This is a genomic window from Rufibacter ruber, from assembly GCF_014138425.1.
Classification (GTDB): Bacteria; Bacteroidota; Bacteroidia; order Cytophagales; family Hymenobacteraceae; genus Nibribacter; species Nibribacter ruber_C.
Map to the genome: position 1 here is coordinate 56,173 of NZ_JACJIQ010000013.1, position 111,639 is coordinate 167,811.

The window sequence follows — 111,639 nt, forward strand, 5'->3', positions numbered from 1 at the left end:
GGTGGTCTGTCCGGCATTCTCTTCTTCCCAGGTAATGGGCACTTGTGCGGCTGCAAAGATCGCCTTAACGGCTTCTGTGATCTCAGGACCTATCCCGTCGCCGGGAATAAGGGTAACGGTTGTCATGGTCAGGGCTTAAATTTCCTTCTTACTGTTTATTTGATTGATGAGGGAGTCTACGTCTACCAGCAGGCGCTCGGCTTTGTCGCGGGCGTCTTTGATCACGCGCTGTCCCTCGGTTTTGGCGGCAGAGCCCAGTTCTTCTCTTCCAGACACCAGGTCATTGGTCAACTCCAGCAGCCGGGTGCGGTACTTCTCTAACTGAAAGCTCAGTTTGTCACGGGTTTCACGGCCTCTCTCCGGGGCGAACAGAATTCCCAATACCGCGCCTGTGGCGATACCGGTGGAAAAGGCAAGGATTGCATTGGTTTTTTTGCCCATAGTTTTGGTAGTGTTTAAGTATGTAAGCCGCCCTGGATACAGTACGCTGCCGGGCGGAGGTTAGCAATATGGTTTTCTGTTTTGGGGCTGTTTTCAGAAAAACAGCCCCAAAACAGAAACCGGTTAGTATCTCCTCTCCATACGAACGAAAACCAACCGAGATTATTTGTTGTCTAACAAACCTCTTCCTGATTTACGTATCTCACCGCTCTTGATCAGGTCTTGAGACAGTTTATCTAACACCCCGTTGACAAATTGCTTGCTCTTGGGCGTGCTGTACACTTTAGAGATGTCAATGTACTCATTGATGGTCACTTTTACCGGAATGCTGCGGAAAATATGCATTTCGCAGAGGGCCATCTTCAAAATGATTTTATCCAGCTGGGCTACGCGCTCCACATCCCAGTTCTGCACGCTCTCAGAGATCATGGCCTCGTACTTTTCATCCTCTTTCAGGGTCTCAAAGTACAGCTCCTCAAAGAAGGCTTTGTCATCATCCCAGCTGGGCGAAAGGTCCAGCAGGGCCAGGTGCTCATCTGTGTCTTCCTCCAGCATCTTGATGGATTTGTTCACCAGGTTTTTCACCACAGACTTGTTCTCTACCCAGTTCAGGTCTTTCTCCTCAAACAGCGCCTGCAGGTTCTCGTCCTTAAAGATAACATTTTTGAAGATATGTTTGAGCAGTTCGTGGTCTTGCTCATAGGTGGGGTCCTGTAGCTCCAGGTACTCCAGCACGGCCTCGTCTTTCTTGAGGTTGTGGCGGTAGATGTTCTGGATCACCTCCATGTCACCCGCCCAGCTCAGGTTACGCCTAATGACGCGCTGCTCCAGGAATTTATTGGTTAGCAGCTTCTGCAGCGCCTTGTTGTCCAGTAGCTTGCGCAGGTTTACGTCTTTTCGCTCAGTGAAGCGGGTGGCGGCTTTCTGCTCCTCGCCCTCAATCTGGTGCGCCAGTTCCTGGGCCACCAGCAGCGTGAGCAGATAGCGGTCATAGATTTCCTCAGCGGCAGCCACCATCTGGTTCCCGAAGAACTTGAGGTCTTTCTTAAGCGAGTTCTGGTAGAAGTTCACCGCGGCCTGGGCGGCGTCTAAGATCTCCCGGTCTTTCTCCTCGGTGTCAAATTTGCGGGTCTGGTACCATTCTTTGAACAGCAGGCTGGCAATCTGCTTCTGGCCTTCCAGTTTTTTTCGGTCCTGCGCCACAATGGCCATAAGGTCAGGGGCAAATCGGTCCGCAATCAAATCCAGGGCCAACTGATAGTCAGACCCTTCTGCCTGCACGTAGGCGTAGATGGCTTGCATGGCTTTGATGCGGAGTATTCTGCGGTTGAGCATGTTATATGAAGGAAAGAACGTGGTGAACGTGAAAATTACGGTAAAAGTTGGCCTTCCGGCCGATGGCTCCAAGGCATTTGCTGCCCCAGCCCAATTCTGCCGCAAAGGTCTGAACTTGCGGGGCAAGAACCAAACGCTCGTTCTTTTTTAATTGATCCCATGGCCTGCAAAGGCTGCGGCGCGGTTCTGTTTTGGCGCTGATTTTGGAAAAACAGCCCGGAAACGGAAAAGCGGAATTCCTTCTCCCTCTGGGAGAAGGTTAGGATGAGGGTGGTTCAAGTTGCCAGAAGCAGGATTTTCAGGATTGAATAAATTTTCAGGATTGAGGGAATTGTTGGCACAGACGCTCGCAGGTCCTCCGGACGCTACGAGGTCTTTTGAGAATTACTGATTGCCAATTGTTGATTGTTAGAAGTATTTCGCTGGCGCGAGCTTGCAGCTCGTGCCTACGTTTGCTGAGCCGGTAACCACAACAAGACCAGCCATGCGCATTAACCCACCCCAACCCCTCCCGAGGAGGGGAATATCGGGAATGCGTGCGGTATATGTAATATCCGCAATGCGTGCCCTCCTGTGTCAACATCCCCCTTCGCCCCCTTCAAAGGGGGAGTATCTACTAATGCGGGGGAGACAAGGCGGTGCCTGGTCTCTATGGCCATTTATGCTGAAATGTGCGCAGTTTGAGGCTTGCGCCTCACGGAAGCTGCAAGCTTCCCGCAATGGTAGGTCCAAGCTATAAGCTTGAACCAGTTGCGGTATTAACGGAATTATAAGCAGGAAACCTGATTGCGTTTCCGGGCTGTTTTCAGGGAAGTAGGCCAAAAACGCAACTCCCAAAATCACAAAGTACATTCCCAAAGCTGATGTGCGCAGCACGGGCTCGTCTCAGGCTAGCGGAACTACAGCACTAACCTGCAAACAGATTGCAAAAAGAAAAGCAGTTACTGGAAAGGAACTCAAAACCAGTCTTTCGTACCCGCGCCTAAGCCTCTTGCGTTGCCGCTTCAGCGGCAGGCCCACCGGGCCAGCTTGAGGGTACAGCGCGGGGGCGGAAGACGGGGCCCCGCGGCCGTGAGCGCTTACCGGAAACGATGAAAAGAGTGGTGACTTCGCACCGCAGCAAACGGTATTTCCAAGGGAGCTTCAGACTACCTATGCCAGCAAATAACGGCAAAGGCAAGGCAGCTACAAACATCCCGCATTCCATAAAACCCCATCGGCATAGCCACAAACCATTAAAAAAAGAAAAGCGTTTTGGAGCTGTTTTACAAAAAACAGCCCCAAAACGCACATCACATTCTCCCTCTATTTGGGATACTTTCAACAGAAACTAATACGTCTGCTTCACCTTGGCCATGTCATCAATGCGTTTCTGCGCAATGCGGGTGGCGGCGGCCTGGGTATGGATTCCCTCGGCTTCGGCCATGGCGAAGATATTCAAGGTGGTGTTGTAGATCTGCTCGGTCTGCTGCATGGCCCACTCGCGGTTCAGTTTCTTCACCTCTGAGTACACGTTGATAATGCCGCCGGCGTTAATTAAAAAATCAGGGGCGTAGATAATGCCCATGTCTACCAACGCCGGACCGTGCACGGTTTCGTCTTTGAGCTGGTTATTGGCGCAACCGGCAATGACTTGGCATTTCAGGCGCTGCAGGGTGTTGTCATTGATGGTGGCACCCATGGCGCACGGCGAATAAATGTCCACGTCCAGGTCGTAAATTTCGTCTAAGCCTACTACAGTGGCCTTAGTGTTGGCCGCAATGCGTTTCAGACGCTCCTGGTCCATGTCGGTGATGAATGGCTGGGCACCTTCTTTGACGAGGTAGTCAATGAGGTAACCGCCTACGTGACCAGTGCCCTGTACGGAGATACGCTTTCCGGCCAGACTGTCTGAACCCCACGCGCGTTTGGCGGCGGCTTTCATGCCCATGTAAGTCCCGTACGCCGTAACCGGCGATGGGTCGCCGCTACCGCCTTGTGATTCTGGCAGACCGGCTACATGCTTCGTTTCCATACCGATGTAGGCCATGTCTTGGGTGGTCATGCCCATGTCTTCGGCGGTGATGTACTTGCCGTTCAGGTTGTTCACAAACCGACCGAACTTGCGCATCATGGCCTCGGTCTTGTCTCGTTTAGAATCGCCGATGATGACTGCCTTGCCGCCGCCCAGGTTCAGACCCGATATAGCCGATTTGTACGTCATGCCGCGCGATAACCGGAGCACGTCGCGCAACGCTTCGGCCTCTGAGGCGTAGGTCCACATGCGGGTTCCGCCCAGGGCGGGGCCCAGAACGGTGTTGTGAATACCGATGATGGCTTTGAGGCCTGTTTCGTGGTCATGGCAGAAAACCACCTGCTCGTGCTGAAATTCGCTGATTTGGCTGAAAACCGAGGTTTCCTGCGCGGTCTCTATGTCTTTTAGTTCTATCATGATGGGTGTTAACTAGTATACCATTCGGCTATTCATTAGATAATGGGGAGGCGAATTGGTAATTTCGCCGCAAAAGTAGGTGTAACTTTTGGCTACAGCAAGAAAAATACTAACAAGTGTTAGTACGTAAAATTAGAAATTTCAGCTTGTGAAATCACTTAAATATTTAAACAAATACCTGCTCAAATATAAATTCCGGTTTTTCTGGGGAATTGTGTTTGTGATTGTGTCCAACATCTTTGCCATCATTCCGGCGCAGGTGGTGCGGCACGCCTTTGATTTGGTGCGCGAGGGCATTACCATGTACCAGTTGCATGACGGCTTTGCGCAACAGGAAACGGTGTACAAGAGCTTCGCGCGCAGCACGTTGTTCTACGGCGTGGTGATTGTGCTCATGGCGCTGCTGCGAGGTATTTTCCTGTTCTTCATGCGCCAGACCATCATTGTCATGAGCCGCCACATTGAGAACGACCTCAAGAACGAAATCTTCGCCCATTACCAGACGCTGCCCCTGAGTTTCTACCGCCGCAACAACACCGGCGATCTTATGGCGCGCATTTCTGAAGACGTGGGCCGCGTGCGCATGTACCTGGGGCCCGCCATTATGTACGGCGTAAACTTAGTGGTGCTGTTTTTGATGGTGATACCCTACATGCTCACCGTTGACGTAAAACTCACGCTGTACACCCTCCTGCCGCTGCCCATTTTGAGCGTGAGCATTTACTACGTGAACAACATCATTGAGCGCAAGAGTGATGAGATTCAGAAGAGTCTGAGCGGCATCACCACCTTTGTGCAGGAGGCGTTTTCAGGGATCAGGGTGCTGAAATCGTTTGTGCGGGAACAGGATTCGCACGCCAACTTCACCAAGGCCAGCGACACGTACCGCGACAAATCTCTGGAGCTGAACTTTGTAAACTCGCTGTTTTTCCCGCTTATTCTGTTCTTGATTGGCTTGAGCACCATCATTACCGTGTGGCTGGGCGGCAAGGAAGTGATCAACGGCAGCATCACGCCTGGCGTCATTGCCGAATTCCTGATTTACGTGAACATGCTCACCTGGCCGGTGACCGCGCTGGGCTGGACCACCAGTCTGGTGCAACGCGCCGCCGCCTCGCAGCAGCGCATCAACGAGTTCCTGAACACCAAGACTGATATTATCTCACAGAAGAACCTGGAGAAAGACATGAAAGGCGCCATTGTCTTTGACGAAGTAGATTTTGTGTACCCAGACACGGGCATTCACGCCTTGAAAAAACTGTCGTTCCAGATTAACCCCGGCGAGACGTTGGCCGTGATTGGGAACACGGGCTCGGGCAAGAGTACGGTGGCCGCTTTAATTTGCCGGTTGTATGACGCCACGGGCGGAAGAATCTTGATTGACGGCGAAGACATACGCGACTACAGCCTCTCTAACCTGCGCAGCCAGATTGGCTACGTGCCGCAAGACGTGTTTTTGTTTTCAGACAGCATCCGGAACAACATTGGCTTTGGCGTAGACGCCCTGCCCGAAGACAAGATGCTGCAAGCCGCCAAAGACGCCGATGTCTACGAGAACATCATGCGTTTTCCGCAGCAGTTTGACACCGTGCTGGGCGAACGCGGCATCACCCTTTCCGGCGGTCAAAAACAGCGTGTCTCCATTGCCCGTGCCCTGGCCCGCGAGCCCAAAATCCTGATTCTGGATGATTCCCTTTCGGCGGTAGACACCAAAACCGAGAACGCCATCTTGAACAGCCTGCACCGTGTCATGGCCAACCGCACGTCTATCATTATCTCGCACCGCGTAAGTTCTGTGAAACTGGCCAACAAGATTCTGGTGCTGGATGACGGGGTGGTGGTGCAGCACGGCAGCCATGAAGAGCTGATGGCGGTTCCTGACGGGTTGTACCGGGCGCTGTACGAGCGGCAGTTGCAGACTGAGGAATTGGAGTAGATTCTGTTTTGGGGCTGTTTTTAGAAAAAGAGGCCGAAAACGGGAAAACCGTGTTCCCTCTCCCTCTGGGGAAAGGCAGTGCAAGTAGCAATGCTAAGCGTATTTGGCACAGACGCTCGCAGGTCTTCCAGACGCTGCGAGGTCTTTTGAGCACGCGTTTTTCTGTGTGAAACCTTCCTGCTTGCAGATATGGGCGCGGCTTTTGAAGTAGTTGACGGAGAAAGGTGGCTTGGGTTTGTCTGTTTTTGCCCTGTTTTCAGAAAAACAGCCCAGAAACACGCAGCAAAATTTTAAACGCACTTTTGCTAAAGCCGAAATTTGCTTTACTTTGCAGCAGATACCAATGATCGGGATGTAGCGTAGCCTGGTATCGCGCCAGCATGGGGTGCTGGAGGTCGCAGGTTCGAATCCTGCCATTCCGACGAAATTGAAAAATCCCGCTGTTCTTTTCAGGGCAGCGGGATTTTTGTTTTCCAGTGTTTGCGTTTTCGGCCTGTTTTGGCCAAAAGAGGCTCAAAACAGAAGAATGCCCCTATACACAATTGCCCTGGCAGCCGCGCAAATGATTTGTAATAGGGACCGTAGTGACAGCAAGCGCGTCTGCGCCAAATCCTGTTCACAGAGCTGGTTGAAATTTTGATTTTACAGGCGAAGAAGGGGAGCAAAAGGTTTTTTCACTAGCGTTTGCAGAGCAGCACTCTGGGGCGAGGCAACCATAAGGCCAGGTACTTTTGCAGCGCGTTTACAGCCCAATAGACAAAGGTAATAGCATGCTCTCCGGCTCTTTTCAGAAAAACTGCCTGAACACAATCTTACTCACTCCATCTTCCCGAAGTCATGCCGAAGCACAAACATGGTGAAATGCTGGTGGTTCCCGTTGCCTACTAATTGTGACATCCACATGCCTTCCACTGTGAGGTGCTTGTTGAACGTGTAGCCTGCCCCGCCAAAGACCCGGTTGCTGTCAAAGGGTTGGTTGCGCACAATCACCCGCACTTCGTTCCGGAGAATACCGTACCAGGGCCCCGGTTCCTGACCTGTGCCGCCAAACGGGAGTTTGAGCGCGAGCAGGTACCGGAAGCGGGTGTGGTACTCTTGGGGCAGCCAGCGCTCTTCTAGCTGGTAGCGGTGCGTGATGCCCGTTTTCCAGAGGTTTCCCCGCAGGGTGAGGGTCTGGTAGAGGCGGTTTTCATGGGTGTACTCGGTCTCCTCAGCGGGCAGGTAGTTGCGGTTGAACAGGTGCGCATACCCGCCTGACACCGCCACCGGGGCATCTTTGAAATTATACTGGAGCTCTGCCCCCAAGAAAGTGGTGCGCGGGTCTTTTATTGGCCGGTAGGTTCTGTATTGCACGTTGGCCGTGGCGGCCCAGCGGGCGTTGAACCAGTAGGAGCCGGTATACTGCAGCCATTGGTTGATCTGGTCTGGTTGCTGGGCCAGGCTGTGGTCAGGGAATGGCAGGCTCAAGAGCGCCACCCATCCCCAGAACAGTTGTTTGAATTTCCTCTCTTTCGGCACGTGGTCAGAAGCACTAGGTATGTGATGGGCGCAAAGATAGAGGCTTCTACGGCGTTACCGGGAATTAGTGGCGATAGAAGCATAAATGGCAAGGAGAGCGGAGGCTCTGGTCTTTCTGCGCCCGCAGGAAAGGGGGGCGTTTTGGGGCTGTTTTCTGAAAAACAGCCCCAAAACGAAAACTCATGACTTTTTCCTCAGGACTACTTTCTCTGCGTGCTTGGCTACCATGCGGGCGTAGAATTCGCGCAAATTCTGATAATCACTGGCGGTGAAGACAGTTTTGTGAATGGTGAGCTTGCTCATGACCTGCAGTTTCCCGTTTACCTCCTGCACCACGTATGAAAATTTGGCGGCATTCCCTGGCAGGGAGAAAACCGTTGCCTTAGGCAGTTCTTCTATCACATACCCTGGCGGAAGCTCATAATTCATTACATAGGTTTCATCTACCGGCGAGCCAAAATCAACCGGGTACTGCCGGCTGGCCAGTTTGAACGGGTTTTCCTGCTGGCCGTGCAAGAGCATGGGCGAGAGGTACAGTAGCTCTTCGGGCTGCGGCGCGCCTGCCCGGCTTAGCTGATATTGGGTCTTGAAGGTCTCCTCTGGCTTCTCCAGGTTGATTAGCTTTACGTCCTGCCGCACCCAGTCAGCCCCCGCGTTGGCGTAGCTTTTTACGTAGGTGTCTTGCCCCTTTTCTTTGATTTTGGAGCGCATCTGCAGGGCAGGAACGCCAAGGTAGCTTTCTTCCATGCTCCCCAGCACTTCACCGGTAGGCTTAAGGGTCAGTTGTGCGCTGACCATCTGGCTGTTTCTGTCAACGCCCTGCAGGGGCAGCCATTTGCCTTTGGGGGGCTGTACCACCCAGCCTTTCCCGTTGAGGCAGCGCAGGGGCAACATGCCAAAGGCAAGACCGGGCTCAGTGGCATCCAGCAGATAGTCTTTCCCGGCAAGGTTCACACAGGCAATCACATAGTTGAACTTGCTGAGCATGGGGGAGCTTTCCAGGGGCTGCCCATGGCCGCGGGTACTGACCAGCATGGGCTGGGCAATGAGGCCTGCGTCCCGTAGCAGATTGACTAAGAGCAGGTTGATCTCAGCAGAGGAGCCGGTGTGCTTGTCATGGGCTTTCTTGAGGTTCTCAGCATAGATACGGTACTTGCCGTCCCACCGCATAGAGGTTTGCACGTACTCTACTATTGCTTTCGCCCTGGCCAAGTCCTCTGTTTTACCGGCCACCACCGTGGCGGCCACTTTCTGGAGCGCAGGAACGCTGGTGAGCTGCCCGCCAAACTCTTCCTCTTTCAGGAGTTCTTTGGTGAACCCCTCCCAATCTCCGGCCATGAATCTAGGTTCCTGGTCAGGGTACTGGATCTTAGACAACTCAAACTCTACTTTGGAGAGGTAGTCTCTGGCGTTTGGCAGGTAGGGCTCCTCTTTGAAGGCCGGCACATCTTTCATGACCCAGCGGTATTCTACCACGCTCATAGAGAGAGTGCCCCGCTCCTCCATTTTTGCATAGCCCACTTCCTTGTCCCAGGTAATGGGGGCCGTGACCCGGTTCTCTTTAGAGTCTTGCACATGAAACGGATAGAACCCGTGCAGCACCTGCTTGTACTCATAGAACGGCACCATGGCCACCCGGTACTCGCTCCAACGCACGGGAATGGAACTTTGGAACTCCCACTCGCGCAGGTTGTGTAGAAAGTCTGACTTGATGGTGTAGGTGTATTCTATCACCGAGCCCACCTTTACGCCGGGCATGGCCAGTTTCCTGACAAACCAGTTGGCATCTACCTTTTCATCAAAAACGGCGTTTTCCTCCAGTTTCACTTTCACCATTTTCCCGTTTTCAAGATTGTAGGAGAAGCCTTTCAGGTTCAGCACCTCTTCTTTGCTCTCGGGGCTCTTCTTAAAGTAAGGGATCTCAATGTTGGCGAAGTCTAACCCTGCCTTCTTCAAGATCTTTACCCGAACGGTGCGCTTGAACTGGAGCTGGGTGCCTTTGGAGAAAAGGAAGGAGGAATGCCCGTAGTCATACAAGACAACTGCCGCCGCTGCCGTGTCCTGGGGATATATTCCCATTTTTAGCTCGTCATCTGTCACCTGCCCCAGCCGCAGGGGGTCTTGCTCACACCAGCCGGAGATGGAAGTGCCTAACAGTAAAAGCAGTAGCACCAGGGTGCTTTTGGCCGCCTCATGTAATTTCATGTTGTATTCTGGGGAAGTTTAAAAATTGGGGTTTGGAATAAAGCTGCCGTTTTTGGCCTGTTTTCAGGAAAACAGGCCAAAAACGGCAGTTGGTCACTAGTGCCGCCAAGGCAGAACCTCAGGAGCGGGAGAGAGTCTGACTGCCTCAGCGGTTAGGTGGCCTCTGCCGCCAATACCACCTGCTGCTGGTCTGCCCGTACTACCTGCTTTAGAAAATCAACCAGCTCTTTGTATTTTTCAGGGGAATGCCGCCCTTTGTGCATGGTCAGCTGCCGCACGTACAGGAGCTTGCTGCCCTTTACCTGCACCTTTGCCTCAAATTGGCCAAACGCCGTGGTGATTTTCACGGGAGAGGGTACGCTTTCAGGTTTATAGCCCGCCGGGATTTCATACTCCACAGAGTCTACATCATGAAACGCCGAATTCCAGACCACCTCCTGTTTCCGGCTCTCCAGGGCAGAGGGCACGGTGGTCCAGCGGTTCATGAGGTTGGGGGTGATGAACATTCTTCTTCCGCTCACAGACGCCAACCTGGGCAGCTCCAGCTGCAGTTTCTCCTTTACCTGCGGTGCGGTAGCCTTCACTTTCTCCAGGGCAAAGTTCTTGATCTCAAAAGCGGGGATGTGGGTTTGCTTGTACAGCCATTTTAGCTGTTCCTCTGGCTTGAGTTGGTGCATGATGCTGTTGCGGTCTTCGTGCTGGGTGCCGGTGAACCAGGTGACCGCCTCGCCCACGCCAGATCCCTGGGCATTGAGTTTTACCTGCACGCTTCTGATCTGGGTGTTGTCTTTTGCTTTGAAAACAGGGGTAGAGACTAGTTTCCCCCCCTCAGGGGTCACCAGCAGGGAATACCTGTCGCCGGTGAAAGAGCCGGTGTACCCGGCATCTGCGGTCTGGCTGGTGCATTCCAGCCAGATGGTGTCTTTGGCCGTGGGCACGCAGAGCACCACGTGGTTGAACTGGCTGCTGGGGAAGTCAGGCACTACGGGGCGGTTGTCTTCGCCGCCCCAGATCAGGGCGTAATGGCTGTTAATGCCCGCCGCCTCTAGCAGCGACTTGGTGTAGTTGCTGAGGGCTTTGCAGTCACCGTAGCCTTTGCTGTCTACCACGGCGGCTTCAAACGGCTGCCAGCCGCCAATGCCCAGCTGGATAGACACGTAGCGGGTTTTGTTCTGCATGAACTGGTAGACGGCTTTCACTTTTTCTTCGGGCGTAGCCAGGTTTTTGGTGAGTTCCAGGACCTGCTGCCTGGTGGCGTCTGACAATACCCCGCGGCCCTGGTTCAGTTTGTTCTGCCATTCGCCCAAGGTCTTCCAGGAGTCCATGGTGCCGGCGTAGCCTTCTACCTCAAACGTGGTTGGGGCCGTACGCACAAACGGCACCAGCTCATAATAGGAGGGCCCCCACGGCTCCCGCTCTACAGGCGCAATGCCCTTTACCACCCACTTGTACACCTGCTGGTGGTTCACCTGGGTAACGGTTGCCTTCTCCGGCACCTGCCGCTCATGGTATCTCAAAGGCATGCCCACGGGCATGTTTACCTGGAAAGAAGCGTGCTCCAACGCCACCTTGGGGCTGGACAAAGGGTACCACACCGGGTAAAACAGCATGTTGGAGGAGCTCACCTGGTACTCATACTCCACGGTGAACGGGTAGGTGGTGGCATCTGCCTGGGCCACTTTTACCCGGTTGTCTTCATAGAGGGAGAAATCACTGGTGTTGCTGTAGTCTTTGATCTCAGATGCTTTCAAAGATCTGTTCTTCTTGCCAGAAGCGTCATACAGCGTTCCTTTGATGTAGTCTACTTTGTTCAGCTTGTCATACGGCACCACTAGTTGCGCATGCTCCTTGCCTTCAGGGGTAAGCACGGTAACCACCACCCGCACTTTCTCTGTAGAAGACTTGGCAGAATGCACGGTAAATACGGTTTCCTCTGTCCGGATCACGGCATCTGCCCCTTTGGTGAGCGCAGCATCAATGGCCAGGGCCGAGTAAGAGGGCGTTCCGCCCGCCCATGCGGTAGCCTGCCATAACAGACCTGCCGCCACTACTATCCAGTTTTTCATTGTTTTCAGAAATTTACGCCAGAAACGGCCTTAGCTTTTCTTTCTTAACACAATCTGTTCTGCCTGCTTGGCCAGTACCTGGGCATAAAAACTTTTCAGGAACTCGTATTCTTCTGCATAGAAGATAGGGCTGGCAATGGTGACTTTGCTCATCACCTGTATCTTGTTGCCCTGCGCCTGCAGCATATAAGTGAATTTGCCTTTGTTTTCAGGCAATGACATTATGATGGCTTTGGGCAGCTCCTCTACCGCATAGCCTTCAGGGATGGTGAAAGAGCAGACGTACAGGTCTTCTTTGGCAAACCCGAAGTCTACCGGATACTTGCGCTCCGCCAGTTTGAAGGGGTTCTCTGCGGTGCCCTTCAGCACCATTGGGTTGAGGTAGATAATATCTTTGGGCTGGGCGTCTCCGTCACTCAGCAGCTCATACTCCAGGTCAACCGGGCGGTTCAGTTCTTTCAGGTTTTGCAGGACCGGCTGTTTGCGCTCAAATTTGCTTTGGCTCTGCGCTAACTTCTCCAGATACTTAGACTCCCCTGTTTCATGCACCGCATGGCGTAGGCTTACCCCCGCGTGACCACCAGAAGACTCCTTTACTTTTCCCCTCAGGGCCCCTGTGGGTAATACCTGCAGGTCTGCACTGATGTATTCAACGGTTCTCTCTGCGGTCTGCAAAGGCACCCAGGCCCCCCCCTCTTTGGTTACCAGCCAGCCCTGCCCGTTCAGGCAACGCTTTGGGAGCAGGCCCAGGGGCTGCATAGGGTCAGTGGCGTCTACCAATACATCTTTCCCGCCAATTTTCACGCACCCAATGACGTAGTTGAACTTTGTCATCAACGGAGAGTGTAACGGAATGCGGCCATGGTCACGGGTGCTCATCACTACCGGATACGCCTCTATGCCGGCATCTCTCAGCAGCGCCACCAACAGCAGGTTGATATCTGCGGCACTGCCTGTTTTTTTCTCAAAGATCTTACGCAGGTTGCCAGAGGTCACCACGCCACCGCTCTCATTCCACTTCACGTTGTCTTTCACAAAATTGTAAATACTGGTTGCCCGCTCCAGGGTGTCTTTTATGGCGGCGAAGGCGGCTACTTCAGATTTGAAGAAACCTGTGCGGTTCAGCTGGCCCCCAAAGTTCTCTTCGGCCATCAGCTCTTTGGTGAAACTATCCCAGGAACCGGAAACCCGCTTGTGTATCTCTCCCGGTATGCGAATCCACTCTAACTCAAATTCAATCTTAGAGACGTAATCATCAATGGTGGTAATGAACGCCTCTGAGGTGATGGCGGGCAGGTCGTTCATCACCCAGCGGTGGTTATTGGTGGCGCCGCCGCCATTCATGTTCCCCCTGGTGGTTTCATTCACCCGCATGGGCTCATACCCCTGCGTATATTTCTTATAGTCAAAGTATTCAGGAATAGAGACCCTGTACTCACTGTGTGCCGTGGGAATGGAATGCTGAAAGGTCCAATCCTGCAGGTTGAAGAAGAAGTCTGAGGTAACGGTGTAAGTGATATCTAACACAGACCCTTCTTTCACCGCGGGCAGGGCAAACTTTTTCAGGTTCCAGTTGGCAGATTTCTTTTCTTCAAAGATGGCTTTGCTGTCCATCTTTACCGCCACCATTTTCCCGTTCTCCCAGTTGTAGGTGGTGGCCTTGATCCCAGACACATATTCTTTTGAAGAGGAGTTGGCATAGTAGTACGGCACCTCTACGTTGGCCCAGTCATACCCGGCCTTCTTCAGGATTTTGATGCGCATGGTTCTTTCAAAGACCAGTTTTAGCCCGTTGGTGACAGAAAAGTAAGATTCACCGTAGTCTACCAGGTAGACCGCCGCGGCGCTGGTGTCTTTGGCATAGACCTTCATCTTCACTTCGTCTTCAGTGACTTTGCCGTACTTCACGGGCAACTCCTGCGCCTGCGCCGTCACCCGGGAAAACAGCAGCCCGGCCAATAGCAAAAGAGAGGTAACAGAGGGGGTAGAAATTCGCATAGGGTACTAGAATATAGGGTATAAGTAAAAGAATTCAATGCCTCGGCTGCGCCGAAATATATATGTCTGAGCGGGCTGCCCAGGCCTTCTCCTGTAGGAGGCGGCTCTGTGTCAGCTTTTAGCCAGTAATTGGCTTTTGCCGTACCGGCCAGCCCTGTCTTATTGTTATCTTACTTGCGTTTTGGGGCTGTTTTTCAGAAAACAGCCCTAAAACGCATTTCTCTGGCGGGTGCCCTTCTTGTTTTTTTGTATTAAAACTAAAACAATTATTTGAAATCTAAGCTGTTGTTAACATAACTTTTACAGTAAAGAGTATTTATCTCTGTGGTTACGGCTGAGCAGGCGCAGTCTGTAGAAACTGTCTCCTGCACGCCTTATTAAGGTGTAAAGTTCTGTGCGGGTAGGGGTTCCCTCTGTTTTTGGCCTGTTTTTTGGAAAACAGGCCAAAAACAGAAGACGGGTGGCAAGCCTGATAGCTATGAGATAGCTTCTGGAAACGATAGGTTTTATTGAACGGCAGGTTGATAATCTAAAGGCAGCATCTCTGCCAGCTTCTCATACGCCCAATACCCCTCCACCACATGTGAATAAGGGTTTATGATCATTCCGTTTGGCTCCAGGAAAGTAGAGGGCTCTGTGAGGGTGATCAGCGAAGTCTGCGGACCGGGTGCCCTTTTTTTCCCAAACAGGTTCTGGTTCACGTACCCCAGCTCCTCCTTCTCTTTGGCATAGACCACATTCAGGAAATCTGTGAACTGCAGCACGGTTTGGCCGCTGGCTGCCTCAAGGCGCACCAGCTGGTCATACGGCACGGGGTCTTTGTACAGATACGCCACCTGTTTGTCCAGGCGGTTCATGCGCGCCCAGTAGCTCAGGCTGTCTTCTGCCCCCTGAGGGTTGGCGCTAATCACTACGGTGCCTTTTAACCTAGCCCTTGCCCGGCGCAAACCTGCCTGAATCTCCTCTTCCGGCGGACGGCTGGGGTTTGGCACGCGCTTCAGTTTTCGCACCTGAAAGCCTTCGGCTTCTAAATTCTTATTGTACAGGGCCCGCCCAAAGTGCATCATAGAGCCCTGGTAAGCTTTGAGCCGGGCCTTCTCCCAACGGGCCTGCTGCCCTTTGTTCTTGGGTTTCATGGCTTCAAACCGCGGAAAACCTGCATGAAAAACCCGGCTGGTCCTGTAGTCTAATTCAAACACCTCCAGTAGAAAATGCACCCGGTAGCCCAAGGCTTTGTTCTCAATGACAAGCGGGGCCGAGGCCTCTGCGGTAAACACCCTGGTGTCAGGGTCAAAGGTAAAGTGCAGCACATCTGCGTTCACCACTTCTGTCTGGGCGGCATTGGCGGTTTTGCCAATAAAATTTTGCACAAACGTGGCGAAGTTGCTTTTCCAGTGCGGGTCTGGCCCTACTACCACCTCCTGTAGTTGATTGGCCTTGGGCGCCAGTTCAAACCGGAACTGCTGCTGTTGCCCCGGCTGCAGCACAAAGGAGTGGGAGAGGGTCTCATAGCCCAGAAATGACACCACCAGCTCATGCGTCCCGGCCGGAATTGCCGTCAGTGTAAAGGTGCCGTTCTCCGCGGCAGTGGTGCCGTAGGTGGTTTGGGCAATGAAAATGGTGGCAAAGCCAAGCGGCTGTTTGGTCTGCCCGTCAAGGATGGTGCCAGAGACGCTTCCGTAATTCTGCGCACTTGCAACCTGGAGGGACAATCCCAAGGCCACCAGCAAAAAGAACCAGCGCTGCCGCAGCAATTGAGAGAATGGTAGGTGCATAAAAGAGCTTTACTCAGGAAAGATACACATCTGCCCAGGTAAATCCAGCACTGGTTCTGCTGTTTTTGACCTGTTTTGGCCAAAACAGGTCAAAAACGCAAGGTGAAGGTGGTACCTGTGCCCAGCTCTGAACTCACCGTCAAAGAACCTTTGTGCAGGCGCATGATCTGCTTTGAAAGGCTGAGGCCAATGCCAGAACCCGTCCGTTTGGTGGTATAAAACGGCAAAAAAATCTGCTCCTGCGCTTCCTCAGAAATACCGCTGCCGTTGTCAGTGACCTGAATCACCACGCGGCTGTCACTGTCCATGAACGCTTCTACCTCCAGTTTTTTCTGGGGCTGGTCTGCCAGGGCGTGAATGGCGTTTCTGATGAGGTTGATGAGCACCTGCTCCACCAGTTCACGGTCTGCGGCTACCTGTAGGCTGGCAGGTGTACAAACCAGCACATACGTGATCTGCTCATGCGCCATCTCCTCCTGAAAGAGCAGCTGCAGTTGCCTGAACATCTCCTGCAAAGAAAACAGCTGCTTTTTAGGCGTGGGCACCCGCGCCAGACTTCTGAAGTCGTTCACAAAGCGCACCAGCCCCTGGCTGCGTTTCTCAATGGTCTGCAGGGCCAGGCCCATGTCTTCGGTTTCTTCGCGCTGCAGCACAATGGTTTGGCTGGGCTGGGCTTCCAGCACGTCTTGAATATCCAGGGCCACGCTACCCGCTAAAGACGAGATGGGTGTGACGCTGTTCATGATTTCGTGCGTGAGCACCCTGATCAGGTTCTGCCACGCCTCCATCTCCTTCTCCTCCAGCTCCCGCTGAATGTTCTGGATGGAGGCCAGCCGGAAGTCTTCGCCGCGCAGTTTCAGGTCCACCACAAACACGGAGACGGGCACCTGTTCCCTGGCATGCTTCAGTTTGAGCACCGCGCTCTGCCCCGCGGGCAAATGCAGCAGTTGCTCCACCAGCTGGGGCGCCTGTGGCAGAAGATGTTCCACGTGTAAAAGCTGGGGGATTTGCATGAGGCGCTTGGCCGCGTTGTTGATCAGTTGCACCTCGCCGTTCTTGCGGTAGGTGAGAATGCCAATGCCAATGTGCTGCACCACCGTCTGGAAATACTGGGTGGTGGCCTCCTTCTCTGAGCGAATATCCCTGAACTTGCGCATGACCTCGTTGTAGCGCTCATAGAGCTCGTCAAACAACTGGCCTTCGCCGCGCGGGGAGAACGACTCAGAGAAATCATCATACTTGATGGTGTTCAGGAACTTGATCAGCCGCTGGGTGGTGCGCTCCACGAAGAAGATGAGCCAAATGGTTTGCGCGGCGATCAAGAGCCCCAGCGCCACCTGCGTGCCCACGTACGTGGCTTTGAAACCAATGCTGAAGAACAGGAAAATACTCGCCACCAGCAGTACCACCCGCAGCACCACCTGTAGCCTGAAATTCTTAAAGACCATATTTCTCCAGTCTTCTGTAGAGCGAGGCACGGGAAAGCCCCAATTCCTTGGCCGCTTTGGAGATGTTGCCGTCATGTTTGCCCATGGCCTTCATCACGGTGGCTTTTTCCACATCGTCCAGGTTATGAGACTGTAGCATCGGCTCTGCCGAAAGGGGTTGCGCCATCTGAAGAAAGAAAAAGTCCTGGGGCTGCAGCACCTGGTTCTCAGAGATAATAGTGGCCCGCTCCAGCACGTGCTCCAGTTCCCTGATGTTGCCGGGCCAGTCATACCGCCGCAGTCGTTCCAGCGCTGATGCACTTAAAGTTTTTGCCGCCTGCTTATACTTCTGGGCGTAGCGTTTCAGGAAATGGTCAGTGAGCAGCGGCAGGTCCTCCAGACGCTCCCTGAGCGGCGGAAGGTGCAGTTCTATGGTATTGATCCTATACAGCAAATCCTGCCTGAACTTGCCCTGCTGTACCATCTGCTGCAGCGGCATGTTGGTGGCACAGATCAACCGAACATTAATAGGAATGGGCTGCCCCGTCCCTACCCTGATCACCTCACGGCGTTGCAACACCGTCAGCAACTTTGCCTGCATGGCCATAGACAAATTGCCAATCTCATCTAAAAACAAGGTTCCGCCATTGGCCATCTCAAAACGGCCCACCCGGTCTTCCTTGGCATCTGTGAAGGCGCCTTTCTTGTGCCCGAAGAGTTCGCTTTCAAACAGCGTCTCTGTGAGCGAGCCCATGTCTACGCTCACAAACACCTTGTCTGCCCGCCCCGACTGCTGGTGCAGCGTTCGCGCAATGACTTCTTTCCCCGTTCCGTTCTCCCCCAGCAGCAGCACATCTGCGTCTGTGCGGGCTACACGGTTCATGAGGTGCAACAACTGCTGCATGGCTGGGCTCTGCCCCGTGACCAGATTCACGTTCTGGTTCAGCTGGGAAGCCAGCGCCGAATTGGTTTTCTTCAGTGTGGAAATCTCTTTGTAAGACATTTTCAGCTTGGCCGCTGCGGAGAGCGTGGCAATGAATTTCTCGTTCTGCCACGGCTTGAGCACAAAATCAGTGGCTCCTTCCTTGAGCGCCCGCACGGCCATCTCCACATCCCCGAAGGCCGTGATCATGATCACCACCGCACTGGGGTCCCGCGCCAGAATCTCCTTCAGCCAATAGAACCCCTCATTGCCGCTGGTGGTGTCCTGGCTGAAGTTCATGTCCAGCAGAATGAGGTCATAGGTATCATGGTTTAGCAGGAACGGAATCTTGCGCGGGTCTTTCTCAATGAGCACCTGCTGTGCGTATTTCTTCAGCAGCATTTTGGCTGAAAACAGCACGTCTTCATTGTCATCAATGATCAGAATCTTGCCTAGGGTCTGTTGCACAGGGGTGTGGGTTTATTGGGAATGCTCTGCTGAAATTGTGCCAGCGCTTGGGTGATGCGGTAAAAGCGGCGCTAGAGGCTAAATTACTAAATGGCCCGTTAGAAAGTGTCCGGGGCTGGACATAAAAGTGTCCGGTGGTGAACAGTTGATGAGGATGTGGCTGTTACTGTTAGTTGATTAATTTATATGGTACTTGTTGCTGGAATGCGTAGTCCGTTGTTCCCTTGGCTTTGCCGCTGTTGACGTTGCTTCATTTCTGTTCCTGTTTCATCTTTTCCGATAAGCGCTCACGGCCGCGGGGCCTCGTCTTGCCGGTTCGCACTGCTGTTAAAACTAAACCTTCGGTTTTGCCTTCGGCAGCGTATTAAAAGAGGCGCTCACCGCCAAGACTGGTCTGGGTTCCTTTCCTGTTACTGCTTGTTTGGTTACGTATGCCTCTGCAGGTAACCGTTGCTGTTCCGCTAGCCTGAGAAGAGCCCGTGCTGCGCACATCAGCCGGGGGCATGGGTGGTGGATTGGCTGTGGCAGACTGATAGTGGCTGCATCAGCTGCTGCTACTGCTGTAGTTGCTGGCGCGAGTCTGCAGACTCGTGCCTGGTGATGACGGGTAGTCTCTGACTACCCTCGCTGCCGGGCAGCGACAAGAATCATTGCTTATCCATTCATCTGCCACCGCATCACCGCCTGCTCAAAAGACCTCGCAGGTTTTCAAAACCTGTGAGGTCTGCGCCAGTTCCCGTTTTCGGCCTACTTTTCTCAAAACAGGTCAAAAACACAAAGGGGCGCACACCTGTTCGGGCATGGACAAGAAAGTGTGCGCCAACGGACACTTTTACACATTAACCTTTTATTAAATACTGAAATTCAATAGTTTACAAAACTGGCATGGCTATTGGCATAAGAAGAAGCAGTATTGCCAAACACCGTTGATTATGGACCGCATTATTGAGAAGAAACGCTGGACGCCTACCAAAATTGCCGCTTATGTTGGGGTGGTGGCCGTGCTGGGTCTGTTAACCTATGTCTTCGCCTTCGGCGATAACAGCTCAAAGCTGAACGTAGAGGCCCAGAAGATCACCATGTCTACTGTGAGCCAGGGTTCTTTTCAGGAGTTCATACCTGTAGACGGCACAGTGCACCCCATCAAAACCATTATGATTCCGGCGGTGGAAGGCGGTACCGTTGACCAGAAATACCTGGAGGGCGGCAAGCCCGTGCAGCAGGGTGAACTGATCCTGAAACTCACCAACAACCGCCTGGTGCTGGACTTCATGAACCAGGAAACGCTCATGAACGACCTGATCAACAACCTGCAGAACTCCAAGCTGAGCCTGCAGCAGAACAAATTCAACCTCCGCCGCCGGCTGGCCACCCTAGATGCTCAGCTAGACGCCGCCAAAGACACCTATGAGCGCAGCAAACCGCTGTATGAGTCAAAAGCCATCTCGCAGCAGGAGTTTTACACTGCCCGCCGTGAGTATGACCGCCTCAAGGCCGAACGCCAGATTGAGCAGGAATCGCAGAAGTTTGAGGAGGCCAACGCCCGCACCCAGATTGCCCAGCTGGAAGCCACTATCTCCCGCACCAGCCGCAACCTGCAGATGATGGAAGACAACCTCAAGAACCTCTATATTAAAGCCCCTATCTCGGGCCAGCTCTCTTCCATTCAGGTGGAGTTGGGAACACCCGTGCAGGCGGGGCAGGTGATTGGCCAGATAGATGACCTGAGCGGCTTCAAAGTGAAGGCCGAACTGGACCAGCACTACGTGAGCCGCGTATTTGCCGGCCAGCGCGGCGAGTTCGCTTACAACGGGCAGACCTTTCCGCTGGAAATTTCACTGGTGTACTCTGAAGTGTTGAACGGCAAATTTCCGGTAGACATGAAGTTCATTGGCAAAGTGCCCAAGGGAATCAGAAGAGGCCAGACGTTGCAGATCAGGCTCCAGCTTTCAGATCCGGCCCCGGCGGTGTTACTGCCCAGAGGCGGTTTCTACCAGAGCACCGGTGGCGCGTGGGCGTACGTGCTGGACCCGTCCGGTTCCTTCGCCACCAAAAGGGAAATCCGCCTGGGGCGGCAGAACCCGGAATACTACGAGGTTCTCAGCGGCCTTAAACCGGGCGAGCAGGTCATCACCTCCTCTTATGACACTTTCAATGACAAAGAGCGGTTAGAGCTGAAGTAGTCTGTTTTGGAGCCGTTTTGGCTAAAACAGCTCCAAAACAGACTACTTCAGCTCCAGTTCTGAGTCCTGAGTTCAGGGTCTTGAGTTTTTAAAAAAGTCGTGCTACTTGCTACACGATACGAACAAGCAATCAACAATTCAAAAGATATGGTAAAGACCGTTAACCTCCAGAAGAAATATACCACAGATGAAGTGGAAACTACCGCGCTGGTGAATGTGAACCTGCACGTGAAACAGGGCGAATTTTTGGCCATAATGGGCCCTTCAGGCTGCGGCAAATCTACGCTGCTCAACATCATTGGCCTGCTGGACAACCCCAGCGGCGGCGAGTTCTACTTTCTGGATCAGGAGATCTCCAAATACAGCGAGCGCCAGCGGGCCAACCTGCGCAAGGAGCACCTGGGCTTCGTGTTCCAGAGCTTCAACCTGATTGATGAATTAACGGTGTATGAAAACGTGGAGCTGCCCTTGATCTACCTCAAAGTAGGGGCCGCAGAGCGGAAGCAGCGCGTGGAGCAGGTGCTGGAGCAGATGCAGATAGCGCACCGCCGCAACCACTTCCCGCAGCAACTAAGCGGTGGCCAGCAGCAGCGGGTGGCCATTGCCCGGGCGGTGATCGCCCAGCCAAAGTTGCTCCTGGCAGATGAGCCTACCGGTAACCTGGACTCGGCCCACGGCCAGGAGGTGATGCAGTTGCTGAGCGGGCTGAATGAACGGGGCACTACCATTGTCATGGTGACCCACTCCCCCACAGACGCTGACTTTGCCCACCGCATTGTGAACCTGTTTGACGGGCAGATCATCTCAGAGAACGTGAAAGAACTCGCTATTCTGTAACCCTTACGGCCATGTTAAAAAACTGCTTTCTGGTGGCGGTGCGCACGTTGCGCCGCAACATAGGGTATACTACGCTCAATGTGATAGGCTTGGCCCTGGGCATTACCTGTAGCCTGCTGCTCTTTCTGGTGATCAGTTTTGAGCTGAGTTTTGACACGTTCCACCGCAAGGCAGACCGTACCTACCGCATCAATATTGACTCAGATGACCAGAACGGCCACCACCAGTCTGCAGGTACCCCCTTGCCTATGTATGCGGCATTGAAATCTGCCCTGCCTGAGTTAAACCCCATCACACACATGCACGAAGAGGAAGGCGGTACCTTTGCCCTTCTTTCCAGTGACACCACCCAGACCTTACAGAAATTCAGGGAAGAAGGCTCTGTCATGTTCATAGATTCTGCCTTTTTTGACCTGTTTGATTTTGAGACGGGCGGGGTCAATGTAAAGCAGGCCCTGCGAGATCCAAACTCCATTTTATTGACTGAGTCCATTGCCAAAAAATATTTCTCTGATGGCAATGCCGTTGGCAAAGTGCTACGCATGAACAACACGGTGAATTTGCAGGTGAAAGGCATCATCCCAGACGCACCCGCCAATACAGACATACCGTACATCATGCTGGTGGCGTATGAGGCCTCTAACACCATCAATTCCCTGTTCCGTTCAGACAACTGGAACAGCACCAGCAGCAGCGAGCAGATCTATTTTGCCACTGCCCCGGGAGCATCTGCCAAACAGGCCGAAGACCGCATCAATGAGATCGCAGACCGCTACCGCCAGCGCCGCCCGGGCGAGAAAGAGCGGTTCACGCTGCAGCCTTTGGCAAACCTGCACTTCAATGAGGGGTACTCCAACTACAATGACCGTACGGTAGGCGTTCAGACGCTGTGGGCATTGGCGGTGATAGGTGCGTTTCTGGTGATCATAGCCTGCATCAACTTTGTCAACATGGCCACCGCGCAGGCTATGCGCAGGGCCAAAGAAGTGGGCATGCGCAAAGTGCTGGGTGCCAGCCGGAGCCAGCTGGTGGTGCAGTTCCTGAGTGAGACGGGCTTGATCACGTTGGCGGCCCTTTTGGTTTCTGTGGTGTTGACAGAGTTGCTCCTGCCCTACCTGAACCAGCTGCTGGACCTGAGCATCACCTTTTCAGTTCTAGAGAATAAAGAAGTAGCTCTTTTCTTGGCAGCGGTTCTGCTGTTGGTCACCTTCTTTGCGGGCCTTTACCCAGCGTTGATCCTCTCAGGCTTCAAGCCTATCTCAGCCTTGAAGAGCAAAGTGGCTACCGCCCGTACCGCTGGCCTCTCGTTGCGCAGGGCACTGGTGGTGCTGCAGTTCACCATTTGCCAAGTGCTCATCATCTGCACCATTGTGGTGCATGACCAGATGGAGTTCTTCAGAACGGCTTCCCTGGGCTTTGACAAGGAAGCGATTGTCACCGTCCCAATTCCCTCTGCCAGCGCGCACAAACTCATGCCGCTCCGGCAGCAGCTGGAGGCGCACGCGGGGGTAAGCGCTACCACGTTTGCAATGTCTCCGCCTTCGGCGAACGTGACCATGAACATGTCGTTCAACTATGATGACTACTCCATTGAACGCAACTTCAACGTGAACTTCAGGTTTGCAGATGAGAACTACCTCAAAACGTTCAACATTCCGCTCATAGCGGGGCGCATGTACCAGAAAAGTGACACCATTCAGGAATTTGTGGTCAATGAGACGTTCCTGAAGCAGGTGGGCGAAAAAAGCCCTGAGGCCGCGCTGGGCAAAAAAATGGTGGTGAACGGCGGGCAGAACGAAGGCCGCATTGTGGGCGTGGTGAAAGACTACCACGTAGGCTCCTTGCGGGAAACCATTGACCCGGTGGTGATGTCAACGTGGGCCTACTTCTACTATAACCTCAATGCCAAGATTGAAATGAAAGACGCCAAAGCCGCTATTGCCCACCTGCAGAAGGTTTGGTCCAGCGCCTACCCAGATGATGTGTTCTACTATGAGTTCCTGGATGACACCATTGCCGAGTTTTACGCCAGTGAGCAGCGACAAGCTGATCTGTTCAAGATTTTCTCAGTCATTGCCATTCTCATTGGCTGCCTGGGCCTGTATGGGCTGGTGTCTTTCATGGTGACGCAGCGCACCAAAGAAGTGGGGGTTCGCAAAGTACTGGGCGCCTCTTCCTTGAGTATTGTGGGCTTGTTCTCCAAAGACTTTACCGTACTGGTGCTTATTGCCTTTGTTATGGCGGCGCCTATCTCCTACTACTTCATGGAGCAATGGCTGCAGGACTTCAACTACCGCATTGCCATTGGCTATTGGGTGTTCTTGGCGGCCGGGGCCGTAACGCTGCTCATTGCCTTGACTACCGTGAGTGTGCAAGCCTTACGGGCGGCCTTCTCTAACCCGGTCACGGCGTTAAAAACTGAGTAGCGGTTAGGGGGAGTGGCGTTTTCGGGCTGTTTTTGGAAAAACAGCCCGAAAACGCCACGTAAAACAGCCCGGCCCCCTGTGCCGGTTCTATTCTTATGGGGCTACAGCGGCAACCGTGAAAACAGGGCTGAACGCTGCTTTCCTGGTTTATTCCCGCAGGCAGAACCTGCGGGATTTATATTTTTTATGGGTTTTAATACGGTTCCTTATAAAACTGTAGGCAGGATTTATCGTTTAGCAACTTTATTTCTTACTTTTACCCATGCCTCTTGGGTCTCCACGTTTTGGAGCTGTTTTTCAGAAAAGAGGCCAAAAACACAGAACCAGATTCAATCACCTACCCGTCATATATGAACAAAGAAAGCGCCGCTGCCTTGAAAGGAAAGAAAAAGCAAATTCTGGAGAGTTGGATGAGCAATCAGTTGCAGGATGCCGCCCTTCGGGATGACCTCATAAGTGTGTCAGAGTTACAGCAGCAATCAGAAGAGTTTTTAACTTCTCTGTTGAAAGCGTTTGGCACTAGCCAGGCAGAAGACACTGAGTCTGCCGGCTATGAGCCTATTCATGATATCCTAAACGAAATTTCTATCACCCGTGCCCGCCAGGGCTTCTCGCCCCGTGAGACCAGCTCTTACATCCTGAGCCTGAAAGAGGTACTGAGCCAGGTGCTGGAGGAGCGGTTCAGAGAGGAGCCCGCCATTCTCTACAAAGAGATCATCTCCATGAACAAGATCATGGACAGCCTGAGCCTTCTGACCTTAGAGACCTATATCAAAGGCCGCGAAGAGGTGATTCTGCGCCAGACCAATGAGATGAGCGAGATCTCTACTCCGGTGATCAGGGTGTGGGAAGGCATTCTGGCCCTGCCCATCATAGGCACCCTTGACAGCGCCCGCACCCAGGTGGTGATGGAGGCCCTGCTGGAGGAAATTGTAGCCACCGGCAGCCGTATTGCCATTCTTGATATTTCTGGCGTGCCCACTGTTGACTCATTAGTGGCCCAACATCTGATCAAAACCGTGAGTGCCGCCCGTTTAATGGGGGCAGAGTGCATCATTAGCGGGATCAGGGCTGAGATTGCCCAAACCATTGTGCACCTGGGTATTGACCTGACCAACATTTACACCAAAGCCACGCTGGCCAGCGCCTTAAAGATGTCTTTCTCCATGCTGAACATCATAGTAAGCAAAGGCAGCCAGAACAACCAGGCAATTTCTAAACAGAACTTAGGGTTTTAACCCAGCACCTACATGGAAAGAATCCCTATTTTAAAAATGGGCCCCTTCCTGCTGGTTACTATCCAAGTGGATCTGTACGACCGGCTGGCCCTCACGCTGGAGAACGACCTCATCAACATGGTGAGTAAAACTGAAGCCAAAGGCGTGTTGATTGACATTTCAGCGGTGAGCATTGTAGATTCATTCATGGGGCGTATTTTAGGCAACATTGCCTCCATGTCAAAGATCATGGATGCCGCCACCGTGGTGGTAGGCATGCAGCCGGCGGTAGCCATTACGCTGGTAGAGCTGGGGCTCACCCTTTCAGGGGTGCACACCGCTCTTGACGTGGAGCAGGGCATGGAGCTTTTGCGTGGAAAGATTGGCCAATTAGACACTGATGAGGAAGGCCTCTATGATAGTTTTATCTAAAGAGAAGCTTCCCATACAGAAAGAGCAGGATGTGGTATTGTTCCGGAACCGAATCAAGGAACTGGCCACAAAAATTGGCATGAGCCTGGTCAACCAGACCAAGCTCATTACGGCCGCCAGTGAGTTGGTTAGAAACATGTTGCGCTACGGCGGCGGCGGTATCACCCACCTTGAAATCATCAGCAAAAGCAGCATACCCGGGGTGCGCCTTGTCTTTATAGATGAAGGCCCCGGCATAAAAGATGTAACCTTAGCCATGAAAGATGGTTATTCTACTGGAAAAAGCCTGGGACTGGGGTTGCCGGGAGCCAAACGGCTCGTGAACGAGTTCGATATCAAAAGCGAACCCGGAAAAGGCACTACCGTCACCATAATCCGGTGGAAAAATGGACTTTAACTTTGATGCACACCAGCAGTTCCCCCTCGCTGACAGGAGCTTTCTGAACATTGTGAGGCGGGACATTGGTAAAATAGCCGAAGCCGTTGGCTTTACAGAGGCCGAGGTGGGCCGTGTAAGCCTGGTAGTGACAGAAATGTCAACCAACCTTCTCAAACACGTGGGCAGCCCCGGCGGGGAATTGCTGGTGAAGCCTATCTGCCAGGAAAACGGAAGTGTTTGCGGGATAGAACTTCTTTGCCTGGACAACGGCCCCGGCATGAGCGACCCACAGCGCATGATGGAAGACGGCGTCTCCACCTTCGGGAGCATGGGGCAAGGCCTGGGGGCTATCAAACGGCAATCTGATTTCTTTGACATCTATTCCCAGCGCAGCACCGGCACGGTCATTCTTTCCCGTATTTACAAAAAAGGAAAGGCCCCTAAGGTTGCGGCCAGGAATGAACAGGGGTTTGAGATAGGCAGCATCATGGTGCCCAAGCCCGGGGAGAAGGTGAGCGGTGACGGCTGGAGCCTCAGGTTGTCTTACAAGGGGGCCTATCTTATTGTTCTAGACGGCCTAGGCCATGGTGAAAACGCCCATGCCGCTGCCCAGAGTGCTGTTCAGTCATTCCAGCAGCAGCCCAAAGTTGCGCCGTCTGACATGTTGCGCGGCGTGCACGCCGCCATCAAAAAGACCAGAGGCGCCGTGGGGGCTATAGCCCACTGGAACGCGGAGACCAGGTCGCTTGCATTTTGTGGCATTGGGAATATTTCAGGGCGCTTAATTGGAGCCAGCCAAGCCAAGAACCTCTTATCTTACAACGGTACTTTGGGTATGAATGTGCCCAACACCATCAATGACCAGCAGCAAACCTGGGAGCGGGGGCAAATGATCATCTTGCACTCAGACGGGTTGAAAAGTAGGTGGGATTTATCTAAATATCCGGAACTGACAAGGCATGACGCAACGTTGATAGCGGCAGTACTCTACAAAGACAACACCCGCACCTTAGATGACACCTTAGTGGTAGTGGTGCGGGCAACTGAATAGAAAGAATGGATTTACCCATTACCACCATTAAGTTGCAGAATGAGTTAGACGTGGTGCTGGCCTATAAGCGCACCATGCAGCTCTCTGAATTTACCGGTCTCCCTACCGCTGCCCAAACCAAGTTTGCCACCGCTGTCTCTGAAATTTGCCGCAATGTGCTGGAGCATGTGGGCGAAGGGGCTATCAAGTTCAGTATGGTAGAGGTGCGCCATGTGCTGCTGTTAGAAGCCTACATCACAGACCGCGGCCGCGGCATCCCGCACGTGCAGGAGATCCTGGACCGGAAATATATTCCTGCCAGTGGCAAGGGCCAGGGCATTTACAACTCCCGTAAGCTGGTAGACCACTTTCAGCTGGAAAGCGACTTTGAGAAGGGCACCCGTATCCGGCTCCAGAAGAGAATACCCGCCAATCACCCGCCTATCAACAAAGCCATCATTCAAGGGTGGGCAGATTATTTCACCCATGAGTCAGATGTCTCTCCCTATGCAGAGATCAAGCGGCAGAACATGCAGCTGATTGAACTCATGGAGCAGCTACGGGTGCGCACCATTGAGGCTGAATACCAACTCCAGGAGATCCAGCACCTGAACCAGGAGTTGCAGTCTTCTAACCAGGAAATAAACGCGCTGCTGCAGGAGCGTGAAAACCATAACCAGGAGCTGGAGAAAGTCAACAAAACCCTGGATGAGTTTGCCCAAACCGTTACGCATGACCTGAAGGCACCGCTCCACAACATACGGGGGCTTGCCGAGGCCGTCACAGATTTTCTGGAGGAGAACAGTGTAGAGGAGGCCCAGGCGGTCATGCCCATGATTCAGCTGCAGGTCAAGCGCATGGACCACCTGATCAGAGATGTTCTGGCTTATTCCCTGACCGGCCGGCAGCAGATCCAGAAGAAAATGGTTTCAACCAGTGAGTTGGTGTATAATGTGTTAACTACGCTGGCAATTCCTGAGGGGCTGCAGATTTTTGTGGCAGAAGACTTGCCAGAGATAGAGGCAGAGGAGATTTTTTTGCAGCAGATCTTCAGCAACCTGCTGAGCAATGCCCTAAAGTACCATGACCTGCCGGGTGGCAGTGGCAATGTATGGATATCTGCCAAGCGCCACCCCGCCTGCTGGGAGTTTGTAGTAGCAGATGACGGCCCCGGTATTGCCCCAGAAGACCATGAAAAGGTTTTTGAGTTGTTTGAAACCACCAGTGACGTGAACCACCCAGACAGTACCGGTATAGGTCTGGCGCTGGTTCGTAAGATTCTGCAGGAGAAAGGGGAGCGGGTCTGGATAGAGTCTACCGGCAGAGGCACGGCCATGCACTTTACCTGGCCGCTTTCAGAAGAGACCTTTCCTGAGTAGACTTTCTATAAAAGCAGAAGAGGCGCTATGCATAGCGCCTCTTCTGCTTTTATAGAAAGTGCCTGTTGCGTCTCTAGTGTTGTTGATAATACTGGCTCATGATGTCTTTCACGTCTGCCTCTGTCAAAGCCTTTGAGAAATGCTTTTTCACATGTTCATAGGTTTTTAACCGCTCCAGATCATAGAAGCTGGCAGAAGAGGTGAGCATTAAAATAATCAATCCTCTTTTTTGCCCTAGATTAAGTTTGTGGTATTCATCTAAAAAGCTGAACCCGTCCATTACCGGCATTTTGATATCCAGGAAAATCAGGTTAGGGCTTACATAGGCGCTCCCTTCCCGGTTGGCCTCCTGCAGATACTCCAGTGCCTCTGCCCCATGCTTTTTGATAATAATCTCCTTCGCTACTCCTAACTTCATTAGCAAGCGCTTGTTTACGAAGTTAGTAGTATCATCATCATCTACCAACATAACCAAATCCAACGGCTCAAACTGGGTCTTCATATCAAAAAAAGTTTACAACAGGTGCATTCAGAGTCACCTTTGACAGCCAATACATTACTCACAAATATAGCAAAACAAAATTCAATCTTCCTTCAGGCTTTTACGCAGCAAAGGTGAATTGCTGCCCCTTCAGGCTGCCTCTTAAACCGAAGAACCCTCCCGAAGGTTTCGGCAACGTCTTTCCAAAAGACAACCGGAGGCACAAAACCGCCCCCTTGGCCCCGGCAGCAGAACGCCCGGGGCAGGGCGGTAGGCCCGCGCTCTGCTGCTATCGCCCGGCGGCGCAGAGTTGTCTATATCAACATAGAATAAGCGTCTTGCGTATGAGAGGGAAATGTAGACAAGCAGACCCCGGTGGTTTCTCAGAAAAAATACCATGCCGTCACTTCTCTACTCTGTTTGCACCCATTACTATTGTTTTATGGCCGTTAACCTACAGCAAATAAGTGCCCGCCTTAATTTTTATATGAGAATTAAAGAGCTGGACGTATACCAACTGAGTGTACTCACCCAAACCCAGCCCGCCCTGGTAGGCTGCATGGTGCAGGGGGAGGACTATTGCATGGATGACCTTCTTGCCCTGTTAAAGCAACTGCCAGACCTTAACTCCCGCTGGGTGATATACGGCGAAGGCAATGTCTTTAAGACAGAAGGCCAGCAGGCAACACCTGAGGGGACCTTGAAAAAAGACCGGGCCGCTTATCTCTCAGAAATGCAAAACCTGCTGCATGAACTGGAGGAGATTGAAAAGCAGCAGCAGCAGCAGACCCACTTAGACCAACTGCGCAGCAGAATCAGGGACCTTACCAAACATATCTAAGCTGATGGTTCTGGGTGGGGCGCCGGTAAGGGAGCTAGGGGCGGCCGAGTTGGGCCACCAAACAGCAGTTGGAACAGGTGATACGCAGCCCCAAATCAATTCTGCAATGATAGGGGTGGCGTGCAGTGAGCTTGCCTGGTCCGGCTCGCAAGCAACCCCTGGTTTAAGGTTGTTTTTCCAAAAACAGGCCAAAAACGCACTTTTACCGGTCAGCAGTGGTCTGGCTTTTTTCCAGGGTGAAAAGAAACGTTCAGCTGTTCCCACGCGGGGCTGGTCATGTACGTTGGACTTGAGCAGGCAACTAAAACGCCTGAAAACAAGTAAGAGGGAGAGGCTTTGCGATTCTCTGTTCTCTCTACCCGCCCTTCACTGTCTGGTGAGTCAGGCGCAGCACTGCTAGATGGCCTTTATCTGGCGAAAACCCTTCTCTGCCGCCGTTAATTACCGGCAGATCTGAATTTAATGCCTGCTTACCTATACATTTGTTTATTTGCGGAATGAGTGCAGGAAGAAGGAAAGCTCAAGTTCATCACTAAATCACAAGTATTTTAGAAAATGTTGGTGCCTACGTAGGGGTAGCGCTATGGAGTTTCAGTCTAACTAAAACGGAGGAAGGTACTTTATGAAACAACGCAAGCTAAAATTACCGGAAGAATTGCGTTACAGCAACAGAAACCGATGGATGTTTGTCTCCAGTGACAACCCGCCGCTGGTGTTGCAACAAACAAAGCCACCAGTAGCACCGCTGGCTGAGATCTATAACTTTTGCGGTTATACCTTCTCAGAGAATTAAAGGATGAATCAGAAAAGGCCGGTGCCGCAGGGAGGTTTTCCCTGCGGCACCGGCCTTTTCTGATAGGTTTATAAAAGACTTTACCCTGTCCTGGGTACGGAGCGCTGCTTTTAGCGGGCAGCCTGCATCCGCTCATAGGCGGGTCTCTGCTGAACTTTCACACTGTAGTACTGCTTGTCCAGCCCTCCTCTCAGCACTAGAATATGTTTGTCTTTCTGGTAGATGCGCAGTTTCACATCTTTTGAAACCGGTTCCTGCCGCAAGAGCTTTGCGGCCGCATTCCTGATGTTGTTCTGTACCTGAGAGATCAGGTTCTGCCTGAAGACGGAGTATTCAATCACCTGGTCACTGGGAGCGTTTCCTTCTACGTACAGCACTGCTGCCAGACTGGTGCTTTTCCCGTCGCCAATCTTAAAGCAATGCCGCTGCACCTCTTCGCTGCCGCCACACTGGCCGTCATAAATCCAGCCCCGGCTCTCCAGGGTGGTTCTTATTTTCTCAACCGGTTGTGATTGCAAGGCAAGAAGTTCGTTTAGCTGCAGACGTTGCGCAGATACGGTTTGCCCCATCACCAATAGTACAGCAATGGCCAACACTGCTCTCTTCCCTAATAAGTACACCTTTTCCATGGTTATTCAATTAGCATATTTTGTCTCAAAACCACACTCTTATACGATAAACAGAGAATTTAGATAAGAATACCCTTCTAAAGTTTAGGCCCTCCGCTTTTAACCAAGGTTTGCTTCTTAAGAATAGACAAATTGAATTTCTGAGCCAAAGCTGCCTCTTTTGCCCTTTGCAGCACAGTAACAAGGCTTTTTAAGAAAAACTAATATAGGATACAGCTTAATTATACAATTATATTCCTATTTTCTTACTAAAACCCAATTAAAGGTTTCTGAGTATAAACCCTTAGAAACCACACAGGAAAGATGATGTCCGTAACGTCATGATGGAAAAGTTGAAACGTATAAAATTGGAATTATATAATCTAAGGACCAAAGCACGAAGAATCTTCATGCGGGGGTATGAAGATCTGACTATGCTGATCTATTACCATGACCTCAAGAAGAATTTCCTGCTCCTGATTGTGGGTGCCAATGACCACCTTTTAGCCGAAAGGGAAATTTCAAGGGCAGAGGCGTTCCGTATCATGAACACCAGATAGCGCTGAACCTGTACCCCATACCGGGGCTTTCTATATAACCGGCGCAAGCCAAACGCAACGAAAATCCCCGCCCAGGCCAGGCGGGGATTTCTTTTCAGTAGATGCAGCTTGCAGACCAGCATTTGCATAGCAACTGCCGGGCAGGGCATTTTTCCGTTTTCAGGCTACTTTTCTGAAAACAGCTCCAAAACAGGGTAGAGCTGGCGGTTTAAGCCAGCCGTGCTATTAGTGGCTGAAAGCGTATCTGAACAGGTAAAAAAACAGAGTTGCCCTTACAGGAATTTACCTCTCATTCTTACTACCTTTGACTATCTATAAAAAATTTCATTCAGCTTATACACCAGAGGAACTACTCTTCATGAAGAGACTACTTTTAGTATTGGCAATTATAGCAGCAAGCTTTACTGCCAAAAGCCAGGATTTTAGCGGCACGCTGGTAACAGGCTCCCTCAACTTTGCATCAAAGAAGCTCAAGCAGAACAATACCAACGTATTGGAGGCGAACTCCTTTACCATTAACCCCAGCATAGCGTTCTTCCAGAGAAATAACCTGGCCATAGGGCTAACGGCAAGCTACAGCTACTCAGACAACCTGAACCCGGCTGACGATCCTGCAGTGGGGGATATGGTAGGGAACATCAAACTGCTGGGAGTTGGCCCTGTGCTTAGAAAATACTTCCTGCTAGATGAGCAGGCGGCCATATTCCTGCATAGCTCCGCCATGTACATGAACGGGAAGCAGGAAGTAGAGGTGGGAGGCAGCAATTACATAGAAATAGATCTTAGGGGCGCATTGGTTAATTTCTCACCGGGCTTTACTTTTCTTATAAGCCCTAAGGTGGGCATAGAAGTAAGCATGGGAGGGCTGTCTTATCAGTTCCTTTCCCAGGGGAGTCAGGGCAACAAAGCCAAGAGCAGCACCTTTGACCTGGACCTGGGGCTGGCCAGCACGCAGGTGGGCGTTTCTTTTTATTTGAACAAAAAAACAGCTGAGGCCGCAAACTAACCAGGTCTTCTGCCCTGTCAACACTTTCCTCTTGTGTTTTCCACTCCATTTTGCATCTAATGAAAAAAACAGTTCTTGCCCTGGTGCTGTGGGCAGCAGCCTTCACCGGTAGGTCCCAGAATTTGAGCGGCGCCCTGCTTTCTGGCTCCCTTAAATACTCCACCCAAACCATTAAGCCCGGAAACAGCTTCTCAGATGACACTGAGCTGTCTTCTTTTTCTATCAGCCCCAGTATAGGCTTCTTTATCAGCAACAGCATTGCCCTTGGGGGCGCCTTGTCTTACAGCAATGGAGATACCAGGCAAAGCATTCCGGGCTACGGCTCTACGGTGTTGAACAGTGAAATGCTGGCCATTGGCCCGTTCCTGCGGTATTATAAGCTGTTAGGAACACGTGCCGCCTTCTTTGGGCAGGCCACGGGTGCCTATGTCACCGGTTCTCAGGGCAGTGAAGACAACGAAGTCTCTGTTTCAGGGGCGGCTTTTGGGGTAGCCCCTGGCTTTGTTTTCTTCCCAACCACAAAGATAGGGCTGGAGCTGGTGCTGGGAGGGTTTACGTACCAGAGCCTTGAGTATGAGCAGACAGATTTCGGCTTTTCCCAAACAGAGAATAACCTGGATTTCAACCTGGGGCTGAACAACCTCACCCTGGGTATTACCTTCTATCTGGGCCGTGCTGCAAAGGAATAGCCTCCCGTAGCGCTAACATTCCCTGGGCCCGTAGCCGTGCTACGGGTTTACTTTTTGTAGGTTCATTTTTGCACCCATACCTGGGTAAATGCCGTACCAGCCTACATGCGCGCCCCAAGAAACTGGTACTGGTCTCTCCTCACGTTTATTTCCTTCTCCTGCACCTTCTCCCACCCTGACAGAAGTGCGGCACCGCTGCCGCCTGCCAATGCCCAATCACCTCTTTCAGTGATTGCCCTGGGCTCCTGCAACTCACAGGAGAGGGACCAGCCGCTGTGGCAGGAGATCCTGAAAAACCAGCCGCAGCTCTGGGTCTGGCTGGGAGACAACATCTACGGCGACACAGATGACATGCAGGTTCTGCAAGCAAAATACCAGAAGCAGCTCCAGCAACCCGACTACCGCCAACTCCTGCAGCGCGTGCCGGTCATTGGCACCTGGGATGACCATGACTATGGGCGCAACAACGCCGGGAAAGAATATGCCCACCGCACCCAGAGTGCCCAACTTTTCTGGGATTTCATGGGTGAGCCAGCCAGCAGCCCCCGCCGCAAGCAAAAAGGCGTCTACAGCTCCCACACCTATGGCCCCCAGGGGCGGCAGGTGAAAATTATCCTGCTGGACGTGCGCTACCACCGCGACTCCCTAGCGGGCGCAGAGCCTGACTATCACCTCAACCCGAAAGGGGATATGCTGGGCGCTGCGCAGTGGCGCTGGCTGGAGAAAGAGCTGAAGAACAGTAACGCCCAGTTTCATCTCATTGGCAGCGGCCTGCAGGTGATACCCAATGACCACGGGTATGAGCGCTGGGGCAATTTCCCCGCTGCCCGCAACCGCCTTTTTAACCTGATTGCCAAGACCAAAGCAGCCAACGTGATTCTTCTGTCTGGAGACCGGCATTTTGCCGAACTCTCCAAACTTTCATGGCCGGGTGTTCCCTATCCCATATATGATTTCACCACCAGCGGCCTCACCCATTACTGGAAGGGAGGGCTGGTGCATGAACCCAACAGAAACCGGGTGGGTGAAATGCATGATAAGCTCAACTTTGGAGTGCTGCGCATACACTGGGGCACCCAGCCGGCCGTGGTAGATTTTGAGATCAGAGGCCGCGGGAACGAGCTGCACCAGCTGGTGAAAGTAGAGTACGCCCTCCCTAAAGCAACCCTCCCTAAAAAAGCAGCTACTAGCAGAACAAGAAAATAGGCGCCTTGTAACTATTCCCTGTTAAGGCTTTCCGTTTATGGCCTGTTTTTGCTAAAACAAGGCAAAACTGGCCTGTATAATCCAAAAAGTATAGCGTAAAGGCTGGCTGGGTTTAAGTAAAATTTTTATTAGTTAAATACTTTTGCATCTGCTTTGGCTTTAGCTAGTACAATTAAAACTTAAAATGTTTACCTTTCGTAAAAGGAATCCCTTAACTTTTACTGAGCTATGCGAATTGTTCCCTCTGCCCTTCTCCTGCTTCTCTGGCTTTTCCCGTTCACCTTCCTGTATGCCGGCACAGACACAGAGGGTGCCAAAAAGAAAAAGGCCGCCCCCGCTGCCGTAGTCACTACTATTGCCTTCGGGTCCTGCAACCGCGAAGACATGCCGCAGCCGCTATGGGCAGATATTTTAGAAAACAAGCCACAACTCTGGGTCTGGCTGGGTGGCAACGTAGACAATGAGGAAACCAATATCAACACCCTGTCTGAGCGTTACCAGCAGCAGCTGAGAGACCCGGGCTATAGCGCTTTGAGGGGAGCCGTCCCGGTTATTGGCACCTGGGACCACCATGATTATGGAATTCCGCAGGGCGGAAAAGAGTTTGAGCACAAAACCCAGAGCCAAAAGCTGTTCTGGGACTTTATGGGCGTGGCCGAAGACAGTCCGCTCAGAGGGCAGGAAGGCGTGTACAGCGCCCACACGTATGGCCCCAAAGGGCAGCGGGTGAAGATTATCCTGCTGGACACCCGCTATCACCGCGACTCCCTGTTCACTGATAAAAATGTCTGCCGCCCCAACCCCAAAGGTGATATTTTAGGCGAAGCACAATGGAAATGGCTGGAGAAGGAACTGAAAAGCGGAGACGCCGAACTCACCCTCATTGGCAGCGGCACCCAGATCATACCAGAAGAACATGACGCCGAAAAATGGGCCAACTACCCTAAGAGCCGTGAGCGCCTGCTCAAACTGGTCTCCCGTACCCAGGGGGGGGTAGTGCTGCTGTCTGGGGAGCGCCACTTTGCTGAAATCTCCAGGTTTGAGACAAAGAACGCAGAGAAAGCTTTTTATGAAGTGACCAGCAGCGGCCTCACCCACTCCCTGGGCCGCGACTATGACATAGAGACCAACAAGTACCGCGTAGGCAACATGGTGGCCAAACGTAACTTTGGGCTGGTCCAGATTGACTGGGAGAAACGGGAGGCGGTGCTCAAAGTGCAGGGTGACAGAAATACCACCTACCTCAGCCAGGCGCTTACCTTCTAAAGTTCTGTTTTGGGGCTGTTTTTCAGAAAACAGCCCCAAAGCAGAACCCCCTTACAAGCTGAATGCTACTTCTTCAGCCGGGCCTGGATCACGGCTGGTTTGCCATTTGGGTACCGCTCTACGTAGAACTCTTCCAGCGTTAGCTGGTGCTCCTCAGCGTAATCAAACAGGGCGGTGTAGATTTTCTTGGTAGCTACCATGAGGCTGGCCTCCAGCTCCCCCTGCAGCACCGGTACCCCCGCCGGTACTACGCGCACCGCAAACCCGGCGGGTAAGGCCACCGCCGTATCAGTGACGGCCACCCCCACAAAGGCTTTAATGGTTTTGGTTTCCTTGCTGGGGTTGTTGTAGTAAATACCTGCCAGATCACCCGCCAACTGCTTTTTCTCCACTATCTGCCCCACCTGCTGGTACAGCTCCCCCAGCTCCTTGGCATCTGTGCGCCCCTCAAAATATTTTCCGGCAATAAAAAGCTGGCTTGTCTGGGTCTGCGTCACGGCCACTGCTGAGAAACCGCCCACATACGCGTACACGCCAAGCGCAACGGCTATCACCACCGCCATGTATATCAAAAATTTCTTTGTCATGGTGCAAAGGTAGGGGTAGCGCACAATAGGTCATACAAGTTTTGCCTTGATAAAGGTTAAAGTCTGCAGGCTCTATCAAAAATTGAGGTTTTTCTATAACTTGACCACTGGAAATCAACACTAGGTTTGCCTCAGCTGCTTCCTCTTTTATAAACCAATATCGAATACTTATATAAACCCACCCAATGAAAAAAGCATACCTGCTCCTTTTTAGTCTCGCTTCCCTCTTTCTTACAAATGCACAGGCCCAGGGCCTGAAAAGTGCGGTGTTGGTAGGGGGCTCTGTTAACTATGATCACCAATCTTCTAGCAAGATGAACAGAGAGACTACCTCAATGTTTGGCTTACGCCCAATGGTAGGCTACCTGCTTTCAGACAGATGGGCCGTTGGCCTTATAGGAGGCTATGCAAGGGCCGTCACTGAGAGGGAGGCTTCTACTGTATCAGGAACCGGGTTTACATCTTATATATACCCTGGTCTTGAAGTAACCAGTACAACTTGGGAGGTTGGCGCTTTTACACGGTATTATCTCCCCCTCACCTCTAAGCTCATGCTTTTTGCACAGGCGGGAGGGGTGTTTGGCAGAACCAAAAGCAAGGTAGACACCGAGTATTCCTATCAAGGCATCATCACTGATGGATTATCTGGCCGCCCTGCCTATGTGTTCACCGGGACAGATTATTACAGAGACGCAAACGGAAATCTTATACTGGGGAGTGATGGTTTGCCGGCGGTAGGCTACTCTTCCAACTCCCAGGATATGGACAACTACCGGGTCTTCCTTTCGCCGGGGCTAGTCTTCTTTCCAACTCCGCTGCTAGGTATTGAGGTAAGCACCGGGGAGATAGCCTATAACCATAACAAGTCACTGGACCAGAAAAATTTTACGGCGAACCTGAACCTGTCAAGTATCAAGCTAGGCCTTTCTTTTTATCTGGGCCGGGCAAAGGAAGCCACTGAATAAAAATCAGCGGCACTACTTTCTGTTTTCGGGCTGTTTTTCAGAAAACAGCCCGAAAACAGAAACTACACAAAGTTCTTGTACTGCATTTCGTGCAGCTGGGCATAATAGCCGCCGGTCTGCAGCAGCTCTTCATGACGGCCCGCCTCCTTGATCTCTCCCCGGTCCAGCACAATAATGTTGTCTGCTTTCTGAATGGTAGAGAGGCGGTGGGCAATCACAATAGACGTGCGGCCCTGCATGAGCTGAGAGATGGCGTATTGGATCAATTCTTCGGTCTCTGAGTCTACGCTGGAGGTGGCCTCATCCAGAATGATGATCTTGGGGTCATAGACCATGGCGCGCACAAACGAAATCAGCTGCCGCTGCCCCACAGAGAGCGTAGCGCCGCGCTCCATCACATTGTACTGCAACCCACCGGGCAAACGCTCAATAAACTTGTCTGCGCCCACCAGCCGGGCGGCATGCCACATCTGCTCTTCTGTAATTTCTTTGTTGCCCAGGCTAATGTTGTCAGCAATGGTGCCAGAGAACAGGAACACGTCTTGCAGCACTACCCCAATGTGCTGGCGCAGCACGTCCAGGTCATACTCTTTGATGTCATGGTCATCTACCTTGATGGTGCCTTTGTTGATTTCATAGAACCGGCTCAAAAGGTTGATGATGGAGGTTTTGCCCGCGCCGGTAGCCCCTACCAGCGCCACCGTCTGCCCTGCCTTTACCTCAAACGAGATGCCGCGCAGCACCCAGTCCTCCTCATTATAGGCAAACCAGACGTTTTCAAACGTCACCCCTCCTTTAATGGTCTCTGGCGCATACGTGCCGCTGTCTGAGATCATCTCCTGGCTTTCCAGCAGTTTCATGATGCGCTCAGAGCTCACCACCCCCAGCTGCAGGGTATTAAACCGGTCAGCAATCTGCCTGATGGGCCTGAAGAACATGGCAATGTACATGATGAAGGCAATGAGCGACCCCAACGTGACCGTGTCCTGAATCACACCCTTGGCGCCATACCACACCAATAAGCCGGTACCGGCGGCGCCAATAACCTCAGCCACGGGGAAGTAGATGGAGTAGTACAGCACAGATTTGATGTTGGCGCGGGTGTGCTCCTTGTTGATGGCCTCAAACTTCTTCATCTCCCGCTCCTCATTGTTGAAGATCTGCACTACCATCATGCCCGTGATGTGCTCCTGCACAAACGCGTTCAACTTGGCCACCGCCCCGCGCACCTCCTGGAACGAGGCCTTCACCTTCTCCTTGAAGATATAGGTGCTAATGATGAGCAGCGGGAACATAGACAAGCTCACCAGGGTGAGTTTCCAGTCTATCCAGAACATGTAGATCAGGATAAACACCAGTTGCAGCACGTCGCCAATCATAGCGGCCAATCCTTCTGAGAACACATCAGACAAGGTTTCCACGTCGCTCACGTTACGGGTCACCAGTGTGCCAATGGGTGTGCGGTCATAGAATTTGAGCCGAAGCTTGAGAATATGCTCATACAGCTTCACCCTGATGTCACGCACCACGTACTGCCCCAGCCACCCCGCAAAATACGTGTGGAAATAGGAAACCGCGGTGTGCAGCACCAGCAGCACAATGAGCCACATAAACATGCGGTTCACGCCCTGCCAGTCATACTGCAGGATCTCCTGGTCTACCATCTCCTGAATCAGGAAAGGCCTGATAGTAGCCAGCACCGCCGAGGCCACCGTTAAAAAGGTAACCAGGTAGAAAATCTTCTGGTATGGTTTCACAAACCGGAAAATCTTCCTGAGCACTTCCCAGTCAAAGGCACTTCCGGTTTTGTTGCCGCCTATTTCACTCATGTTGTTTCCTGTTGTCTAAGGCACAGTCCCCCCTGCTAACGTAGAATAGATCTGCACGGGTACGGCACCAGTTCCTGGCCATGCGTTTTAGGCCTGTTTTTTGAAAAACGGCGCCAAAACAGACGTGGCTCTCCCTGCAAAAGTACGCATTTACCCACGCATTTATTGATTCCCTTTTGTGTACCGGTCTGCACCACTCCCGGAGCGCTTTAGAGGGGCGCTTGTATGATTTGGCATGCGTGGATCTACTTGTGCAAACATCCCCCTTCGCCCCTTCAAAGGGGGAGTATCAGCTGGCGTTAGAAGGCACGGAAGAAACTTCCGCGCCATAGAGGGCAGAAGAAGCAGAAGTAATGTGAGGCTGCCGCCCCATGGAAGCTGAAAGCTTCCGCCATTATAGGTCCAGGTTGGAAACTTGAACCAGAGAAAGCGGCAGGCAAGCAGCAATAAGTAAGCAAACAACAATGAACAATCAACACTTCTGCTAGTGGAACCTCTGTTAATTAGCACTTCTGCCCCTGGCTGATGTGCGCAGCACGGGCTCGCCTCAGGCTAGCGGAACAGTAGTGGTTACCTGCAGAGGCAGACAGAGCAGGAGAAGCTGATCAGGAAAGGAACAGAAACCAGTCCTGGGGGGAGCGCCTCTGTTAATACGGTGCCGCACCAGCGGCAAGGCCGGAGGGCCTAGTTTTAACAGCAGTGCGAGCCGGCAGGACGGGGCCCCGCGGCCATGAGCGCTTACCGGAGGCAATGCAACAGCAATGGGATTTCGCACCGCATCAAGCGGCAACGCCAAGGGAACAGCAGACTTCGCATTGCCCCTGCAGCAGCATGACTATGAGGCACCTCATCCAGCAGCCCAGCCAAGAGAACAGCAGGCTAAGCGCCCAGCAAGCAGCGGCTACTGAGGCAACAGCAGGGCCTGCATCTGCTTCCTAGCCAGGCCAACCTGTTTTAGGGCTACTTTCAGAAAAACAGCCTTAAAACAGGAAAAAGCTATTTAATGATAGGATAGCGGGTAAACGGTTTGGAGGGGTCAAAGATCTTCCGGTAGGTAATGTGCGTTTTGTAGATCACGGCACCCAGCATGCGCGTCACCATCATCATTTTAGGGTTGAAATCCCCCACCCAGTTCATCTCCAGTTCTGGGGCATAGTCCATAATGGTTTGGTGGGAGTGGTTCATCATGAACGCATCTACCCCTTTGCCCTGGAACTCGGGCACTACGCCAAAGATAAGCCCAAAGAGCCTTTTGTCCTTCCGGAAACTGTTGCGCCATTTGTAATAGAGAAACTTGAGCTTTCCCCACCAGTCAAACCGGCCGTTCAGGTGCTTGAAAATCTGGTTCAGTTCTGGGAGCAGGATAAAGAACGCAATGGGCTGCTCCTTGTAGTAGGTGAAGAACAGGAGCCTCTCATCCATTACCGGCTTCATGGTTTTCATGAGCTTGCGCACTTTCTCCAGGGTTAGAAAATTGACCCCGGAGTGCCCTCCCCACGCTTTGTTGTAGACCTCCAGAAAATCCTGCGCCAGTTTCTCCAGGTTTTTCTTAGATGCGTGGGCAACCCGGTAGTTGGGGTCCTGGCCCAGTACGGCAGAGCGTTCAATGATTTTAGGGTGCAGCGGGGCGGTGGTACTCCTTTTGTAGGTATACTGCTTGAAGTACACCTGAAAACCATACGCCTCAAAGAGTTCCTTATAATAAGGCGCGTGGTAGAACATGCCATAGTTGGGCTCCGTGAAACCGTCTACCAGCAAGCCCCACCAGCGGTCACGCTCCCCAAAGTTGATGGGGCCGTCCATGGCTTCCATGCCCTGGGCTTCCAGCCAGGATTGACAGGCGTCAAACAGCTGGAAGGCGGCTGCCTGGTCATTGATGCACTCAAAGAAGCCCATGCCGCCGGTAAGGTACTCAGAAGCCGCCTTGGTCTTGTCATTGACAAAAGCCGCCACGCGGCCAATGGTCTGGCCGTGCGCATTCTGTAAGACCCACCTAATGATCTTCCCGTTCTGGAAGTTGGGGTTGCGCCGGGGGTCAAACACTTGCTCAATGTCCTGGTCCAGGGGCCTGATCCAGTGGGGGTGGTTCACGTACAGGCGGGTGGGCAGCTCTAGAAATTCTCTGATCAGGGCGGGGGTGGTGACTTCAAGTAATGGCATATCCTAAAACAGCTTGGCCGGTAAAGATACGCAAATGAACGGCACCAGGTGTGCCGCTGCCGCTAAAGGGTATTCCCTAAAGAGGCAACCACAGCCGGGTGCCGCTGTGATTCCTGCCGCATGGCATTGCTGAAGGTGTAGGGCTGCTGATCATAGGGGCTGGTGTACATCTCCTTCATCACGAGCCAGGAAATGTCAAACCCCAGAAAATACATGGGGACAAAGCTTAGCTTCCAGCCTGCTTCTAACAGTATTTGATGGCGTCTTCTCATGGCGGCCTCCTTTCAGGTAATTCTGCTTCATGAGCAGGTCTAAGGTAAGAACGAAGACTTAAGAGATAGGTTGAGCCGCGGGCGGAAGAGGCTAAAACAAAAAAAAGCCTCACCGGAAGGTGAGGCTTTTAAGGAGTGGGACGTGCTGGATTCGAACCAGCGACCCTCTGCTTGTAAGGCAGATGCTCTGAACCAGCTGAGCTAACATCCCTTTTTTTTATCTTCTGAAGACCTGTTGTCCCCGTTTGATGATGCAAATATGGGGGGTGAAACTGAATCTTCCAAATACCAGCTGAAAAAAAAGTTAAAAAATATTTAATAAAGGCTCTTGAAAAGCTTTTATATATTTAGCGTCAATAACTTAACAAATTAAAAATTTTATGGACAATTCTCTGTACGAAGAAGAATCTGCAGGTATCACCCTGGACCCGGTAATGATGGGCTACTTACGCATTGCTGCCAAGTGGGGCAAGTTCTTAGCCATTGTGGGGTTTGTGATGATAGGGCTTATCGTTCTCTTCGGGGTTTTCTTTGGCACCATCATGGGCAGTGCCATGGGGGGAGCCATGGGGGCCGCCATGCCTGGGGGCGAGATGATGGGCGGGGCCCTGGCCACTTTCATGACGGTGCTTTACCTGCTGTTTGCCGTGCTCTATTTCTTCCCGGTGCTGTACCTGTACCGGTTCTCAGACAAGATGCAGGTAGGGCTGCGGGTGCAAAGCCCAGACGTAGTGCTGGAGTCGTTCAGAAACCTGAAGTCTCTTTTCAAGTTCATGGGGGTGCTGACCATTGTGATCCTGGGCTTCTATGCCCTGGCGCTGGTGTTTGGGGTGTTCGCCGCCAGTATGGCAAGTATGAACTAACCGGAGACAGAACTGCCGGAGAAAGCGGTTTCTGTTTTGGGGCCGTTTTGGCCAAAACAGCCCCAAAACAGAAACCGTAAATTCACAGGTAGCGCCTGGCTGTACGTCGTCCGGGCAACAGACGGGGCCGGGGGCGCTAACCTACCGGCGGGCTGCCACCATATTGGCTAAAAGCGGTCTCCTGCATGGCGTATGGCCAGCTGGCTTTCTGTTTTCGGGCTACTTTTTTGAAAACAGCCCGAAAACAGAAGCCATTACTGGTCAAGTAGAACGCGCCAAGCAAAGCCAGTGCATTTATGAGACGGCTACTAATCTTTTTTGCCCCTAATCAGTACACCGCGCTGGGGCAGCTTTGGTGGCTTTCCCTTGCCTCTGTATCTTTAAGGTTTGGTAGTTAGAAATCCTGTGGGAATTAAGAAAAAGATAGCGCGGTACCTGCTCTTCGCCGTAGGCGGGGTGGTTTTGCTGTTGGCAGTGGCGGTGGGCGCTATTTACCTGTACCAGGATAAGATTATTCAGCTGTTTGTGGCAGAGGCCAACAAGCACATTAAGACCAAGGTGCAGGTGGAGAAGATAGAGGTGACGCTGTGGGAGAAGTTTCCGGCGGTGGCCATCAACCTCAAGAATGTGGAGATCACTGAGGCGGTGGCGGGCAGCACGGCCCCGTTGGCCAAACTTGCCAACATCTACAGCACGTTCAACCTGTGGGACCTCTGGCGCGGCACCTACCACATCAAGGAGCTCTACCTGGAAGAAGGCGAGGTGCGGGTGAAGGTGCTGCCCAACGGGGAGGTGAACTACCGCTTTTACCAGGACGCTGATGCCACCCATGCCGGAAATCTGAGTTTTGACCTGGAGAAGATTGTGCTCCGGAAAGTGCGCATCAGCTATCATGATGCGCCCGGAGACCAGCGGTATGAGCTGCAGGCGCACGCGCTGTCGGCGGCGCTGAGTATTGAGGAGCCGGTAGTGACCATCAAAGCAGAGGGCAGGGCGCTGGTGCATACCCTGCAGGTGGGGGAAAGCGAGTTTCTGAGGCAAAAAGAAATCTCCCTGGGCAGCCAGTTGGCCATCCATACAATAGAAAAGACCATCACCATTTCCCCGTCTGAGCTGCGGGTTGAGAAGGCGGTGTACCAGGTGGGCGGCGAGGTGCTGTTCCCCGCTAAAACCAACCTGGACCTCTTTATTCAGGGCAAAAATACAGACATACAATCATTGCTGGCGCTGTTGCCGCCCCGCTTCACCAAACAGCTGGCGCAGTACCGCAGCAAAGGTGATGTCTATTTCCAGGGCGAGGTCAAGGGCGAAGTCTCTGCTAAGAAGAACCCGTATGTTGACATCAGCTTTGGGGCCAAGGGGGCCTCTTTTTATCACCCAGACTACAAGGAGAAGATTGAGAAGGTGAACCTGGAGGGGCGGTTCACCAACGGGGAAAAGCGCAACAGCCAGACCTCTATGCTGGAACTGCGCAGAGTAACCGGAAGCCTGCGCGGCAGGCCCTTCTCTGGGGAATTCCTGTACCACAACTTCGCCAACCCAGACCTGAAGGCCCAGCTGAGGGCAGATGTAGACGTGGCCCACGTGCTGGGCGTGTTTCCCGTAGAAGACATCAGGAAAGGCAGCGGGCAGGCGCAGGTGCAGCTCTCGTTTGCCGGCAACCTAAAACAGTTCAAAGCCAACCCCAGCCACGCCAGCATCAAGACCAGCGGCGAAGTGAGCCTGAAAGCGGTGAGCCTGCTGTTCAGGCAGCACCCCATGCCCGTCTCCGGCATGAACGGGGCTTTTCTCTTCCGGAAGAATGACGTGGCCGTGACCGATTTCAAAGGCAAGGTGGGGGATTCTGACTTTCTGGTGAACGGGTATTTCAAGAACGTGCTGCCGTGGCTGTTCCTGAAGGGGCAACGGCTGCGCATAGAGGCAGACTTGGCGTCTGCCTTCCTGAACCTGGATCAACTGCTAACCGTTGCCCCGGCAGGTAGGCAAGACCTGGAAAGTACCGGGAAATCTGCTGCCAGAAAAGGGAAAGCCGCCTCTGCCTATGCGTTCAACCTGCCCGCCCATCTGGAGCTGGATCTAAACGCCTCCGTAGCCCGGCTTACGTTCAGGCGGTTCAAGGCCACGCAGCTGCACGGGCAGGTGCGGCTGCAGAACCAGGTGATCACCACCCCCAACATTGCCCTGCAGGCGGTGGGCGGCCGCTTCCAGGTGAGCGGAAACCTGGATGCCCGCAAGCCGCTGATCAGGGTGAACTCGGTCGCCCGCATAGATGAGATCAAGGTAGACAGCCTGATGTACGTGTTTGAAAACTTTGGGCAGAATTTCATTACCCAGCGCCACCTGCAGGGGCAACTGACTGCGCACATTGACTCAGAGCTGTTCTTTGACCACACGCTCTCGCCCCGCACAGATCTCATGCAGGCCGAGATCAAGACCTCTATCAAGAACGGACAGCTCCTGTACTTTGAGCCGCTGCAGAAGATGAGCACGTTCATTGAGCGCCATGAACTGGCCAACCTCAGGTTCTCAGAGCTCAAGAACAACTTCTGGATTCAAGGGCGCACCATTTACATTCCGGAGATGGAAATCAAGTCCAGCACCAGCCGCTTCTCCAATATCACCGTCTCGGGCACCCACACCTTTGACCAGCAGATGGACTACCACCTGCGCATTCCGCTGGCATCGGCGCAGCCGAAACGGGACAAAGACGAGCGCTACGGCGTGGTGGCGGGCGGCTCCACGCCCAACCCCAACTTGTTTCTCACCATCAAAGGCAAGGAGGGTAATTTCAAAGTAGCCTATGACCAGGAAAAGGTGAAAGACAAGATCACCTCTGACCTGGAGCGTGAAAAGCAGGAACTGAAAGATGCCCTGAAAGGGAAGAAGAAGGAAGGGAAGACCGTAAAGCCCGCCCAGGAATATTTTGAGTTTTAGGGAATTTGCGTTTCCGGGCTGTTTTTAGGAAAACAGGCCCAAAACGAGAGCAAGATTTGGGTGATGGTTATGGCTGGGGATTTGGTCACTCCTTTTCGTCATTCTGAAAGAATCTTGTGGGCGAACTAGAAAAGCTTTCTCTGTCTGCGATATTAAATATTCCAATTGCCCAAACCCAGGTCCGGGTTTCTGTTTCCGGCCTACTTTCCCTAAAACCGCCCAAAAACAGAAACCCGCAAGCAAACCATCGGCGCACGCCGAACAACTCCCTGCCAACGCTCAAATTTTCATCGTTCCAAAAAAAAATTCTGAATCCTACTGACAAACAGCTGTCACCGGGGGCGGGTAGTTTTGTTCCATCACTAACCCATTAACCCGTTGACCTATGGAAACCATGACTTCCAACACCCCCACCACCACTTCGGTAATCTCTTCTAAAGACCTGCTAACCCATTGGCAGGCGCACCGCGGCCTTACCCGCAGAGTGATAGAGGCGTTCCCAGAGAAAGAGCTGTTTGAGTTCTCCATTGGCGGCATGCGGCCATTTGCCAAAATAATAATGGAGCTGTTGGCCATTGGCGCGCCCGGCGTAAAGGAAATAGCTGAGGGAACCGTGCAGCAACTGAACGAAGACCTGGAGCAGGCCGACACCAAAGAAAAGATACTAGCCCTCTGGGATGAAGCCACCGCCACCATTGACCAGTATTGGGCCCAAATTCCAGACCAGCGGTTTCAGGAGAAGATTATGGCGTTCGGGCAGTATGAGGGCACTGTGCAGTCAACCGTGCTGTACTACATTGACAACGAGATTCACCACCGTGGGCAAGGCTACGTGTATTTGCGGGCGCTGGGCATTGAACCGCCTTTCTTCTGGCAAAGGTAATTGGGAGGCAGCAACACATGAGAACCGTGCTGGTTTTTAAGACCTCAGTACGTACCCGCCGCAGTGTGAAACAGGTAACGCCCCTGCTGAACCAGTTGCTGGACGCGACGGACCGCTGGAACTTCGACCTGCAGGATTGTGATCACATTCTGCGGGTAGAAGCGCAGGCTATAACGCCTTCTGTGATTATCGACCGGCTCCGGCAGGCGGGTTTTCTGTGTACTGAACTGGAAGACTAAGAATAGACGGGTTCCGTTTTTAGCTGCAATGATGCCTGTACGCGGGCAAGAATGCCGCTCACTTGTTCCTTCAGGCTTTCGGGCTCCAGAATCTGGGCGCAGTCTCCAAACATGACGTACCACCGGGCAAACCCTTCGCAGTGGGGTTCGGTCAGGAAAGTCATCACTACGTAGTCACCGTCTGGTTTTTCAGAGGTGAAACCGTAATAGGTGCGGCTGTTCTGAATGTACCGGGCAAATGACTTTTCTACCCGCAAGACCACTTTCACCTTCTCTGTTGGGGCTTTGGGCTTACGGTAATCAGACAACGGACCGTGCTCTCTGGTGAAGGGGCGGTCCGTTAGTTTTATCTGCAGCATGCGGTCTGTCCGGAACTGGCGGTAATCTGCGCGCAAATGGCAATAGCCCATGATGTACCAGAAATTGTTCTCGTGGAACAGCCCGATGGGCTCAATCAGGCGCTCGGTCGCTTCCTCAGAGCTGAACGCCTGGTACTGCAACGCCACCTGTTTTTTTTCGGCCATGCTGTCTAAGAGCACGTCCAGGGCGTGGGGCGTGTGCTGGTTGAAAAGCTGCGCCGATGTATCTACCCAAATCTGGGCCTCCAGTGCCGCCACCCGCTCCTTGGTACTACCCCGCAGAACCGACTTCACCTTGTACATGGCACTCTCAAAATGCGCCCCCAGGCCTTTGTCGCTGAACTTCTGCATGAGTTTTTCGGCGGCCACAAAACTGCTGGCTTCTTCCTGGGTGAACATGACGGGCGGCAGCCGGTAACCGTCCAGCAATGAGTAACCCACGCCCGCTTCGCCGGTTACGGGCACGCCCGATGCTTCCAGTGACCGAATATCACGGTACACGGTGCGCAGACTCACCTGGAAACGGTCGGCCAGTTCCTGGGCCTTTACCGTACGGCCCGACTGCAAATGGTGCAGCATGGCCACAATGCGGTCAAAACGGTTGAGGGGTTCGCTGTCGTCCATAGAGAGGGTAGGGAATTCGCTCTTAAATCTACCAAAAATCAGGGCATCGTCTTACAGACGAAACAAGGATTGCTAAAATTATTAGGGATTTCCTGTTTTCGGGCTGTTTTGGCCAAAACAGCCCGAAAACAGGAGACTAATCATTTAGACTATCAGTTCTGAAATTATGGATTACTAGAGAAAGAGAAAGGCGGCTATGCAAAAGATAGCCGCCTTTCTTTTAGTAAGCCGGGGCAGTTTATTTGCCCAGCGCCAGACGAATGGCAGTCTCTACAGGCGCGTGACCTTCAACTGAATCATCAAGTGTGAACGCTTTTTGAAGGAATAACGGTGGTTGCGCCATGAATTTAGGGTTTTTGCCCCTGTGCGCTTGCGCCGCGTGCACTAAGAAAGGGTGACACAGATAGACCGTTCCCGCTTGGCCAACTGCAAACGCCTGTTCTCTTTCCGGAAGGGAATCTACCTGTTTGGCGAGCTCCATAAAGGAAAGTCCCTGTTCGCCCTCTGTTGAGAGCAGGTTTGCCACGTCAAGATGTGAGCCTTTGTAGAGCACGGTAGGGGCGTCTGCCTCGGTTACATCAGAATATAAAACCAGCAGCAGCAAGGCGCGGCCTTTAGAGGCTAGGTTGACTCGCCATTCAATGTAATTCGCCGGGTCTTCCCCCGGAAAGCTGGCGTCTACGTGCTTGCCCGTATCTATGGGCAGCTTCTCTGCCGGAAAACGCACCGGGAATGCCCCCACGCTCCGGCAGGGCAACCATCTGCCTTCGCCCACCAATTGATTGAAGGCATGGTGCAGTTTTGGGGTGTTTACTGACTCCACAAAAGGCGGTTGGGTGTACATGCCCAGCCACACCACCGGTTCTGACCAAGTGCTGGGGTCTGCGCGGTCAACCGGAAGGTCTTTCCATAAGATGTCTACTGCGGCGGCGGCAGTCTCCCTGGAAAAAGCGTGGTCAAGGCGTAAGAACCCGGTATGAATGAACTCCTGGATTTGGTTTGGATTTAAAAAATCAGGCATGAGAATAACGTAAAGGAGCCTTCGCCCGATAGCAGGTAGCGGGGTAGGGCAGATGATACAATAAATTTCAAGGGGATAGGCAACAAAAGCCTGAGCACTCATGCTGAAAGCACAAGTGCCGTCACTTCAGAAAGAAGCGAAAAGAGAGAGATTTATAATGTTGGGGCCATTCTCATAAGGCCAAGTAAAGAATATTTCCTTGAATCTACAACTCCAGTCTATCTGATTAAACCTATGCCATTTAGTAGAAGAGAACAAAAAGTTTTACAGCAAAATCACCCGGCAAGCGCTGACAAAGTGCTTCATTCTTCTGTCTTAAAAGTAGAAGGCAGTTTTTAAAGGCGTTTGCCTATGAAGTGATGTTGATAGGAAGGAAAGAGAAACTGGCGGTCGGCGTTTTCGGGCCGTTTTCCGGAAAACAGCCCGAAAATGCAAACCCCTTTTTGGCGGCTGCGTTCAAAAGGCTCTACACCAACTAGAACCACCATGGCTGAAGAAACCGTTTTACTCAAAGACTATTCTGACCAGGAAAAAGGTGCCTATCTGGGGGCCTTGGCCACCATCGCCTCGGCAGACGGACAGGTAACCGAAGACGAACTGGCGTTCCTGCGCCTCTTGGGCGAAGCCGCCGAACTGCCCGATAACCTGCAGCAGGAAATAGAATCTATTGCTAAGAACCCTTCGCAGATAAGTTTGCAGAAGTGCCTGGACGTGCTCCAGGGCAGCCCCCTGCGGTTTTCGTTTGTGACAGACATCATCAGCTTCGCGAAGTCAGACGGCGAGTATTCACAGGAGGAGCAGCGGCGCATCTCAGAGATTGGGCAGTACCTAGGCATTGACCAGAAACAGTTCAGCATTCTGGACCAGTTTGTGGACAAAGCCAACCAGGCCCAGCAGCAGGGCGAAGACCCCACCAGCCAGTCATTCCTGAGCAAAAGCGGCATGGGTGACATGTTCAAGAACTCCGGCATCTCACCGGGCATGGTCACCGGTATGCTGGGCATTTTGGCGCCCATGGTCATTGCCGGCATGATGAACCGCCGCGGCGGGTACGGGCGTGGCTACGGCGGCGGCATGATGGGAGGAGGAATGATGGGCGGCGGCTTAGGCGGACTGCTGGGTGGTTTGCTAGGCGGGGGCATGATGCGCGGCGGCCTATACGGCGGCGGCCGCATGGGTGGCCTGGGCTCTATGGCTTCCATCTTAGGCGGCATGGGCGGCCGAAGCCGGTACGGCAGCATGGGCGGCGGCGGACTGGGTGGTCTGCTGGGCGGTATCTTAGGCGGCGGCCGCAGGGGCAGCGGTTGGTAAAGATAAATTCCTGTTTTCGGGCTGTTTTTCAGAAAACAGCCCGAAAACAGGAAACCAGGAGCGTTCTTGACGTAGAGACCCGGCACCGCCTTGTCTCCCACGCATTCCTGAAAAAAAACTAAGCTCAGTTTTCCTGCCCTCGCGGTTTGGTGACAAACTAACAGCCTGCGCCGTTTGAGACAAGGCGGTGCCGGGTCTTTCTTGCGGTTTAGGCTTGTTTTCAGAAAAAGAGCCCGGAAAGGCATTTTCATTCCCCGCTCTGAAAGGGCTATAGCTTACGCCTCTTCCTGCTTCACGTACACCGTTTGCGTTGGGAAGGCGAATTCGGCGCGGTGGCGCTCTACCACCTCTACAATTTTGTAGTTGATTTCCTCCTTCACGTCAATGTATTCGTCCCAGTCAATAGTGTTGATAAAGTAGAGCACCATAATGTCTTTGGAGTGCGGGCCCAGGTTAAAGAACCGCACGCGGCCGTCCTGGTTGGTGCGCGGGTACTCATCAATGAGGTGCTGAATGTCTGCCACTATGGCCTTGATCTGCTCTGAGGTGGTGTTGTAGGTGAGCGTGATGTCAAACTTTACCCGCCTAAAGGTGCGCAGCGTGAGGTTGTCCAGCGGTTTGTCAATCATGCTCTTGTTGGGCAAAGTTACGTAGCTCTTCTCCATGGTGCGGATGCGCGTGCTCCGGAAACCGATCTTCTCTACAGTGCCAATGATCTCACCCACCTGCACCAGGTCACCCACCACAAAAGGGTGGTCCAGGAAAATGGTGAAAGACGCCAGCAGGTTCTCCAGACTTTCTTTGGCCGCAAACGCGATGGCCAAACCGCCCACCCCCAGGCCGGCCACCAGACCCGCCACATTCACTTTGAAGACAGTGCCCAAAATCACGAAAAAACCGAACAGCACCACAATCACCTTGCTGAAGTCAACAAAGAACGGCACCAGCTGGTCGTCTAGCTTTGACATGGTTCTGGCCGCCCGCTTTGAGAAGATAAGCCCGAAGAAATCTACCAGACGCATGACCACCCAGGTGAGGGAGCTGACCAGGAAGATGCCGTAAATGCGCTGCAGAATACGTTTCAGGCCTAACTCGTTCTTGGCGGGCAAGCCCAGCTCCGGCGGATAATTCAGGCTGTCAAAGGCCATGTAGAGAAACACCAGAAAGGCGAGTACCTCCAGCGGCGTTACCAACAGGCGCTTGAATTCTTCTTTGGTGACCTCAGAGGAGAAGCGTTTGGCCAGTGCCTGAAAAAGAATAGTGGTGAGCAGCCGTGACAGCAGCTCCTTGAACAGGAAGCCGCAGAGCATGATACCGGCAAAAATGAGGTACTGCTGCACCGTGTTCCCTAAAAACACAAGCCTTAGAATATCAGTAAGTTGGTCCTGCATATGTATTTTTATTCCGCTTGCAACCAATGGCGGGGGGCAAGGGTCATCAGGTAAAATTGGGAATTAATCTATGAAACGTAAAATCTCTTCTTTGCTGTGCGTGCTAGGCATGGTGTTTAGCGTGATTTCCTGCCAAATCCCGGCTTCGCCCCAAGAGGGCGAAGGTTCTGATGCCTCCAGCCAGTGGCTGGCTTACCCAGAGACGCAGTGCGCTGATCCCTGGGGGTACTGCAACAAGAGCGGTGACAAGACCGTCTGCGTAAGGGAGCACCTGGAGAAGCTGGGGGTTGACGTGCTGGCGGTCACCGTGAGCGGCAGCTTAGGAGACGGTGCTGTTTGCCTGGCCTGCCAATGCGCCAGCGGGAGGATCTTCAAAGTAAAGGTAAACCAGGCAGACGTTGACCGGGTAGTGGCTATTGGGTTCAAGAAGTTCTAAGCCGGTAAAGCCCCGGTGAAGTACCTCCATTTCCGCATTGGCCGTGGAGAGGAACTTAAATTTCTGTTTTCGGGCTGTTTTTTTAAAAATAGGCCGAAAACAGAAATTAGTGGAGTGTCTGTGCGAGCCACGGGCGGGTTCTTCTAATGGAGAGAGAAGAGCAACGGTTAGCCTTTGCTTTGTCCTCCTGAAAGGATTTTGGCGCAGTTTACCTTGGTCTTTTGCGCTCCAAAACGGCATCAAAGGAACCGGGCTTTGCCATTTCTCTCACTTGGGCGCTGCTATGCTGAACAAAAATGCTTTGCCAGAACCTTTTACTCCCGTTCTTCGCCAGCAAGGCCAAAATGTAAACCAGCTCTTAGGGAACAGGGGGCGAACGGCAAGACCTGTTGCAAAACGCGGGTCTAACTTTTCTCAAGATGCTTTCAGGGAGACGGGAAGTGTAAAACAAAGCACCCGTTTTTGGGCTGTTTTCTGAAAAACAGCCCAAAAACGGGTTGACTGATCTCTCTGAGTCTTTTGAGCAAGTTTACGTTTGTCTATTGCGCTGCAAACGGGCCTTAAAAGCATCTGGCATCGCGGTTGCCCCGCCCCATAGTGCGGCTAAGTTGCTCTAAAAACGTTCTAGAAGCACCTTCCGCTCCCCGTTTTTGCTGCAGAAGCACAGTATAAACCAGCACTTACAGCAATTGACCCAGGGCAATCTCAAAGGAAGTTTTGGCTATCTCTGTTTTCTGCGGATTGCGGTCATGCGTTTTCTCCAGGGCTGTTTTGATGGTGCGGGAGATATCTGAGAAAATGGCCTCATCTGTGATTTCCACATCCTGCTCCATTAAATAGGCAAACACCCGGGCCATGCCGCAGTTAGCCACAAAGTCAGGAATGACAGACACGTGCTGGTCAGCAAACTCGCCGGTTGCCCCAAAGAAAATCTCCGGGTCCTGGAACGGCACGTTGGCTCCGCAGGAAATCACTTCCAGTCCGTTGGCCTTCATGCGCTCTACCTGATCCCGGGTGACCAGGCGGGAGGCCGCCGCCGGAATAAAGATTTCAGCCTCCAGGTCCCAGATGCGTTGGTTCACTTCTTCAAAAGACAGGAGGTTGTCTGCGGTGAGGGTGTTGCCGTGGCGGTTCAGGAACAGATCATTGATTTCGTCTGTGGAGAAACCTGCTGGGTTGATCAGTCCGCCGGCGCGGTCAATGATGCCTACCACTTTCGCGCCTTCACTGGCTAGATAATAGGCGGCTGCCGCGCCTACGTTTCCCCAGCCCTGAATGATGGCGCGTTTGCCTTTCAGGTTGCCGCCCCAGATCTCATAGTAATGGCACACCGCTTTGGCCACGCCGTACCCCGTGATCATGTCGGCCACGGTATATTTGCGGGCGAGGGAAGGGGAATAGTTTACATCTTCCAGCACCTTGCTCACGCCCTGGCGCAGCTGGCCCAGCTTGTTGATCTTTTGCGGCTCAGTGGCGTGGTAGTGGCCGTTGACAATGCCTTCTTGCGGGTGCCACAGGCCGTATTCTTCTGTGATGGGAATTACCTCATGGATCTCGTCTACGTTCAGGTCGCCGCCGGTGCCGTAGTAATTTTTGAGCAGCGGGAACACCACGCGGTACCAACGCTCCAGCACGCCCTGCTTCCTGGGGTCAGCGGGGTCAAAGTTGATCCCAGACTTGGCGCCGCCAATGGCCGGGCCCGATACGGTGAACTTCACCTCCATGGTTTTGGCCAGAGACTCCACCTCGCGTTTATCCAGGCCTTTGCGCATGCGGGTTCCGCCGCCGGCTGCCCCGCCCCGCAGGGAGTTGATGACTACCCAGCCTTCGGCCTCGGTTTCAGAATCTTTCCACTCAAACACAATCTCAGGGCGCTTGTTCTCAAATTTGGCGAGCAGGTCTTTCATAGCGGGAGGTTTGCTTTGGTTACCTGGCAAAGGTAGGGGATAACTAGCGTTTGGTAAAGGGGAAATTGTTTTGCTGTTGGAGGATATCTTTTCTGCTTGAAGCAGGGCGTGGTCTGCTGTTGCTGCTGCCATGGACAGGCATAGCCTGTTGTTCCCTGCTGGGTTGCCGCTGAAAGGCGTTGTTCGCTGGTTTGTTGCCTGCGCGGTTGGCGGATTCGTTGCGCTGCTGGCTGCTGTTGAAATGCTTAGTCTGCTGCTCCCTTGGCTGCGGCAGGAATGTGTAGTCTGTTGTCCCCCTGGCTTTGGCGGTTGACGCAATGCCTTACTCACTGCGTTGTTTCATCTTTTCCGGTAAGCGCTCACGGCCGCGGGGCCCCGTCCTGGCGGTGAGCACTGCTGTTAAAACTAGGCCCTCCGGCCTTGCCGCTAAAGCGGCACCGTATGAACAGAGGCGCTCACCCCCAGGACTGGTTTCTGTTCCTTTCCTGATCAGCTTCTCTGATTGTTAATTGGTTTGCAGGTAACTATTGTAGTCCCGCTAGCCTGAGACGAGCCCGTGCTGCGCACATCAGTCAGAGCAGAAGTGTTGGTTGTGCATTGCTGCTTGCCTGTTGGTCTGGTTCAGACGTTTCGGAGAATGGTAGAGACCAGGCACCGCCTTGTCTCCCACGCATATTTGATACTCCCCCTTTGAAGGGGGCGAAGGGTGATGTTGACACAGGAGGACACGTATTGCAGATAACTCCCCTCCCGGGAGGGGGAGGGGTGGGGTGCACGCATGGCTGATTGATCCCCGCGCGGCTCCCGGCGAGTCTGGAGACTTGCCCCAGCTTATGGTATGAGACCAAGCTGCGGGCCAGTTCCATCTCCAAAATCAATAAGCAGCTATTAGCCATTCATCAGACCTGCGGGCGTCTGTGCCAACTGCCGTTTTCGGCCTACTTTTTCAAAAACAGCCTAAAAACGCTAATTCCAGTAGATAGCGCCGCCGCAGTTGTCATGGCGGGCACCGGTCACACTTTGGAGGCAGTTGGGTTCCTGCCGCCAGCGCAGTACGCCCAGAAACGCGAAGATGAGGGCTTCTTTGAAGTTCACCAGCTCCGGCTCTGGGACCACTACCTCAAAGGTGGGGCCTAAGTAGTGTCTGATCTGCTCTACCAAAAAAGAGTTGAACGCCCCGCCGCCGGTGAGCAGGAGTTTGCCCCGTTGCTGGTCAGCGTGCTGGCGTACCGCCTGGGCAATCTGGTAGCCCATGTGGTGGCAGGCGGTGTGTAGTTTGTCTTGCACAGCAGCTTTCGATTCCTGGATTGCCCGTAAGCTGTTTTCGTCTGCCCACTCCTTGCCAATTGATTTTGGGGAAGGGGCTGAAAAGTAAGATGGCTCATTGAGACGGTCAAACAGGGCTTGGTTGAAGCTGCCGGAGCGGGCCTGGTCACCGTTTTTATCATAGGGCATGCCCAGCTGCCCGGCCAGCGGGTTCAGGAGCATGTTGCAGCAGGAGATGTCAAACGCTAGCCTTCGGTCCTGGCCTTCCTGTGAGATGTTGGAGATGCCGCCCAGGTTGAGGCAGAAATCATATTCGGCGAAGAGCAGGCGGTCGCCAATGGGGACCAGAGGGGCACCTTGTCCGCCCAGGGCAATGTCCAGGGTTCTGAAGTCGCAGACGGTGGGTGCTTCGGCGGCGGCGGCCAGGTACGCGCCGCTGCCCACCTGGAAGGTGATGTGCAGCTGGGGCTGGTGAAACACCGTGTGGCCGTGCGACGAGACAAAATCTACCTGCAGCTGGTGACGGTCTACAAAGGCTTTTACCAGCTCGCCCAGGTAGTGGCCGTAAGCGCGGTCTGTGGCAATAATTTCTACCGCGCTGACCTCTGTGAGGCCTGCCAGACGCTGTACCCATATATCTGAATATGGAACTGTTTCTGTATTAAGTATTTTATATATCCAATTGCCTTCATTATACGTAAATCTGCAATAAGCCAGATCCACTCCGTCTAACGAAGTGCCAGACATTATGCCTATAACATGGTAATTCTCCATGCGTTAAAGTAACGTAATGTTCTGGTAACTCGCAAAAGGGGGTATGAGGCGGGTTTAAAGGGCGCGGGCTGCGCGCCTCATTGTAGTACAGATTTAGTGTGTCCTTATGAAAAGTTTATTATCCAGAGTGGAATCTAAGAAGATAGATAAGGCGGCGTCCATGCTCAAGGTGTTGGCGCATCCTAAAAGGCTGGCCATCGTGGATCTTCTGGGTAAGGAAGATAAAATGACTGTAACGGAGATCTACCAGTACCTGGATCTCCCGCAAGCCATTGCGTCACAGCATTTGATCACACTGAAAGACAAGGGGGTTCTCTCGTCTTTCAAGGTGGGCACCAAAATCTATTATTCCCTATCTATTCCCAAGCTGATTGATGTGATTGACTGTCTGGAGGAGTGCTGCGGCGACCTGTAGCCTTTCTCTTTGCCCGTTTCCCCCATCAAGTAAGTATTCCCCCAGAACCGTTTCCGGCCTGTTTTCTGAAAAGGAGGCTAGAAACGGTTTTAATTTTTTAGGGGAGGGTGGGTTTACCCCTTTCTCATGGGCGCTCACCCCTTTTATTTGGGGAGGTGCGTTGGGCTCTGTTGCTTTGAACCAATTAACGCACAAGCCTATGAACCTCAAGAAACTTACGCCGCTTCCTATTGGGCAACAGGCCATCATCCACGCCGCTTTGGTTTGGGCAGGCCTTACGGTACTGGATACCGCTTTTTACAGTTACAGAGTAGCCACTGAGGGGTACTTCCTGTTTTATGGGAACGGTTCTCCCGTAACCGTTTGGCAACGCCTGGGGGAAACGGTGTTGCGCTGGGAAACCCTGGTGTTTCTGGCAGTGGCGGTAGGGGTGGAGCTGCTCTACCATTTCGTTTTTAAGTGGAAAAGCATCAAAGTCTTTGCCCTTGCCTGCGTGTTGCTTTCTTTGGGCACGGTGGTGGTGCTGCTGCTGGCCTTGCCGCCTCAAGGCTCTGTGGGGGCCGCAGATTTCCTGGTGGTGTTTTTTGAAGTGTTCATCTATGCGGTGTTGTATGCCCTTACCCGCAACCTCATCACCAGGCAGGCCAGGGAGGCAGAACAGAGAAGCCACCATGCCCAGGCCGAACTCAGCACCATCAAAGCCCACCTGAACCCGCACTTCTTTTTCAATACCCTCAACAGCCTGTATGGAACGGCTATCTTGGAGAAGGCAGAAAAAACTGCGCAAAGCGTGGAGCAGCTAGCTGGCATTATGCGCTATGTACTCACAGAGGCGCAGGAGGACCTGACCGAGGTAGCCAACGAAATCAAGTTCCTGCAAGATTACCTGCAGCTGCAGCAAATGCGGTTGCCCGCGCGGGAGAATATTAAGGTGAAGACGGAAATAATCTATGACGGAACCCCCGCCCTCATTGCCCCGCTACTGCTGATCCCTTTCATAGAAAACGCCTTTAAGTACGGCATCAGCCTAGACCAAGACTGTTTTGTGCACCTTTGCCTGCAGGTGAAGGACAGGCAATTGGAGATGGTGCTGGAAAACCAACTATTGCCAGAGCGGCAAAAAGACCACGGCGCGGGCACGGGCCTTGCGCATGCCCTAAAACGCCTGAACCTGCTGTACCCACAAAAACACCATTTGGTGTTGGAAGAGCAACCGCATTACAAAGTCAGGCTCAGGCTTGACATGCGCCAGATAGACCGGTAACTTTAAAAACTCCCTCAAAAGAAAACGCCCATGCGCTGCATTGCCCTAGATGACGAGCCCATTGCCCTGGAAGTACTAAAGGCGCACGCGCAGAAAGTGCCTTTCCTGCAGTTGCAGGAAACATTTGTGAGCGCCTCTGACGCCCTGGCCTATCTGCAGCAGCACCCTGTTGACTTAGTTTTCCTGGATATTAAGATGCCAGACATTACTGGTATTGAAGTAGCCAAACTCATTGGCAACAAGGCCAGCCTTGTCTTTACCACCGCCTTTGCGGAGTTTGCCCTACAGGGGTTTGAGTTGGCCGTGGTAGATTATCTGCTCAAGCCCGTTACTTTTCCCAGGTTTCTGCAGGCCTGTACCCGCGCGCAGGAGCTGTTGCCCCACAGGCAGGCCGGCAACGCTGGGCCGGGGGCTACGCCGGAGTTTCTGTTTGTGAAGGTAGGCTATGACTGGGAACGGGTGAGCCTGTCTGAGCTGCTTTACATTGAAACCGATGATAATTACCTCACCTTTCATGAACCGCACCGCCGTACCCTCACCCGCATGACCCTGGCCGAGGCCCTGGAGAAACTTCCCGCCCAGCGTTTTGTACGTGTGCACCGGTCTTATGTAGTGGCCATTGACAAGATTGAGAAGATAGAGCGGCACCAGGTCACCCTAGCTGGCAAGCCCCTTCCCGTCTCCCCCACCTACCGCGACCATCTGTTGCAGCAGCTGTTATAGAACCACAATTCCCGTTTTAGGCTCATTCCCAGATACGAAGCCCAAAATGACTGCCTTTACTCCTTGTATTTCAGCACCAGCACCGCCGGCACCGGGCGCTGCCCTTCCTTGTCTGAGGGTTTGATGGTGTCTTTGCCTTTGACATACAGCGCACTGGAGCCGCCGCCGTCCAGGTTCAAAGCTTCTTTGCAGCCTAAACCTACCATCAGTGTGGCCAGCTGGTCTAAGCTGGCGCCCTCGGCAATGCCTTTGTGGCGGCCTTCCACCATGAGAATAATCAATTTGTTATCGGGCGTGTAGCCCATCACGGTGCGCGGGTTGGGCCCTCTGAAACTGGCGCCGCCACGCAGTTCTTCCTCTGCCGTGATGTGTGCCTTGCCGTCTTGCACCAGCACCGGGCCACCGCCCACGGCCACCCGTGGTTTCCAGCGTTTCATGTGTTTCACGGTGCGTTTGCTGGGTGCAGGAGCGGGGTTTCCGTTCACTTGGGTAGCGTAAGGTGCGGCCAACTGCATGGTCTTCTGCTTCTTGCCCATGTTGTAGGCCCAGGCCACGTCTGCGGTGCGGTTCCGGAAAAACCCGATGGCCCCGGTGGTGGGGTAGAGGGTGAGGGTGTCTGTGCCCTGGGGGTTCTTGCGCTTCACGGTAGCCTGCGGGGCCAGCACTTTGCCGTCATTGATGACCAGGTTCAGGTTGCGGTTGTCTGCGAAGGAGAAGAACGTGGTGTTGACGGTGGCCAGCACATGGCCAGGTTCCTGCTCAAAATATTGTTGGGGCGTGTAGCGCTTGCCGTTGCCCACGCGGGTTAAAATCTCCAGTTTAGGGTCTTGCAGGTCAGCCTCCAGATAATAGGCTTTGAAGGGTTTGCCGTCCAGGGAGTCAGAGGTGGTGAAGACTTTCACGGAGGCTGGTAAACCCGCTTGGTGTGGGGGGGAGGGAACCCAGCGTACCTGTGCCTGACTGACGAAGGCGACGCAGGCGGCGGTGAGGGCAAGAAGCAACTTTTTCATACCGCCAATATAAAGAGCCGGGGGTAACTTTTGGTAACGTTTAGGTAAAGCTTTTGCCGGGTTTGAAATGTGAATTTCTGTTTCCGGGCTATTTTGTCCAAAACAGGCCGAAAACGCAAAGAAATTTGTGGCAATGCGTGAGAGACAAGGTGGTGCCTGGTCTCTACAAGGGAACATTATAAAACCTTTTGGGAAGATTCACCTCCCAATGCGTAACTTCTAAATCAACGGTGCATAAATTCATCTCGCTCGCCTCTGGCGAGTGTGGGGTGCCTTCGGCCTCTGGCCGAGTTTCTGCTGTATTTGGTTTTTATTTTGTCACGCGGTGGGACGCCCCAGGCATCTCATACCCTCCAGAGGAGAGCGAGGGTATTGGCGTTTTCGGCCCGCTTTTCTGGAAACAGGCCGAAAACGTAAGTCACTAGAATGTCAATGCGTGGGGAAAACAAGCTGCGTCTGCCTTGGGCAAAAGAAAACGGGACTCTCTGTGAAGAAGGTCCCGTTCTGTAGTGGTCAATAAGATGCTCTTAGCTGTGCGCCTCTGCTGACTGTTTCTCCAAGTCAAACAGATCGGTGAGTACGTCAATGAGGGTTTCGGCCTCGCCGCGTTTGCAGGCGGCTTTGAGTTGCAGTACCGGCAGCTTGATGATTTTCTGCATCATAGACTTGGTGATCTCGTCCATGCGCTTGGCTTCTTCAGTAGACAGCTTCTTCATGTACCGGGCCATCTCCTCCTGGCGTATGCTCTCCAGTGCGTTTTTCAGCTTCTGGATGGTAGGTGACACGTTCATATCCCGGCTCCAGTCTTCAAAGCTGGCAATAGACTCAGAGATGATCTGCTTTACATGGGGCACAGCGGCCAGGCGGCGTTGCAGGGCCTCAGAGGCTTTGTTCTGGATAGTGTCAATGTTGTAGACCAGTACGCCCGGAATCTGCTCAATCTCCGGCTCCACGCTGCGGGGTACGCTCAGGTCAATGAAGAACTTGTAGGTCAGCACGTTCAGGCGGCTTACCATCTCTTTGGTGAAGAACGGCTCGTCACGGGCAATGGAAGAGATCACCACATCTGCCTCTTTCATGGCCTCTACCAGGTTCTCAAACGGAACCACCTGTAAGCCGCACTCATCTGCCAGCAACTGGGCCTTGGCGGTGGTACGGTTGGCTATTTTCACGTTTTTGAACTCAGAGTCTTGCAGGTGGCGGCAGACATCAGCGCCAATCTCACCCAGGCCCACTACCAGTATTTTAGGATCAGTGATGTCAGCCACCAGGCTTTCCACCAGCTCCAGGGCAGCGTAAGAGGTAGAGGCGGCCCCGTCTCTGAAAGACGTTTCCTGCACTACGCGCTTGTTGGTGAAGAAGATGGTGTGCAGCAGGCGGTGCAGGAACGGGCCGGCGGCCTCGTTGTCTACACTCCACTGGTAGGCCTGCTTCACCTGGTTGGAGATCTGCATGTCGCCCACCACCTGCGCGTCTAGGCCCATGGCCACGTTGAACAGGTGCTGCACGGCGTCTGCGTGCTCATTCACTATGGTGAAGTAGTCCAGGTACTGGGAAATATTGGCAATGCCCTTGCTAATGCCCAACAGCTTCACTATTTCGTGGCTGTAATCAGCATCAGAGGTATAATAAACTTCAGTGCGGTTGCACGTGGAGAGTACAAGAATGTCAGTTGCCTGAATGAAATTTTTGAGCGTTTGCAGGAACTGTCGGCACGACCCCTCATCCAAGGCGATAAGCTCCCGTATGTCTAGGGGAGCTTTTTTATATGAAAGACTGACGGCTCTAAAATTGTGAAGCATACGGCAGTTTTAAACTAGCTTGCAAAATTACTTCCATCTGTTATAAAAAAGAAGGATACCGCTTAAAATGTGTTATTTATACAGGTTCTAAATTGCGCTGAGACAGGGGGCAATGGTGTATCTTCGCTCAGAAAGTACCTTTCTCTGCACACGTACGTAGGCAGAACATCGTTAGGGCTGTACATGATTCCAACTAAGATCTATTCTAAGAAATCACGGCTAAAGCTGCTCATCATCATAGTTGCGTTGGTGATTGGGGGGGCTACCGTGGTCTATACCAACCTGCTGGTGGCCAAGCTGTCTGAGCGCGAGCAGCAACTCATTGACCTGTACGCCAAAGGCCTGAGATACATGGGCAACGCTGAGATTGACTCAGACAACCTGGTGTTTGTGCAGGAGGAGATCATTGACGCCAACCGGTCAGTGCCCGTTATCCTGACTGACGAGCAGGAGAACGTACTCGCTTATAAGAACCTCACCATTCCAGAAAAGATTTCAGAAAAGCGAAAAAAAGCCCTGCTGCAGCGCGAGGTGGCCAAGATGAAGACACAGCACAAGCCCATTGTGGTGGCCTACCAGGATGATTTCAGGAATTACATCTTTTACAAAGACTCTGAGCTGCTCACCCAGCTGCGGTACTACCCGTATGTGCAGCTCACTGTCATAGCCTGCCTCTCGCTCATTGCCTACTATGCCTTCAGTTATTCCCGCAAGGCAGAACAAAACCGTGTGTGGGTGGGCCTGGCCAAGGAGACGGCGCACCAGCTGGGTACGCCGCTGTCTTCTTTGATGGCGTGGTATGAGTACCTGAAAGCCAGCCCGCGGTTTGAGAACGAGCCCATTGTGGAGGAGCTGGGCAAAGACGTGAAGCGGCTGGAGATCATCACCGAGCGCTTCTCCAACATTGGCTCAGTGCCGGTGCTCAAAGACGAGCCTATTCTGCGGGTGGTGGAAAACGCCATTGGTTACCTGCGCAACCGCGTGTCTAACAAGGTGAGCATTGTGGTAGAGTCAGACTTCCCGCCAGAGACCACCGCCAAAGTGAACGTGCCGCTGTTTGAGTGGGTTATTGAGAACATCTGTAAAAACGCCGTTGACGCCATGGAGGGCAAGGGCAGCATTACGCTGCGTCTGGTGCGGGCGGGGGCCAAAGACGCGTTGGCGTTAGATATACAGGATACCGGCAAAGGCATTCCCAAAACCAAGCAGGAAGAAGTCTTTTTGCCCGGCTACACCACCAAGAAACGCGGCTGGGGCCTGGGCCTCGCGCTGGCGCGAAGAATCATTGAGAACTACCACCAGGGCCGGCTGTTTGTGAAATCTTCTGAGGTGGGCAAGGGCACCACGTTCCGGTTGATTCTGAATAGATAAGTGCGTTTCCGGCCTGTTTTTGAAAAAAGAGGCTGGAAGCGGAATTAGTGGAAAAGATTGCGGATTCTGTAATACAAGCCGCGTGGCGAATACCATTTGTAATTCACTCCTGTTACCACAATGCCTGTTGAGATTTCAGCATCTGGATCTTCATGTAAGAATATAGTTTTTGTTTGGCCGGTAAATGCTTTTGTTGATTTTTCTAGAGCCCTGTACCCAAGGTAAGAAAGCACCACTACAGAGTTTTCTCCAGAAACATGTTGAGGAATCTCTAACGTGAAATTCCCTTCCATATCTGTAGGCGCACCAATAGTTGTGCCTTTTAAAACAATGGAAACCCCAGAGAGAGGTTTTTTGGATAAAGAATCAAGTATTTGCCCCTTTAAAATCAAAGTGCTGTCGCTGGAAAAATATTCATTTGGCTGATTTGGAGAAGGTATATCAGAAGATAAATGTGTTTGTTGAAAGGTAGACGTAGGCGGTTTCTCCTTCGCATGAGTGTCCTTCGCGCTTATCCAAACTAATACTCCTAATGCCGCCGCTTTCCATGTCCACTTATTCTGTGAAATGGGAGTGGGCATTAATTCCCTTTCTAATTGCTTGTTCTTAAATCTCCCGCAGGTTTCCCCTTTCTGTTTCCCTAGCCAATGGACCACCTCGGCATCTGTCATGGTGGTAAAATCAACCACCGTTTTCTGGCAGCTCTGGCAGTAACGGCCTTGGCTGTGAGGCGTCATGGCGGTCCAGTCCTCTTGGCAGGGCGTGGGAATGGAAACGGTGAGGGCTTGGGTTGGCATACGTGCTGTTTTAGAGCTGTTTTCAGAAAAAGAGGCTGGAAACGGGATTATCTGAAGAAGTCTTCTATCCTGTAATATAAGCTTTGGAAAGCGTTGGTACTCTTTGTAGGAATGCCGCTTACAGAGACACCTCCCAATACTCCAGATAATGATTTTAAAATATCATTGTCAGAGATTAAAGCTAGCTGGAGAGATTGCCCAAGGTTCAAGTCTGCTAGCCTGAAACGTTGTGTTTGGTAACCAACCGCTGAAATTACCAGCCATTGCTTCTCCAGCGGAATGGTTCTGGAATACGGTAATGAAAAGTGGCCCAGTTCATTTGCCGAAGTCTCAACCGTGTCATTTAGCCTGATTTTTATTTGAGTAGGACCGCCCGCCGGAAATGCGATGACCATTCCGCTAATGGTGCTGCTGTCATGTTTTGCCACAGAAGGAATGACAGAAGGCTGAGAAGATGGCAGTAATTCAATTGTAGCGTTTCGGCCAGAAGAATTTTGGGCTTCAGCCGAATGAATACCGAACCAGGCACCAATACAGAAAACCAGGGTTTTCTGCTTCCAGTTAGAAGCTCTAGATGAGACCGGGCGCAAATTTCTTTCAAGCTGGTCTTCCCTGAATCTTCCGCAGGTTTTACCGTTTTGCCTGGTGAGCCAATTTATCATTTGGGCATCGGTCATGGCGGTAAAATCAATTACCGTTGTAGAACAGCTTTGGCAGAAACGCCCCTGTTTTTCAGGTGTCATGGCGAACCAGTCCTCTTGGCAAGGGTTGGGGACGTTGATAAGGACGTGGCGGTTGGGCATGGTTTCTGTTTTTGGGCTGTTTTCAGGAAAAGAGGCTAAAAACGCACTTAGGAAAAGAAGTGCTTCAGCTTATCTAGGAATAGTACGTTTCCTTTGGGTTTCTCCCACTGAATTCCAATGCCTCCAAGATAAGCTACCTCAAGCTCAAGGGTAACGGGGGCATTCTTCATTAGTAACTTCTTTAGCTTCACTTCTTTGGGCCGGTACCCGATAAATGAAAATATAACTACTTGCTTTTCAAGGTCTATATGCTCCGGTAATTGAAAACTGAATTCTCCTTTTGCATTGGTAGCTATCTGAATATTGGTGCCTTTCAAATACACCGTCACCCCGGTCATTGCTTCCTTTTCATCAGCCGAAACCACAACGCCTTTTATTCCTTTTCCCTCCTTTGGTTTTAAGGAAGTCCCTGTAAAGCTGGAAGGTTCATAGTCCCTTTGAGTTAAAGGCTCAATTGGCTGCGCAGGTAACTCATTTGCCGCTACCGCCTTTGTGCTCACCCACGCTGACAAGCCTAGAATGGCCGCATGCCGTTTCCAGTCCCAGCCCCGTTTAGTAGGAATAGGCACCTGTAAGACTCGGTTTAATTGATAGGGATTGAGGCGGCCACAGGTTTCCCCTTTCTGTTTGGCAAACCATTCAACCACGTCCGCATCAGTCATAGAAGTAAAATCTACCACGGTTTTCTGGCAGCTGGGGCAGTAACGGCCTTGGCTGTGAGGCGTCATGTCAGCCCAGGACTGTTGGCAGGGCTGGGGCACGGTAAGGGTGAGACGGCGGCTGGTCATGGGGCTGGGGCTTTCCTAAATATACGCATTCAGAATATTTTCCTTAACTTTTACCCTGAATTTCTACACCAAACCGAACAAGTGAGCTTTAAAAGTCTATTCCGCCGCAAGAGTTTAAGCAATGTGATGCACACCCCGCCCGCCGATGTAGCCGCCCATGTGGGCTCGGTGGAGGAGGGGCTGGAGCGAAACCTGTCTGTGCGTGATCTAACCTCGCTGGGCATTGCCGCCATCATTGGGGCCGGTATTTTCAGTACCATTGGCAACGCCAGCTATGACGGCGGCCCGGCAGTGTCAATGCTGTTTGTATTCACCGCCATCGCGTGTGCGTTTTCAGCGCTCTGCTACGCCCAGTTTGCGGCCACTATTCCCGCCAGCGGCTCTGCCTATACCTATGCCTACGCCTCGTTTGGGGAGCTGGCAGCCTGGATCATTGGTTGGGCGCTCATCATGGAATACACGGTGGGGAACATTGTGGTGGCTATTTCCTGGAGCGATTACTTTACCGGCCTTTTGAGCGGCATGGGCTGGGATATTCCGGCGTGGCTCACCATGGGGACCCAGAGCGCGCATAAAGGGTATGAGGAGGTAGTGGCGTTGTTGCAGGCGGGGCAACCGCTCACGGCGGCAGATCCGGTGCAGCTGGAGGCGTACAACACGTGGCTGGCCGCCCCAGACTTCTTAGGCGGGAAGCTGGTGGTAGACTTGCCCGCCTTCATGATCAACCTGGTCATCACCACCCTGGTGTACATTGGGATCAAAGAATCTAAGAATGCGTCTAACCTGCTGGTGGTGCTCAAGATGATTGTGGTGCTGGTGGTGATTGCCGTGGGGATTTTCTACGTGAACCCGGCCAACTGGAGCCCGTTTGCGCCCAATGGCGTGGGGGGCGTCTTGAAAGGCGTGAGCGCGGTGTTCTTCGCCTATATTGGCTTTGACGCCATTAGCACTACCGCAGAGGAGTGTAAAAACCCGCAGCGCGATTTGCCCCGCGCCATGATTTACGCGCTCATTATCTGCACGGTCTTGTACGTGATTATCACGCTGGTACTCACGGGGATGGTGCCCTATACAGAACTGGCCGTAGGTGACCCGTTGGCGTATGTGTTCACCAAAGTAGGGGTTGACTGGCTGGCGGGCGTGGTGGCGGTGAGTGCCATTTTTGCCATGGCCTCGGTGCTGCTGGTGTTCCAGATTGGCCAGCCCCGCATCTGGATGACCATGTCGCGCGACGGGTTATTGCCCCCGGTTTTCTCTAAGATCCACCCCAGGTTCAGAACACCGTCTTTCTCCACGCTGGTGACCGGTTTCTTTGTAGGCGTGCCGGCGCTGCTCCTGAACATGGATCTGGTGATTGACCTCACCAGTATTGGCACCCTGTTCGCCTTTGCCCTGGTGTGCGGCGGCATCTTGATCATTGACCCGCATGGCACCTCAGAAGCCCGCTTCAAGGTGCCTTACCTGAGCGGACGGTTTCTGGTGCCGTTGCTGCTGCTCATAGGCGGGGTGCTGGTATTGTTGTACAACCGCGAAAACGTAGATGCCTTCTGGAGTGCGGTGGCGTTTGACGGCGGGTATGAAACCTTCAGGCATGAAATCCCCATGCTGGTGTTCCTGATCTCCTGTGTGCTGCTGGCGGTGGTGTCATTTACCAAACGTCTGTCACTGCTGCCGGTTCTGGGGCTCCTGACCAACCTGTACCTGATGACCCAGTTAGGGGTGAACAACTGGCTGCTGTTCACCGTGTGGCTGCTCATTGGCCTGGCCATCTACTTTGGGTACAGCTACCGGAACAGCAAACTGGCAGCCCGCTCATAGCGGCTCTCCCGTATTGCAGAATGTGCTTAGGGCAAAGGCCCTTTCTCTGGTGAAGAGAAAGGGCCTTTGCTGTTAAAATGCCTGTATACAAGCTATATTAAGGCAGAGTAGAAGCAGCTACGGTTGAATTTTAAAATGGTTGCAAAAAGGTTGCGGTAATTTTAGGAAGCTTGCCGGAAACAGGTTATTTTTATGGAAAATTACCTACCTAGCCTGACGGACCGTGATTGAGAGAGAACTACTAGAAAGCCATCTGCGTCTTTCCTACCGGGAAGACATGGGCATCCTGTTCATGCGCTGGACCAAGCAGGTGAATTCAGAGCAGTTGCGCAAGGGCTACCTTGACGCGCTGGCCTTTGCCGAAGAGTTGAACGTTCACCTCTGGCTCATTGACCTGAGAGGGCGGGGTGGGGCTACGCCCGAAGACGAAGCCTGGATTCTGGATGAGTTTTTTCTGGAGGCGGAAGGGCGGCTAGGGCACAAGAGCTACATTGGTTATCTGCTTTCGCCGGCCCATTTCACCCATGTGCGGGACAACGTAGGCCTTGAAAAACTCAACGCTTTCAGCAGCAACACCACCATTAACGTGTTTACCTCAGAGTCAGGGGCCGTGAACTGGCTTTCTAACCTGCATGAGGTAGAAGTGCTGCCAAAACGGAAATAACCCCTTCCCGCTTTTCATCAGGCAGAGACAAAGCCGCTTCTTTGCCCAATGGGTCCAGATGATTTCTGTTTCTGGCCTGTTTTCCCAAAAACAGCTCTAAACCAGACCGGTCACCCCTTTTTCCCCTTTCTATTTCGCCCGGTTCACCAGGAGTACGCCCGCCAGAATGATGGCCATGCCCACGTAGTGCAGGAGGTGGATGGTTTCCCCGTCGGCCACGCCCCAAATCAGCGCTACAATAGGCATCAAATAGGTGGAGGTGCTGGCGAACAGCGTATTGGTCATGTGAATCAGCTTGTTGTAGAACACCAGGCCAATGGCCGTGCTGAACACCGCTAAGATGGCAATGTACCCCAAGGCTTCCCAGGCTGCTGGCTGCGTGGTGAGTTTGTCAAACGCCGGGGTGGTACAGAGGTAGGCAAAGGCAATTGGCCCCACCGTAAGCAACGCCAGGCTGGCCATGGTCAACGGCTTAATGCCGCCCAGGCAGTGCTTGATGATGTTCAGGCTTCCGCCGTATAAAATGGTCGCCAGTACCACGTACAGCCCATAAAAGGAGTTGGAGGAGCTTTCCTGGGCGCTGCCCGAAAATATCAACACCGCCGTGCCGCCAATCCCAATCAAGATGCCCAGCGTGCGCAGCCACGTAATGCGCTGCTGAAAGAAAAGAGCCCCAATGATCAGCGTGAACAGGGCGGTAAGCGAATTCAGTACCCCGGCCAGTCCGCTGGCCAGTTTTGTCTCCGCATACGCAAAGAGAAACGCCGGAATCAGGTTGCCGATGAGTCCGCTCAGCAACAGAAACTTCCACTGGTGCGGCTTGGGTGCTTTTAGCCCCTTCAGCGCGAACGGTAGCAGCGCCAGTGTGGCAATGGTGATGCGAATGGCCCCCAGCTCATCTGACGAGAAAACCTCCAGCCCTTTTTTGATCAGGATAAAAGACGTGCCCCAGATCAAGGCCAACCCAATTAGAATCACCCACGCCATGGTGGGGGTAGAAGTGGCTGGTTCAGTAATAGAAGGAGGGATGGTTTTGTTTGGCACAACAAGGCTGCTACGGCAGAATTAAAAATGAGGCTGCAAAGATAGGGAATCGGTCAGAGACTGGATATTAATAGAGACTGGATATTAATAAGGTTAGGATTACGTTTTCGGGCTGTTTTTGAAAAAATAGGCGGAAAACGTAAAAGCAGATTCTCACTCCTTTTGGGGGAGGCTGAGCGGGTTGCGAGGCAGCTCAAGTTGTCATGGCAAAGGCTATTGGCGCAGTCGCTCGCAGGTCTGTGAGACGCTACGAGGTCTTTTGAGCAGGATTTCTTTGGCGCAGATTCCTGTGCATGGTTTGGTCACGCGCTAGTTTTGTATGCCCTCAATACCGGCCCTTTGCTGGCGCGAGACTCCAGTCTCGTGACAAAGAGTGCTGCGAGTCTCCGGACTCGCCGGGACCACAGGGGATAATAGTCTGCAACCATGCTTGCGCATACTGATCCCCTCCGCTTCGGTCGTCAGGAGACGGAGACTACATGCCCGAGGACGGATCGTGAGCAGATAGATGGGAGTCTGGAGACTCCAACCGCCTGTCGGCACGAGTCCAGAGACTCGCGCCAGCGCGTTTTTAACAATCAACAATAGACAATCAGCAATTCTCAAAAGACCTCGCAGCGACTTCCATGCCTGCGAGCGTCTATGGTCTATGTCACAACCCCTGCTAAAAAAAGCCCTCACAAGTTTTCAAAACCTATGAGGGCTACAAAAGTATTTCCGTTTTCGGCCTGTTTTCAGAAAAACAAGCCGAAAACGCCTCTGCAAAAGAAAAAAGCTTACTCTAGCTCTGCATACTCCATAGAGTTGGCAATCTCATCTAAGATGGCGTAAATCTCAGCCGGGTCTTCGGTCTGCACCAGTCGGGTGCGGTAGGTTTTCACGTTGGGCAAACCCCTGAAATAGTTGGCATAGTGGCGGCGCATCTCAAAAATACCCAGGCGCGGGCCTTTCCACTCCAGGCTTTTGTCAAAGTGCATCTTGCACATGTCAATGCGCTCCTGAAGGGTGGGTGGGGCCAGCAGTTCGCCGGTCTGCATGTAGTGCTTGATTTCCCTGAAAATCCAGGGGTAACCAATGGAGGCGCGGCCCACCATGATACCGTCTACGCCAAACCGCTCTTTGTACTCCACCGCCTTCTGCGGCGTGTCAATGTCGCCGTTCCCGAAGATGGGGATCTGGATGCGCGGGTTCTCCTTGATCTTTCTAATCAGCGTCCAGTCGGCCTCGCCTTTGTACATCTGCACACGGGTGCGGCCGTGCACGGTGAGGGCTTTGATGCCAATGTCCTGCAGGCGCTCGGCCACTTCCTCTACGTTTTTGGTGCTGTCATCCCAGCCCAGGCGGGTTTTCACGGTCACCGGCAAGCCGAAGGGCTCCACGGCTTTCACAATGGCCGAGGTCATGGCCACCATTTTAGGAACATCGCGCAACAGCGCGGCCCCGGCTCCTTTGCAGGCCACGTTCTTCACGGGGCAGCCGTAGTTGATGTCAATCAAATCTGGCCCCACCTGCGCCGAAATCACCGCAGACTCCCGCATGGCCTCAATCTCAGACCCAAAGATCTGGATCCCGATGGGGCGCTCATAATCAAATATATCCAGTTTCTGGCGGCTCTTGGCGGCGTCTCTGATGAGACCCTCAGACGAGATGAACTCGGTGTACATCAAGTCAGCGCCGTTGGCTTTGCAGACGGCCCTGAACGGCGGGTCGCTCACGTCTTCCATAGGGGCCAGCAGCAGCGGGAACGCCGGAAGTTCCAGATTGCCAATTTTTACCACGTGCTTCAGTTTAAATAATTCGCGTAAATTTACCTCTTTAAAACCACACCGCCTATATGAAAGGTTTCATCTCGCCCAATCTGCACCCGCTTAAGTCGCTTTTGCTGTTCTTTGTGTTCGCGCTGGCGGGGCTGTTCATTGGGAGTTTTCTGGCGGTGGTGCTGGTGAAAACCATCTGGGGTATTGGCCTCATGGACATTGGCGACATGCTGGCCCGGCCCGCAGACTACCCTGAAAGCCGCCCGGCGCTGGTGCTGTACCAGGGGGTGGTGCATCTGGTAGGGTTTACGGTGGCCGCTTTGGCTTTTTTGAAAGTGAATGCCCATCGGCCGTTGGCCTTTCTTTTGCCCCGTGCCACGGTGCCCTTCTACCTGCTGCTGGGCACGGTGGTGCTGTTTCTGGTGATCATGCCGGCGGCGTCTTGGGTGGTAGACTGGAACGCCAACGTTGATTTCCCTGATTTCATGGCGGGGTTTGAGCGTTGGGCGAAGGAGAAGGAGGAGGCGCTGCGGCAGTTAACCCTGGAGCTCACTAAGATTGAAAGCGTTCCGCAGTTGATTCTGGGGCTTTTTGTGTTTGCCGTGCTTCCCGCCATTGGCGAAGAATTGGTTTTTAGGGGTATTGTGCAGAATGAGCTGCAGCGGTGGTGGCGTAACCCGCACGTGGCCATCTGGGTGGCGGCGTTCATCTTTGGGGCCATTCACATGCAGTTCTACGGCATGCTGCCGCGCATGCTGCTGGGGGTGCTGTTTGGGTACCTGTACTGGTGGTCTGGTAATCTGTGGGTGCCTATTGTGGGGCACTTTACCAATAACGGGTTTATGGTGCTCATGATGTTTCTGCAGCAGCGGGGGCAGATACAGCTAGACATAGAATCTACCCAAGCCTCACCGTGGCATCTTTCCCTGGTGTCGCTGGGGCTGACAGTGGGGCTGCTGTATGTCCTGTACAGGGCTTTCAGGCAGCATGGGGCTGCGCCCCATGAAGACGTAGAACCTTCCCGTTTTTAAAGCATACATTACGTTCAAGCCTACACCAACTTCCCCTACCTGACAGTTTATACCATAGTAAAATTTTATCCATAGCGCATCATGGAAGCTACCCCAAAGAACTTATCAGAATTAACAGACCAGGAACTGCTGGCCGAAGCGAAAAAACAGAAATCAGGTGCTATCATCAACGCCGTGTTCATCGGGTTTCTGGTGGGGATAGTCTTTTACAGCGTTTTGAGCAATGCGTACGGGCTTTTCACCCTGCTTCCTTTGTTTTTAGTGTACACACTAATCAAGAACTCAAAGTACAGTACGAAAGAAGTGGAAGTTCTTTTGAAGGAGCGGGGTTTAAGATAGCACAATGGCTGGGAACTGTAAGAATTGCAACACTGAGGTAACGCTCAACTATTGCCCAAACTGTGGCCAACCGGCTCAAGTGAAGCGGATTGACGGGCATTACATTTTGCATGAGATTGAGCACGTGCTGCATTTTGAGCGGGGCATTCTCTATACCATTAGAGAGCTCATCATCAACCCGGGCCAAAACATACGAAACTACCTGTCAGAGAACCGGAGCCGTTTGGTCAAGCCCATCATTTTCATCATTATCACGTCGCTGATCTATTCTGTTTGCAGCAGCTTGTTTCATTTAGAAGACAGGTATATGAGCTATCAGGGAGATAATACGTCTGCCACCAGCGCTATTTTTGCGTGGGTGCAAGGCCACTACGGCTATGCCAACATCATCATGAGCGTGTTCATTGCCCTTTGGATTAAACTGTTTTTCAGGAAAAGCCCTTACAACCTGTTTGAGATCTTAATTCTGCTGTGCTTTGTCATGGGCATGGGCATGTTGATTTATGCCGTCTTCGGGATTGCCGAAGGGCTGACCCATTTTGACTTTCTGCAGGTAGGGATGATCATTGGGGTTTTCTATACAACCTTTGCCATTGGCCAATTCTTTGCCCCGCGCAAAGTTGCCAGTTATATCAAAGCACTTTTTGCCTATTTGTTGGGCATGATCACCTTTTCAGTGGCGGCTCTGGCAATAGGCACAATGATAGATCTGCTGCTGCGGTAATAACTTGCAGGTGCCAACATTTTGTCAAATAGGCTATTCCCGTTTTTAGCCTCTTTTCCCAAAACAGCCCAGAAACGCAACTACAATCCCCTACTCGCGTCGCACGTATAATCTCTGCGTATAACCACCTTTTATGGAGCAACCACAACCTAAAAAAGAACTTAACAACCTGCAGCTGCGCCTGCTGGCGGGCATTATTGGTGGCGCTGTTTTCATTGGGGCCATCTTCTGGAGCGCCTGGACGTTTTTCCTGCTGTTTCTGGTGCTCACGGTGCTGGGGCTGCTGGAGTTCTACCGCCTGCTGGCGGGCAAAGGCTACCAGCCTAACAAAGCGCTGGGCGTGCTGCTGGGGCTGGAGCTGTACGTGATGTTCTTCTGGGTGAAGTACGGCGGGTTAGACCCCCAATGGCTGTACCTGCTGCTGCCCCTGATGGCGTTCACCCTGGTGGCAGAGCTGTACCGCAAGAAGGAACACCCGTTTGAGAACATTGCCTTTACGCTGTTGGGGGTGCTCTATATTGCCGTTCCCTTCGCGCTGCTGCATGTGCTGGCGTTCTGGCCAGAGCGGTACAGCTGGCAGATTATTCTGGGGGTGATGTTCCTGATCTGGGCTTCAGACACCGGTGCCTACGCTGCCGGGAAAACCTTTGGCAAGCACAAGCTGTTCCCCCGCATCTCTCCGGGTAAAACCTGGGAAGGCTGGGCCGGGGGCGTGGTGCTGTCTCTGGTGGTAGGCTGGGTGCTGTCTCTGGTGTATTTTGACCTGTCCCTGGAACTTTGGCTGGGCATGGCCGTATTGGTGGCGGTGTTTGGCGTGTTGGGCGACCTGGTGGAGTCTATGCTCAAGCGCAACCTGGGGGTCAAAGACTCCGGCACCTTGATTCCGGGCCACGGCGGTATTCTGGACCGTTTTGACAGCCTTATTCTGGTAGTTCCCTTTCTGGTTGCTTTTCTGGAGCTGACTCACTTATAATTTCTTGAAAGAGCCTGCTAAATGCTAGTTTGGTGTTAGGAATTTGATAATTTTGCAGCCAAATTAAGCCAATATATTATTAAATTTATAAACATGGCAGAGTATAAAGCGGTGTTAAACAGCAAAATGGCCTACAAAGAGCCAGCCCCCATCAAAGACAAGGAGAACCCTTTTGAGTCTATGATGTCGCGTTTCAACATAGCAGCAGAAGTTCTGGGCTTAGATGACGAGACGTATGAAGTGCTCAAGTCGCCCACGCGGCAGGTGATTGTGAACCTGCCCGTGACCATGGACGATGGCCGCGTAAAGGTGTTTGAAGGTTTCAGGGTGGTGCACTCCAATATCCTGGGCCCTTCTAAAGGCGGCATACGCTATGACAAAAACGTGTTCCTGGATGAGGTGAAAGCCCTGGCCGCCTGGATGACCTGGAAATGTGCCGTGGTGGATATCCCGTACGGCGGTGCCAAAGGCGGCATTGTCTGCGACCCTTCCACCATGTCTGCCGGCGAGATTGAGCGTTTGACCCGGGCGTATACCGTGGCTTTGATAGATATTTTCGGGCCTGACCAGGATATTCCGGCCCCGGACATGGGAACCGGCCCGCGGGAGATGGCGTGGCTCATGGATGAGTACTCCAAGACCAAAGGCATGACGGTGAACTCAGTGGTGACGGGTAAACCGTTGGTGCTGGGTGGCTCTTTGGGCCGGGTAGAGGCTACGGGCCGCGGGGTAATGGTTTCGGCCATGGCCGCCATGGAGAAACTGGGCATGGACCCTACGCAGTCAACCGCTGCCGTGCAGGGCTTTGGGAACGTAGGTTCCTGGGCGGCCAAGCTGCTGGCCGAGCGCGGCGTGAAAATCCTGGGCGTGAGTGACGTGAGCGGGGCCTACTGGAATGACAATGGCATTGACATTGAAGCGGCTATTGCCTACAAAAATGCGCACAACGGCCGGCTGGAGGGCTTTACCGGGGCTGAGATCATTGACAACGAGCAACTGCTGGTCTCTAAGGTAGACGTGCTGGTGCCGGCCGCCGTAGAAGACGTGATCACTGCCCGCAACGCAGACCAGATTCAGGCCAGGTTGATTGTAGAAGGCGCCAATGGCCCTACTTCGGCGAACGCCGATAAAATCATCAATGAGAAAGGCATCATGGTGGTGCCAGACATTCTGGCCAACTCAGGCGGGGTGACCGTTTCTTACTTTGAGTGGGTGCAGAACCGCCTGGGCTACAAGTGGAGCCTGGACATGGTGACCGAGCGCTCTGACCGGATCATGACTGAAGCCTTCAACAAGGTCTACGCCACGTCTCAGAAATATAGCGTGCCCATGCGCATTGCCGCCTACATTGTGGCCATTGACAAAGTGGCCCAGACCTACAAGTTCCGGGGCGGCTTCTAAGCAGGTGCTGTAACGGCTAATAGGGTTAAAAATTACTGCCTCCTGTCTTTTTTTAGATAGGAGGCAGTTTTTTTTATATTTTTGCTTTTAAAGCCGTAAGTGTATCTAATGAAAATTCATAAGGAAGGTCGAAAGATTCTGTTTTTTACCCTGTTGATCCTGTTGGTGTTGAACATGGTGCTGTACTATTTTAACAGCGAACACCTCACCTTCAACCGGATTTTCTCAGGTATTTCCTTCATTGTATTCCTGCTCATTCTGCAGTTCTTCCGGAGCCCGTACCGCAACCTGCTCCTGCATGAGGACCTGGTGGTTGCCCCCGCCGACGGCAAAGTGGTGGTAATTGAAAACGTGGAGGAGCCGGAGTATTTCAAAGATACCCGCAAGCAGATTTCTATCTTCATGTCACCCATCAACGTGCACATTACGCGTAACCCGGTGTCTGGCATTGTAAAGTACTTCAAGTACCACCCGGGGCATTATCTGGTGGCGTGGCACCCAAAGTCCAGCACCAAGAACGAGCGCACCACAGTGGTGGTAGAGTCATTGGCCGGTCCAGAGGTGTTGTTCAGGCAGATTGCCGGGGCCATGGCCCGCAGAATAGTCTGGTACGTGACCGAAGGCGATGAAGTAAACCAGGGCGAGGAGTTCGGGTTTATCAAGTTTGGCTCCCGGGTAGACATCTTTGTGCCCGTTGACACCGAAGTGAAGGTAGAACTGGGCCAGAAAACCAAAGGCGGCCAGACCGTGATTGCCCAATTGAAGACCACTAATTCAGGGTCTATCTTCGGGTAAGGTTTCTGTGTCAGGTAACGCAGTTGCGTATCAGGTAGCACGTAGCACGACTTTTCTGTTTTTTTATAAAAAAAGAAGCCTCATCTGGGTAAGATGAGGCTTTTTGCGTTTTCGGCCTATTTTTGCGAAAACAGGCCGAAAACAGGAATTTTAAAGGTGATGCTGCTCTTAGAAGGAGAGGGAAGAGCTTTGGCCAATAGATGTAACCGCTTCTCCTAATATAGACATTCTATGGCGCAAGCGTCCGCTTGTGACCAGGTATATCTGATTCAGAAATGCGCGCCGGCACAAGCGGACGCTTGCGCCATTATCAACCGAATCGCACCAAGTCGCTATTTCCGTTTCTGGCCTGTTTTCGCCAAAACAGGCCAAAAACAGAAAGTCTTGCTACGTGATACGCACTACTTGATACGAGCTTAGAACCAGTTCTCTGCCAGCTTCATTAACTGCTCCAGGTACTTCTGGTCTACGGCATCAAAGTCATCTAACCGGTCACTGTCTACGTCTAAGACCATTTTCACGGCACCGTTTTTGATCACAGGCACCACAATCTCAGACTTGGAGGCGCTGCTGCAGGCAATATGCCCCGGAAACGCTTCTACGTCTGGCACCAGAATGGTTTCCTGGCGGGTGTAGCAGGCGCCGCACACCCCCTTGTGAAACGGAATGCGGGTGCACGCCACCGGTCCCTGGAACGGCCCCAGCACCAGTTGGTCTTCCTTCACCAGGTACGCCCCCACCCAGAAAAACCCGAAGGTTTCTTTCAGCGCGGCCATCACATTGGCCAAGTTGGCTATCAGATCGGGTTCTCCGGTGACCAGAGCTTCAATCTGGGGCAGGAGCGCCTGGTATTTTTCTTCTTTGGTAAGGGTGCTGTCTATGAATAAGTCTTCGGCCATGAGATACTATGCTTTTGAATAAAGTGCTGAGGTGCCAATAAGAAGGCGCGCCGCAACTGTGTGACTACAACTGCAAAGGTAGGGCAGTAGGTTTCCTGTCGCAACTGGTTTCATAAAACGGAACGCCAGATTCCCCTCCTGCGAGAAGGCCGGTAAGTTTTCTCACCGCTGCATGAAGCGGCGAGCAAAGCCAGGGAATCGGCCGGAGGCCGAAAGTAGCTCACACTTGCGGGACGCGGGCGATTGGAGTAATTTCTATGGAACAGAACGCCCATCATGGAGGAGGTGCTCTTCTGCTAAAGAGAAACTGCTGGGCTAGGGGAGCCGCTCCTTTGGTTCTGGAACTAGCGGCGCCAGTTGAAAATGGCAATATTGTCACAATGTTGCGCAGCCGCAAACAGGGGCAGCGGGAGCCTCTTTTTCTGTCTGTTTTTCGGCAAAGCCGATGTTCTGTTTTCGGCCTGTTTTCTGAAAAACAGGCCGAAAACAGAAAAGTTAAAGGGTGAAGTGGTTCCGGTAAATAGTCAGTTCATCAGCGCCTGCCAAATTTCTGGAAGCAAATGGCATGGCCGGCAGGGCGGGAGCCTTCACGCCGTCCCTCAATTTTACCGGGCTTTTGAACACCCGTATCTCGTCCCAGAGCCCAGCCTGCAGAAACGTTTCCAGTAGCACGGTGCCGCCCTCTACCAATACAGACTGCACCTGCCGCTGATGCAGGTCCTGCAACATCTGCTCCATGAAACCGCCTTCCGGCGAAAGGGTAACGAACTGGGTTTTGGGCAGATTTTCCTTCCGCGCCAGCGTGTACACCAACGTAGGGTGGGTGTCATCTAACAGGTGGTGCGTGCCGGGTACCTGGAGTTGCCTGTCAATGAAGATACGGGTGGGGGCCTGCCCTTGCCAGTGCCGAACGTTGAGCCGGGGGTTGTCATGCAGGGCGGTGCGGGTGCCTACTAGAATGGCCTGCTCTTCTGTGCGCCACTTGTGCACCAGCTTCTGAGACAAAGTGCCAGAGATTTGGCAGCCTTTAAACCCGGGGAGCGCGATAAAGCCATCAGCAGACTCGGCCCATTTCAAAACCAGGTAGGGGCGCTTTCTGGTCTGGAAGGTGAAGAAGCGCCGGTTCATCTCCAGGCCCTCCGGTTCTAAGACGCCTATGTGAACTTTGCAGCCGGCATCTACCAGTTTTTGAATGCCTCTGCCAGACACCAGCGGGTTGGGGTCTGTGTTGCAGATCACCACGTCCCGTACGCCGTGGGTTATCAGAAAATCAGCGCAGGGCGGGGTTTTGCCGTAGTGGGAGCAGGGCTCCAGCGTCACATACACGGTGCTGGCTGGCAAAAGGCTTTTGTCTTGCACGCTGTTGAGGGCATTGACCTCGGCGTGCGGACCGCCAAACTGCTGGTGCCAGCCTTCGCCAATGATCTTGCCCTGGTGTACTACCACGCAGCCTACCATGGGGTTGGGGCGCACCCAGCCCTGGCCCAGGGTGGCCAGGTCAAGGGCGCGTTGCATGAATTTCTGATGAGCAGGCATAGGCTGTTTACGGGCAATTTGTGTGATTCATGTCCCAATATCGGCTGTTTTTTCAGAAATTGCCCAAAACTGAAGAGGATGCCCACCATAGGAGAGGTTTTAGCGCAACTGGCGCAACAGCTAGAACAAGTCTACGAGCAACCTGAAGCCCGCACTATGTCTGAGTGGGTGCTGGAGCATTTCCTGCAGACCAACCGGTTTGGGCTCATGCAAAAGCGAGCCGGGGCTGCCTCAGAAATTCTGCTAGAACAGGTTAGGCAAGCGCAGCAGCGGCTGTTGCGGCAGGAACCGCTGCAATATGTGCTGGGTGAGGCGTCTTTCTACGGACGGGAGTTTAAGGTGACGCCCGCCGTGCTGATTCCGCGGCCGGAGACAGAGGAACTGGTGCAGTGGGTTGTCAAAACGTATGAGCGCCACCCAGAAGTAAGGCTGCTGGACATTGGTACCGGCAGTGGCTGCATCCCTATCACGCTGGCCGCCGAACTAGAGCAGGCGCACGTGTGGGGGCTGGATGTTTCTGGAGATGCTTTAGAGGTGGCAAAAAGAAACGCTCTGGAGCTGGGGCAGCGGGTGGAGTGGCTGCAGCAGGATATTTTGCGGGAGGTGCCCGGGTTGCCGCCCCATAGCCTGGATGCCGTGATCAGTAACCCGCCGTATGTGCTGGAGCAGGAAAAAGAACTGATGCGTGAGAACGTCTTGCACCATGAGCCCCACCTGGCGCTGTTTGTGCCCAATGAGGACCCGCTGCTGTTCTACCGGAGAATTGCCGAGGTGGCGCAGCGGCTGCTGAAGCCCGGCGGGAGGCTCTTTTTTGAGATCAATGAGCAGTTCGCGCAGGAGACCGTGGCTATGCTGCAGGCGCAGGGGTACAGTGAGGCCCGTGTGAGAACAGACCTGCGGGGTAAGGAGCGGATGGTAGCGGCCACGTGGGCGGGCAACTGATGCTCTTGCCTTTCTGCGCTTACCAACACACTTTTAGAAAATGGCGCAAAAACAGCTGATTCAGTAAGGATTTCTTTCTTTAGATTCGCCTTTTTTAGCAGCAAGGCTGGTGGTAACAAACAGATTACAAGGAATTGTTATAAAACTTGTACCTTTGCGGTAGTAAAAAAGTAATATCCCTGCAGAGGCTTTTTGCGTATGCAGCCTGATTCTGTAGAAGCTCACGTTATACATGACTGACACCACCCCCCCGTATTTTGCCCATGAGACCGCCGTCATTGACGGGGGCTGCCAGATTGGGGAAGGCACCAAGATATGGCACTTCTCCCACATCATGCCAGACTGTGTGATTGGGAAACGCTGCAATATTGGCCAGAATGTGGTGGTCTCACCTGGCGTGGTGCTGGGGGAGAATGTGAAGATCCAGAACAACGTCTCTGTGTACAGCGGGGTGATCTGTGAGGATGACGTGTTCCTGGGGCCCTCTATGGTCTTCACCAACGTACTAAACCCGCGCAGCGCCATCAACCGCCGGGGCGAATACCAGAAAACGCTGGTGCAGAAGGGCGCCAGCATAGGGGCCAATGCCACGGTTGTCTGCGGAAACACCATAGGGGCCTACGCCCTGGTTGGGGCCGGGGCCGTGGTGACTAAAGATGTGCCCCCGTATGCCCTGGTCTACGGCAATCCTTCCAGGCAGCACGGCTGGGTGAGCGAGGCGGGCCACAAGCTGCAATTCAGCAATGAGAATAATATAGCCAGCTGCCCCGAGACCGGTGAGCAGTACCGGCTGGAAAATAATAGTGTAACTAAACTGTCCATTTAAAATAATTTTATTGTGTATCAGCAACTCCTCAACAAAGAAGCCAAGCTGGCGGTTATCGGATTAGGATATGTAGGGCTCCCCATTGCGCTGGAATTCGCGAAGAAGATCAGCGTGATCGGGTTTGACATCAACGAGAAGCGCGTGGAGATGATGCGCAACAACATTGACCCCAGCGGGGAGCTGGAATCTTCGGCTTTTGAGGGCGCTGATATCACGTTCACCCATGAGCTGGACGTGCTGAAAGAAGCCCGTTTCTTTATTGTCGCGGTGCCTACCCCCATTGACGCCTACGCGCTGCCAGACCTGAAGCCGCTTTTGGGTGCCTCCGGAACGGTTGGGAAAGTGTTGAAGCAAGGTGACTACGTAGTGTTTGAGTCTACGGTGTATCCAGGCTGTACAGAGGAGGACTGTATCCCGGTTCTGGAGCGCGAGTCAGGTTTGAAGTTCCCCGAAGATTTCAAGGTGGGGTACTCTCCTGAGCGTATCAACCCCGGTGACAAGGAGCATACCTTGACTAAAATTGTGAAGGTGGTTTCTGGCTGTGACGCTGAGTCGCTGGACGTGATTGCGAAGGTCTATGAACTGGTAGTAGAGGCCGGTGTGCACCGCGCGTCTTCCATCAAGGTGGCAGAGGCGGCCAAAATCATCGAGAACACCCAGCGCGACGTGAATATCGCCCTGATGAACGAGCTCTCCATCATTTTTGACCGCATGAACATCAACACGTTTGAGGTACTGGAGGCGGCGGGCACCAAGTGGAACTTCCTCAAGTTCTTCCCGGGGCTGGTGGGCGGCCACTGCATTGGCGTGGACCCGTATTACCTGACTTACAAGGCCAAAGCGCTGGGCTATGACTCCAAAGTGATCCTGAGCGGCCGTACCATCAATGACGGCATGGGGGCTTACGTGGCCAGCAAGGCCATCAAGATGATGATCAAGGAGGGCGTGGCCATCTCCAAAGCCAAAGTGCTGGTGATGGGCGCTACCTTCAAGGAGAACGTAGAGGATATCCGCAACTCAAAGGTGGCAGACGTGATCAACGAGCTGAAGAGCTTTGGGGTGCAGGTAGACGTGGTAGACCCGTATGCCTCCTCTGAGGAGCTGGAGCATGAGTATGGCTTTGCCCTGACCCAGAACCCCAGCAATGACTATGATGCCGTGGTGGTGGCTGTGAACCACAAAGACTACCTGGGCCATGACGAGGACTACTTCAAGGGCATCTCCTCTGACAACCCTATTGTAATTGATCTCAAGGGCATTTACCGCGGCAAAATCAATTCACTGCCTTACTGGAGCTTATAAAATCTTACTATGCGTAAAATCTTGGTAACAGGCGGGGCTGGCTATATTGGCTCCCACACGGTAGTAGAACTGTACAATGCAGGCTACACCCCCATTATTGTTGATAACTTCAGCAATACGGAGGAGCGGGTGTTGCAGGGGCTTGCCCAAATTCTGGGACATGAGGTGGTTTGCCACAAAGTAGACTGTACAGATGCCGCCGCGTTACAGGAGGTATTTACCAAGGAAGGGAAATTTGAAGGGGTGATCCATTTTGCCGCCTTCAAGGCGGTAGGGGAGTCTGTAAGTGAGCCACTGAAGTATTACCACAACAACGTGGCAGGCCTGGTGACGCTTTTGCAGGTGATGGAAGCAAACAACGTGAGCAATCTGGTTTTCTCCTCTTCCTGCACGGTCTATGGTATTCCGGAGAAACTGCCGGTGACAGAAGAGACGCCTACCCAGAAAGCCAATTCGCCGTACGGCAACACCAAAAAGATTGACGAGGAAATCTTGCGGGATGTGGCCGCCAGTGGAAATTATGGCATCAAAACCATTGCCCTGCGCTATTTCAACCCCATTGGGGCGCATGAGACTGCCTTGATTGGCGAACTGCCGCTTGGGGTCCCTAACAATCTGGTGCCGTTCATTACCCAAACTGCAGCCGGGATCAGGGAAAGCCTTACCGTCTACGGCACTGATTATGACACCCCAGACGGGAGCTGCATTAGAGATTACGTGCACGTGGTAGACTTAGCCAAGGCACATGTGGCGGCCATTAGGCGCCTGGAGCAGGAGAATGCGGCTGCTTTTGAAGTATTCAACATAGGGACCGGCCAGGGCAGCAGTGTCTTGGAAGTGGTGAAAGCTTTTGAAAAAGCCACGGATACTCCATTCCCTTACAAAACCGGCCCACGTCGCCCGGGCGATGTACCGGCAATTTACGCAGATGTGACCAAGGCCACAGAGGAGTTAGGCTTCAAAACATCTTTGTCTTTGCAAGACAGTTTGGCCAGTTCCTGGAAATGGCAGCAACAATTGATGAAGTAACATTAGAGCAAATGAAAATACTTATTACCGGCGGCGCTGGTTTCATTGGGTCGCACGTGGTGCGGTTATTCGTGAACAAGTACCCGAACTATCAAATCTTCAATCTTGATAAGCTGACGTATGCGGGCAACCTGCAGAACCTGACAGATATTGAGAGTTCGCCTAATTATACTTTCATCAAAGGTGATATTGTTGACCAGGAGTACATCAACGGCCTTTTTCAGGAACACCAATTTGATGCGGTGATTCACTTAGCCGCAGAGTCGCACGTAGACCGGTCTATCACGGACCCAATGGCCTTTGTGCGTACCAACGTGAACGGGACGTGTAATCTACTGCACGCGGCCAAAGAACTTTGGAAAGCTGACTTTACCAATAAGCTTTTCTACCATGTCTCTACAGATGAGGTGTACGGCTCGCTTGGCGAGGAAGGCATGTTCACAGAGGAGACCAAGTATGACCCGCGGTCCCCGTATTCGGCCTCTAAGGCCAGTTCAGACCACTTTGTGCGGGCGTACTACCATACCTATGGCCTCCCGGTAAAGGTGTCTAACTGCTCCAACAACTACGGCCCCAACCATTTCCCGGAGAAGCTGATTCCGCTGGCGCTGAACAATATCAAGAATAACAAGCCCGTGCCGGTGTATGGCAAAGGCGAAAACATCAGAGACTGGCTGTACGTGCTGGACCATGCGCGTGCCATTGATGACGTGTTCCATAAAGGCAAGGTAGGTGATACCTATAACATTGGTGGCGTGAACGAGTGGCGCAACATTGACCTTATTCACCTGCTCTGCGACATCATGGACCAGAAACTGGGCCGTGAGACCGGTGCTTCCCGCCAACTGATCACCTTTGTGACAGATAGGGCCGGGCATGATCTTCGCTACGCCATTGACTCGTCTAAAATTATGAACGAACTGGGCTGGAAGCCTTCTGTGAACTTTGAGGAAGGGCTGGAGAAGACGGTAGACTGGTACCTGCAAAATGAGGAGTGGCTCCAGGAAGTAACCTCTGGCCACTACCAGGCTTACTACAAAGAGCAATATACCCGGTAAATGAAAATTGCGTTTTCGGCCTGTTTTTCAGAAAAGAGGCTGAAAACGCAATTTTGCTTTACCTCAAGTCACGTGCTTAAATAGGCGGCAGAGGCTTTTGTAATAGGAAAAGAAGAGGAAAGGCTGTTTTGGCCCTGATTTCCTGAAAACAGGCCAAAAACAGCATCTATTCTTTGTTCCTGATTCTGAATTCTTAATTAGTTACAGTGTACGAACATCCTTTTCACAGCGGCTCCTTGGAGCAAACTTCTTTTTTAGTCACCGGCGGCGCTGGCTTTATTGGTTCTAACCTGGTAGAGTACCTGTTGAAGTACAACGCCAGAAAAGTGCGGGTACTGGATAATTACTCCAACGGTTTCCATAAAAACCTGAGAGCTTTCCAAGATAATGACAGACTAGAAGTGCTGGAGGGCGATATCCGGAATCTGGAAACCTGCATGCAAGCCTGTCAAGGCATGGATGTAGTGCTGCACCAGGCAGCCTTGGGCTCTGTTCCGCGCAGCGTGAAAGATCCGGTCACCTCTAATGAAGTAAACGTGGGTGGGTTTGTGAACATGCTCATGGCCACTAAGGAGCAAGGCGTGAAACGGTTTGTGTACGCGGCTTCATCGTCTACCTATGGTGACAGCAAGTCCCTGCCTAAGGTGGAAGACGTGATTGGCCGTCCGCTTTCTCCGTATGCGGTGACCAAGTACGCCAATGAGCTGTACGCAGACGTGTTTGGTAAAACCTACGGCATGGAAATCATTGGCTTGCGGTATTTCAATATTTTTGGGCCGCGCCAGGACCCGAATGGGGCGTATGCGGCAGTCATTCCGTTGTTCATTGATGCGGTACTGAACGGCAAGCCTCCCAGAATGAACGGTGACGGCGGGCAAACCCGTGACTTCACCTTCGTGGAGAACTGCGTGGAGGCCAACATACGCGCCGCTCTGGTGGAAAACCCAGAGGCCATCAACCAGGTGTACAACATTGCCGTGGGCGATAGAACCTCTTTGAATGATCTTTTCAACATTCTGAAAGACGAGGCGGGGGTAGACATCACCCCAGAATATGGCCCAGAGCGTGCAGGTGACATCAGAGACAGCTTGGCTGATATCTCTAAAGCGCAGCGGTTGTTGGGCTATGACCCGCAGATCAGGATTAGGGAAGGTCTACAGAAAACCTTAGCCTGGTTCAGAGATAACCAGGACTTCATCTATAACCAGAAATAGACCATGAAAGGAATCATCTTAGCAGGGGGCTCCGGCACCAGATTGCACCCTCTCACCCTAGCGGTAAGCAAGCAGCTGATGCCGGTGTATGATAAACCCATGATCTATTATCCGCTGTCAACGTTGATGCTGGCCGGTATAAGAGACATCCTGATTATCTCCACGCCGCATGACCTCCCCATGTTTGAGCGCCTGCTGGGTGACGGCAGCCAGATTGGCTGCAACTTCAGCTATACGGTGCAGGAGGTGCCCAACGGTCTGGCGCAGGCGTTTGTGTTAGGTGCTGACTTTGTTGGCCAGGACAAGGCTGCCCTGATCCTGGGGGATAATATCTTCTACGGCTCCGGCATGAGTAAACTGTTGCAAGCCAACAATGACCCAGAAGGCGGGGTGGTCTACGCATACCACGTGCACGACCCCGAGCGTTACGGGGTGGTGGAGTTTGATGAAAACAAGAAAGCCCTGTCTATTGAAGAAAAGCCCAAACAGCCTAAGTCTAAGTACGCCGTACCGGGGTTGTATTTCTATGACAATGATGTGATTGAGATCGCTAAGAATCTGGAGCCAAGCCCCAGAGGCGAGTATGAGATCACAGATGTGAACAAAGAATACCTGCGCCGGGGCAAACTCAAGGTTGGGATCTTAGACAGAGGAACGGCCTGGTTAGACACCGGCACCATCCAGTCATTGATGCAGGCGGCCACCTTTGTGCAGGTGATTGAAGAGCGGCAGGGGCTGAAGATAGGCTCTATTGAAGAAGTGGCCTACCGTATGGGCTTTATTGACGCAGAGCAGCTGCAGCGCATTGCTGAACCGTTGCGCAAAAGCGGCTACGGGGATTACCTGCTTAATATTCTGAAGTAGCCATAGCCCATGAGGAACGCAAACAGCCCGAAGGCAGAACCCATTTCTGTTTTCGGGCTGTTTTTTTGAAAACAGGCCAAAAACAGCTTTAATTGGGGAATAGCAAACCCACTACCAACCCAACCAGAATCAAGGCGGGGGCCGGAATCTTGGTCCAGAGCAGCAGGGCAAACGTCACTACCACCAATCCAAAATTGTAGGGGGTGTTCTCAATGGGGTGGTACAACATGATGGCCGCCGCGCAGACCATGCCAGAGCCAACGGCGTTGATCCCTTCTAAGGACGCTTGAATCACCCGGTACTTCCTGAGTTCCTCCCAGAACCTGATCACAAAGAAGATCAAAAACGTGCCCGGCAGAAAGATGGCAATCGTAGACACCACGCCACCAATAAGCTGGCCGGTAATCCCGTAGTTCCGCATGGAGAGGGTGCCTATATAGGAGCAGAAGGAAAAGACCGGACCCGGTAGCGCCTGAACCATGGCAAAGCCGGAGAGAAACTCTTTGGAGCTCAGATAGTGCTTGAACTCCACAAACTCAGTGTACATCAACGGAATCAGCACCTGCCCGCCGCCAAAAATGAGGCTGCCGTTTCGGTAGAAGTTCTCAAACAGGAGCACCGCCCGCAATTGCGTATACCTTCCCAGTAAGGCGGCACCCACAAATACGCCCAGGAACAGCACAAAATTTGCCCACTCTACCTTCATGGGCTTCTTCTCCAGAATGGGCTGCGCTGAGAACCGGAACGCCGTGAGACTGCCTCCGGCCAACAGCAGAACCGGGAAAACCCAGGGAGACCGGAAGAAATAGGCCAGAATAGCAGACACCATCAATATCACAATGCCCAACTTGGTAGTCACCACCTTTGAACTGATGCGGTAGGCGGCAAACGCCACAAAGCCCACCGCCATGGGCTGAATAAAGCGGGTAAAGCCCAGCGGGGCGCCCTGTTCTCCTAAGAAGGAAATCAAAACGGCGGCGGCAATCATAATGAGGGCCGCGGGGGCAATCCAGACCAGCAGGGTAAGGTACGCCAGGTTGGGGCCGCCAATTTTGAAGCCAATGGCCGTAATAGTTTGCGTAGACGAAGGGCCGGGCAGAATGTTGCAGAGCGCATTCAACTCCAGCAGCTCCTTCTCATTGATGTACCGGCGGCGTTCCACCAGCAGCTGCAGCATCATGGCCACGTGCGCCTGCGGCCCACCAAACGCCGTAAGCGAAAGGGAGGCTACATCTTTCAGGAAAATGTAGTTACGGGGACGCAAGTGGGTATAAGGGGAAAATTGTTTTAAGCTTAATTTTTAAAAATAAGCAGAAAAACGAAAGGAGCCCTAAAAGGCCCCTTTCAAAATCAGTAGGAATGGCTTATTTTTTTAGCCCAAGCTCTACCAGACGCTCGTTCAGAAAGTCACCGGCGGTAATATCTGGGAACTGCTTGGGGTTCTGCGCGTCAATGCAGCTCTCCAGGCAGGTCAGGTCCATCTCAGAGCGCGGGTGCATGAAGAACGGAATGGAGTAGCGCGACGTGTTCATGAGCTCACGCGGCGGGTTCACCACGCGGTGAATGGTAGACTTGAGCTTGTTGTTGGTGTGGCGGCTCAGCATATCGCCCACATTGACCACAATCTGCTCTGGCAGGGCGGTGATGGGAATCCATTTGCCGTCACGGCGCAGCACTTGCAGGCCATCGGCGCTTGCGCCCATCAACAGGGTAATGAGGTTGATGTCTCCGTGTTCGGCGGCGCGTACGGCATCTGCTGGCACGCTGTCTGGGTCTTCAATAGGGAAGTAATGGATGGCGCGCAGAATACTGTTCCCGTTGTGCACCTTGTCATCAAAGTAGTTCTCTGGCAGCTCCAGGTACAGGGCAATGGCGCGCAGCATGTTCTTACCGGCTTCCTCCAGTAACTTGTAGGCGGTAGAGGTGGCCGGCTGGAAGTCTTCTACCTCAGCGGGCCAAACGTTCTCTGGATATTCGTCTTTGATAGGGTCATTGTCGGTCACCATCTGGCCCACGTGGTAGAACTCCTTGAGGTCACCGGTGTTGCGGCCTTTGGCGTGTTCTTTCCCTTTGCCCACGTAGCCGCGCTGACCAGCCAGGCCCGGGATCTCATATTTGCTTTTCACCTCATCTGGCAGCCCAAAAAACTCCTGGGTAGAAGCGTATAACCGTTTGGTCAGGTCATCACTGAGGCCGTGGTTTTTAATGGCCACAAACCCAATGTTCTGGTATGCCTCGCCCAACGCCTGCACAAAAGCAGCTTTGCGGGCAGGATCGCCAGACGTGAAGTCGGCTAAGTCTAAAGAAGGGATTTCCTCTAATAATTTCTCGCTCATGGTCTTCTAATGACGGGTTGTAAAATATGGGTGTTGAGGGGGCTGCAAGTTACAAATTTTCTACCTTTGAAACATTCTACGTATTTGTACGAAAACCATTCCTATGAAAAAGAAACATTTATCTTTTGTAGCCATTGCCGCTCTGCTCATAGCGAGCGCCTGTGATGGGAACCGTTCTGCTTCCACCACTGATACTGACAGCACTGCCACCGCTGACCACAGCATGGGGCATGACAGCGCGGGCGTGCAGCATGCGGGCACTATGGGAACACCCATGGAAAAGGGCGGCTTGAAAGTGTATTCCTACAGCAATTCGGTAGACTTCCCAGACGCTGACCTTGACCTGAACCAGCCGGAGAAAAACGGGAAAGTGGCAGGTGACTCCGTGCAGTTTGAGTACGAGGTGAAAAACTACCAGTTGAGCCAGCAGACCCCAGACGCTGCCACCCATGAGCATGCCAACTCCAAAGAGGGGCAGCACATCCACAACATTGTAGACAACGAGCCCTATACCGCCCACTACAAACCCAGCTTCAAGAAAGCCATTGAGCCGGGCCAGCACGTGGTGCTGTCTTTCCTGTCACGGTCTTACCATGAGAGCATCAAGCATAAAGACGCCTATGACCTGCGGGTGATCACGGTGGGCAACGGTGGCAAGAGCAACCTTAAGTTTGATGAAGGCGGGCAGCACCTGTTCTACAGCCGCCCCAAAGGTGAATACAAAGGCGCTGACACCAAGAAGGTCATGCTGGATTTCTATCTGGTGAACACCTCGCTTGACAAAGGCGGCAACAAGGTGCGTGCGACCATCAACGGCAATGAGTTCATTCTGGACCAGTGGCTGCCGTACCTGGTAGAGGGCCTGCCTATGGGCGAAAACACCTTCAAGCTGGAGCTGATCAACAGCCAGGGCCAGGTGATCCCGGGGCCATTCAATACCGTAGAACGCAAAATTACCCTGAAGCAATAAACGTACGTGCCATATTAAAAAACAGAGAAGCCGCTCCCAACAGAGCGGCTTCTCTGTTTTTAGGCTGTTTTTGAGAAAACAGCCTAAAAACAGGAATGTCTCTTTACAGGGCGCAAAGGTAGAAAGGGTGGGTGGAAGCGGAAGCCCGGCCCGTAAATCCAATACTGCCCAAAGTCCTTCAGAACTGGTTCTTGTTTTCGGCTTAGTTTTCTGAAAACAACCCTAAAACAGGAGTGGTTTTTTTGCCCCGAACTGGGCATTACCCTTCAGCTCCTTCTTGAAAGCCCTGTTGGTCTCTTTTCTCCTCAAGGGCAATGGCTTCTTCCTCCCCCTTCACCTCTACGCCGTAGTCTCCCAGCACATCTTCAATGTAGAGCATCTTCACCAGTACCATGACCACCGCTACCATAGGCACTGCCAGGAGCAGGCCCCACATGCCGGCAATGAGCCCCAGCAGCACCTGGCCCATAATGGTGAGAATGGGAGGGAGGTCAATGATCTTCTTCTGAACCAGCGGGGTGAGCACGTACCCTTCTAGGCTCTGCAGGGCAATAAAGAAGAGAACCACAGTGAGCGCCTTGGTGGGGTCCTGTACCAGCGCCAGCAAAACGGCGGGAGCCCCGGCAATGAACGGCCCAATATTGGGTATGAATTCCAGCAGACCGGCAAACACCCCCAGCAGCAGGGAAAGCGGTATCCCTATGATTGACAGGCCAACGGCGGTGAGAATGCCAATAACGGCCATGGCCAGCAGCGTGCCCTTTAGCCACCCCCAAAGCGTGTACCTAAGCACATGAAGCACCTCACGGGTTCTGGGTCTGCGGGGTTTAGGCACCAGCCGTACCAGCGCATTGGCGGTTTCGCGGGGTGAAGTGGCCAGGTAAATGCCAATCACCAGCACAATCAGCATATTTGCCAGCGCCCCAAAGGTGGTGGAGAAGAAAGAGAAGGCATTCCGCATGACGGAGCCCTGCTCTTTCAGCATCTGTTCTGGCGGCGGAATCTGCTTCAGGAGCTGCTGCCCGTAAGGCAACGTGGCAATCTGTTGCTTTAGTTTATCATAGGCCTCTGGAAGCGCTTTGCCCAATTGCTCAGACTGCTCAGACAGACTGGGCCCCAGATACATGAACAAACCCACTACCGCCCCTGCCAGAAGCAGGCAGACAATGCCCAATGACCACTTGTAAGGCACCTTGGTGTGCCGCTGCAGGAACGAGCTCAGGCCGTGCAGCAGAATACCAAAAAGCACGGCGGCAAAGAAAACCAGCAGCACCTGAAACGCCATTCTCACAATGGTGTAAAAAAGGAACAGGAGTGCCGCCACCAACGCCACCAGAAGAACTCTTTTCAGAAACTGGTGCGAGGAGGTAGAAGTTGTATTTGTGTGAGGTGCAGGGTTGGGTGTCATAGGCAACGGGAATAGAGAAAGACAGACCCTTTTACGTAGTACGTGCAAAAATTGCTATATATCATCAAAGTAATGTTGTGGGCCGAAGGAACTGGACTGAAAGACGCTTCTTGAAAAAATGTGAGAAAAAAAGGATGGGAACGCAACTAATCCCGCGCATATCCGATAAAATGGATTCGCCTCTCTGTGTAGGGGCCGGCTGGCCGACGCCAGTCAGCAGACATTGTTCAAAACCATTATATTTATTTTACAACTATGGAAAATCAAACCAACCAACTGCCCCAGGCTGATGCCTCACAAGCCACTTCTTATGACCAGGATTCAGCCAACCGCACCAATGCTTCTGCTCAGGCAAACGGCAAAGGCGGCATGCTGGATAGCATTACAGGCAGCTTGAGTAACATTCAGGTGCCACAGGCGGTGAAAGACTTTGGGGCAACTTGCGCCCGCACGTATAACGGCCTGAGCACCACCCAAAAAGTAATTGGCGGTGCGGCCCTGGCACTGGGAGCCGGGTACCTGGCTGCCTCTAAACAAGGCTGGGTGAGCCAAGGAAAAATGGCCCTTAAAAACAGAAAAGCTGGCAAGAACGCGTAAGTGTAGCGACACCGGCTTAAGAGCTTTTTTACATTTGCCTGTTGCGCTGCAAACGGGCCTTTAAAGAACCTGACATTGCGGTTGCCTTGCACCAGGCGCTGCTATGCTGCTCTAAAACGGGATAGAAGAACCTTTCGCCCCCCGTTTCGCCTGCAAAAGCAAAATGTAAACCAGCGCTAAAATAGAAAAGGCGACCACATCTTGTGGTCGCCTTTTCTATTTTGATATATTCTGTATTAGCGTCTGCCGCCCCGGTTGCCAGATGACCGCCGGTCATTGCTGCCGCTCCCTTGGGTGCTGGCTTGGCGGTTGTCTGGCCTTCTGCCGCTGTTCTGGCTTTGCCCGGTTCTGGGGCTTCGGCCTTGGCCGCCCCCGCGGTTGGCAGAAGGCGTAGAGCGGGCTTTGTCAGTTGACTTGCCGCCGCCAATGGGCAGTTTTTGGTAATCAGCATGATATGGCTGCTCTTCTTCAACGGGTATGGTCTGCTTGGTAAGCCGCTCAATATCCCGCAGGTAAGGCAGTTCTGTGTCATCACAGAAGGAAAGCGCCATGCCCTCAGCGCCAGCCCGGCCGGTACGGCCAATGCGGTGTACGTAGGTCTCCGGCTCATTGGGCAGGTCAACGTTGATCACGTGGGTTAAATCATCTACGTCAATGCCACGGGCGGCAATGTCTGTTGCCACCAGCGCTTTCAATTCATTGTTCTTGAACTGGGTAAGGGCTTTCACGCGCGTGCTCTGGGCTTTGTCACCGTGAATAGACTGCGCAGAGATGCCTACCTTAGACAGTTCTTTGGCAATGCGGTCTGCACCGTGCTTGGTGCGCGAGAAAACCAGGGCCCGTTGAATCTCGTCGCCTTTGAGCAAATGCTTCAGGAGGGCGCGCTTGTAGGTTTTCTCCACAAAAAACACTTTTTGGGCAATCTTCTCTGCGGTGCTGGAAACAGGGGTCACCTCTACATACACCGGCTCCCGAAGAATGCTGGAAGACAGTTTCTGAATTTCCTGCGGCATGGTGGCCGAGAACAGCAGCGTCTGGCGGTTGGCCGGTATCTGGGCAATGACTTTGCGTACGTCATGAATAAAGCCCATGTCCAGCATACGGTCAGCCTCATCCAGAATAAACGTTTCAATATGCTTGAGAGACAGCAGGCCCTGGTTCATGAGGTCCAGCAGACGGCCGGGGGTGGCCACCAGAATGTCTACCCCGCGTCTGATCTGCTCTACCTGCGGCACTTGCCCCACGCCGCCAAACACCACCGTGTGGCGTATTTTGGTATAGCGGCCGTAGGCTTTTATGCTGTCACCAATCTGTAGGGCCAGCTCACGGGTAGGGGTCAGGATCAAGGCCCTGATGGCTTTGGCCGGATGGGCGGGCCCGGCTTCATGCAGGCGCTGCAGCAGCGGCAAGCTGAAAGCCGCGGTTTTACCGGTTCCGGTTTGGGCGCAGCCCAGCAGGTCATCACCGTTTAGCACCGGCGGAATAGCCTGTTCCTGAATAGGGGTAGGGGAGGTATATCCTTCCTCCTGCAGGGCCTGCAGGATAGGGTCAATTAAATTAAGTTCTGAAAATGTCATGTTCAATCATAGCGGCCTACTTACGGCCAAAAATAAAAGGCGAGAGCATCAGCGCCCATCGCCTACCTTTTAAAGACACAAAGCTACACAAAAAGATTCAGTATGCGTTTTTCGCCTGTTTTGGTGAAAACGGCTCATAAACAGAAGCTTTGTTGGTAGGGCGGTATGCTTTCTGAGGCAACCTTCACGCCTGAAAAGGGTTAAATATCTGGTAAATCTGCCTTGCCCCTTTCTAATGGGAGAAACGGCCGAATAAATGAACAAGACTATGGGATCTAAAAAGAAAGACAAAGAGCAAAAAAAGAAAAAGACCAAGAAGCCGTCTAAGAAACGTATGAATAAATGGCTGCGGGCGGGCTTAAGCGGGCTGGCAGGAGCCGTGGCGGTAACGGCCGTGCATGAAACGGTGCGGCGCTTCTACCCCAATGCCCCCCGTATGGATATTCTGGGCATGCGCGCCATCTCCAAAGGGCTGCACTACGCCGGAAAAACGCCACCTACTGAAGAAAGGCTGCACACTTGGTCCCTGGTGGGAGACATTGTCTCCAATGGGTTGTACTACAGCCTCACCGGTTCTAAAAAGAACGCACTGTGGCGGGGCTCCATTTTAGGGGCAGTGGCTGGAATTGGCGGCGTAGTGCTGCCCGGGCCCATGGGCTTAGGGACCGCCCCCAGCAACCGCACCCGTGAAACGCAGGCGCTCACCATTGCCTATTACCTTATGGCCGGAGTGGTGGCCGGTGCGGTGGGCAGATGGCTGAGGAAAGTGAAGGTGTAACGGTTACATTTCCCTTGTAAGGTTTCGGGGTGCTGTTTTCGGCCTGTTTTTTAGAAAACAGGTCGAAAACAGCACCCCGAAATGTGCATAAACTGGACTTAGTTCTTTCGGCCAGAGCCGCTTTTCTTGCCGCCGCCGTCTTGTTTGTTCACGGTGGCCCAGGCACGCTTTTCTGCTTCTTCCTGTGAAACGCCGCGTTTTTCATAGCCTTCTTCTATGTGCCCGGCTTTGCGCTTCTGCTTGTCTGTGTACGCTGATTTATCTCCCTGTGGCATAGCTTTATGGTTAATGATACATAAGGCAGTATACGGTTGCGGCCAAAAAAGAGCCTACGGTTTGCAGTGGCAGAGCACTTCCCGCTGAATGGGGGCCGTCTTATAGTCTGGCAAGGAGAACTCTTTCATGTAAATCACAGAAAGTTCGTTTATCTGTTCTTCTTTGGGGTGTTCCTCGTTCCAGCGGCGAAGCAGGTAGAAGCAATAGTAGGGCCGCATGTACGCGTTGGGCGAGAACAGGTAGTTCTCTGAGTATTTACGCCAGCGGTCATTCTTGAAGAGGCTCACCACACTGGCCGGTTTGGCGGTGTCAGGCTCTTTGCCTTGCTGGTTGAGGTCAACCTTAAGGTTAGAATTGGTGATGCCTTCCAGAATGTACCAGCCATCATCTTTAAAGACGTTGGGCGCAAACATACTCCAGTTCTGGTCCAACCTGGGGAGTAGGGTGGCCAGGTGCAACTGCTGGGGTACGGTAAAGTACGGTTTGCCCAAGGTGCCCAGGTTCCACCAGAAAGCCAGAGCCAGGGCGGTCAGAACCAGGCCTTCCCGGAGGTAGTGGCCGTGCAGTCTTTCTGCCCACCGGGGTTTGTTCCAGGCCACGTTCACGTGCACAGACAGAGGGGGGCGCAAGTGGGTGCCCAGCCGGGACCACCGTTGCTGTACCCGGGAAAAGCCCACCCGCAGGCGTCGGTCCAGAAAGTCCATGGCGGGGGTGGGCAGCAGGCCAATGACCGCTGAGATACTGATGAGATAGAAAAGCCCCACGTACAGGGTCAGGCTAATGCCTATGTGCAGGCCAATGATGGAGAAAATGAACAGCAGCCGGAACCACGTGTTCTTCCAGGGGATCAGGAGGATAAACGGCAGGTACAGCTCCCCATAGTAAGTGGCATGGGTGAGAAACTTCATGAGCTGAGGGTACTGGTACAGGATTCGGCCGCCGGGCATCAGGATCTGGTCAAGGCTGAGGGCGTAGTAGAGGGCGGTACCGTCTGTGGTCCAGTCTGGGCCAGATTTGAGCAAGGCGGTAAACACATACACCCACGCCACCTGCAGAAGATAGGCAACGGTGGCTGCGCCGAAGTAAGAGGTGGAGAGATTCTTTTCGACCGTAAGGTCACGGCGGGCATCCAGGGAATAATGGCGGTGCCACGGCAGGAACATACCCCAGAACAGCAGCATGCGCAGCAAACCGTCACCTGACTGGGAGATGAGCGGGTTCCGGTTCTGGAGGGAGAGCAGCAGCAGCCAGGAGATAAACGTGGCCCAGCGGGTGTGGTACCCCAGCAGCAAAGAGACAGCGGCCACCGCGGCCACGGCAAACAGGAGCGCCTGGAACTGCCACATACCGCTAAGGGCGTGCAAAGAGAAAAAATACTGGTTCCAGGCGTTGGCGTGGAGCACGTGCAGCGGCAGCACGCCCATGTTGGAGTAGTGTGCCTCTAGGTCAGAAGCCCTGATGGCGATATCTAACAGCAGCACGCTCGCCACCCAGATGCGCATGAGGGAAAGGGCGCGGGTGTCTGCATAAAAAATGCGGTGCAGGTATTGCTGAATCAGATGCATGCGGTAATTACGGAGTGGGTGAAGGAAGAAAGCAGGAAAGGCAAAACCTTTCGGTCTTGCCTTTCCCAATTATCTAAACAGCACTTTTGTGCCTGTGGCTTCTACTAGCGGGCGGTGGTGCCAGTAGTACCAGTGGTGGTGCCAGTTGTGGTTCCTGTGGTAGTTCCGGTAGTGGTGCCGGTAGTAGTACCAGTTGTTCCAGTAGTACCGGTGGTAGTGCCAGTAGTAGTTCCTGTTGTTCCGGTAGTACCAGTTGTACCAGTGGTGGTGCCGGTGGTAGTACCAGTTGTAGTACCGGTGGTACCTGTTGTACCAGTGGTGGTTCCGGTGGTGCCATATGTGGTACCGGTAGTGCCAGTGGTGCCCGTGGTGGTACCGGTGGTGGTGTCATCAGTAGTACCAGTGGTCTCAGTGCTCATGTCTGTGGTGGTGGTATCAGTGGTTGTTTCTGAACTGCCAGAGCAAGAAGTCAACGCCGTAGCGGCTACCAACGCAGCTGCCGCGAACACATTTAAAAATGATTTTTTCATAGTTTTAACAGGTAATAGTTGAATAAAAGTTGTTTTTGTTTCAGCTTCCTGTTGTACGAGACGTTTTTAGAAAGGTGTTCTTTAGACAGAAAAAAATTTCCTTGAAAAGTACTTTCCCGCATTTGTCTTGGCCTGTTTAACATAAAAGAAGGGTGTGTTTTGAATCTTTAGAAGAAAACAGGCAGCCCAGAAGTTTGCCAGGGCAGTATGGGAACACAAGTTGTGACAACGTCTTAAAGGAGAAATAGCGCAGCCGCAGGCACCTGCCGCCCTTTATGTCAGCCCGTGCCCAGAAGTGGGCAGCATCAGAACAAGAGCAGTGTTTGCGGGTACAGGAAAATTAAATTGTAAGCAGCACAGGGCTTTCCAGCTTTGGGCCACGTTTGCTTCTGTTTTAGGGCTGTTTTTTGAAGAACAGCCCTAAAACAGAAGTACACCAGACCTGAGGGCAGGCATAAACTGACATTGCGGCAGAGGCTGCAAAAGAAAACCCAAGACAGACGCCATGCACGCCGCAAAGAGGGCTGCTCCATTGTCTAAATATCCAACTCCGGCAGTTTCTGTGCGTACCCTCTATTATTAAAGTGAGCGCCATGGCTACAGCGGTTTCTTCTTCTACAGTGCTGTTTGACGGGGTGTGCAACCTCTGCAACGGCTTTGTGCAGTTTGTCATCAACCATGACCCGGAGGGCAAGTTTACCTTTGCCTCTCTGCAGTCAGAGACGGGGCAGCAGACCTTGCGCGCCCACGGTTTCCCCACCCAGCAGTTCAGTACGGTTCTGCTCCTTGAAAACGGGAAGCTCTACTCCCGCTCCACTGCCGCGCTGCGTATTCTGCGGGGCCTGCGCGGCGGGTGGTCCTGGCTTTACGGTTTTATCCTGGTGCCCCGGTTTCTGCGCGACCCCCTCTATGACTGGGTGTCCAGGAACCGGTACCGCTGGTTTGGGCAGCAGGAAAGCTGCATGCTCCCCACCCCTGAGCTCCAGGCGAGGTTCCTGTAGGGCACCTTAGAACATCTTCATGGGGCCGGGGCAGACACGCCGTCACGGGTTCTTCGCCTCACTTTTTCCTGTTCCTCTATAGAGAAAAGGTGTTTTTGACCTGTTTTTGCCAAAACAAGCCAAAAACGTGCATTTCTTTGCCGATTTCATGCCGTAAGTTTGTATGTTTAATACAAACGAACATCTGTGGAAAAAATAGATTCCTTTCTTGCCGAAGCCAGCAGTCTGGCCTGGGGCATGCCTTTGCTGATCTTGCTCATGGGCGGCGGCCTGTTCCTGATGCTGTACTGCCGGTTTGTACCGTTCCGTCATTTGGGGCATTCACTTGAAATCCTCAGCGGAAAATATGTTGATCCCAATGCCCCGGGGCAGATCAGTCCGTTTCAGGCCATGTCTGGGGCGCTGGCGTCAACCATTGGCATGGGGAACATCAGCGGTGTGGCCGTAGGCATTGCCATGGGCGGCCCCGGTGTGCTGTTCTGGATGTGGGTGAGCGCCCTGGTGGGCATGGCTACCAAGTTCTTCACCTGTACGCTCTCTGTCATGTACCGCGGCCGCAATGAGCGCGGCGAGGTAGAGGGCGGCCCCATGTACATGGTCACTGAGGGGCTGGGCCGGAAATGGAAGCCGCTGTCCGTCCTCTTCGCCGCGGCGGGCCTGATTGGTACACTGCCGTTGTTCCAGTCAAACCAACTCACCCAGATTGTGCGCGATGTGGTACTGGTGCCCAGCGGCATGATAGGGGAAGATGCTTTTGTTGCCAACCTGTTCATGGGGCTGGCTTTGGCCTTGCCCGTGGCCATCATCATGTTTGGGGGCCTTAAGCGCATAGCCAACGTGGCCACCAAGCTGGTGCCGCTCATGGTGGTGCTTTACACGGGCTCTGTGCTGTACATTATTTTTGTCAATCTTCCGGCGGTGCCGAACATGTTTGCCATGATCTTTGAAGACGCCTTCAGCGCCGAGACCATGTTGGGAGGGGCCGTGATGCAGATCATTATCTTAGGCGCCCGCCGCGCGTCTTTCTCCAATGAGGCCGGTATTGGAACCGCCGCCATGATGCACGGTGAGTCCATGACCAATGAGCCGGTGCGCGAAGGGCTGGTGGCCATGCTGGAGCCGTTCATTGACACCATTATTGTCTGTACCATGACAGGTTTGGCCATTCTGGTAACGGGCGTCTGGCAGTCTGGTGATACCAACGGAGTCAGCATGACGGCTGCCGCCTTCAGTGAGGCCATGCCCGTAGTAGGCAAGTACCTGCTGGTGCTCTGCGTGTTCATCTTCGCGTTTACCTCTCTGTTCTCTTACTGCTACTACGGCGCCAAGTGCTTCACCTATCTGTTCGGGTTCAAGTACCGGAAGGTGTATGACTACTTCTACATCTCCACCGTGATCATTGGCGCAGTGATCACCCTGACGTCTATCATCAACCTGATTGACACCGCCTTCGCCCTGATGGCGGTCCCTACCATGGCGTGTGCGCTGTTCCTGGCGCCTAAAGTGATGGCGGCCGCGCGTGATTATTTTGGCAGAATGAAAGCAGAGCGCGAAAGGAGTATCACGTAGCAAGTAGCACGTATCAGATAGCAAGATTCGGGCTTCCGTTTTCGGGCTGTTTTTCCAAAAACAGCCCGAAAACGGAATTATTTTTTACGCTGGCGCGAGTTTAAAGACTCGTGACAAAGCGTGCGGCGAGTCTCCAGACTCGCCGGGAGCTATAAACCGGTAATACTTGCGAAATGGAGTCTGGAGACTCCACGCACCCATCGGCACGAGTCTGGAGACTCGCGCCAGAAAACGTCCTGCCGCCAGTTTGAGTGCGCCCAAACTGGCGGCAGGACGTTTTCCGTTTTTAGGCTGTTTTTCCAAAAACAGGCCAAAAACGGAAAGAGGCGGTTCCTTTATGGGAACCGCCTCTTTATAAATCATCGTGCTACGTGATACGCGCTACTTGATACTCACAGGCTACATACTCAGGTACAGGTTGCGCTCACCATAAATCTTGGTGAAGTACTCATCTTCCAGGTTGTCAATGAAGTAGATGGCCTCACCGGTTGACTTCATCTCTGGCCCCAGTTCCTTGTTCACCTCTGGGAACTTGCTGTGGGAGAACACCGGCACTTTGATCGCGTAGCCTTTCTTCACCGGGTTGAAGGTGAAATCGGTTACCTTCTTCTCGCCCAGCATCACTTTGGCGGCGTAGTTCACGTACGGCTCCTGGTAAGCTTTGGCAATGAACGGTACCGTGCGGCTGGCGCGCGGGTTGGCTTCAATGATGTACACCGTCTCGTTCTTAATGGCAAACTGGATGTTGATGAGGCCCACCGTATTCAGCGCCAGGGCGATTTTCTTCGTGTACTCCTCAATCTGGTTCATCACGTTCTCGCTCAGGTCAAACGGAGGCAGCACCGCGTACGAGTCACCGGAGTGGATACCGGCCGGTTCAATATGCTCCATCACGCCGATGATGTGCACATTCTCGCCGTCACAGATGGCATCAGCCTCGGCTTCAATGGCGCGGTCCAGGAAGTGGTCCAGGAGTACGTGGTTGCCCGGGCTGTCTTTCAGGATGTCCAGCACCTGCGCTTCCAGCTCCTTCTCATTGATGACAATCTTCATGTTCTGGCCACCCAACACGTAGCTAGGACGCACCAGCAGCGGGAACTTCAGGTCTTTGCACACTTCCAAGGCTTCCTCGGCAGAGGTTACGCTCGCGAACGGTGGGTACGGAATGTTGTTTTCCTTCAACAAAGTAGAGAAGGCGCCGCGGTCTTCGGCCAAATCAAGGCTCTCATAGGTAGTGCCCATGATCTTGATGCCGTAGCGGGTGAGTTTCTCGGCCAGTTTCAAAGCAGTCTGTCCACCCAACTGTACAATGACACCTTCTGGTTTTTCGTGCAGAATAATGTCATAGATGTGCTCCCAGAATACCGGCTCAAAGTACAGCTTGTCAGAGATGTCTGAGTCTGTAGAAACGGTCTCAGGGTTGCAGTTGATCATGATGGTCTCATAACCACACTCGCTGGCCGCCAAAACGCCGTGCACGCAGGAGTAGTCAAACTCAATGCCCTGCCCAATGCGGTTAGGACCGGAACCCAGTACCACCACTTTTTTGCGGTCAGAGACCACGCTCTCGTTCTCGCCGTCAAAGGTGCTGTAGTAGTACGGTGTCACGGCCTCAAATTCGGCGGCGCAGGTATCTACCATCTTGAACACGCGCTTGATGCCCATGCTGGTACGCTTCTCGTGCACTTCGCTTTCCTTGCAGCGCAGCAGGTACGCCAGTTGTCTATCGGCGAAGCCTTTCACTTTGGCGCTGCGCATCAAATCTGCCGGAATAGAATCAATGGTATGCTTCAGAACCTCGCGCTCAGTAAGCTCCAGCTCCTCAATCTGCTGCAGGAACCAAGGGTCAATCTTGGTCACCTTCTGAATGGTGCTGGTGGCTACGCCGAATTTCATGGCGTCTTTGATGGTGAAGAGTCTGTCCCAACTTGGATTGGCCAGGCTGTCCATGAGCTGGTCATAGTTGGTTTTCTCTTTGCCATCGGCGCCCAGGCCGTTCCGCTTAATTTCCAGGCTCTGGCAAGCTTTCTGCAGCGCCTCCTGGAAGGTACGGCCGATGCCCATCACTTCACCCACAGATTTCATCTGCAAGCCCAGTTTCTTGTTGGCACCTTTGAACTTGTCAAAGTTCCAGCGGGGTATTTTCACAATCACATAGTCCAGCGCGGGCTCAAAGAACGCCGAGGTGGTTTTGGTGATGGAGTTTTTCAGTTCGTCCAGGTTATAGCCAATGGCCAGTTTAGCGGCTACTTTGGCAATAGGATACCCGGTAGCTTTAGAAGCCAGCGCCGAAGAGCGGCTCACGCGCGGGTTAATCTCAATGGCAATGATGGTGTCATCTTCTGGGTTCACCGAGAACTGCACGTTACAGCCGCCGGCAAACTGCCCAATGCCGTTCATCATTTTAATGGCCAAATCACGCATCTGTTGGTAGATGGTGTCTGGCAGGGTCATGGCTGGGGCCACCGTGATGGAGTCACCGGTGTGGATACCCATGGGGTCAAAGTTCTCAATGGAGCAGATGATGATCACGTTGCCGATGTTGTCACGCAACAGCTCCAGCTCGTACTCTTTCCAGCCCAAAATGCTCTGCTCCACCAACACCTCATGGGTAGGGCTGGCGTGCAGACCGCGGGTCAAAGCGGCGTCAAATTCCTCTGGCGTGTTCACGAAGCCACCGCCGGTTCCCCCCAAGGTGAACGACGGACGGATCACGAGCGGGAACCCGATTTCTTGGGCAATTTCCTTGCCTTCCAGGAACGAGGTAGCCGTGTTGCCTTTGCAGACATTTACGCCCAACTCAATCATGAGCAAACGGAATTTCTCGCGGTCTTCGGTGGTTTCAATGGCTTTGATGTCTACACCAATGATTTTCACGTTGTACTTCTTCCAGATGCCGGCTTTCTCGCAGTCAATGGCCAGGTTGAGCGCGGTCTGGCCGCCCATGGTAGGCAGTACCGCATCAATCTGGTGCTTCTCCAGAATCTCAATAATCGACTTCTTCTCCAGCGGCTTCAGGTACACGTTGTCCGCGGTGATGGAGTCGGTCATGATGGTGGCGGGGTTGGAGTTGATGAGGGTGACCTCAATCCCCTCTTCGCGCAGCGAGCGGGCGGCTTGGGAGCCGGAGTAGTCAAATTCACAAGCTTGGCCAATCACAATAGGACCGGAACCAATGATCAGGACTGACTTGATGGAATTATCTTTGGGCATTAGTAAAGCGGTATGTATAAATTGCCCAAAGTTAAGGCAGAAAGTTTAGAAATTAGGGAAAAACTTGCCAAAACGGGTAAAAAAAGTTAAGGTATTCACCGCTTTCCTTCTAAGTAAGAAAAAGGGCACTTATAGAAGCACTGCAGCTACCAGGGCAATCAAGGCCACATAGGCCACAGAATAGGCAATGACAGGAATTGCCAGAAACCAGATTCTGGCCTTGTATGGATCTGCGTCTGTTACCGTAGTGACTCCCCGGTAGCTGACATACACAGAGTAGTAAGACATGAAGAGCAGCAGGGCCGTGGAGAAGGTGTCCCAGGCCGTTAAATCAGCGTACGGGTCATTGGGCTTCTCATTGATAAAGGTACAGGCCAGGCCAATCCCTAAGATGGCGGTGTTCACCACCACACTGGAATACAGATACAAACTTCTGGAGAGGCTAAGGTTAGAAGTGCCGCCCGCCCATTTCAGGCGCACGTTGTAAAACCAGCCGGCAATGTAATACCATAGCCACCCCCCAAACAGAGCGGTAAAAAGAACGGTGATCCAGTAGCCGGGCCATTCATTCAGCATGCTGCTCTCCAGGGTGCCCCTCATCTCGCTTTTCATTAATTGGGCGTCTATGCGGTCTACGCCATACCCCAACCCGTACAGCACGCTGGCCATGGCAAAGAAGTTAGCTCTGCCTTCTGGGGTGAAATGGTGGGCGAAGAAGGTTTTAGGAGCCAGAAAGAGGGTTTGCCAGAAGGCAAGGGGGCTGGCTGGCGGGCCCGTAGGAAGTTCTTCGTCATCAAGGGGGGGGAGCACGGGGCCGGGCAGTTCTGCAAAGTGTTCAGGCGGCATAGGCGGGAGGGGAAGGGGAGGCGTTCCTTCCTTGTTGAAGGTAACAAATAATCTGTGATGGTCCTGTTTTTTTGAAAACAGAAACAGAGCAATGTCTGTTATCCTTCTAAATCAATTATTCTCTGTAATTTTGGCCTCCCTCCCCCAGAAGTCTCTATTCCATTCATTTTTTAGTGCATGCAGCTCTACCGTCAGCTTTCACAGGTTGGGTTTCTGAGAACCTATTCTGTCAAGTTCCTCTTTGTGGCATTTCTGGGGATCCACATTCCGTTGATCGGGATTATCATCTTTATTACGCTGAACTCCGGGCACTCGTTCACCTCCTGGGGCATTATTGCCTACACGCTGGCGTTGACCCTGGTGGCAACCGGTATTACGCTGGTGATCCTGAACCAGCTGATCAAACCCATTCTGCTGGCCAAGGAGGCGTTGCATGGGTATTTGATCAACAAAGAGCTGCCCAGCCTGCCAGAGCAGTACACAGATGAAATAGGCGTGTTGCTGCGAGACATCCAGACCACTGTCACCTCTGTAGACAGCCTCTTGCAGGAAAAGCGGGACCTGGTCTCCATGCTGTCTCATGACCTGCGTACGCCCACCATCACCATTCTGGATGTGGTGCGGCTGCTGAAGGAGAGCCCAGAGGAGCAGGAGAGCCTGCCGCAGTATCTGGAGCAAATAAAGAACGTGGGCGAGAAGCAGCTGCAGCTTATGGACACTGTGCTCACATTGCTGAAAAATGAACAGCGCATGGAAGCCGCCATCCAGAAGAAAACCGTGGTGCTGGCCCCTATGATCAGGGGTACCATATTGCAGCTGCACCATCTCATGACCCAGAAAAAGCTGCAGATCAAACAACACGTGTCGGCCACGCTCAAGGTGAACGTAGACCCCTCCTCTTTTGAGCAGGTGCTCAGTAACCTGATGGTCAATGCCGTCAAGTTCTCCCACCCCGGCCAAACCATTTCCATTGAGGCTGAAGAAAAGGAGAACCGGCTGTTCCTGCACTTCAAAGACCAGGGAATTGGCTTTGCCCCAGATGCCAGGGAGAAAATCTTTGACCGCTTTACCCAGTTCCGGCAGTTGGGCACTGCCGGCGAAGCCACCAACGGGGTAGGGCTGTATCTCTGCCAGAAAATCATGCGCCAACACGGCGGGGCGTTGGTAGCGCACAGTGCAGGGGTGGGGCAAGGCGCCACCTTCACCATTGAACTGTCTAAAAACTAGCCAGAAAGAAGCTGTAAAGAGAATCAAGGTTTCTGTTTTTGGGCTGTTTTTCAGAAAACAGCCCGAAAACAGAAACCGGTTTTTGCCAGGTATGTTGCACAGGCTTCACTTTTTCTTTTACAAGAAAAGGTGAAGCTTTTTTGCGTTTAAACTGTTGCGTACCTACTTTGCTGAGAATTGCCTTACCGTATTTGCTTTTGGTGGTGCTCATAGGCTATCTATGCCCCGGCCAAAGCAGGCGCTAAACACTATGTAAAGACACGTTCTGGATAGGTTTTCCGCAACGAAGAGCTAAGGTTGAAGCTGGTAGGCGGGCCCAGGAAAACAGAAGTACTTCTGGCACTTCTGCCACGGGCCCTGCCAGGGCAGGAGGAACTTAGTTACAGGCCAGCCGTATTAGAAGGTTCACTCTTTACTTTACTCTGAAAAGGGTAGAGATGTGTATAGTACTAGAAAGGCATTGATTTTGCTGCCGCCGGCTCTTTGAGAGAAAAGGGCGGGCAGAGAAAAATTAACTTTTCATCGGTTTTCCTTTTTTTATGGGTTCAGAATCAGAGGTTATTTCAGCCTTTTCACAAAAAGAGCAGACAGAAAACCGGTATCAGCTGCTAATTGACAGCGTTACAGATTACGCAATATTCCTGCTGGATGAAACCGGTCACGTAGCCACCTGGAACGCGGGGGCCAGACGCATCAAGGGGTATGAGCAGGAAGAGATCATTGGCAAGCATTTCTCCTCGTTCTACACGCCAGATGCCATTGCCAGGGACTACCCGGCCTATGAGCTTAGGGAAGCCATTGCCTGGGGCCGGTTTGAAGACGAGGGCTGGCGCGTGCGCAAAGACGGCTCGGTTTTCTGGGCCAACGTCATCATCACCCCGGTATATAACGCCGCCCGCACCCTCATTGGTTTTTCTAAAGTCACCCGTGACCTGTCTGAAAGGAAGAAGGCCGAAGATGACTTGTACAAGGCGTATGAAGAGCTGAAAGACAGTGAAGAGCGGTACCGGCTACTAATAGAAGGCGTTACAGACTATGCCATCTTTATGCTGGACCCCGCCGGGCACGTGGCCACCTGGAATGCCGGAGCCAGAAGAATCAAAGGGTATGAGCCCCATGAGATCATTGGCAAGTACTTCGCTAAGTTTTACAGCAAAGACGCCGTGCTCTCCGGCTACCCTGAATACGAGCTGAAAGAGGCAAAGGCCAAAGGCCGGTTTGAAGACGAGGGCTGGCGGTACCGCAAAGACGGCACCCCTTTCTGGGCCAACGTAGTCATCACGGCCATTTACAACAAGGAGAACGAGCTGCTCGGTTTCTCAAAGATCACCCGTGACCTCACAGAGAAGAAACAGCTGGAAGAGCAGTTGTTCCGGATTCATGAAGATCTGAAAGAAAGCGAGGAGAAAACGCGCATGCTGGTAGAGAGCGTGAGAGACTACGCCATCATCATGCTCAACCCAGACGGCCTGATCTCCAGCTGGAACGCCGGGGCTGAACGCATCAAAGGCTATAAAGCCAAGGAGATCATGGGGAAACACTTCTCCGCCTTCTACTCCCGCGAGGCCGTGGCCAGTGGGTTTCCGCAGTTTGAGTTGCAGCGGGCGCTGGCAGTCGGGCGTTTTGAAGATGAAGGCTGGCGCATCAGAAAAGACGGCACCGCCTTCTGGGCCAATGTGCTCATCACCCCTATCCACAATGAAGACAAACGGCTGCTGGGCTTTGCCAAAATAACCCGTGACCTGACTGAGCGCCGCCGTAATGAGGAGCTGATGCAGAAGAACATGGAGCTGGTCCGGATCAACAATGACCTGGACAACTTTGTCTACACCGCCTCCCATGACCTCAAAGCGCCCATTGCCAATTTAGAAGGACTCCTCACGGCCCTGCAAGATGATTTAGGTACGGCAAAAGACCAGTTCAGTGGCATTCTGGGCATGATGGGGGGAGCCATCTCCACGCTAAGGAGGGTGATCACAGACTTGGCAGATGTGACCAGAATTCAGCAAGACAAAGATGAGGTGGAAAAAGTGGAACTGCATGATATTCTGGCCGAAGTCAAAGACAGCCTGCGTGATTTGATTTACGCTACCGGGGCAGAGATCATTGTAGACAAGTTAGAGTTTGAAAGTGTGAAATATTCCCGCAAGAACCTGCGCAGCATTCTCTACAACCTGGTATCTAACGCCCTTAAGTACGCACACCCGGAAAGGCCCCCTAAAATTACCATCCGCACCAGAATGGCAGAGGCGGGGGAGCAAGTGCTCTCTGTGGCTGATAATGGGCTGGGAATCCCAGAAAATCAGATTTCAAAGGTGTTTGCCATGTACAAACGCGTGCATGACCATGTAGAAGGCTCTGGTATTGGCCTGTATCTGGTGAGAAAGATCCTGGACAACTCAGGGGACAGGATCACCCTGGAAAGCAAAGAAGGTGTAGGTTCTGTCTTCTATGTGTATTTCCACCAAAGGCATTCTGCCACCACCCGCAGTTAGCGGGAAGAGGCTGTAAAAATTAGGTAAATGCGTTTTGGGGCTGTTTTTGTAAAAACAGCCCCAAAACGCATTTTGTTTACGAAGAAATCTCCCGCCGTTCCCACTCGGTGCGCAGTTTGAGCAAGGGCAGTAGCTCTTCCAGGTACCAATGCTGCAGCTCGTCGCTGGCGCGGAAGGGCGTGAGGTCTACCGGCAGTTCGTCTTTGAGGTGCTGCATGCGGGCGGTGTGCACCAGGCGGGAATCCAGCACCACAAACGCACCTTTGTCTTTTTCGCGGCGCACTAGCCGCCCGAAGCCCTGTCTCAATTTATGCTGACTGGCCGGGTAGTAGAACTTGCTCCAGAACAGGGCGCCCTCCACCTCACGGCGGTGCGCCACCAGCGGGTTCCCCAGAGACGGATTAGGCAACCGGAAAACAATCACCTGCGAGAGCGTCACCCCCGGAAAATCAACCCCCGACCACATGCGGTCCAGCCCCAGCAACACCGAGTGCTCTTCCTGCCGGAACCGCCTGATTTCCCAGAGGCTGGTGCCTTCCTGTTTGAGCAGTTCAATGTCATAGGCAGGCAGGCGGGGGTGCAGCCAGCGGTAAGCGTCTTCCATGTCGCGGCGGCTGGTGAAGAGCACCAACGTGCGGCCATTCAGCGCCACTATGCACTTGAGCAGCGTTTCCATAGAAGTCTGGAGCCAGTTCTGCTTCTGCGCCTGCGCCATTTTATGTTCATAACAGGGAATGAAGGCGGGCACCACGGCGTGCACTTTTTCCTGCTGCTCATAGTTGAACGGCGAGAGGTAGCGCACTTCCTGCTCAAACGGCTCCTGGCGGCCCAGCTGGTTTCTGAAATACTGCGTGTTGCCCGCTACGTACAGCGTAGCCGAGGTGAACAGCAGGCTAGGATACACGTGCTGCAGTTTCTCCATCTCGTCTTGCAGATAATACGGCATCTTGCACACAGCCCAGTTCTGCCCATTTTTCTCCAGCACGTGAATCCACTTGCGGGCCGGGAAGTCACTGGTGATTTTCTGGAGTGTCTCAGCAAACTCGGCGGCTTTTTCTTTGTAAGTCTCCAGACGGCTGAAGGTCTTGTCCTCAGGCTTTTTGAGGAGCTTCAGAATTCGGTCTATCTTGCCCGCTACAAACTGCACGGCGGTGAGCAGTTCCTGCAGCGCCTGCTCAATGTCAGCGCTGAATTCCCGCTTGACCCAGCGGCCTTCTTCCTGCAGAGAGATTTCCTCCTGCCACCGCTGCTCGCCCCCCGGGATAGGCAAGGCTTTAATCAGTTCGCCGCTGGCTCTGATGGTGTCACAGTCGCGGTGAATGGAGTCAATCTCGTCCAGTACCAGCAAAGAGGTTTCAGTTTCTACGTGGTGCGCCACCCGCTCTGCCACCACGGTTAAAAAGCCTTTGCGTTTTTCTGTGCCCAAAAGCGGACGCAGGAGCCGGGCTTCCAGCACGCCAATATTAAAATTCAGGCTCAGGGCGCTCCGCGCGAAGTCGGGGAACTGGTCGGCCTCGTCAATGATGCAGTGCTGAATGGTATCTGTGAGCTTGGGCGGCAGCTGCAGCAGCTTATGGTGGTTGGTCACAATGATATCGGCCGCATAGGCCTGCTCCATGTGGCGGGCGTAGGTGCACTTGGCGGGTTCCAGGCACAGCTTGGGCACGCAGACTTCCTGGGCGTTGGCCTCAGTGAGCAGGCGGTACGTATCTGGCAGAATGGCCTTGATGTTCTGCGGAATTTCCTCTACCTCGCCTTGGGTATGGTGCACGCGCAGCACCAGGTAGAGCCAGCTCAACCCTTCGCGTACGGTGCCTTTCTCCTGCACCACCAGCTCATCATATAAATCCAGCAGCGCTGATACGCACACGTAGTTGTTCTTGCCTTTCACAATGGCGGGCCGAAGGTGCGCGTGCAACCCGCCCTTGAACCGTAGCCTGGGGATTTCGCCCTGCATGACCTGTTCCTGCAGGTTTTTGGTTGCCGTGGCCACCACCACCTTGCGGCCCGGGTTCAAGCGCAGCAATTCGGCGGCAGCCATAAGGTAGCCCATGGTTTTCCCGGTGCCGGTGCCGGCCTCGGCTACAAACGTGCCTTTGGCGGTGAGGGCTTTGCTGCAGAATTGGGCGTATTGCAGCTGCGCGTACCGTTCCGGGAGGTTGTATTTCTTGTACCACGCGTGCAGCGCGTCTTGAATAAGCCCGTCAGACGCTACCGCGATGTCTACGCGGGGTTTCACCAACGGGGCTTCGGGCACGGTAGGGAGCCAGGAAGTAAAGAGCTCGCGCAGATGGAACGGCAGTACGGGTACGTTTCTGGTAGCGGGCGGCGTGAGCCAGTGCAAATCCAGCGGTTCCAATGTTTCTACGTGTTCGGCGGCGGCTTGCAGGGTGCGCCAGGCGCTTCCCATGAAGATAGAGCCTAAGTCCAGCACCTGCCGCAGCAGCTGCATGAACAGCGTGGGCTCCCCGTATTCGTTCTCCGGTGTGCTGGGAATTTTCTGCAGCAGCACCTCCAGCAGCTGGAAAAGGTGCGTGTGCAGCGCGGCCAGCGCCACGTGCAGGGGCTGGGAGGCCGGTTTTTTCTGGGCGGCGGTGGAACGGGCCACCACGTCACCTATCTCCATGAGGTTGAGGTGCGGCAGAAAGAACGAAGACAGCAGGGCCAGATCTGCGCAGACGGGCGGGGTGGCCATGCCCGCCAGCAGGTACTGCTTGAGCCACGTTTGCTCATGCCGCTCGTGAAAGAAAAAGACGTGCGTGAAATGCGCCAGATGCGCCTGCACCTCACCTTTCTGCTCCTGCCAGGTAGGGGCGCTTTTGGCCTGCTCCCTGCTGATTTTGGACAGTTGCTGCACGCTTCGGCCAAAGGCTACCTCCGGGTTGAAGAACCACTCCCGCAGCACCGCGTTCCCCTTCTGCAACGACAAGACGCCCACCTGCAGCAGCCCGTGCTTAGAGCCGTAGGCGCCGGTGGCGTATAGATGCACAATGGCAAAGTTTGGGGAGTCAGCTTTCATCAGGAGAACCTCTTTCACACGTCTGGCAGACTGCAAAGGTACTTGATGGGAAGGAATTTACCGTAAAATAGTGAAGGGTGCCGCGCTGGTTTCCAGATTCCTGTTTTCGGCCTGTTTTTGGGAAAACAGGCCGAAAACGGAAAGAGCGTTCAGAAATTAAATGGCAAGCGTTTCTCTTTGTCAACGGTTTTCTGACGATGGCGCGGAAGTTACTTTCATGATTATGAATCATACGTAAGTCACGGAAGTAACTTCCGCGCCATAGAAAATATAAAGACCGGCACTAAGGAATTCAATGAATATGATTTGCGGCCTCCAGAACAGTTAAATAAAGGAGATTATCCCTTGAGGATTACCCAAACGAGAGTTTGGGGTAGCGAGCGCAGCTCATTAAGAGGTGTGTTTGCACAGGAGAATATACATTGCTGAAAATCTACCTTTCTACGGAATTCCTGTGCCAAGATAGAGAACGCCATGTCCAGCTGGTGTAAACACCCCACTAACTCCCCCTCAAGAGGAGAATCATATGAAGCAGACGTTTTCTGCTCTATGAAACTTATGGCCAGGCCTTATGCAATTCCGGATTAATGCTAAATGAAAACCAAACCCTCCGTTTTCAGCCTCTTTTCTGAAAAACAGCCCCAAAACGAAAAAAGCCGCACAATGCGTGCGGCTCTTTTCTATATATGCAGTGGTGTGGTTGTATACCGGGTTAAGCAACATTCACTTCGGCTAAGGTGGGGTAGTCTGTGTAGCCCTTCTCGCCGGTATTGCTGTAGAACGTATTTGGGTCTGGTTGGTTGAGTGGGGCGTTCTGCGCGAATCTTTCTACCAAGTCTGGGTTCGCGATGAACGGTACGCCGTAAGCTACCAGATCAGCGTTTCCTTCTTCAATCACTTTGTTGCCTGTCTCCTGCGTAAAGCCGCCGTTGATGATGAGCGTGCCGTTGTAAAGCGGCCTGAAGTGCCTGGCTATCTCTTTGATGGCAAACGGCAGGTCGGCTACTTTTTTAGACGCCTCTGTCAGGTGCAGGTAGGCCAGGGTATAGTCGTTCAGGCGTTGCACGATGTACTCAAACGTGGGCGCGGTCTCCTCGTCAACCACAATGCCAAACTGCTGGTGCATAGACGGATTCAGGCGTACGCCCACGCGGCTCAGGTCAATTTCCTCTTTCACGGCGTCCAGCACCTCAAAGAGGAAGCGGGCGCGGTTTTCGGCGGAGCCGCCGTATTCATCTGTGCGCTGGTTAGAGCAGGTGCTGAAGAACTGGTGGAACAGGTAGCCGTTAGACGCGTGAATCTCTACGCCGTCAAAACCGGCTTTCACGGCGTTGGCAGCCGCTTTTTTGAAATCCTGCACAATGCCTTTGATTTCTTCAACCGTTAATGCGCGCGGCGTCACGGTGTCTTGGAAACCCTGCGGCGTGAAGGCTTTGTCATGGGGGTTGATAGCCGACGGCGCCACCGGCAGCTCGCCGTTGTGGAAGTCTGGGTGCGACATGCGGCCCACGTGCCACAGCTGCGCATAAATCTTTCCGCCTTTGGCGTGCACGGCCTCAGTGACCAGTTGCCAGCCGGCCACCTGCGCGTCTGTGTAAATGCCGGGCACGTTGATGTACCCAATGGCCTGCGAACTCACAGGCGTGCCCTCGGTGATGATTAACCCGGCGCTGGCGCGCTGGGCGTAGTATTCTGCTACCAGCGGCGTGGCGGCGTGTGCTTCGTTAGCAGCGCGGCTTCTGGTCATGGGGGCCATTACCAGGCGGTTTTTCAGGTCTAAAGCCCCTTTTTGCAAAGGCTGTAACAGTGGTTGGTTTGATTGAACAGTCATCGTTTTATTTTTCTTTGTTTTTACATTAGTTGTATATACAACTGTATGGGTAAAAAATTTTAGCTGCGGTCTCTGATTTTGTCCATCAGTTCGCCAATCAGCGTGGCCTCCTCTGGGTTGATTTGCTTGAACCTGGCTTCCAGGCCTTGAATAATGTTGTCAGTTTCCTTCAGCAGTTCCAGGCCCTTCTCAGTGATGATGATGTCTACCTTGCGGCGGTTCTCGCTGCACTGGCAGCGGGTCACCAGCCCTTTCTCCAGCAGTTTGTCTACCAGGCGGGTGGCGTTGGAGTCACGGTCCATCATGCGCTCCTGGATCAGGCCCAGCGTGGCGGGGTTGGGGTACTGCCCGCGCAGAATGCCCAGCACGTTGTTCTGCTGGGACGACAGCCCCAGCGGCTTCAGCTGGCAGCTGAGTTCCTTCAGGAGCCAGTTACCCGTAAACATCACATTCACGATCATGCGGTGATAGGGGCTCTTAAAGGATTTCTGCTTTAACTCGTCTTCTAATCTCATGGGCGTTCGCCGTTGTAGATGCAAATGTAAAGATAACTATTGTATATACAACAATTGTGTGGTCTTAGTTCCGCCCAAACGTAGTTTCCTTTAGGAAAGCCTTGCCCAGAACAGGCACAAGCGGCTGTAGAAGGCAAGGGTTGGGCCCCATAGGCCTGAAAAATGGGAATGCCCCTGCGTTTTGGGGCTGTTTTTCTGAAAACAGCCCCAAAACGCTATTGGGCCAGCACCTGCTCCAGCGCCGGGGTCAAGTCCTCAAACTTGGCGAAGCCGCGGGTAACCAGGTAGAGTTTATCCCCATTCTGCGCCACTATTGACGGGTAGCCCTGAATGCCCCACGCCTGCACCTGCGCAAACTCCTGCTGCGCCTTGAGGCGGTACTGGTCATCAGAGAATTTGGCTTTGAATTCGTCTGCTGTCAGGCCGGTCTCATGGCCCAGGGGTATGTAGGTTTCTACTTCGTTCAAGTCTTTGCCTTCTTTGAAATGCAGGTCCTGCACGGCTTTGGCATACTTCACCTGCTGGTCTGGCTGCTGTTCTTTCAAGATGGCCAGGGCAAGGGCGGGCGGTTCAGAGTTGGCTACGTAGGTGCCTTTGTCCAGCACGTCTTTCAGGTAGGCATCGCCCATGGTTACGCCAGAGATTTCATTGAGCCGCGGCATGGCCTGCTTGATAAAACTGGCCATGTTGCCAATGGGCCCTACGCGGTCGCCCAGGATCATGCCGCCGCTCAGCACCTCAAAATTAAATCTATCGGCGTACGCCGAATGCAGTTTCTCTATTTGCGGCCCCATGGCGAAGCACCAGCCGCAGAGCGCGTCTGAGATATAGAAAATGGTAGGCTTATTTTGTAAAGTCATGAGTTCTGAGTCTTGAGTCAAGAGTTGAACGAAAGATAGGGATAAGCGTTTTTGGCCTGTTTTCCCACAATACTTCGGACAGTTTATGCTGCGATTCTGCCGAAGTTAAGGACACAGTCTGTTTTGTCCTTGTTATTTAAGTGGCTTTTGTCAAAACCGAA

General features: G+C 53.0%; 95 protein-coding genes and 2 tRNA genes (1 of these 97 only partly in view). 50 read left to right on the top strand and 47 right to left on the bottom strand.

Translation table 11 applies throughout. The features are described from left to right. The 4 genes from FHS90_RS15085 to FHS90_RS15100 all read right to left on the bottom strand — a co-directional run. Positions 1 to 126: the beginning of an isocitrate/isopropylmalate dehydrogenase family protein gene (locus FHS90_RS15085; RefSeq protein WP_066830500.1), read on the bottom strand. The gene continues 873 nt to the left of window position 1, outside the view; the window shows 126 of its 999 coding nt (coding positions 1-126); its start codon is at positions 124 to 126; its stop codon lies off the left edge, out of view. A gap of 9 nt (positions 127 to 135) precedes the next feature. Next, positions 136 to 441 (bottom strand): YtxH domain-containing protein, encoded by a 306-nt coding sequence (locus FHS90_RS15090; RefSeq protein WP_066830503.1) that lies wholly within the window; start codon positions 439 to 441, stop codon positions 136 to 138. A gap of 162 nt (positions 442 to 603) precedes the next feature. Beyond that, positions 604 to 1,776 carry a transcription antitermination factor NusB gene (gene nusB, locus FHS90_RS15095; RefSeq protein WP_066830749.1) on the bottom strand — a complete coding sequence of 391 codons (1,173 nt, stop codon included), beginning with the start codon at positions 1,774 to 1,776 and terminating at the stop codon, positions 604 to 606. Positions 1,777 to 3,106: 1,330 nt separating this feature from the next. Then, positions 3,107 to 4,207: a Glu/Leu/Phe/Val dehydrogenase dimerization domain-containing protein gene (locus FHS90_RS15100; RefSeq protein ID WP_182513666.1), complete on the bottom strand. Its 1,101-nt coding sequence runs from the start codon at positions 4,205 to 4,207 to the stop codon at positions 3,107 to 3,109. Positions 4,208 to 4,355: 148 nt separating this feature from the next. On the opposite strand from FHS90_RS15100, the gene FHS90_RS15105 reads away from it, so the two are divergent. Continuing rightward, positions 4,356 to 6,143 (top strand): ABC transporter transmembrane domain-containing protein, encoded by a 1,788-nt coding sequence (locus tag FHS90_RS15105; protein WP_182513667.1) that lies wholly within the window; start codon positions 4,356 to 4,358, stop codon positions 6,141 to 6,143. A gap of 348 nt (positions 6,144 to 6,491) precedes the next feature. After that, positions 6,492 to 6,565 (top strand) — tRNA-Pro (locus FHS90_RS15110). Between the two features lie 394 nt (positions 6,566 to 6,959). Here the strand turns inward: FHS90_RS15110 and FHS90_RS15115 are convergent. The 7 genes from FHS90_RS15115 to FHS90_RS15145 all read right to left on the bottom strand — a co-directional run bounded on the left by FHS90_RS15115 (position 6,960) and on the right by FHS90_RS15145 (position 18,522). After that, entirely contained in the window at positions 6,960 to 7,661 is a 702-nt protein-coding gene (locus tag FHS90_RS15115; RefSeq protein WP_182513668.1) for a DUF2490 domain-containing protein, read from the bottom strand. A 180-nt stretch (positions 7,662 to 7,841) separates the two neighbouring features. After that, positions 7,842 to 9,866 carry a DUF3857 domain-containing protein gene (locus FHS90_RS15120; RefSeq protein WP_182513669.1) on the bottom strand — a complete coding sequence of 675 codons (2,025 nt, stop codon included), beginning with the start codon at positions 9,864 to 9,866 and terminating at the stop codon, positions 7,842 to 7,844. A gap of 152 nt (positions 9,867 to 10,018) precedes the next feature. Then, complete coding sequence (locus tag FHS90_RS15125) at positions 10,019 to 11,932, bottom strand: DUF3857 domain-containing protein (RefSeq protein ID WP_182513670.1); 1,914 nt, start codon at positions 11,930 to 11,932, stop codon at positions 10,019 to 10,021. Positions 11,933 to 11,962: 30 nt separating this feature from the next. After that, entirely contained in the window at positions 11,963 to 13,930 is a 1,968-nt protein-coding gene (locus FHS90_RS15130) for a DUF3858 domain-containing protein (protein WP_182513671.1), read from the bottom strand. A gap of 506 nt (positions 13,931 to 14,436) precedes the next feature. Continuing rightward, a complete protein-coding gene (locus tag FHS90_RS15135; protein ID WP_182513672.1) occupies positions 14,437 to 15,705 on the bottom strand; it encodes a carboxypeptidase-like regulatory domain-containing protein in 1,269 nt (422 codons plus the stop codon). A gap of 89 nt (positions 15,706 to 15,794) precedes the next feature. Further along, positions 15,795 to 17,153 (bottom strand): sensor histidine kinase, encoded by a 1,359-nt coding sequence (locus FHS90_RS15140; protein ID WP_182513673.1) that lies wholly within the window; start codon positions 17,151 to 17,153, stop codon positions 15,795 to 15,797. Then, positions 17,143 to 18,522: a sigma 54-interacting transcriptional regulator gene (locus tag FHS90_RS15145; RefSeq protein ID WP_182513674.1), complete on the bottom strand. Its 1,380-nt coding sequence runs from the start codon at positions 18,520 to 18,522 to the stop codon at positions 17,143 to 17,145. The genes FHS90_RS15140 and FHS90_RS15145 overlap by 11 nt, the downstream gene beginning before the upstream one ends. Positions 18,523 to 19,454: 932 nt before the next feature. Between FHS90_RS15145 and FHS90_RS15150 the strand changes: the two genes are divergently transcribed. The 8 genes from FHS90_RS15150 to FHS90_RS15185 all read left to right on the top strand — a co-directional run bounded on the left by FHS90_RS15150 (position 19,455) and on the right by FHS90_RS15185 (position 28,405). Next, positions 19,455 to 20,705 carry an efflux RND transporter periplasmic adaptor subunit gene (locus tag FHS90_RS15150; protein ID WP_182513675.1) on the top strand — a complete coding sequence of 417 codons (1,251 nt, stop codon included), beginning with the start codon at positions 19,455 to 19,457 and terminating at the stop codon, positions 20,703 to 20,705. 147 nt (positions 20,706 to 20,852) lie between these two features. Next, complete coding sequence (locus FHS90_RS15155; protein ID WP_182513676.1) at positions 20,853 to 21,542, top strand: ABC transporter ATP-binding protein; 690 nt, start codon at positions 20,853 to 20,855, stop codon at positions 21,540 to 21,542. Positions 21,543 to 21,553: 11 nt separating this feature from the next. After that, positions 21,554 to 23,968 carry an ABC transporter permease gene (locus FHS90_RS15160; RefSeq protein WP_182513677.1) on the top strand — a complete coding sequence of 805 codons (2,415 nt, stop codon included), beginning with the start codon at positions 21,554 to 21,556 and terminating at the stop codon, positions 23,966 to 23,968. A gap of 350 nt (positions 23,969 to 24,318) precedes the next feature. Then, positions 24,319 to 25,206, top strand: coding sequence for an STAS domain-containing protein (locus FHS90_RS15165; RefSeq protein ID WP_066830757.1), 888 nt, complete (start codon positions 24,319 to 24,321; stop codon positions 25,204 to 25,206). Positions 25,207 to 25,218: 12 nt separating this feature from the next. Then, the gene (locus tag FHS90_RS15170) at positions 25,219 to 25,617 is read left to right on the top strand and encodes an STAS domain-containing protein (RefSeq protein ID WP_066830550.1); all 399 of its coding nucleotides are present in this window, start codon (positions 25,219 to 25,221) and stop codon (positions 25,615 to 25,617) included. Next, a complete protein-coding gene (locus FHS90_RS15175; RefSeq protein ID WP_066830553.1) occupies positions 25,601 to 26,014 on the top strand; it encodes an anti-sigma regulatory factor in 414 nt (137 codons plus the stop codon). Before FHS90_RS15170 ends, FHS90_RS15175 begins: the two co-directional genes overlap by 17 nt. Continuing rightward, positions 26,004 to 27,047, top strand: a complete 1,044-nt coding sequence (locus FHS90_RS15180; RefSeq protein WP_066830556.1) for a SpoIIE family protein phosphatase — start codon at positions 26,004 to 26,006, stop codon at positions 27,045 to 27,047. Before FHS90_RS15175 ends, FHS90_RS15180 begins: the two co-directional genes overlap by 11 nt. Positions 27,048 to 27,052: 5 nt before the next feature. Then, positions 27,053 to 28,405, top strand: a complete 1,353-nt coding sequence (locus FHS90_RS15185; RefSeq protein ID WP_182513678.1) for a sensor histidine kinase — start codon at positions 27,053 to 27,055, stop codon at positions 28,403 to 28,405. Between the two features lie 73 nt (positions 28,406 to 28,478). On the opposite strand, the gene FHS90_RS15190 is transcribed toward FHS90_RS15185, so the two are convergent. After that, complete coding sequence (locus tag FHS90_RS15190; protein WP_066830561.1) at positions 28,479 to 28,907, bottom strand: response regulator; 429 nt, start codon at positions 28,905 to 28,907, stop codon at positions 28,479 to 28,481. A 466-nt stretch (positions 28,908 to 29,373) separates the two neighbouring features. Between FHS90_RS15190 and FHS90_RS15195 the strand changes: the two genes are divergently transcribed. Together FHS90_RS15195 and FHS90_RS15200 are read left to right on the top strand one after the other, a co-directional pair. Continuing rightward, positions 29,374 to 29,727 carry a hypothetical protein gene (locus FHS90_RS15195; protein ID WP_066830563.1) on the top strand — a complete coding sequence of 118 codons (354 nt, stop codon included), beginning with the start codon at positions 29,374 to 29,376 and terminating at the stop codon, positions 29,725 to 29,727. A 622-nt stretch (positions 29,728 to 30,349) separates the two neighbouring features. Continuing rightward, on the top strand, positions 30,350 to 30,520 hold the full coding sequence (locus tag FHS90_RS15200; protein WP_161947685.1) for a hypothetical protein: 171 nt from the start codon (positions 30,350 to 30,352) through the stop codon (positions 30,518 to 30,520). Between the two features lie 110 nt (positions 30,521 to 30,630). Here the strand turns inward: FHS90_RS15200 and FHS90_RS15205 are convergent, their stop codons facing one another. Beyond that, positions 30,631 to 31,149, bottom strand: a complete 519-nt coding sequence (locus FHS90_RS15205; protein WP_066830565.1) for a hypothetical protein — start codon at positions 31,147 to 31,149, stop codon at positions 30,631 to 30,633. Between the two features lie 347 nt (positions 31,150 to 31,496). Between FHS90_RS15205 and FHS90_RS15210 the strand changes: the two genes are divergently transcribed. The 5 genes from FHS90_RS15210 (at position 31,497) to FHS90_RS15230 (ending at position 35,855) form a co-directional block, all read left to right on the top strand. After that, positions 31,497 to 31,688 (top strand): hypothetical protein, encoded by a 192-nt coding sequence (locus tag FHS90_RS15210; protein ID WP_241498915.1) that lies wholly within the window; start codon positions 31,497 to 31,499, stop codon positions 31,686 to 31,688. Positions 31,689 to 32,046: 358 nt separating this feature from the next. Then, positions 32,047 to 32,694: a hypothetical protein gene (locus tag FHS90_RS15215; protein WP_153042560.1), complete on the top strand. Its 648-nt coding sequence runs from the start codon at positions 32,047 to 32,049 to the stop codon at positions 32,692 to 32,694. Positions 32,695 to 32,753: 59 nt separating this feature from the next. Then, positions 32,754 to 33,383 carry a hypothetical protein gene (locus FHS90_RS15220; protein ID WP_182513679.1) on the top strand — a complete coding sequence of 210 codons (630 nt, stop codon included), beginning with the start codon at positions 32,754 to 32,756 and terminating at the stop codon, positions 33,381 to 33,383. 105 nt (positions 33,384 to 33,488) lie between these two features. Beyond that, positions 33,489 to 34,589, top strand: coding sequence for an alkaline phosphatase D family protein (locus FHS90_RS15225; protein WP_182513680.1), 1,101 nt, complete (start codon positions 33,489 to 33,491; stop codon positions 34,587 to 34,589). A gap of 228 nt (positions 34,590 to 34,817) precedes the next feature. Next, on the top strand, positions 34,818 to 35,855 hold the full coding sequence (locus tag FHS90_RS15230; RefSeq protein ID WP_182513681.1) for an alkaline phosphatase D family protein: 1,038 nt from the start codon (positions 34,818 to 34,820) through the stop codon (positions 35,853 to 35,855). A 65-nt stretch (positions 35,856 to 35,920) separates the two neighbouring features. On the opposite strand, the gene FHS90_RS15235 is transcribed toward FHS90_RS15230, so the two are convergent. Further along, positions 35,921 to 36,442 (bottom strand): effector binding domain-containing protein, encoded by a 522-nt coding sequence (locus tag FHS90_RS15235; protein ID WP_182513682.1) that lies wholly within the window; start codon positions 36,440 to 36,442, stop codon positions 35,921 to 35,923. A 551-nt stretch (positions 36,443 to 36,993) separates the two neighbouring features. Between FHS90_RS15235 and FHS90_RS15240 the strand changes: the two genes are divergently transcribed. Further along, a complete protein-coding gene (locus FHS90_RS15240) occupies positions 36,994 to 37,407 on the top strand; it encodes a hypothetical protein (protein ID WP_153042562.1) in 414 nt (137 codons plus the stop codon). A gap of 62 nt (positions 37,408 to 37,469) precedes the next feature. Here FHS90_RS15240 and FHS90_RS15245 read toward each other — a convergent pair whose 3' ends face one another. The 4 genes from FHS90_RS15245 to FHS90_RS15260 all read right to left on the bottom strand — a co-directional run bounded on the left by FHS90_RS15245 (position 37,470) and on the right by FHS90_RS15260 (position 41,879). Next, positions 37,470 to 39,236 carry an ABC transporter ATP-binding protein gene (locus FHS90_RS15245; RefSeq protein WP_182513683.1) on the bottom strand — a complete coding sequence of 589 codons (1,767 nt, stop codon included), beginning with the start codon at positions 39,234 to 39,236 and terminating at the stop codon, positions 37,470 to 37,472. A gap of 996 nt (positions 39,237 to 40,232) precedes the next feature. Next, positions 40,233 to 41,396, bottom strand: a complete 1,164-nt coding sequence (locus tag FHS90_RS15250; RefSeq protein ID WP_066830583.1) for a hypothetical protein — start codon at positions 41,394 to 41,396, stop codon at positions 40,233 to 40,235. A gap of 62 nt (positions 41,397 to 41,458) precedes the next feature. Further along, positions 41,459 to 41,668 (bottom strand): hypothetical protein, encoded by a 210-nt coding sequence (locus tag FHS90_RS15255; protein WP_182513684.1) that lies wholly within the window; start codon positions 41,666 to 41,668, stop codon positions 41,459 to 41,461. A gap of 136 nt (positions 41,669 to 41,804) precedes the next feature. After that, positions 41,805 to 41,879: transfer RNA gene (locus FHS90_RS15260), tRNA-Val, on the bottom strand. A gap of 169 nt (positions 41,880 to 42,048) precedes the next feature. Here FHS90_RS15260 and FHS90_RS15265 point away from each other — a divergent pair. The 4 genes from FHS90_RS15265 (at position 42,049) to FHS90_RS15280 (ending at position 46,587) form a co-directional block, all read left to right on the top strand. Continuing rightward, positions 42,049 to 42,531, top strand: coding sequence for a DUF5362 family protein (locus FHS90_RS15265; protein ID WP_182513685.1), 483 nt, complete (start codon positions 42,049 to 42,051; stop codon positions 42,529 to 42,531). Between the two features lie 405 nt (positions 42,532 to 42,936). Further along, on the top strand, positions 42,937 to 45,465 hold the full coding sequence (locus FHS90_RS15270; RefSeq protein ID WP_182513686.1) for an AsmA family protein: 2,529 nt from the start codon (positions 42,937 to 42,939) through the stop codon (positions 45,463 to 45,465). A 385-nt stretch (positions 45,466 to 45,850) separates the two neighbouring features. After that, positions 45,851 to 46,348 (top strand): DinB family protein, encoded by a 498-nt coding sequence (locus FHS90_RS15275; protein WP_182513687.1) that lies wholly within the window; start codon positions 45,851 to 45,853, stop codon positions 46,346 to 46,348. 17 nt (positions 46,349 to 46,365) lie between these two features. Beyond that, positions 46,366 to 46,587 (top strand): hypothetical protein, encoded by a 222-nt coding sequence (locus FHS90_RS15280; RefSeq protein WP_182513688.1) that lies wholly within the window; start codon positions 46,366 to 46,368, stop codon positions 46,585 to 46,587. Here the strand turns inward: FHS90_RS15280 and FHS90_RS15285 are convergent. Together FHS90_RS15285 and FHS90_RS15290 are read right to left on the bottom strand one after the other, a co-directional pair. Then, entirely contained in the window at positions 46,584 to 47,570 is a 987-nt protein-coding gene (locus FHS90_RS15285) for a helix-turn-helix transcriptional regulator (RefSeq protein WP_182513689.1), read from the bottom strand. The genes FHS90_RS15280 and FHS90_RS15285 overlap by 4 nt on opposite strands. A 238-nt stretch (positions 47,571 to 47,808) precedes the next feature. Beyond that, positions 47,809 to 48,591, bottom strand: a complete 783-nt coding sequence (locus FHS90_RS15290) for a phytanoyl-CoA dioxygenase family protein (RefSeq protein ID WP_182513690.1) — start codon at positions 48,589 to 48,591, stop codon at positions 47,809 to 47,811. 486 nt (positions 48,592 to 49,077) lie between these two features. Here FHS90_RS15290 and FHS90_RS15295 point away from each other — a divergent pair, with 486 nt between their 5' ends. Beyond that, a complete protein-coding gene (locus FHS90_RS15295) occupies positions 49,078 to 49,902 on the top strand; it encodes a tellurite resistance TerB family protein (RefSeq protein WP_182513691.1) in 825 nt (274 codons plus the stop codon). 275 nt (positions 49,903 to 50,177) lie between these two features. On the opposite strand, the gene FHS90_RS15300 is transcribed toward FHS90_RS15295, so the two are convergent. After that, positions 50,178 to 51,293, bottom strand: coding sequence for a mechanosensitive ion channel family protein (locus FHS90_RS15300; protein WP_066830599.1), 1,116 nt, complete (start codon positions 51,291 to 51,293; stop codon positions 50,178 to 50,180). A 70-nt stretch (positions 51,294 to 51,363) separates the two neighbouring features. Here FHS90_RS15300 and FHS90_RS15305 point away from each other — a divergent pair, with 70 nt between their 5' ends. Continuing rightward, positions 51,364 to 51,729, top strand: coding sequence for a hypothetical protein (locus tag FHS90_RS15305; RefSeq protein WP_182513692.1), 366 nt, complete (start codon positions 51,364 to 51,366; stop codon positions 51,727 to 51,729). Positions 51,730 to 52,409: 680 nt separating this feature from the next. Here the strand turns inward: FHS90_RS15305 and FHS90_RS15310 are convergent. Continuing rightward, complete coding sequence (locus tag FHS90_RS15310; RefSeq protein ID WP_182513693.1) at positions 52,410 to 53,636, bottom strand: Glu/Leu/Phe/Val dehydrogenase dimerization domain-containing protein; 1,227 nt, start codon at positions 53,634 to 53,636, stop codon at positions 52,410 to 52,412. Positions 53,637 to 54,602: 966 nt separating this feature from the next. Next, positions 54,603 to 55,676, bottom strand: a complete 1,074-nt coding sequence (locus tag FHS90_RS15315; protein WP_066830610.1) for an anhydro-N-acetylmuramic acid kinase — start codon at positions 55,674 to 55,676, stop codon at positions 54,603 to 54,605. A 106-nt stretch (positions 55,677 to 55,782) separates the two neighbouring features. Between FHS90_RS15315 and FHS90_RS15320 the strand changes: the two genes are divergently transcribed. The 3 genes from FHS90_RS15320 (at position 55,783) to FHS90_RS15330 (ending at position 58,078) form a co-directional block, all read left to right on the top strand. Beyond that, entirely contained in the window at positions 55,783 to 56,091 is a 309-nt protein-coding gene (locus tag FHS90_RS15320; protein WP_066830613.1) for an ArsR/SmtB family transcription factor, read from the top strand. A gap of 199 nt (positions 56,092 to 56,290) precedes the next feature. After that, on the top strand, positions 56,291 to 57,355 hold the full coding sequence (locus FHS90_RS15325) for a sensor histidine kinase (RefSeq protein WP_182513694.1): 1,065 nt from the start codon (positions 56,291 to 56,293) through the stop codon (positions 57,353 to 57,355). 30 nt (positions 57,356 to 57,385) lie between these two features. Next, positions 57,386 to 58,078 carry a LytR/AlgR family response regulator transcription factor gene (locus FHS90_RS15330; protein WP_182513695.1) on the top strand — a complete coding sequence of 231 codons (693 nt, stop codon included), beginning with the start codon at positions 57,386 to 57,388 and terminating at the stop codon, positions 58,076 to 58,078. A 56-nt stretch (positions 58,079 to 58,134) separates the two neighbouring features. On the opposite strand, the gene FHS90_RS15335 is transcribed toward FHS90_RS15330, so the two are convergent. Together FHS90_RS15335 and hemA are read right to left on the bottom strand one after the other, a co-directional pair. After that, entirely contained in the window at positions 58,135 to 59,088 is a 954-nt protein-coding gene (locus FHS90_RS15335; RefSeq protein ID WP_182513696.1) for a phosphodiester glycosidase family protein, read from the bottom strand. Between the two features lie 527 nt (positions 59,089 to 59,615). Continuing rightward, positions 59,616 to 60,890 (bottom strand): glutamyl-tRNA reductase, encoded by a 1,275-nt coding sequence (hemA, locus tag FHS90_RS15340; RefSeq protein WP_182513697.1) that lies wholly within the window; start codon positions 60,888 to 60,890, stop codon positions 59,616 to 59,618. 183 nt (positions 60,891 to 61,073) lie between these two features. Here hemA and FHS90_RS15345 point away from each other — a divergent pair, with 183 nt between their 5' ends. Beyond that, complete coding sequence (locus FHS90_RS15345) at positions 61,074 to 62,261, top strand: sensor histidine kinase (RefSeq protein WP_182513698.1); 1,188 nt, start codon at positions 61,074 to 61,076, stop codon at positions 62,259 to 62,261. A 44-nt stretch (positions 62,262 to 62,305) separates the two neighbouring features. Here the strand turns inward: FHS90_RS15345 and FHS90_RS15350 are convergent, their stop codons facing one another. Genes FHS90_RS15350 through FHS90_RS22640 form a run of 3 tightly spaced genes read right to left on the bottom strand, consistent with a single transcriptional unit; the run spans position 62,306 to position 64,541 of the window. Continuing rightward, positions 62,306 to 63,058 carry a carboxypeptidase-like regulatory domain-containing protein gene (locus FHS90_RS15350; RefSeq protein WP_182513699.1) on the bottom strand — a complete coding sequence of 251 codons (753 nt, stop codon included), beginning with the start codon at positions 63,056 to 63,058 and terminating at the stop codon, positions 62,306 to 62,308. A gap of 47 nt (positions 63,059 to 63,105) precedes the next feature. After that, positions 63,106 to 63,861, bottom strand: a complete 756-nt coding sequence (locus FHS90_RS15355; RefSeq protein WP_182513700.1) for a carboxypeptidase-like regulatory domain-containing protein — start codon at positions 63,859 to 63,861, stop codon at positions 63,106 to 63,108. A 47-nt stretch (positions 63,862 to 63,908) separates the two neighbouring features. Continuing rightward, positions 63,909 to 64,541: a carboxypeptidase-like regulatory domain-containing protein gene (locus FHS90_RS22640; RefSeq protein WP_182513701.1), complete on the bottom strand. Its 633-nt coding sequence runs from the start codon at positions 64,539 to 64,541 to the stop codon at positions 63,909 to 63,911. 234 nt (positions 64,542 to 64,775) lie between these two features. Here FHS90_RS22640 and FHS90_RS15365 point away from each other — a divergent pair, with 234 nt between their 5' ends. Beyond that, positions 64,776 to 66,467: an amino acid permease gene (locus FHS90_RS15365; RefSeq protein WP_066830641.1), complete on the top strand. Its 1,692-nt coding sequence runs from the start codon at positions 64,776 to 64,778 to the stop codon at positions 66,465 to 66,467. Positions 66,468 to 66,690: 223 nt separating this feature from the next. Further along, positions 66,691 to 67,131 carry a hypothetical protein gene (locus FHS90_RS15370; protein ID WP_066830642.1) on the top strand — a complete coding sequence of 147 codons (441 nt, stop codon included), beginning with the start codon at positions 66,691 to 66,693 and terminating at the stop codon, positions 67,129 to 67,131. 129 nt (positions 67,132 to 67,260) lie between these two features. On the opposite strand, the gene FHS90_RS15375 is transcribed toward FHS90_RS15370, so the two are convergent. After that, a complete protein-coding gene (locus FHS90_RS15375) occupies positions 67,261 to 68,175 on the bottom strand; it encodes a DMT family transporter (protein ID WP_343049731.1) in 915 nt (304 codons plus the stop codon). A gap of 776 nt (positions 68,176 to 68,951) precedes the next feature. Beyond that, a complete protein-coding gene (dusB, locus tag FHS90_RS15380) occupies positions 68,952 to 69,953 on the bottom strand; it encodes a tRNA dihydrouridine synthase DusB (protein ID WP_066830645.1) in 1,002 nt (333 codons plus the stop codon). A 56-nt stretch (positions 69,954 to 70,009) separates the two neighbouring features. Here dusB and FHS90_RS15385 point away from each other — a divergent pair, with 56 nt between their 5' ends. The 6 genes from FHS90_RS15385 (at position 70,010) to FHS90_RS15410 (ending at position 75,195) form a co-directional block, all read left to right on the top strand. Continuing rightward, on the top strand, positions 70,010 to 70,963 hold the full coding sequence (locus FHS90_RS15385; protein WP_182513702.1) for a CPBP family intramembrane glutamic endopeptidase: 954 nt from the start codon (positions 70,010 to 70,012) through the stop codon (positions 70,961 to 70,963). Positions 70,964 to 71,044: 81 nt separating this feature from the next. After that, entirely contained in the window at positions 71,045 to 71,302 is a 258-nt protein-coding gene (locus FHS90_RS15390) for an FUSC family protein (protein WP_182513703.1), read from the top strand. A gap of 79 nt (positions 71,303 to 71,381) precedes the next feature. Then, a complete protein-coding gene (locus FHS90_RS15395; protein WP_343049732.1) occupies positions 71,382 to 72,026 on the top strand; it encodes a DUF3667 domain-containing protein in 645 nt (214 codons plus the stop codon). 133 nt (positions 72,027 to 72,159) lie between these two features. Further along, positions 72,160 to 72,999: a phosphatidate cytidylyltransferase gene (locus tag FHS90_RS15400; protein ID WP_246387067.1), complete on the top strand. Its 840-nt coding sequence runs from the start codon at positions 72,160 to 72,162 to the stop codon at positions 72,997 to 72,999. A gap of 126 nt (positions 73,000 to 73,125) precedes the next feature. After that, on the top strand, positions 73,126 to 74,400 hold the full coding sequence (locus tag FHS90_RS15405) for a Glu/Leu/Phe/Val family dehydrogenase (RefSeq protein ID WP_182513727.1): 1,275 nt from the start codon (positions 73,126 to 73,128) through the stop codon (positions 74,398 to 74,400). A gap of 108 nt (positions 74,401 to 74,508) precedes the next feature. Then, positions 74,509 to 75,195, top strand: a complete 687-nt coding sequence (locus tag FHS90_RS15410) for a phosphatidylserine decarboxylase family protein (RefSeq protein ID WP_066830677.1) — start codon at positions 74,509 to 74,511, stop codon at positions 75,193 to 75,195. 416 nt (positions 75,196 to 75,611) lie between these two features. Here FHS90_RS15410 and FHS90_RS15415 read toward each other — a convergent pair whose 3' ends face one another. Together FHS90_RS15415 and ribD are read right to left on the bottom strand one after the other, a co-directional pair. Continuing rightward, positions 75,612 to 76,094, bottom strand: coding sequence for a free L-methionine (R)-S-oxide reductase MsrC (locus FHS90_RS15415; protein ID WP_182513705.1), 483 nt, complete (start codon positions 76,092 to 76,094; stop codon positions 75,612 to 75,614). A 495-nt stretch (positions 76,095 to 76,589) separates the two neighbouring features. Beyond that, the gene (ribD, locus tag FHS90_RS15420; RefSeq protein ID WP_182513706.1) at positions 76,590 to 77,630 is read right to left on the bottom strand and encodes a bifunctional diaminohydroxyphosphoribosylaminopyrimidine deaminase/5-amino-6-(5-phosphoribosylamino)uracil reductase RibD; all 1,041 of its coding nucleotides are present in this window, start codon (positions 77,628 to 77,630) and stop codon (positions 76,590 to 76,592) included. 78 nt (positions 77,631 to 77,708) lie between these two features. Here ribD and prmC point away from each other — a divergent pair, with 78 nt between their 5' ends. From prmC to rfbA, 7 genes are all read left to right on the top strand, one after another. After that, positions 77,709 to 78,572 carry a peptide chain release factor N(5)-glutamine methyltransferase gene (prmC, locus tag FHS90_RS15425; protein WP_182513707.1) on the top strand — a complete coding sequence of 288 codons (864 nt, stop codon included), beginning with the start codon at positions 77,709 to 77,711 and terminating at the stop codon, positions 78,570 to 78,572. A 232-nt stretch (positions 78,573 to 78,804) separates the two neighbouring features. Then, positions 78,805 to 79,398 carry an acyltransferase gene (locus FHS90_RS15430; RefSeq protein ID WP_066830695.1) on the top strand — a complete coding sequence of 198 codons (594 nt, stop codon included), beginning with the start codon at positions 78,805 to 78,807 and terminating at the stop codon, positions 79,396 to 79,398. 12 nt (positions 79,399 to 79,410) lie between these two features. After that, on the top strand, positions 79,411 to 80,700 hold the full coding sequence (locus FHS90_RS15435) for a nucleotide sugar dehydrogenase (protein ID WP_182513708.1): 1,290 nt from the start codon (positions 79,411 to 79,413) through the stop codon (positions 80,698 to 80,700). Between the two features lie 9 nt (positions 80,701 to 80,709). Next, on the top strand, positions 80,710 to 81,729 hold the full coding sequence (gene galE / locus FHS90_RS15440) for a UDP-glucose 4-epimerase GalE (RefSeq protein WP_182513709.1): 1,020 nt from the start codon (positions 80,710 to 80,712) through the stop codon (positions 81,727 to 81,729). An 11-nt stretch (positions 81,730 to 81,740) separates the two neighbouring features. Further along, positions 81,741 to 82,787, top strand: coding sequence for a dTDP-glucose 4,6-dehydratase (gene rfbB / locus FHS90_RS15445; RefSeq protein WP_182513710.1), 1,047 nt, complete (start codon positions 81,741 to 81,743; stop codon positions 82,785 to 82,787). A gap of 236 nt (positions 82,788 to 83,023) precedes the next feature. Next, positions 83,024 to 84,001 (top strand): SDR family oxidoreductase, encoded by a 978-nt coding sequence (locus FHS90_RS15450; RefSeq protein WP_220483077.1) that lies wholly within the window; start codon positions 83,024 to 83,026, stop codon positions 83,999 to 84,001. 3 nt (positions 84,002 to 84,004) lie between these two features. After that, the gene (gene rfbA / locus FHS90_RS15455; protein ID WP_066830713.1) at positions 84,005 to 84,865 is read left to right on the top strand and encodes a glucose-1-phosphate thymidylyltransferase RfbA; all 861 of its coding nucleotides are present in this window, start codon (positions 84,005 to 84,007) and stop codon (positions 84,863 to 84,865) included. A gap of 88 nt (positions 84,866 to 84,953) precedes the next feature. Here rfbA and chrA read toward each other — a convergent pair whose 3' ends face one another. Together chrA and FHS90_RS15465 are read right to left on the bottom strand one after the other, a co-directional pair. Further along, a complete protein-coding gene (gene chrA, locus FHS90_RS15460; RefSeq protein WP_066830716.1) occupies positions 84,954 to 86,129 on the bottom strand; it encodes a chromate efflux transporter in 1,176 nt (391 codons plus the stop codon). Positions 86,130 to 86,229: 100 nt separating this feature from the next. Then, the gene (locus FHS90_RS15465; RefSeq protein WP_066830719.1) at positions 86,230 to 87,201 is read right to left on the bottom strand and encodes an isopenicillin N synthase family dioxygenase; all 972 of its coding nucleotides are present in this window, start codon (positions 87,199 to 87,201) and stop codon (positions 86,230 to 86,232) included. 103 nt (positions 87,202 to 87,304) lie between these two features. Here FHS90_RS15465 and FHS90_RS15470 point away from each other — a divergent pair, with 103 nt between their 5' ends. Further along, a complete protein-coding gene (locus tag FHS90_RS15470; RefSeq protein WP_066830722.1) occupies positions 87,305 to 88,171 on the top strand; it encodes a hypothetical protein in 867 nt (288 codons plus the stop codon). Positions 88,172 to 88,430: 259 nt separating this feature from the next. On the opposite strand, the gene FHS90_RS15475 is transcribed toward FHS90_RS15470, so the two are convergent. After that, positions 88,431 to 89,579: an AI-2E family transporter gene (locus FHS90_RS15475; protein ID WP_182513712.1), complete on the bottom strand. Its 1,149-nt coding sequence runs from the start codon at positions 89,577 to 89,579 to the stop codon at positions 88,431 to 88,433. A 255-nt stretch (positions 89,580 to 89,834) separates the two neighbouring features. On the opposite strand from FHS90_RS15475, the gene FHS90_RS15480 reads away from it, so the two are divergent. Beyond that, complete coding sequence (locus FHS90_RS15480; protein WP_066830731.1) at positions 89,835 to 90,176, top strand: hypothetical protein; 342 nt, start codon at positions 89,835 to 89,837, stop codon at positions 90,174 to 90,176. Positions 90,177 to 90,412: 236 nt separating this feature from the next. Here the strand turns inward: FHS90_RS15480 and FHS90_RS15485 are convergent, their stop codons facing one another. Then, entirely contained in the window at positions 90,413 to 91,753 is a 1,341-nt protein-coding gene (locus FHS90_RS15485) for a DEAD/DEAH box helicase (protein ID WP_066830733.1), read from the bottom strand. Positions 91,754 to 92,021: 268 nt separating this feature from the next. Here FHS90_RS15485 and FHS90_RS15490 point away from each other — a divergent pair, with 268 nt between their 5' ends. Next, positions 92,022 to 92,531 carry a hypothetical protein gene (locus tag FHS90_RS15490; protein WP_343049733.1) on the top strand — a complete coding sequence of 170 codons (510 nt, stop codon included), beginning with the start codon at positions 92,022 to 92,024 and terminating at the stop codon, positions 92,529 to 92,531. A 98-nt stretch (positions 92,532 to 92,629) separates the two neighbouring features. Here FHS90_RS15490 and FHS90_RS15495 read toward each other — a convergent pair whose 3' ends face one another. The 3 genes from FHS90_RS15495 to FHS90_RS15505 all read right to left on the bottom strand — a co-directional run bounded on the left by FHS90_RS15495 (position 92,630) and on the right by FHS90_RS15505 (position 94,902). Further along, the gene (locus FHS90_RS15495) at positions 92,630 to 92,806 is read right to left on the bottom strand and encodes a hypothetical protein (RefSeq protein WP_169818136.1); all 177 of its coding nucleotides are present in this window, start codon (positions 92,804 to 92,806) and stop codon (positions 92,630 to 92,632) included. Positions 92,807 to 92,860: 54 nt separating this feature from the next. Next, on the bottom strand, positions 92,861 to 94,372 hold the full coding sequence (locus FHS90_RS15500; RefSeq protein ID WP_182513713.1) for an HTTM domain-containing protein: 1,512 nt from the start codon (positions 94,370 to 94,372) through the stop codon (positions 92,861 to 92,863). A gap of 104 nt (positions 94,373 to 94,476) precedes the next feature. Then, positions 94,477 to 94,902, bottom strand: coding sequence for a hypothetical protein (locus FHS90_RS15505; protein ID WP_082893546.1), 426 nt, complete (start codon positions 94,900 to 94,902; stop codon positions 94,477 to 94,479). 593 nt (positions 94,903 to 95,495) lie between these two features. Here FHS90_RS15505 and FHS90_RS15510 point away from each other — a divergent pair. Together FHS90_RS15510 and FHS90_RS15515 are read left to right on the top strand one after the other, a co-directional pair. Next, positions 95,496 to 95,903: a thiol-disulfide oxidoreductase DCC family protein gene (locus FHS90_RS15510; protein ID WP_182513714.1), complete on the top strand. Its 408-nt coding sequence runs from the start codon at positions 95,496 to 95,498 to the stop codon at positions 95,901 to 95,903. 186 nt (positions 95,904 to 96,089) lie between these two features. After that, positions 96,090 to 97,472 carry an alanine/glycine:cation symporter family protein gene (locus tag FHS90_RS15515; RefSeq protein ID WP_066834041.1) on the top strand — a complete coding sequence of 461 codons (1,383 nt, stop codon included), beginning with the start codon at positions 96,090 to 96,092 and terminating at the stop codon, positions 97,470 to 97,472. An 84-nt stretch (positions 97,473 to 97,556) separates the two neighbouring features. Here the strand turns inward: FHS90_RS15515 and FHS90_RS15520 are convergent, their stop codons facing one another. The 3 genes from FHS90_RS15520 to FHS90_RS15530 form a co-directional block, all read right to left on the bottom strand. Further along, complete coding sequence (locus FHS90_RS15520; RefSeq protein ID WP_182513715.1) at positions 97,557 to 97,835, bottom strand: hypothetical protein; 279 nt, start codon at positions 97,833 to 97,835, stop codon at positions 97,557 to 97,559. 36 nt (positions 97,836 to 97,871) lie between these two features. Then, positions 97,872 to 100,685 (bottom strand): carbamoyl-phosphate synthase large subunit, encoded by a 2,814-nt coding sequence (carB, locus tag FHS90_RS15525; protein ID WP_182513716.1) that lies wholly within the window; start codon positions 100,683 to 100,685, stop codon positions 97,872 to 97,874. Positions 100,686 to 100,814: 129 nt separating this feature from the next. Continuing rightward, the gene (locus FHS90_RS15530; protein WP_182513717.1) at positions 100,815 to 101,531 is read right to left on the bottom strand and encodes a YIP1 family protein; all 717 of its coding nucleotides are present in this window, start codon (positions 101,529 to 101,531) and stop codon (positions 100,815 to 100,817) included. 177 nt (positions 101,532 to 101,708) lie between these two features. On the opposite strand from FHS90_RS15530, the gene FHS90_RS15535 reads away from it, so the two are divergent. Continuing rightward, positions 101,709 to 102,758, top strand: a complete 1,050-nt coding sequence (locus tag FHS90_RS15535; protein ID WP_182513718.1) for a sensor histidine kinase — start codon at positions 101,709 to 101,711, stop codon at positions 102,756 to 102,758. Here the strand turns inward: FHS90_RS15535 and FHS90_RS15540 are convergent. Beyond that, the gene (locus FHS90_RS15540) at positions 102,748 to 102,969 is read right to left on the bottom strand and encodes a hypothetical protein (RefSeq protein ID WP_182513719.1); all 222 of its coding nucleotides are present in this window, start codon (positions 102,967 to 102,969) and stop codon (positions 102,748 to 102,750) included. The genes FHS90_RS15535 and FHS90_RS15540 overlap by 11 nt on opposite strands. A 328-nt stretch (positions 102,970 to 103,297) precedes the next feature. Here FHS90_RS15540 and FHS90_RS15545 point away from each other — a divergent pair, with 328 nt between their 5' ends. Further along, positions 103,298 to 105,253 (top strand): PAS domain-containing sensor histidine kinase, encoded by a 1,956-nt coding sequence (locus FHS90_RS15545; protein WP_182513720.1) that lies wholly within the window; start codon positions 103,298 to 103,300, stop codon positions 105,251 to 105,253. Positions 105,254 to 105,329: 76 nt separating this feature from the next. Here the strand turns inward: FHS90_RS15545 and FHS90_RS22790 are convergent, their stop codons facing one another. The 4 genes from FHS90_RS22790 to FHS90_RS15565 form a co-directional block, all read right to left on the bottom strand. Then, a complete protein-coding gene (locus tag FHS90_RS22790) occupies positions 105,330 to 108,290 on the bottom strand; it encodes a helicase C-terminal domain-containing protein (RefSeq protein WP_182513721.1) in 2,961 nt (986 codons plus the stop codon). Positions 108,291 to 108,984: 694 nt separating this feature from the next. After that, positions 108,985 to 110,103, bottom strand: a complete 1,119-nt coding sequence (locus FHS90_RS15555) for an alkene reductase (RefSeq protein ID WP_182513722.1) — start codon at positions 110,101 to 110,103, stop codon at positions 108,985 to 108,987. A 59-nt stretch (positions 110,104 to 110,162) separates the two neighbouring features. Next, positions 110,163 to 110,618: a MarR family winged helix-turn-helix transcriptional regulator gene (locus FHS90_RS15560; protein ID WP_066834063.1), complete on the bottom strand. Its 456-nt coding sequence runs from the start codon at positions 110,616 to 110,618 to the stop codon at positions 110,163 to 110,165. A gap of 215 nt (positions 110,619 to 110,833) precedes the next feature. Further along, entirely contained in the window at positions 110,834 to 111,478 is a 645-nt protein-coding gene (locus tag FHS90_RS15565) for a DsbA family protein (RefSeq protein ID WP_182513723.1), read from the bottom strand. Positions 111,479 to 111,639: the final 161 nt, after the last annotated feature.

Excerpts from the sequence above, each read along its gene's own strand:
- FHS90_RS15565 (WP_182513723.1), bottom strand. The coding sequence starts at position 111,478 with ATGACTTTACAAAATAAGCCTACCATTTTCTATATCTCAGACGCGCTC.
- FHS90_RS15330 (WP_182513695.1), top strand. The coding sequence starts at position 57,386 with ATGCGCTGCATTGCCCTAGATGACGAGCCCATTGCCCTGGAAGTACTA.
- FHS90_RS15245 (WP_182513683.1), bottom strand. The coding sequence starts at position 39,236 with ATGAGTGAAATAGGCGGCAACAAAACCGGAAGTGCCTTTGACTGGGAA.
- FHS90_RS15495 (WP_169818136.1), bottom strand. The coding sequence starts at position 92,806 with ATGCCACAGGGAGATAAATCAGCGTACACAGACAAGCAGAAGCGCAAA.
- FHS90_RS15215 (WP_153042560.1), top strand. The coding sequence starts at position 32,047 with ATGAAGAGACTACTTTTAGTATTGGCAATTATAGCAGCAAGCTTTACT.
- FHS90_RS15480 (WP_066830731.1), top strand. The coding sequence starts at position 89,835 with ATGGAAAATCAAACCAACCAACTGCCCCAGGCTGATGCCTCACAAGCC.
- FHS90_RS15350 (WP_182513699.1), bottom strand. The coding sequence starts at position 63,058 with ATGCCAACCCAAGCCCTCACCGTTTCCATTCCCACGCCCTGCCAAGAG.
- FHS90_RS15235 (WP_182513682.1), bottom strand. The coding sequence starts at position 36,442 with ATGACAAAGAAATTTTTGATATACATGGCGGTGGTGATAGCCGTTGCG.
- FHS90_RS15090 (WP_066830503.1), bottom strand. The coding sequence starts at position 441 with ATGGGCAAAAAAACCAATGCAATCCTTGCCTTTTCCACCGGTATCGCC.
- FHS90_RS15345 (WP_182513698.1), top strand. The coding sequence starts at position 61,074 with ATGATTCCAACTAAGATCTATTCTAAGAAATCACGGCTAAAGCTGCTC.
- FHS90_RS15505 (WP_082893546.1), bottom strand. The coding sequence starts at position 94,902 with ATGAAAAAATCATTTTTAAATGTGTTCGCGGCAGCTGCGTTGGTAGCC.
- FHS90_RS15255 (WP_182513684.1), bottom strand. The coding sequence starts at position 41,668 with ATGAGAAGACGCCATCAAATACTGTTAGAAGCAGGCTGGAAGCTAAGC.
- FHS90_RS15295 (WP_182513691.1), top strand. The coding sequence starts at position 49,078 with ATGGCTGAAGAAACCGTTTTACTCAAAGACTATTCTGACCAGGAAAAA.
- FHS90_RS15500 (WP_182513713.1), bottom strand. The coding sequence starts at position 94,372 with ATGCATCTGATTCAGCAATACCTGCACCGCATTTTTTATGCAGACACC.
- hemA (WP_182513697.1), bottom strand. The coding sequence starts at position 60,890 with ATGCTTCACAATTTTAGAGCCGTCAGTCTTTCATATAAAAAAGCTCCC.
- FHS90_RS15540 (WP_182513719.1), bottom strand. The coding sequence starts at position 102,969 with ATGAGCACCACCAAAAGCAAATACGGTAAGGCAATTCTCAGCAAAGTA.
- FHS90_RS15485 (WP_066830733.1), bottom strand. The coding sequence starts at position 91,753 with ATGACATTTTCAGAACTTAATTTAATTGACCCTATCCTGCAGGCCCTG.
- FHS90_RS15400 (WP_246387067.1), top strand. The coding sequence starts at position 72,160 with ATGGAGCAACCACAACCTAAAAAAGAACTTAACAACCTGCAGCTGCGC.
- FHS90_RS15130 (WP_182513671.1), bottom strand. The coding sequence starts at position 13,930 with ATGCGAATTTCTACCCCCTCTGTTACCTCTCTTTTGCTATTGGCCGGG.
- FHS90_RS15225 (WP_182513680.1), top strand. The coding sequence starts at position 33,489 with ATGCGCGCCCCAAGAAACTGGTACTGGTCTCTCCTCACGTTTATTTCC.
- FHS90_RS15555 (WP_182513722.1), bottom strand. The coding sequence starts at position 110,103 with ATGACTGTTCAATCAAACCAACCACTGTTACAGCCTTTGCAAAAAGGG.
- FHS90_RS15185 (WP_182513678.1), top strand. The coding sequence starts at position 27,053 with ATGGATTTACCCATTACCACCATTAAGTTGCAGAATGAGTTAGACGTG.
- FHS90_RS15300 (WP_066830599.1), bottom strand. The coding sequence starts at position 51,293 with ATGCAGGACCAACTTACTGATATTCTAAGGCTTGTGTTTTTAGGGAAC.
- FHS90_RS15140 (WP_182513673.1), bottom strand. The coding sequence starts at position 17,153 with ATGGTCTTTAAGAATTTCAGGCTACAGGTGGTGCTGCGGGTGGTACTG.
- FHS90_RS15150 (WP_182513675.1), top strand. The coding sequence starts at position 19,455 with ATGGACCGCATTATTGAGAAGAAACGCTGGACGCCTACCAAAATTGCC.
- FHS90_RS15170 (WP_066830550.1), top strand. The coding sequence starts at position 25,219 with ATGGAAAGAATCCCTATTTTAAAAATGGGCCCCTTCCTGCTGGTTACT.
- FHS90_RS15230 (WP_182513681.1), top strand. The coding sequence starts at position 34,818 with ATGCGAATTGTTCCCTCTGCCCTTCTCCTGCTTCTCTGGCTTTTCCCG.
- FHS90_RS15160 (WP_182513677.1), top strand. The coding sequence starts at position 21,554 with ATGTTAAAAAACTGCTTTCTGGTGGCGGTGCGCACGTTGCGCCGCAAC.
- FHS90_RS15180 (WP_066830556.1), top strand. The coding sequence starts at position 26,004 with ATGGACTTTAACTTTGATGCACACCAGCAGTTCCCCCTCGCTGACAGG.
- FHS90_RS15465 (WP_066830719.1), bottom strand. The coding sequence starts at position 87,201 with ATGAGCGAGAAATTATTAGAGGAAATCCCTTCTTTAGACTTAGCCGAC.
- FHS90_RS15190 (WP_066830561.1), bottom strand. The coding sequence starts at position 28,907 with ATGAAGACCCAGTTTGAGCCGTTGGATTTGGTTATGTTGGTAGATGAT.
- FHS90_RS15290 (WP_182513690.1), bottom strand. The coding sequence starts at position 48,591 with ATGCCTGATTTTTTAAATCCAAACCAAATCCAGGAGTTCATTCATACC.
- FHS90_RS15405 (WP_182513727.1), top strand. The coding sequence starts at position 73,126 with ATGGCCTACAAAGAGCCAGCCCCCATCAAAGACAAGGAGAACCCTTTT.
- FHS90_RS15325 (WP_182513694.1), top strand. The coding sequence starts at position 56,291 with ATGAACCTCAAGAAACTTACGCCGCTTCCTATTGGGCAACAGGCCATC.
- ribD (WP_182513706.1), bottom strand. The coding sequence starts at position 77,630 with ATGCCTGCTCATCAGAAATTCATGCAACGCGCCCTTGACCTGGCCACC.
- FHS90_RS15305 (WP_182513692.1), top strand. The coding sequence starts at position 51,364 with ATGAAACGTAAAATCTCTTCTTTGCTGTGCGTGCTAGGCATGGTGTTT.
- FHS90_RS15535 (WP_182513718.1), top strand. The coding sequence starts at position 101,709 with ATGCAGCTCTACCGTCAGCTTTCACAGGTTGGGTTTCTGAGAACCTAT.
- FHS90_RS15475 (WP_182513712.1), bottom strand. The coding sequence starts at position 89,579 with ATGACACCCAACCCTGCACCTCACACAAATACAACTTCTACCTCCTCG.
- FHS90_RS15545 (WP_182513720.1), top strand. The coding sequence starts at position 103,298 with ATGGGTTCAGAATCAGAGGTTATTTCAGCCTTTTCACAAAAAGAGCAG.
- FHS90_RS15275 (WP_182513687.1), top strand. The coding sequence starts at position 45,851 with ATGGAAACCATGACTTCCAACACCCCCACCACCACTTCGGTAATCTCT.
- FHS90_RS15365 (WP_066830641.1), top strand. The coding sequence starts at position 64,776 with ATGCACACCCCGCCCGCCGATGTAGCCGCCCATGTGGGCTCGGTGGAG.
- rfbA (WP_066830713.1), top strand. The coding sequence starts at position 84,005 with ATGAAAGGAATCATCTTAGCAGGGGGCTCCGGCACCAGATTGCACCCT.
- FHS90_RS15315 (WP_066830610.1), bottom strand. The coding sequence starts at position 55,676 with ATGGAGAATTACCATGTTATAGGCATAATGTCTGGCACTTCGTTAGAC.
- FHS90_RS15410 (WP_066830677.1), top strand. The coding sequence starts at position 74,509 with ATGAAAATTCATAAGGAAGGTCGAAAGATTCTGTTTTTTACCCTGTTG.
- FHS90_RS15385 (WP_182513702.1), top strand. The coding sequence starts at position 70,010 with ATGAAAGGTTTCATCTCGCCCAATCTGCACCCGCTTAAGTCGCTTTTG.
- FHS90_RS15155 (WP_182513676.1), top strand. The coding sequence starts at position 20,853 with ATGGTAAAGACCGTTAACCTCCAGAAGAAATATACCACAGATGAAGTG.
- FHS90_RS15510 (WP_182513714.1), top strand. The coding sequence starts at position 95,496 with ATGGCTACAGCGGTTTCTTCTTCTACAGTGCTGTTTGACGGGGTGTGC.
- FHS90_RS15125 (WP_182513670.1), bottom strand. The coding sequence starts at position 11,932 with ATGAAAAACTGGATAGTAGTGGCGGCAGGTCTGTTATGGCAGGCTACC.
- FHS90_RS15490 (WP_343049733.1), top strand. The coding sequence starts at position 92,022 with ATGGGATCTAAAAAGAAAGACAAAGAGCAAAAAAAGAAAAAGACCAAG.
- FHS90_RS15220 (WP_182513679.1), top strand. The coding sequence starts at position 32,754 with ATGAAAAAAACAGTTCTTGCCCTGGTGCTGTGGGCAGCAGCCTTCACC.
- FHS90_RS15165 (WP_066830757.1), top strand. The coding sequence starts at position 24,319 with ATGAACAAAGAAAGCGCCGCTGCCTTGAAAGGAAAGAAAAAGCAAATT.
- FHS90_RS15240 (WP_153042562.1), top strand. The coding sequence starts at position 36,994 with ATGCTTTTTGCACAGGCGGGAGGGGTGTTTGGCAGAACCAAAAGCAAG.
- carB (WP_182513716.1), bottom strand. The coding sequence starts at position 100,685 with ATGCCCAAAGATAATTCCATCAAGTCAGTCCTGATCATTGGTTCCGGT.
- FHS90_RS15310 (WP_182513693.1), bottom strand. The coding sequence starts at position 53,636 with ATGAAAGACCTGCTCGCCAAATTTGAGAACAAGCGCCCTGAGATTGTG.
- FHS90_RS15430 (WP_066830695.1), top strand. The coding sequence starts at position 78,805 with ATGACTGACACCACCCCCCCGTATTTTGCCCATGAGACCGCCGTCATT.
- FHS90_RS15320 (WP_066830613.1), top strand. The coding sequence starts at position 55,783 with ATGAAAAGTTTATTATCCAGAGTGGAATCTAAGAAGATAGATAAGGCG.
- galE (WP_182513709.1), top strand. The coding sequence starts at position 80,710 with ATGCGTAAAATCTTGGTAACAGGCGGGGCTGGCTATATTGGCTCCCAC.
- FHS90_RS15205 (WP_066830565.1), bottom strand. The coding sequence starts at position 31,149 with ATGGAAAAGGTGTACTTATTAGGGAAGAGAGCAGTGTTGGCCATTGCT.
- FHS90_RS15470 (WP_066830722.1), top strand. The coding sequence starts at position 87,305 with ATGAAAAAGAAACATTTATCTTTTGTAGCCATTGCCGCTCTGCTCATA.
- FHS90_RS15100 (WP_182513666.1), bottom strand. The coding sequence starts at position 4,207 with ATGATAGAACTAAAAGACATAGAGACCGCGCAGGAAACCTCGGTTTTC.
- FHS90_RS15355 (WP_182513700.1), bottom strand. The coding sequence starts at position 63,861 with ATGCCCAACCGCCACGTCCTTATCAACGTCCCCAACCCTTGCCAAGAG.
- FHS90_RS15415 (WP_182513705.1), bottom strand. The coding sequence starts at position 76,094 with ATGGCCGAAGACTTATTCATAGACAGCACCCTTACCAAAGAAGAAAAA.
- FHS90_RS15175 (WP_066830553.1), top strand. The coding sequence starts at position 25,601 with ATGATAGTTTTATCTAAAGAGAAGCTTCCCATACAGAAAGAGCAGGAT.
- FHS90_RS15520 (WP_182513715.1), bottom strand. The coding sequence starts at position 97,835 with ATGATTTATAAAGAGGCGGTTCCCATAAAGGAACCGCCTCTTTCCGTT.
- FHS90_RS15285 (WP_182513689.1), bottom strand. The coding sequence starts at position 47,570 with ATGGACGACAGCGAACCCCTCAACCGTTTTGACCGCATTGTGGCCATG.
- FHS90_RS15335 (WP_182513696.1), bottom strand. The coding sequence starts at position 59,088 with ATGAAAAAGTTGCTTCTTGCCCTCACCGCCGCCTGCGTCGCCTTCGTC.
- FHS90_RS15195 (WP_066830563.1), top strand. The coding sequence starts at position 29,374 with ATGAGAATTAAAGAGCTGGACGTATACCAACTGAGTGTACTCACCCAA.
- FHS90_RS15200 (WP_161947685.1), top strand. The coding sequence starts at position 30,350 with ATGAAACAACGCAAGCTAAAATTACCGGAAGAATTGCGTTACAGCAAC.
- FHS90_RS15530 (WP_182513717.1), bottom strand. The coding sequence starts at position 101,531 with ATGCCGCCTGAACACTTTGCAGAACTGCCCGGCCCCGTGCTCCCCCCC.
- FHS90_RS15390 (WP_182513703.1), top strand. The coding sequence starts at position 71,045 with ATGGAAGCTACCCCAAAGAACTTATCAGAATTAACAGACCAGGAACTG.
- FHS90_RS15560 (WP_066834063.1), bottom strand. The coding sequence starts at position 110,618 with ATGAGATTAGAAGACGAGTTAAAGCAGAAATCCTTTAAGAGCCCCTAT.
- FHS90_RS15280 (WP_182513688.1), top strand. The coding sequence starts at position 46,366 with ATGAGAACCGTGCTGGTTTTTAAGACCTCAGTACGTACCCGCCGCAGT.
- FHS90_RS15250 (WP_066830583.1), bottom strand. The coding sequence starts at position 41,396 with ATGCCATTACTTGAAGTCACCACCCCCGCCCTGATCAGAGAATTTCTA.
- FHS90_RS15120 (WP_182513669.1), bottom strand. The coding sequence starts at position 9,866 with ATGAAATTACATGAGGCGGCCAAAAGCACCCTGGTGCTACTGCTTTTA.
- nusB (WP_066830749.1), bottom strand. The coding sequence starts at position 1,776 with ATGCTCAACCGCAGAATACTCCGCATCAAAGCCATGCAAGCCATCTAC.
- prmC (WP_182513707.1), top strand. The coding sequence starts at position 77,709 with ATGCCCACCATAGGAGAGGTTTTAGCGCAACTGGCGCAACAGCTAGAA.
- rfbB (WP_182513710.1), top strand. The coding sequence starts at position 81,741 with ATGAAAATACTTATTACCGGCGGCGCTGGTTTCATTGGGTCGCACGTG.
- FHS90_RS15135 (WP_182513672.1), bottom strand. The coding sequence starts at position 15,705 with ATGCACCTACCATTCTCTCAATTGCTGCGGCAGCGCTGGTTCTTTTTG.
- FHS90_RS15265 (WP_182513685.1), top strand. The coding sequence starts at position 42,049 with ATGGACAATTCTCTGTACGAAGAAGAATCTGCAGGTATCACCCTGGAC.